Origin of the sequence: Microbacterium sp. RU1D (genome assembly GCF_900156435.1) — a bacterium.
Lineage (GTDB): Bacteria > Actinomycetota > Actinomycetes > Actinomycetales > Microbacteriaceae > Microbacterium.
In genome coordinates this window covers 563,521-654,599 of sequence record NZ_FTPQ01000003.1, presented here as the reverse complement: position 1 = coordinate 654,599, position 91,079 = coordinate 563,521, and the positions used below count along the sequence as shown (strand labels likewise).

Genomic DNA, 91,079 nt, shown 5'->3' with positions numbered 1-91,079 from the left:
CTTGGCGGCTTCGTCCTGGATGCCGCACTGCATGGAGATGTAGAACTCGTCTCCGGCGACGCCCTGCACGAACGCGATCTTGTATCCGCCGTCGGAGCCGCCCGAGGCGCCGCCCGAGGCCGTACCGCCGGAGCAGCCCGCGAGGGTCAGGGTCGCCGCCATGCCGAAGACCGTCAGGGCGGTCGCCTTCTTGTTCCACTTCATTGTGATCACCGTTCTTGTTTGTCGGGTTGGGTAAGGGGTTGGGGAGGAAGGGAGGCCGCCGCGGCTCAGCCGCGCCGACCTCCGCTGACGAACTTGCGCCACAGGCCCTGCGAGTTGCCTCGGGTCGCGGCGGTGCGGCGCACCTGGTCGACGTACACGGCCGTGATGAGCACCGCGCCGACGGCGACCTGCTGCCAGAACGGCTGCACGCCGGTGATGACGAAGCCGTTCTGCAGCACGGCGGGGATGAAGAGGCCGACGACGGTGCCCATGATCGTGCCCACGCCGCCGAAGAGCGACGTGCCACCGATGACCACCGCGGCGATGACGTTGAGGTTGGTCTGCGACTGACCCGCGATCGCCGTCGTGGAGAACTGGGAGAGCGACAGGATGCCACCGAGTCCGGCCAGGGCGCCGGAGATCGTGTAGATCTTGATCAGCTGCGCGTCGACCTTGACGCCGACGCGACGGGCGGCGATCTCGCTCGATCCGACGGCCAGCGTGTAGAGGCCGAAGCGCGTGAAGTGAAGGACGATCGCACCGATCGCGACGACCACGAGGGCGATGACGCTGATGATCGGGACGCTGCCGAAGACGTTGCCGTAGCCGATCGAGACGGTCAGCACGGTCGGCACGTCGCGGATGTCGACGCCGCCGGTGAGGATCTGCGCCAGACCCAGCGCCATGCCGAGCGAACCCAAGGTGACGATGAGCGGCGGGATCTTCGCCTTGGCGATGAGGAAGCCGTTGAACAGCCCCCAGCACACGCCGCTCAGGATCGCGACCAGGATGCCGACGATCGCGACGCCCCAGCCTTCTCCGCCCATCGCCCGCATGACGATGGCCGCGACGACGCCGGAGAACACCAGGACCGATCCGACCGAGAGGTCGATGCCGGCCGTGATGATCACGTAGGTCATGCCGACTGCGAGCACGGCGAGGATCGAGGCGTTCTGGATGATGAGGCGGAAGTTGGTCCACTGCGCGAACGAGTCGGGCGCGATGATGCTGAAGACGATGATGATCGCCAGCAGCACCAGCAGGATCTGGAAGGCCTGCGTGCGCAGGATCCGGCGGACGGGGTTCACCTTCTGGGTGTCGTCGAACGTGCCGATCGCGACGGTCTCGGTGGGAGGGGTCGTGGTGCTCACTTCTGGTCGTCCTTCGTGACGGCGCCGGTCATGAGCCCGACGAGTTCTTCCATGGAGGTGTCGGCGGCCTGGATGTTGGCCACACGGGTGCCCAGACGCAGCACCTGGATGCGGTCGGAGACGTCGATGACGTGCGGCATCGAGTGGGAGATAAAGACCACCGCGATGCCCTTGTCGCGCACGCGGCGAATAGTCTCGAGCACGTTCTTCGTTTGACGCACGCCGAGGGCCGCGGTGGGCTCATCGAGGAACACGACGCGCGAGGCCCAGTGCACGGCCCGCGCGATGGCGATGGCCTGACGCTGACCTCCCGACATCTCGCCCACCGGGGAGGTCAGCGACCGCACGGTGGCGCCGAGTTCGTCGAACGCCTCGCGCGACGCCTTCGCCATGTCTTTCGTCTTCATGAACCCGAGCGCCCCGGCCAGCCCCGGGCGACGGATCTCGCGGCCGAGGTACATGTTCTGCACGGGATCGAGGTGGGGCGCGAGCGCGAGGTCCTGGTAGACCGTCTCGATGCCGAGCGAGGAGGCGACCTGGGGGTTCGACATGTCGATCGGCTTCCCGTCGAACCGGATCTCGCCCTCGTCGACCGCGAGGTTGCCCGACAGGGCCTTCACGAGCGTCGACTTGCCGGCGCCGTTGTCTCCGATGAGAGCGGTGACCTCGCCGGGGTAGACCTCGAAGTCGACGTTGTTGAGGGCGCGGACGGATCCGAACTGGCGCGACAGGCCGCGCGCCTGCAGCACGGGCACAGCCGTGGTGGTGCTCATGAGGAAGCTCCTTCGTGGTGGCCGACGCCCCCGGCGGGGGCGTCGGAGACGGTGACGACGAGGTGGGCGCGGTGGCGCCCGCGTTCGACGACGGCGGCGTTGCGCTCGTCGACCTCGCGGACCCAGGCCACGGCCTCGTCATGCGGGTGGTCGTGGGAGAGCCGGCGGGCGACGAGGCGCTTGCGGCGGGCGTACGCGTCGATGTCGAGGAACCAGACCTCGTCGAGACGGGATGCCACGGCATCCCACCCGTGCTCGTCGTGCAGCAGGTAGTTGCCCTCGGTGATGACGAGGGGGACGTCGGCGGGCACGAGCACCGCGGAGCCGATCGACTCCTCGAGGCTCCGGTCGAAGCGCGGCGCGTAGACCTCGCGGCCGGCGCGAATGCGATCGAGCAGGGCGACGTAGCCGTCGACGTCGAACGTGTCGGGGGCGCCCTTTCGATCGCGGCGGCCGAGGCGGATGAGCTCCTCGTTGGCGAGGTGGAACCCGTCCATGCCGACCAGGACCGCGTCGGAGCCCAGGGCGGCGAGCAGCGCGTCGCTGACGGTGGACTTGCCGGCGCCGGGCGTACCCGCCAGCCCCAGGACGCGGCGCTCGCCCGATGCCGCGAGCCGACGGGCACGGTCGACGAGGTCGTCGAGGTGCACGGTCGCGGCGGCGATCGGTGCGGCGTTCTGCGAGGTGCGGGTCACGGCGGTGTGGTCCTTCCGGGGACGCCGCACGTCCAAGTGCTGCGCCGGTGGAGCGGTCCGGTGGAGCTTTCCACCGGTCGAACGAACGTTACGGTAAGCCCACCGTGACACCGGTGTCAACAGTCGGGACCAATTCGTCATGACACCGAAGTCATCCGCGTGATTCTGTGGTTATCATGGGCCGCGACGACACCGCCGTCGTCCCCGCCCTCAGGACCCGCGAAAGAGCCCTCCCATGACCGATTTCACCGACCGCACCATCCTCGTCACCGGAGCCGGTGGCGGCATCGGCGGCGCGACCGTGCGCCACCTCGTCGCCGCCGGGGCGACCGTGCTCGCCGCCGGTCGTACGGCCGACAGCGTCGCCGCGATCGCCGCCGAGACCGGCGCCGAGCCCGTCGTGTTCGACCTCGAATCCGAGGACGAGATCCGCTCCGCGATCGAGGGCCGCGACCTCTACGGCGTCGTCAACTGCGGCGGGTGGGGCGGCGAGATCGCCACGCCCATGGAGACCGACATCGACGTGTTCGACAAGGTCATGAGCATCAACGCCCGCGGGTCACTGCTGGTGACCAAGTACGCCTCGCGCGAGATGATCCGCGTCGGCAAGGGCGGCGCCATCGTCAACGTCTCGAGTCAGGCGAGCCTCGTCGCCCTCACGGGGCACATCTCGTACGGCTCGTCGAAGGCCGCCCTGGACAACATCACGCGCGTGTCGGCCCTCGAGCTCGGCGGCTACGGCATCCGCGTCAACAGCGTGAACCCCACCGTCGTCATGACGCCGATGTCGGCCTGGTACTGGGGTCGCCCCGACATCGAGGGCCCCTTCCTCGAGGCCATGCCGCTGCACAAGTGGGCGACCGAGGACGACATCGCCGCCCCCATTGTCTTCCTGCTCGGCGACGGCGCGGGCATGATCTCCGGCGTCTCGCTCCCGATCGACGGCGGCTACTCCAGCCGCTGAACCGGATGCCACGGGGCGGCGCCGCGGTGGGCGGCGTCGTTCCGCGGTCTCGGCATGAGGAGGCTGAGCTCGTCGAAGCCTCCGGGGGTTGCGTGGGTCCCGGTCCCATCGACGGGCTCAGCGACCTTCGCGCGCCTCCCGCCTCACAGGCCGAGCGTGCGCTCCAGATAGGCGTTGCGGAAGACGCCGCGCGGGTCCGCCTCGCGCGCCGCGGCGAGGAAATCGTCGACGCGGGGGAGCGTGGAGCGCACCGTCTCGCCCGGCATCGTGAACGCCTTGCCCCAGTGCGGGCGCACGTCGAAGGGTGCCAGAGCCTGCTCGATGTGCGGCAGCACCCCGAGCACGCCGTCGGTGTCGTTGCGCCAGGTGAAGTGGATCGCGAGCACGTCGCGCTCGAACGCCGGGCTGAGCCACAGGCCGTCGGCGGCCACCGTGCGCAGCTCCGTCACCAGCAGGTGCGCGTCGAACGCGGGGGCGATCGCGCGGACGGCCGTCAACGCGTCGGCCGCGGAGGCGATCGGGACGAAGTACTCCGACTGGATCTCGTCGCCGTCGCTCGGCAGCGCGTCGGCGCGGAAGTGCGGCAGGCGGGTGTGCCACGGCCCCGGGGTTCCGCGCTCGGTGGTGTTGTCCAGCGTGCGGATGCGGCCGAGGTGCAGGTCGTCGCCGACGGGACGGCCCCCGAGGTCCTCGACCCATGTCGGCGCCTCGGTGTCGCTCTTGGCCCACACGAGGTCGTCGGCCGGGTCGCCCCACGTCGTGAAGACGCTGACGCTCCGCGATGCCCCGAACACCGTTGCGGGGTCGGACACGAGGTCGTTCCACGCGACGCCGGTATAGGCCTGCTGGATGACGGTGTACGTCGGGACGGTGCGCAGCTCCACGGCCGTGACGACCCCGAACGCGCCGAGCCCGAGGGCGGCGGCGCCGAACCACGGATGCGCCTGATCGACGTGCTGCGTGCGGCCGTCGGCATCCATGATCTCGAGGGCCGTGACCGCGCTCGAGAGGTTACCGTTGCCCATCCCCGACCCGTGGGTACCGGTGGCGGCGGCCCCGGCGATCGAGATGTGCGGGAGGGAGCCGAGGTTGTGCAGCGCGCGCCCCTCGGCCTCGAGCACGGGGGCGAGTTGCGCGAAGGTCACGAGCCCCTCGACGCGCACGCGGTCGTCGGTGACGTCGATGCGGGTCGGCATCCGTTCGAGGCAGACGAGGGCGCCGTCGGCGTCGGCGATGTCGTTGAACGTGTGGCGCGTCGCCTGCACGCGCAGCGCGGGACAGCATGCCACGACCTCGGCAAGCTCGTCGACGTCGGCGGGCAGCAGCACCTCGGCGGCGTGGTAGCGGTAATTGCCCGACCAGGTGGCTCCGGCGTCTCGTGTCTCGGTCATAGTCGCTCCGTCTTCGTCGTCTCGTGCACCTCGTCCATCCTGCCCCCGACAGGGCGACGCGGGGGCCGCGGGTGACCGCCCCGGATACCGACCGCTCGGTCGCACATCGCCCCTCCGCTCCGCCCGGCGCGCAGCCCCGGATGCCGGGACCTCAGCGCGCGGGGAACAGGGCGGTCTCGAACACGGCCTCGGCCGCGCCCACGAGGAGACGGTCCTCGCCGAGTTCCGCCGCCGCGAGGCGTAGACCTTCCGCGCACGCGGGCATGGTCTGCGCGCGCACGGCCTCATCGAGACCAGGCAGGTCGAGCTCGGCGAGGGTCGCGAGGAAACCACCGAGCACGATGACCGCCGGGTTCATCACGTTCGCCGCGTTCGCGAGGGCGGTCGCGAGGATCCGCCGCTGCCGCGCGATCTCAGCGCGCACGACGGGGTCGTCGGCGGCGGCGAGGGCTGCGGCCAGCGTCGCCTCGTCCGCGGTGTCCAATCCGACGGCGGCGAGCAGCAGTGCGCGACTCACCTCGTCCTCCAGGACGCCGTCGGCGGCGCGCCGGTCGCGCGGGTCGACGATGCCGGGGCGGTTCTGTCCGAACTCGCCGGCGTAGCCTCCCGCGCCGCCGAGCGGCACACCGCCCACGATCACCGCGCCGCCGATGCCGCTCGCGCCGCCGTTGAGGTAGACGACGTCGTGCGCTCCGCGCGCGGCGCCGAACAGGTGCTCGGCGAGGGCGCCGAGCGCCGCGTCGTTGCCGACGTGGGCGGGCAGGCCCGTGGCGTCCGTCATGAGAGAGGGCAGCGGGGCGTCGATCCAGCCGAGGTGCGGCGCCTCGCGCACGACGCCGTCGGCGGCGCGCACCGGACCGGGCACGGCGACGCCGATTCCCGCGATCCGTGCATCGGCCAGGGCGTCCGCACGCCAGCGCGCGAGGTGCGCACCGACCAGCTCGGCGGTGCGTTCGGGCGTGAGAAGGGCGGTCTGGGGGAGCCGCTCGCGCGCGACGATCGTGCCGTCGAGGGCGACCGCGCCGAGGTCGAGGGCGTCGACCTCGGGGTTGACGGCGATCGCCACGACTCGCGGGTCGGGGGCGACGATGGGGGACGGCCGGCCCACGCGACCCTGAGCGTCGGACGCGCGTTCGACGACGAGCCCCGAGCGCTGCAGGTCACCCACGAGATCGGCGATCGTGGAGCGGTTCAGGCCCGTCGCCTCGGTGAGGGCGGCGCGGGAGCGAGGTCCTTGGCGGTGCACCGTGCGCAGCACGAGGGAGAGGTTGGCGCGGCGCATGCCGTCGCCGCGCGTGCCCTCGGTGACCATCCGACCACTGTGCCATGCCGTCGGCGTCGGGCCGTGGCATCCGTCCCTGCCCGTCGTGGATGCCGCATTCCCACCCCGGGCAAAGCGCGCGGTGCCAGGATCGACGCATGGACCTCTCCGGCATCCCCATTACGACCATCCGCGGCGACGAGACGACCTTCGGCGAACTGACCGCCGGCAAGGCCGCGCTCGTGGTCAACGTCGCGTCGCGGTGCGGTCTCGCGCCGCAGTACGAGGCGCTCGAGGCGCTGCACAAGAAGTACGCCGACCGCGGGTTCACGGTGATCGGCTTCCCGAGCAACCAGTTCCTGCAGGAGCTCAGCGACGAGGACAAGATCGCCGAGTACTGCTCCGCGACGTGGGGCGTCACCTTCCCGATGTCGGAGAGGGTGAAGATCAACGGGCGCAACGCGCACCCGCTGTACAAAGAGCTGACCACGACCCCGGATGCCGAGGGCAAGACGGGCCGCATCTCGTGGAACTTCGAGAAGTTCGTGGTGGCCCCCGACGGTCGGGTCACGCGCTTCAGCCCGCGCACGCAGCCCGACGCCCCCGAGGTCGTCGCCGCGATCGAGGACGCCCTCCCGCGCTGACCTGCCCCGGCGCCGCGGCCCACGTCCCGCGTCCGCCCGCTGGTAACACCCGGCCCGCGCGCCTCGCGCTCGCGCCGGCTCGCTCCGTCGGGTGTCCGGGACACGCCGTCGTGCCTCGGCCGACACGGTGTGTCCCGGACACTCGACGGGGGAAACGCTGCCCTATCCTGACCGGGAAGCCGACCCGTGAAGGAGCCGCCATGGCCGATGCCGTCGTCCTCGTCTCCGGTGGCGCCGCCGTCACCCCGTTCACCGATCCCGAACGTGCCGCGGCCACGGGGCTCGCGGCGGGCAACACGATGACGGCCCTCCGTGCGCACCTGCTCGACCGTGGCATTCGGACCTTCACCGCCCCGGCCCGCATCGGTGCGGGGGAGGTGCGGGAGGATGCCGGGTGGCAGGGCTTCGCCGACGTTGCCGTCGTGCTGCCCGCCGAGGTCACCATCAACGCGGTCGGTCGTGTCGACGACGCGGGGGTGGCGCTCGCCGCCTTCCTGCGGTGGCTCGCGGACGACCAGGGCATCGACAGCGTGGCCCTCGTCGGTCACTCGATGGGCGGGCTGTTCTCGCGCGCCGCCATCCGCGAGCTGGGCGGTGAGGGCCCGCGCGTCGAGCGTCTCGTGACCCTCGGCACCCCGTGGGACGGCTCGGTGCTCGGCGACCTGCTCGACGGCGAGATCACCGAGGACGACGCGCACGGCGACCCCGCCACCCTGCAGATCTTCGCCGAGGCGCGACCCTATGCCGACGCGAACTCCCAGGGGGCGGCGGCCGAGGTGTCGCGTCGGTTCCTGCGCGGGTGGAACGACGCGCAGGCGGGGGTCCTCGACGGCACCCCGGTGACCGCGATCGGGGCGGGCTTCTTCGCGGCCGCCGACGAGCCGCGGCAGCTGTGGCCGCACGACGGCCTGGTCTCGCTCGCGAGCGGACGGGCCGACGAGGTTCCCGCGACGGTGCTGCCGATCGTCGAACGTCACTCGTTCCCCGACCACGTGCACAGCATCTTCTTCGCCGAGGGGTTCGGCCTACGGTGGGAGCGCGCGCTGACGTGGGACCCCGCCGTGTTCGCCGTGGTGGACGCCGCGCTCGACGACTGACGCGGGGCTGGACGCCGCGGCATCCGGGGTATATGTTGTGAGCACCAACAAACCCGGCGCGCGTCACCGCGCACTCGTGCGTCTCCATGCGAAGGAGCAGGAATGCCCACCCCCACCCGCGATGACAAGTTCTCGTTCGGTCTCTGGACCGTCGGCTACAACGGCACCGACCCGTTCGGCGGCCCCACCCGCGAGCCCCTCGACGTCGTGCACGTCGTCGAGAAGCTCGCCGAGCTCGGCGCCTACGGGCTCACCTTCCACGACGACGACCTCTTCGCCTTCGGCTCGACCGACGCCGAGCGTCAGACGCAGATCGACCGCCTGAAGGGCGCGATGGAGGCCACCGGCATCGTCACGCCGATGGTCACCACCAACCTCTTCTCCGCCCCGGTGTTCAAGGACGGCGGCTTCACCTCGAACGACCGCCAGGTGCGTCGATTCGCCCTGCGCAAGGTGCTCCGCAACCTCGACCTCGCCGCCGAGCTCGGCGCGAAGACGTTCGTCATGTGGGGTGGCCGCGAGGGCGCCGAGTACGACTCCGCCAAGGACATCCGTCAGGCGCTCGAGCGCTACCGCGAGGCCGTCAACCTGCTCGGCGACTACGTCACCGACAAGGGCTACGACATCCGTTTCGCGATCGAGCCCAAGCCCAACGAGCCCCGCGGCGACATCCTGCTGCCGACCCTCGGTCACGCGATCGCGTTCATCGACTCGCTCGAGCGTCCCGAGCTCGTGGGCCTGAACCCCGAGGTCGGTCACGAGCAGATGGCGGGCCTCAACTTCGCCGCCGGCATCGCCCAGGCGCTGTACCACGGCAAGCTCTTCCACATCGACCTCAACGGTCAGCGCGGCATCAAGTACGACCAGGACCTCGTCTTCGGCCACGGCGACTTGCACAACGCCTTCGCCCTCGTCGACCTGCTCGAGAACGGCGGCCCCGGCGGCGTCCCCGCGTACGACGGCCCTCGCCACTTCGACTACAAGCCCTCGCGCACCGAGGACGAGACCGGCGTCTGGGACTCGGTCTCGGCCAACATGAACACCTACCTGCTGCTCAAGGAGCGCGCCGCGGCCTTCCGCGCCGACCCCGAGGTGCAGGAGGCCCTCGAGGCCGCCAAGGTCGCGGAGCTCGCGCAGCCGACGCTCAACGAGGGCGAGACGTACGACGACTTCCTCGCCGACCGCTCGGCCTACGAGGACTTCGACGCCGACGCGTACCTCGGCGGTAAGGGCTTCGGCTTCGTCCGTCTGCAGCAGCTCGCCACCGAGCACCTGCTCGGCGCGCGCTGAGCTTCCGAGGGGCCCGGATGCCGCGGCATCCGGGCCCCGTTCGACTCGCCGCGTCGCGCACAGCGCTTCACGGCGCGGCGCGCCCGAGCATCCGCGTCGGCGATTGTCCAGAACACCCGGGCGGATTGAGAAAGAGTCCGGGTGTTCTGGACACTCGAGTCACGGCAATCGGGCCCCGAGGGAGCGCGGCGTCTGTCGTGCCTCCGGCGGCTCGCCTCATCCGGCCATGAGTGTCCAAGACACCCGGACGGATTGAAAACCCCTCCGGGTGTTCTGGACGATAGAGCCCGGGTGCAACAACGGACAACGTGATCACCGCGCCGAAGAGGGCGCGGCGAACAGAGGGAGTGAGCATGGCGCTCGTCATGGGAGTCGATTCGTCGACGCAGTCGTGCAAGGTCGTCGTCGTCGACGCCGAGACCGGGCGCGTGGTGCGCGAGGGGCGTGCGTCGCATCCGGCCGGCACCGCGGTTGACCCCGAGGCGTGGTGGATCGCGCTGCAGGATGCCATCGCCCAGGCGGGCGGGCTCGACGACATCGCCGCGGTCTCGATCGCCGGGCAGCAGCACGGCATGGTCGTGCTGGATGCCGAGGGGGCCGTCATCCGCGACGCCCTGCTGTGGAACGACACGCGCTCGGCCCAGGCCGCGCGCGACCTCATCGCCGAGGTCGGCGCCGCCGAATTCGCCGAGCGCACCGGCGCAGTGCCGGTCGCCTCCTTCACCGGAACGAAGCTCCGCTGGCTGCGGGATGCCGAGCCCGAGAACGCCGCGCGCGTGGCCGCGGTCGCCCTCCCGCACGACTGGCTGACTTGGCGCCTGCGCGGCTTCGGGCCGGGCAACGCGGTGCTGGAGGAACTCGTCACCGATCGCTCAGACGCCTCGGGAACGGCGTACTGGGGCGCCGACGGATACGACGACGAGCTGTTCGTCCGCGCCCTCGGGCACGACGCGGTGCGACCGCGCGTGCTGGGACCGTGGGAGAGCGCCGGCACGTTGGCGGGCGGCGCGCTCGTCGGCCCCGGTGCGGGGGACAACGCCGGCGCGGCCCTCGGGCTCGGCGCGGGAGTGGGCGACGTCGTCGTCTCGCTCGGCACCTCGGGCACGGTCTTCGCCGTCGCCGACGCGCCCAGCCGCGACACCACCGGCACGGTGGCGGGGTTCGCCGACGCGACCGGGAAGTATCTCCCCCTCGTCGCGACCCTCAACGCCGCGCGCGTGCTCGATGCCTTCGCGGGCCTGCTCGGCGTCACGCACGACGAGCTCGGCGCCCTCGCGCTGGAGGCCGAGCCGGGCGCCGACGGCGTGGTGCTCGTGCCGTGGTTCGAGGGGGAGCGCACCCCGAACCTCCCGCACGCCCAGGCCTCGCTGACCGGTCTGACCCTGGCATCCACGAACCGTCCCACCCTCGCGCGCGCCGCGATCGAGGGGATGCTGAGCGGGCTCGCCGTGGGGCTCGAGGCCATCCAGGCGCAGGGCGTCGAGGTGCGGCGCGTGCTGCTGATCGGCGGAGCGGCGGCCAACGACGGCGTGGCGCGCATCGCCGCGCAGGTGTTCGACGCCGAGATCGTCGTGCCGGCCGCGGGGGAGTACGTCGCGCTCGGGGCGGCGCGCCAGGCCGCGGGTGTGCTCGCGGGCGGGCCGGTCGACTGGACGGTCGCGACGACCCGCGCGGTCGAGCCCGATCACCGACCGCAGATCCGGGCGCGCTACGACGTCGTGGCGGCGCTGCGCGCGCAGGAGAGCTAGTCGCCCGATTCGCAGTGGATTCGGGCGACCGAAATACGCCAGAGTAGGACCGGACCCGTCGACGCCTTGTAAGGGGGGCGTCGACGGGTTCTTCACGGGAGCGCTCCCGACGCCGGGCGTCAAGACCCTCGCCGCCTCCGCGCGGCCCGCCGTAGCGTCGCCGCATGGTGCGCATCCGTCTCGAATCCCCGACCTTCCACCGCGACATCGAGGTCGACGGCGCCGAGCCCCTCGTCGAGGCGGAGGGGATGACCTGGGCGCGCGCGGGCGAGGTCGACGGCCTGCCGCGGTACGTCCCGGCGGCGGCGGGCTGATCCCGCGAGGCCGTCACGGCATCCGGAGGTCGCCCGTCGCCTCCTGCACCCGCACGTACGACGGCTGCCGGAGCGCGCTCACCCACGGGTACACCCGCGCTCCCGGGATCAGTCGGCGCACCGCGTCGAAGCGCAGGCGGCGGTCGTCCTGATCGGCATCCGGACGCAGCTCGACGACGGCGAACGGATGCCACCGACCCCCCGGAGAGGCATGGGCGAGGGTGAGCGTCCAGACGGCGTCCGCGTGCCCGGGCAGCTCGCGCGGGTCGGACGCCGGGGGGCGCCCGGAGCGGGTGCGGGCGATGAGGACGACGGGCCCGCGTCGACCGCGGTACGGCAGGAGGGTCCCGAGGCGGGCGCGCTCCGGGCGACGGTGGGGCAGGAGCGCGAAGCGGCCGGGCACGTTCCACCCCGTGGAGGCGAGCTCGATGTCGGCGACGCCCTGCCCGCCGGGGCCCCACGCTCGGGTGTCGACCCGCAACGCGAGACCGATGACGTCGGGCAGGGGCGCGGGCAGCCCGAGCGACCGCGAGACGCGCGCGACCACCCGAACCGGACCCGGCGGAGCGTCGTCGATGAAGGCGACGCCCGAGGGGGCGGCATCCGGGATCCAGCGCATCTCCCCGCTCAACACGACGCCACGGCTGTGGATCGGACGGGGGTGCCGCAGACGCTGCGCCAGCCCGAAGGCCGCGGCCAGAGCCGAGCCGACCGGGCGGGCGAACGGCGATCGGCGCAGGGGAGGGATGCCGGTGGGGGAGGTCACGCTTCGAGGGCACCGCATGAACCCGGCGCACGCCGAGGGGGTTGCGCGCCGCTACTGTGAGTCACCATGAGCGGCGAGGTCGGAGGCAAGCGCATCGGCATGCGCGAGGTCGCCGAGGTCGCGGGCGTCTCGACCCAGACGGTCTCCCGCGTCCTCAACGACTATCCCGGCATCCGCGACGCCACCCGTGAGCGCGTGCGGGCGGCCGTCGCCGCGCTCGACTACCGCGTGAACAACGCCGCGCGCGCCCTGGGCACGAGCCTCACGCGCACCGTCGGGGTCGTGGCCTCCGATGCCGTGCTGCACGGGCCCGCGGCGGGCATCGCGGCGCTCGAACGGGCGGCGCGGGCGCGCGGGCGGTGGATCTCGACCGCGTACACCGACTCCGACGACCCGGCCGACATCGACGCGGCCGTGCGCCACCTGCTCGACCAGGGCGTCGACGGCATCGTGCTGGTCGCCGCGCACGGCGCCACCTCGCTCGAGGGGTACGACGTCCCGCTCGTGCCGTTGTACGGCGAGTCGGGGATCCGGCAGCGGGATGCGGCCGCCCTCGTCGTCGACTATCTCGCCGACCTCGGGCATCGCCGGTTGATCGAGGTCGCGGGCCCGGCCGACTGGCGCGAAGCGCGCGCGAGGGCGGCCGGCGTCGCCGAGGCCGTCGTCCGCCGTGCTCTCGCGCGCGACGCCGGTTTCGAGGGCGACTGGAGCGCGGCATCCGGATCCGCCCTCGCCCCGGTCGTCGCCGACCGCGTGCGCGCGGGCGCCACGGCCGTCGCGGTCGCCAACGATCAGATGGCGCTGGGGCTGATCGCGGGTCTGGCTGCGCGCGGCATCGTCGTTCCCCGCGACGTCTCGGTCGCCGGTTTCGATGACAACCCGGATGCCGCGTTCTACACGCCCGCCCTCACGACGGTGCGCCTCGACGTCGAGGGTGAGGCGGTGCACGCCGTCGCGACGGTCCTCGGGGATGCTGCCGCGCCGCCCGCCGCCCCGGTGCTGGTTCCCCGCGCGTCGACGGCCTCGCCGCGCTGATCCACGTTCCCCGGGCCCGCTCGGTGTCCTCTCCAGCGAGATCGCCTCCTCCCGCCCAGATGACCGGCGATTCCGCGTCGACGCGCGTGAGCTCGCGAGAAGCCGGTCGTCTCGGTGCGGCGCTGTACAAGCGATGCGGGCGGGGCCTCGCGTCGGGCGCGATGTTACCGGTAACATGACAGGCGCAACCCGCCACCGACAGAGTCGAAGGAGACCCCGCGTGTCCGAAGCCGCCACGTTCGCGCCCGAGGTGCAGGAGGCGATCGACGCCGTCCGCATCGACGTCGCGAAGCTGCACGCCGAGCTCGTGCGCTACAACCTCATCGTCTGGACCGGCGGCAACGTCTCGGGGCGCGTCCCCGGTGCCGACCTGTTCGTCATCAAGCCCTCCGGCGTCTCGTACGACGACCTCGCCCCCGAGAACATGATCCTCTGCGACCTCGACGGCAACGCCATCCCCGGCGCCCCGGGCAGCGAGCGCAGTCCCTCCAGCGACACCGCGGCACACGCGTACGTGTACCGCAACATGCCCGAGGTCGGCGGCGTCGTGCACACCCACTCCACCTATGGCGTCGCGTGGGCGGCCCGCGGCGAGGAGATCCCGTGCGTCATCACGGCGATGGCCGATGAGTTCGGCGGCCCGATCCCGGTCGGCCCTTTCGCGATCATCGGCGACGACTCGATCGGCCGCGGCATCGTCGAGACGCTGCGCGGCCACCGCTCGCGCGGCGTGATCATGCAGAACCACGGCCCCTTCACGATCGGTTCGAGTGCGAAGGATGCCGTGAAGGCCGCCATCATGCTCGAAGACGTCGCCCGCACCGTGCACATCGCGCGCGAGGCCGGCCCCCTCATCCCGATCCCGCAGGACAAGATCGACGCCCTCTACGAGCGCTACCAGAACGTCTACGGACAGAGCACGGACGACCGCCGATGAACGCCCACGTCACCGCCCTGCTCGAGGAAGGCCGAGCGAGCCTCGGCATCGAACTCGGTTCCACCCGCATCAAGGCGTGCCTCATCGGCCCCGACGCCGAGGTGCTCGCCACCGGCTCCCACGAGTGGGAGAACGTCTACGCCGACAAGCTCTGGACCTACTCTCTGGATGCCGTGTGGTCGGGCCTGCAGGCCGCCTACGCCGAGCTGGCCGCCAACGTCCGGCAGCAGTACGGCGTCGCCCCCGAGCGGTACGCCGCGATGGGCGTCTCAGCGATGATGCACGGCTACCTCGCCTTCGACGCCGACGGCGAACTGCTCGCCCCGTTCCGCACCTGGCGCAACACGAACACCGGCGTCGCGGCAGCCGAGCTCACCGAACTGCTCGGCGTGAACATCCCGCTCCGCTGGTCGATCGCGCACCTGCACCAGGCGGTGGTGGATGCCGAGCCCCACGTGCCCGAGATCCGCTTCCTGACCACCCTCGCCGGGTACGTGCACTGGAAGCTCACCGACGAGAAGGTGCTCGGCGTCGGCGACGCGTCGGGAATGTTCCCGATCGACTCCGCGACGCGCGACTACGACGCCGAGCTCGTCGCGCGCTACGACGGCCTGGCCGACGGACGCGTCCCCGCGCTGACAGACCTGCTGCCCCGCGTGCTCGTCGCCGGCGCCGCGGCCGGTGAGCTGACCGCCCCGGGCGCAGCGCTCCTCGACCCGAGCGGGACCTTGCGTCCCGGCATCCCGTTCGCCCCGCCCGAGGGCGACGCCGGCACGGGCATGGTCGCCACCTGCGCCGTCGCTCCGCGCACGGGCAACGTCAGCGCCGGCACGAGCATCTTCGCGATGGTGGTACTCGAGCGTCCGCTCGCCGAGGTGCACCACGAGCTCGACCTCGTCACGACGCCCTCGGGTGACGCGGTGGCGATGGTGCACTGCAACAACGGCGCGAGCGAGCTGGCGGCGTGGGCGAACATGTTCACCGCCTTCTCCGTCGCCGCGGGCGTGCCCCAGACCCCGGATGCCACGTACGCGGCGCTCTTCGAAGCCGCACTCTCGGGTGAAGCCGACGCCGGCGGTGTGCTGGCCTACAACCACCTCGCCGGGGAGCCCATCGCCGGTCTCGACGAGGGGCGGCCGCTCGTCGTCCGCACGCCCGACAGCCGCCTGACGCTGCCCAACTTCATGCGGGCGCAGCTGTACGGCGTCTTCGGGACGCTGGCACTCGGCATGGACGTGCTCCACGGCGAGGGCGTGCAGCTCGATCGCATGTACGCGCACGGCGGGATGTTCCGCACGGCCGGTGTCGCGCAGCGGTTCCTCGCCGCGGCGCTCGACGCCCCCGTCGCGGTCGCCGAGACCGCCTCGGAAGGCGGCGCGTGGGGCATGGCCGTTCTGGCCGCGTACGTCGCCGACGAGTCCGGCCGCGACCTCGACGCATGGCTGCGCGAGACCGTGTTCGCGACCGCGCCGATCGTCACCGCCGACCCCGACCCGGCGGACGTCGCCGGCTTCTCCGCCTACCTCGACCGCTACCGCGCAGGGCTCGCCGTCGAGGCCGCCGCCGTGGCATCCCTCTGAAGATTCGAAAAGGAACAGTCATGACCCGCACCCCGCTCAAGAACGACCTCGACGGCTACGAGGTCTGGTTCGTCACCGGCAGCCAGAACCTCTACGGCGAAGAGACCCTGAAGCAGGTCGCCGAGCAGTCGCAGGCCGTCGTCGAGGGCCTGAACGGCCTGCCCGTGAAGGTCGTCTGGAAGCCCGTGCTGAAGGATGCCGACAGCATCCGCCGCATGGCGCTCGAGATCAACGGCCGCGACGACGTCATCGGCGTGATCGCCTGGATGCACACCTTCAGCCCCGCGAAGATGTGGATCTCGGGCCTCGATGCCCTGCAGAAGCCGCTCCTGCACCTTCACACGCAGGCGAACGTCGAGCTGCCGTGGAACGACATCGACTTCGACTTCATGAACCTCAACCAGGCCGCCCACGGCGACCGCGAGTTCGGGTACATCCAGACGCGCTTGGGCGTTTCGCGCAAGACGGTCGTCGGCCACGTGTCGAACCCGGCCGTGCGCCAGCAGATCGAGGACTGGGAGCGCGCCGCCGCCGGCTGGACCGCCGCCCGCACCCTCAAGCTCGCGCGCTTCGGCGACAACATGCGCTTCGTCGCCGTCACCGAGGGCGACAAGACCGAGGCCGAGCTGCGCTTCGGCGTGCAGGTCAACACGTGGGGCGTCAACGAGCTCGTCGAGGCCGTCGAGGCGGCATCCGACGCCGACATCGACGCGCTCGTGCAGGAGTACGTCGACAGCTACGACGTCGTGGACGAGCTGCTCCCCGGCGGCGCGCGCCACCAGTCGCTGCGCGACGGCGCCGCGATCGAGCTGGGCCTGCGCTCGTTCCTGGAGGAGGGCGGCTTCGGCGCCTTCACCACCTCGTTCGAAGACCTCGGCGCGCTGAAGCAGCTGCCCGGTCTCGCGGTGCAGCGCCTCATGGCCGAGGGCTACGGCTTCGGCGCCGAGGGCGACTGGAAGACGGCGATCCTCGTGCGCGTCGCGAACGTGATGGGCGCGGGCCTGCCCGGCGGAGCGTCGCTCATGGAGGACTACACCTACGACCTGGTCCCCGGTCAGGAGCGCATCCTCGGCGCGCACATGCTCGAGGTCTCGCCGTCGCTCACCACGAAGAAGCCGCGCCTGGAGATCCACGAGCTCGGCATTGGCGGCAAGGACGACCCGGTGCGTCTGGTCTTCACCGCTGACGCGGGCCCCGCGCTCGTCGTCGCGATGAGCGACATGCGCGATCGGTTCCGGCTCGTGGCGAACGTCGTCGAGAACGTCGACGCCCCCGACCTGCCGAAGCTTCCCGTGGGCCGCGCGGTGTGGAAGCCCGCGCCCGACTTCGCGACCTCGGCCGGCTGCTGGCTCGCCGCCGGTGCCGCGCACCACACCGTCATGACGACGGCCGTGGGTATCGAGGTGTTCCGCGACTTCGCCGAGATCGCCAAGACCGAGCTCGTCGTCATCGACGACGACACCACGGTCCGCGGTTTCCAGAGCGAGCTGCGCTGGAACCAGGCGTACTACCGCCTGGCCCAGGGCCTGTAAGACCCGTCGCCCCGGGCCGCCGCACGGCCCCGGGGCGACGCGGCGCGTGCGCCTCGATTCTGGTGGCGCCCCGCGAGCCGGTTCGACCGGCGCGCGGATCGTGCCCCGGAACCTCCGCAGCGGTGGGCTGCGGCGGTTCCGGGGCATTTCCGCGTCCGGGCTGCGACCACGGTCCGACGCGGGGCGCATGGCATCCGGTTCGTGCGCCCCTTGTCCCACTTCTGGCGGTGCGTGTCCCCCTTGTGGTGAGGTGGTGGGCCCTGGCCTGCGTGTCCCCGCCCGCAGTGAGTCGGCCGGCCTTGCAACGCTCCCTCCGGGACGGGGGAGCCGCAACGCGGCGACACGCACGACGAGGTCGCCGCCGGAATAGCGACGGCGGCCCTCTCGTTGCGGACCACTCACGCAACCGATGGGAAACGCTTTGTCCTCCACCTCACACGCCCTCGTCGTCGGCGCGACCGGTATCGCCGGCGGCGCCCTGCTCGATCGTCTCTCCGACGACGGCTGGGAGGTGACGGCGCTCTCGCGGCGGCCCGGCGCGGAACGGGCCGGAGTCACGTGGCGATCGGCCGACCTTCGATCGCCGGAGTCGTTGGCATCCGCCCTCGACGGCATCCCCGTCACCCACGTGTTCTTCACGGCGTGGTCGCGACAGGAGACCGAGGCCGAGAACATCGCCGTCAACGGCGGTATGGTGCGCGACCTTCTGGCGGCGCTGGCCGCTGCCCCCGTGCGCCACGTCGCCCTGATGACCGGATTGAAGCACTACCTCGGGCCCTTCGAGGCCTACGGGCAGGGCGCCATGCCCGATACACCGTTCCACGAGGACGAGCCCCGGCTCGAGGTCGACAACTTCTACTATGCGCAAGAAGACGAGCTGTTCGCCGCCGCCCGGCGCCAGGGCTTCACGTGGTCGGTGCATCGCTCGCACACCGTGCTCGGGCACGCGGTCGGCAACGCGATGAACATGGGGCTCACGATCGCCGTCGCCGCCGCGATCAGTCGGCACCTCGGTCGGCCGCTGGTCTTCCCGGGCAGCGAGACGCAGTGGAACGGTCTGACCGACGTGACGGATGCCGATCTGCTCGCGAGCCAGATGGTGTGGGCGTCGACGCACCCCGAGGGCGCCGGCGAGGCCTTCAACACGGCCAACGGCGACGTCTTCCGGTGGCGCTGGATGTGGCCGCGTCTCGCCGCAGACCTCGGCGTGGACGCCGAGGGCTTCGACGCCGTGCCACGCCCCTTCGCGCAGCAGATGGCGGAGGCCGCACCCGTCTGGGCCGAGATCGTCGCGCAGCACGGGCTCGTCGAGCCCGACATCACCCGGGTCGCCTCGTGGTGGCACACGGATGCCGACCTGGGGCGTGACATCGAGGTGATGACGGATATGTCGAAGAGCCGCCTGGCCGGCTTCGTGGAACATCACCGCACGAGGGACTCCTTCGCCCGCCTCTTCGATCGGTACCGCGCGGCGCGTCTCATCCCCTGACCGTGTCGTGGCGGCCGGTAGGGGCGGCGTCCTCGAGCATCATCCCCACCGATGTCGCGCACGCGTCGCCCCGCCTCGCCTCGGTCCCCTCGCGCACGGCGAAGCCCGCGATGACGAGGGCGGCCACGGGATCCGCCCACCACCAGGACGCGTCCCGCGGGATGCGTGAGCACCCTCGCCGTGCGCTTCGGGGCGCGCCCATGATTCGATGGTCATCGGCCTGTCCGCGACGTGTGGACCGCGCCACCGAACCGATTCACCGGAGCACGATGCCCCACCACGACGACGAGTCCGACGAGGCTTCCGCAGAACCCCTCTTCGTCGTGCAGAGATATCCGTCGCAGCATCTGGTCGCCCGGTGGATCGGCATCCTGTTCATGGTCGGAGCCGTGATCCTCGCCGCGTCGGAGGTGATCGAAGGAGATCGTCTCGCGTATGTCGGCGTCACGGTGTGGCTCACCACCCTGGGTGGTCTCGGCGCGATCATCTTCTTCTACGCCCTGTCGCTGGGGAGCGCGCGCATCCTCGTGTTCGACGACCACCTCGTCGTCCGCTCCGGACGGCGCCGGTCACGGGTCGTGCCGGCATCCGACATCGCCGAGCTCGCGGCGCTCCTGTCGGGACGGGTCCGCGGCAAAGACGAGCGTGGTCGCACGTTGTTCGAAACCATGAGCGTCTACCAGGGTTTCCGGGACTTCGCCGCGTGGCTGCAGGAGAAAGCGCCCCGACAGTGGGCCGAGATGACGGGGAGCTCCCGCGGCTGAGCGGGGCCGGGGCTGCGCGATCAGCCCTCGGGGGCCTCAGCGCGCCTGAACCGGGCCGTCGATGAGCACCGTCTCCGTCACAGGCGCTGCCCCAGCGCCCACAGGCGGTCGGCGCGACCCGAGATCGCCTCCGACAGGGCGAAGGCCTGCGCGTCGGTGAGGGATGCCACGTAGTCGACGATCCCGCGGGAGCGCGCGAGCGTCTCGGCCTCGGCATCCGAGGGCCGACGTCCGGGAGGCAGCGCCGCATACTGCTCGCGCGCCAGGGCGATGAGCTCGCGCAGGCGCCGCGGCGTACGCGCCCGGTCGAGGTCGTCGTCGAGCCACTCGCCGAGCGCCCGCACGGAGCGCGCGAGGATGCGGCTCATGCCGCGCTGCTGGATCGCCAGATCGGGGCGGCTGAGCACGAAGCGCTTGTGCACGAACTTCAGCACCTCGACGTGATGCCAGGCCGAGGCCGACAGCACGACGGGACCGGCCCGCGGAGTGTCGAGGGGGCGCAGGCGCGCCGACTCCTGGAACCGGCGGATCCACCGGTCGGTGAACGCGGCGAGCCGCCGCTCGGCCGTCAGCGAGCCGTCGAACGGGCGCGCCAGCAGGTCGGTGACCATCTCGGCATCCACGTCGCTGACGGCGGCGAGAAACGCCTCGTCGTCGGCGATCCACGGGTCGTCGCGGCGCATCTTGCGGCGCAGGCGCTCGAGTCCCGCGCCCGGCGCGAGCTCGGCGCGCACCTCGGCGTCTTCGCGGTCGCGCCACTCGAGCACATCGTCGAGCCACCCGCGGAACTCCGCGGCGATCGGGGCGTGATCCAGGATGCCGGCGCGGTAGAAGTCGTCGACGTCGTGCACCGAGTACGCGATGTCGTCGGCCAGGTCCATCACGGCGCCTTCGATGCTCTGACGCAGGGGCTCGGCATCCACCCCCTGACGTGCGTCGTCGAGATCGGCGAGATCGAGGTCGTACACGGAGTACTTGTGCACGCGGTACGCCCCATCGGAGGAGCGACGGATGCCACGGGGCGGGCCGATGCGCTCGACGTCGGCCGCCTCGACCGCCGGCGACCAGGGGTACTTCGCCGAGGCCGCGCGAACGGCGGCGGTGAGGTTGAGCCCGCGCGGGGCGTTCTCGATCACGTCGAGCGAGGTGAGGATGCGGTAGGTCTGCGCGTTGCCCTCGAAGCCGTCGGGGAGGCCCAGTTCCTCGCGCGCGAGGCGGTTCAGCGTCGACTCGCCGAGGTGGCCGAACGGCGGGTGGCCGAGGTCGTGCGCATACGCCGCGGCCTCGACGACCGTGGCGTTGCAGACGTCGCCCTCCCCGGCGCGACGCGAGATCGTGTTGAGCTGCAGGGCCACCACCCGTGCGATCGCGCTCACCTTGAGGGTGTGCGTGAGGCGGTTGTGCACCGGGGCGCCCGAGATCGACGGCGAGACCACCTGCGTCACCGCCGACAGCCGCGAGAAGTACGGCGAGAACTGGATGCGCTCGAGATCGATGGACCAGGGGTCGGCGCGCGCGTCGTCGTGATCGGGGAACACCCGGGATGCCGGATTGCCGACGATCGTCCCGCGCTCGGCGCTCGCTCGGTCGGCGGGCAGGGAGCGCGCGTCCGCGGCCGGGGGCGTGGTTTCGTCGTGCAGTGTCATCGGGTCCTTCCGCGGCGTCGACGGCGTGGATCCACGCTAACGCGGATGCGGCGGCCGTTCGCCGCGCGCACGACTCCCGCAGAACTCGACCCATACGGCGCCGGTGGCTTCAGGTGACGCCCGATTGCAGGAGTCGTGCTCGTCCACCCGGGGAGAGGCCGGCAGAACGGGCCGGCACCCGCAGCGCCGGGCTGCAGGCGGGCGGTGCACAACTCGTGCAGGAAGCGACCGAAGGAGGCGGCGCGGGCCGGTGGTCGCTTCTGCAGGAGTCGTGCACACGTGGCGGTGGCGGTCTCTCAGCGGCGGTCCAGTCAGCCCCGCCGCACCTCGACCTCCACGATCCGGGCGTCGTCGCCGCGCAGTTCGTACGTCGGACCGGTGACGCGCAGCGCCACCTCTTCGTCGATCTCGGCGCACGAGGGTCCGAGCCGCAGCTCCACCTCGCCCGGCTCGACCACGCGACGCATCGCCCGGTCGCTGTACGCCAGGCGCGAGGCGGGCACGGTGAAGCGCACCTCGGCGCTGTCGCCGGGCTCGAGCTCGACGCGCGCGTACGCCACGAGGTGCGCCACGGGGCGCGTGACGCTCGCGGCCGAGCGGTGCGCGTAGACCTGCACGACATCGGCGCCGCGCACGGGGCCGGTGTTCTCGACGCGGGCCGTCACGGTGAACGCGTCGCCCGCTCGGACCTGGGCGGAGGCGCCGGATGCCGACCCTCCGGCCGCGCCGACCCCGTCGACGCGCAGCTCCCGACGCTCGAACGTCGTGTACGACAGCCCGAACCCGAACGGCCGCACCGGCGTCGGGTCGGTGCTCGTCACGCCCGACGGGCCGCCGAGCAGCGGGTGCAGGTACGAGTACGGCTGGGCGCCGGCGGAGCGGGGAAGTGAGACGGGAAGACGCCCCGAGGGGGTGGTATCCCCGGCCAGGAGCGCCGCGAGCGCCGGGGCGCCCTCCTCGCCCGGGAAGAACGCCTGCAGCACCGCCGCGGGAGTCTCGGGCCCATCGAGCGCCCAGTCGATCGCGTACGGGCGGCCCGTCAGCAGCACGAGCACCACCGGGGTCCCGGTCGCGACGACTGCTTCGACGAGCTGTCGCTGCACCCCGGGCAGCTCGAGGGAGTCGGCGTCGTTGCCCTCGCCGACGGTCCCGCGTCCGAAGAGGCCCGCGCGGTCGCCGACGACGACGATCGCGACCTCGGCATCGCGGGCGGCCGCCACCGCGGCATCCAGATCCGAGACGTCGGACCCCTCGACCGCGCACCCGACGGCGTACGAGAGGTCGCCGAACCGCTCCGTGAGAGCGTCGCGCACCGTCGGCAGCGAGAATCCGAGCGGTGTGCCCGGGTGGTGCGCGAGCACGTGGTTCGCGAACGAGTAGCAGCCCATCAGCGCGTCGGTGCTGTCGGCATTCGGGCCGATCAGAGCCACGCGCCCGGGGGTGCCGAGCGGCAGCACCCCGTCGTTGCGCAGCAGCACGACCGACTCCTCCGCGATGCGGCGGGCGAGCGCGCGGTGCTCGGCGTCGTCGAGGTCGACGCTCTGCGGGGGCGTGGAGAAGTCGGCATCCAGAAGTCCGAGGTCCTCCTTCTCGGCGAGCACGCGGGCGACGGCGCGGTCGACCGCGGCCTCGGGCAGGGCGCCGGATGCCACCCGTTCGGCGAGGAACGGATAGGCGTCGGGTCCCGGCAGCTCGACGTCGATCCCCGCCTCGAGCGCGAGCTGCGCCGCCTCGGCACGGTCGGCGGCGATGCCGTGCATCGACCGCAAGAACTCCACGGCGAAGTAGTCCGACACGACGGTGCCGTCGAAGCCCCACTGACGGCGCAGCAGGTCGGTGAGCAGCTCGCGCGACGAGGCCACGGGGACGCCGTCGATCTCGGTGTAGGAGTTCATGACGCTGCGCACCCCGCCGTCGCGCACGGCCATCTCGAACGGCGGGAGGAAGACGTCCTGAAGCTCCCGCTGCCCGACCGAGACGGGGGCGTGGTTGCGCCCCGCCCGCGAGGCGGAGTACCCGACGAAGTGCTTGAGCGTCGCGTGCACGCCGGCGTCCTGCAGCCCCCGTACGAAGGCGGTGCCGATCGTGCCGACCACGTAGGGGTCCTCCGCGATGCACTCGTCGACGCGCCCCCACCGGGCGTCGCGCACGACGTCGAGCACGGGCGCGAGCCCCTGGTGCACGCCGAGCTCGCCCATGGAGCGACCGATGGCGGATGCCATGAGCTCCACGGCATCCGGGTCGAACGAGGCGCCCCAGGCGAGCGGGGTCGGGAAGGTCGCGGCCTTCCACGCCGCGAACCCGGTGAGGCACTCCTCGTGCACGAGGGCGGGGATGCCCAGCCGCGTCTCGGTCTGCAGGCGCCGCTGCTCGCCCCACAGCCACGCGGCGCGCTCGGCCGGATCGACGGGGCGGGTGCCGTAGACGCGGGTGAGGTGCCCGAGGCCGTGCACGGTGGCATCCGCGTAGGCGGTGGTGGTGACCTTCTCGCCGGAGAGGGGGGCGACGACCTCGTCGCCCTGGTCGACCCAGTAGCCGACGAGCTGCGCGAGCTTCTCGTCGAGGGTCATCTCGGCGACGAGGTCGCGCACGCGCGGGGACACCCCGGGCTCGAGGGCAGCGCCGACGTCGGTCTTGTGGATGGTCATGGTCGGATCAGCCCTTCACGGCGCCGGTGAGGCCGCCGACGATGCGCCGCTCGAACACGCTGAAGAACAGCAGAGCGGGGATCATCGACAGCGAGGTGAACGCGAGCACGCGCGCGGTGTCGACGGAGTACTGCGACGCGAACGCCTGCGTCCCGAGCGGCAGCGTGTAGGCGGCTTCGTTGTTGAGGATGAACAGCGGCAGCATGTACGAGTTCCAGCTGTTGACGAAGGCCAGGATGCCGACCGTCACCACCGCGGGGACGGCGAGGGGCAGCACCATGCGCCAGAAGAACCCGAGGCGACCTAGACCGTCGATCGAGGCGGCCTCCTGCAGCTCGTGCGGGATCGCCGCGAGGAACGGCGACAGGATGATGATCGTCAGCGGCAGCGCGAACGCGATCTGCGGCACGATGACACCGGCGAGCGAGTTCATCAGGCCGAAGTTCCGCACGAGGATGTACAGCGGCGTGATCGCGACGGTCATCGGGAACATCAGCCCCGCGGTGAACAGCGCGAACACGACGCCGCGGCCGCGGAAGCGGTAGCGCGAGAGGGCGTAGGCGGCCATGAGGCCCAGGGCCACGACGAACAGCGTCGTGGCGATCGCCGCGATGGCGGAGTTGCCCACCTGGCCCCAGAAGACGCCGCTCGCGAGCACGTCGGCGTAGTTCTGCCAGTTCCACACGACCGGGAATCCGGACGGGTCGACCGTGATCTCGGCGTTCGAACGGAAGCCGCCGAGGATGATGTAGACGACCGGCGCGAGCATCATGCCGATGAGCAGCAGGGCGACGAAGCCCACGACGACGTTGGTCGAGCGCTTCGAGCCCGCGGCGACCCGACGAGGGGCGCGAGGGGTGACGAGCGTGGCGGTGGCGGTCATTTCGAGCCTCCGGTGAGGGCGCCGGCGGTGTCGCGCCGCAGCACGAACCGCTGGTAGACGAGGGCGACGGCCAGCGAGATGACGAACATCACGACGGCCACGGCGCTGCCGTAGCCGAAACTGCCGGCGTTGCGGCCGTTGGCGACCATGTAGGTGGCCATGGTCGAGGTTCCCGCCGTGGAGGCGACGTACTGGCCCCAGATGATCCAGACCAGGTCGAACAGCTGCAACGAGCCGATGATCGACAGGAACGCCCAGATGCGGATGGTCGGGCCCATCAGCGGCAGCACGATGTGCCGCTGGACCTGCCAGTAGGTCGCGCCGTCGATCGCGGCGGCCTCGCTCAGCTCCTCGGGGATGCCCTGGAGGCCGGCGAGGAAGAGGATCACGGCGAAGCCGATGTACTTCCACGTGATGATGATCAGCAGCGTCCAGATCGCCAGGGCCGGGTCGGAGATCCAGTCGGCGCGCAGCGCGCCCAACCCGACCTTCTCCAGGGCGCCGTTCAGGGCGCCGCCCGACTGCAGCATGAGACCCCAGCCGAGGCCGACGACGACCTCGGAGATGACGTAGGGCACGAAGATCAGCACGCGGATGAGCGACTGCGCGCGCATCTTGCGGTTCAGCAGCAGGGCGAGTCCGAGTGCGAGCGGTCCCTGCAGCACGAGGGAGCCGATGACGATGAACGCGTTGTGACCGAGCGCCTCGTGGAAGGCGGGGTCGGTGAGGATCGTGACGTAGTTCTGGATGCCGACGAAGTCGGTGGGGGCGCCGAAGCCCGACCACTTGTAGAAGCCGTAGTAGGCGGCCAGGGCGACGGGGAGGATGACGAACGACACGAACACCACGAGCGCGGGGCCCAGGAGGATCGCGAGCTCGCCGCGGATGCGCCAGGCCTCGCGGCGGCGGCGGACGGGCGGCCGCCCGGCCGAGGGGGCGCGGCGAGCGCCCTCCTCGACCGGGCGGCGAGACCCGGTGTCGGTCGCCGAGGCGGCGAGCTGAGTGGCCACGGTCGGCGTCCTCAGCGCGAGGCGGCCGCGTTGACGGCGTCGACGATGCCCTGCGGCGATCCCTTGCCGGCGAACATGTCGACCACGGCGACGTTGAGCGCGTTGCCGACGTTCTGGCCGTACAGCGTGTCGAGCCAGACCGAAACGTAGGGCGCGTCGGTGTACGCCTGCAGCGCCGACTGGAGAGCGGGGGTGGTGACGGCATCCGTCGCCTCGCTCGAGGCGGGGATCGTCTGGAAGGCGTCGGCGTAGCGCTCCTGGTTCTCCTTGTTGACGGCGAAGTTCAGGAAGTCGGTGCACTGCGCGGGGGCGTTGACCCAGCACGCGTACCCGTCGACGCCGCCCATGATGGCGCCTTCCTCTCCGTCACCGCCGGGGACCTCGGGGAACGGGAACCAGCCCAGGTCGGCGAGCGGCTGCTCGTCGGGCGTGAGCGAGGCGATCACCCCGGGGTTCCACGCCCCCATGAGCTCCATCGCGGCCTGGTGGTTGGCGAGCAGGCCGGCCGACGATCCCGCGCCCTGCTGGGCAGCGGTGGTGAGGAAGCCGTCGTTGAAGGGCTGCGTCGCGAGGAACGACTCCAGGTTCTCGCCGGCCTCGATCCAGCACGGGTCGTCGAAGCTGCGGCTCTCCGCGGCGGAGTCGAGCACGTCCTTGGCGCACGCGCGCAGGGCGAAGTTGTAGTACCAGTGCGCGGCCGGCCAGGCGTCCTTGGCTCCGACGGCGATGGGGGCGACGCCGGTGGCGCGGATCTTGGCGTTCGCCGCTTCGAGCTCGTCGATCGTGGCGGGCGCTGCGGTCACGCCGGCGGCGCTGAGCAGGTCCTGCGAGGTGAAGATGCCGGAGGGGAGCACGGCGACGGGCATGCCGTAGTTCTTGCCGTCGACCTCGAAGGCGCCGAGGGAGGTACCCAGAGCGTCCTTCGCCTCGGGCGTGATCTTGTCGGTGAGGTCCATCGCCTGCCCGGCGGCGACGATGTCGGCGAGCTTGCCGCCACCGCGGGCCATGAAGATGTCGGGGGCGTCGCCGGCGTTCAGCGCGGTCTGCAGCTTGCCGTCGACCTCTTCGTTCTGCAGGGCCTGGATCTCGATCGTGACGCCGGGGTTGGCGGCCTCGAAGGCGGCCGCGGTGTCCTCCCAGTACTTCTTGCCGTCGCCGGTGGTGGAGTTGTGCCACATCGTCAGGGTGACGCTGCCGTCGGCGTTCGCTCCGCCGGATCCGCCGGCGGCGCAGCCGCCGAGGGCGAGAGTGCCGGCGACCGCGAGGGCCGCTCCGGCGAGGATCTTGCGCGTGTTCATGTGATGTCCCGTTTCTCTTCGTCGAGGTGCGTCACGAGGACGCGTCGGTTCCGGCTGCTGTGCCGTTCGTTCACCACCCCGGGGTCTGCGGCCCGCTGAGGTGTCAGAAGTGTCACCCGCCGACAGAGGGTCGTCAAACGTTTTCGAAAATGATTTCCACGCTAGGGTCGGATGCCATGAGGCGAGCGACCATCCACGACGTCGCCGCGGCGGCCGGGGTCTCGGTCGCCACGGTGTCGAAGGCCGTCAACGGCCGCTACGGGGTGTCGCCCGAGACCGTCGGTCGCGTGCTCGACGCCGTGAAGAAGCTCGGCTACGAGTCGAGCCTCGTGGCCAGCAGCATGCGGTCGCGGCGTACGGGGGTGATCGGCGTGCTCGTGGCCGACATCGAGCCGTTCTCCGCCGAGATCCTCAAGGGCGTGGGGGGAGCGCTGTCCGACACGGGGTACGACCTGCTCGCGTACACCGGCGCCCGCCGCGACGGCGAGGGGTGGGAGCGCCGGTCGCTCAGCCGGCTGAGCGGCACGCTCATCGACGCCGCGATCATCGTCACCCCCACGGTGGTCGCCGTCTCGAGCGAGGTGCCGATCGTCGCCATCGACCCGCACACCGGCCGAGGAGACGTCCCCACCATCGAATCCGACAGTTTCACCGGCGCGCAGCAGGCCGTGCACTACCTCGTGCAGCTCGGCCACCGTCGCATCGGCTTCATCGCGGGGCGCCCCGACCTGCGGTCGGCGGTGGCGCGGGCCTCGGGCTATCGCGCGGGGCTCGCGGCTGCCGGCATCCCGTACGACCCCGCTCTGGTGGGGGTGGGGCGCTACGAGCAGGACGTCGCCCGCGAAGCCGCCCACGAGATGCTGGCGCTCGCCGACCCGCCCACGGCGGTGTTCGCCGCGAACGACCTGTCGGCGCTCTCGATCGTCGAGGTCGCGGCGGAGCGCGGCCTGCGCGTGCCCGACGACCTGTCGGTGGTCGGTTTCGACGACGTGCCCGAGGCGGCGCGCGCTCAGCCGGCCCTGTCCACGGTCCGTCAACCGATGAAGCGACTGGGCGCCGAAGCCGTGCGTATGGTCCTCGCGCTGCTCGCCGGGGAGGAGCTGCCCGAGACGCACATCGAGTTGCCCACCCGGCTCGTCGCGCGCGGGACGACCGCGCCCCCGCCCGCGCGCTGAGCCGCGGCCCGCCGGACCTTCCCCACGGGCCGAGCCGTGCATCACGGCCGAGCACCCGTCGAGTGTCCACGACACGCCGCATCTCGCGCGACGGCGCGGCGTGTCCTGGACGCTCGACCGGGGAACGGCCCGCCACACCGCCCGCCGCGCGCCGCACTACCCCATGGCTCCGGTACCGTCGAGGTGTGATTTCCGCCAGCAGCAAGGACGACGAGGTCGATCTCCTCATCGACGCGTGGTCGCAGTTGCTGCCCGAGGTCGACCTCACCCCCCTCGACGTCATGTCGCGCCTGCGCCGCGCCGCCTTCCACCTGTCGAAGCTGCGCGCGAAAGCCTTCGCGAGCGCCGGGATCGCCGTGTGGGAGTTCGACGTGCTCGCCGTTCTGCGCCGCGCCGGCACCGAACTCAGCGCCACGCGCCTCATCACGGCCACCATGATCGGCAGCGCGGCGATGACCAACCGCCTCGACAAGCTCGCCGACCGCGGTCTCGTGCACCGTCGCCCGAACCCCTCCGATGGGCGGGCGATCCTCGTGGCGATCACCCCCGAGGGGATCGAACGGGTGGATGCCGCGATGATCGAGCTCGTGCGCCTCGAAGCGGAGGCGCTGCGCGACGTCAGCCGCGCCGACCAGGCCCTGCTCGCGAGCGCCCTGCGAGTGCTCGCCGCCGGCGAGACGCACGAGGCGTGATCGACCTCGTCGACACTCTGGGCCGCCGCCCGGTCGTGCTGGACGGGGGTCTCGGCACCCTCCTCGAGGCGCGGGGCAACGACGTGACGTCCGCCCTGTGGTCGGCGCGCGTGCTCCGCGACGACCCCGGCGAGGTGCGCGCCGCCCACGCCGAGTTCGCCCGAGCCGGCGCCGAGGTCGTCATCACCGCCTCGTACCAGCTCGGCTTCGAAGGCGACATCCCGGATGCCGAGGTCGAGACGCTCCTGCGCCGCTCCGTGTCGCTCGCCCGCGAGGCGGGCGACGTCGTCGTGGCGGCATCCGTCGGTCCGGTGGGCGCGCTCCGCGCCGACGGCAGCGAGTACACGGGCGCGTACGGTCTGACGCTGGCCGAGCTGCGCCGCGCGCACCGCCGCCGTCTGCACGTGCTCGCCGACACCGGCGCCGACGTGCTGGCCGTGGAGACGATCCCGTCTCCGCTCGAGGTGGAGGCCCTCGCCCTCGAGCTCGCCGACCTCGACGTCCCCGCGTTCGTCAGCCTCTCCGCCGACAGCACCGGGTTCTCTCCTGCCGGTTCGCTCGCCGCGGCGCTGGGGACCGCGGCATCCGTCCCCTCCGTCGTCGCGGTCGGCGTCAACTGCTGCGCTCCCGACAGGGTGCCCGGCGCGCTCGCCGGGGCGCCCGATATCCCGCTCGTCGTCTACCCCAATACGGGGGAGACGTGGGATGCCGCCACCCGCACGTGGCACGGCGGAGCGGCCCCGCTCGCCGACGACGCGCCGTCGTGGGTCGACGCCGGTGCGCGCCTGGTCGGCGGGTGCTGCCGCTCGACGCCGGCCGACATCGCCGCGATCGCCGCCGCACTGCGCTGACGGAGGGCGAGCGCGTCGGTCGAGCCTCAGGGCGTGCGGATCACGCGGTCGAGCCACTCCACCAGGAGCGATCGTTCCGAGTTCGAGAGGGCGTCGAGCTCGGCCGCGTCTGCGCGCAGCGTGACCGCGGCGGTGCGGTGCGCGGGCTCGGCGGAGGCGCCGGTCGCCTCGGGGACGATGATCGATGCGAGCACGGCCTCGAACAGGGCGTCGGCAACGGCGGGATCCCGCTCGTCGCTCGGGTGTTCGAGCAGGGTCAGGATCGCGCCGGTCCCCGCCGCGTGGATCAGGGCGACGGCGCGCTCTTCGGAGACGCGCAGTCGGCCGCGCGACGCGACGCGGCGGACGCGTTCCTCCAGCGCGTGCACGCCGGTGGCCAGGGCGGGGGAGTCGCGACCGCGCCGGGGATCGCTGAGCAGGACGAAGAGGTCGGGGTGCTCGAGGCCGAACCGCACCGTCTCGTCCCACCCGTGACGGAGGTCGTCGACCGGGTCGCCGGTGGCCGGCCTCGCGAGGTCGGCGACTTTCGCCGCGCCGAACGTCGCCATCGTCCATTCGGCGACCGCGTCGAGGAGTCCCTCCTTGTCGCCGAAGAGGCGGTAGATCGTGGGGGCTTGAATCCCGGCTCTCTCCGCGACGGCACGGGTCGTGACGGCCGCCGATCCCTTGTCGCGCAGAAGCGCGGCGGCGGAGGCGATGATTCGCTCGCGCACGTCGTCCCGGGGTGTGGCGGTGGGCATGAGGCGACGATAACAACTTCTTGTAAACGACGGTAACCGCTGTTACCGTCTGAGTGTTTCCATCGATAACAAGAGAGGCGTTCCAATGATCACGATCACCGGCGCGACGGGTTCGCTGAACCGCGCCACCGTCGACCACCTGCTTCAGAGCGTTGACCCGTCGGAGCTGGCGGTGGTCGTGCGGGATCCCTCCCGGGTCGACGATCTCGCACGTCGAGGGGTCGACGTGCGGGCGGGAGACTACGCCGATCCGCGCGGACTCCGGGCGGCTTTCGAGGGCGCCGACCGTTTGCTCCTCGTCTCCTCGAATGACCAGAACGCCGATGCGGCGGCTCTGCACCGCGGAGCCGTCCGGTCCGCGCGCGACGCGGGGGTCGGGCACGTGCTCTACACGAGCCATCAGGGTGCCGACGCCGCTTCGCCGTTCACCCCCGCGCGGGATCACGCGGCGACCGAGCACGCGCTCGCCGCCAGCGGCCTCCCCTGGACGGCCCTGCGCAACGGCTTCTACGCCCACACCCTCGAGTGGCTGCTCGGACCGTGGCGGAAGACGGGCGCGGTGTCGGTGCCGGCTGACGGCCCGGTCTCCTGGACGTCGCGCGATGATCTCGCTGAGGCGGCGGCCCGCCTGCTCCAGGGCGAGGTTCTCCCGCTGGGGCCGGTGACGCTCACCGCGACGGCAGCCCCGCGCTTCGCCGACCTCGCCCGCTGGGCGGGGGAGGCTGCGGGTCGTGACATCGCCCTCGACGTGATCGACGAGGAGGAGTGGACGCAGCGGGCGATCGCCGCGGGTCGGCCCGAGGGCGCGGTGCGCTTCACCCTCGGCATCTTCCAAGCGGCGCGAGGCGGCTTCTTCGCCGGAACGGATCCGGCGCTGCGCGACGTGCTCGGTCGCGAGCCGGTGACAGCGCGGAGCATCGTGGAATCCATGGTGAGGGCCTGATCCGCGCAGAGGCTTCTCGTGTGGGGCGGTGCGGGCTCCTTCGCGCCGCTCGTCGAGGGGTGCCGCGATCGCCGGCGCACTGCGCGGCTAACGCGTCAGGTCCTCCGGCTGCCGTCGGCGCTCTCCGTCAGAAGCGAGAGCTGCGCGGCGCGCCAGCCGTAACCGTCGCGCAGGCGCGAACGCACCGCCGGGAGCGCCGACGGCCGCCGTATTTCGACGCCGCGGTAGACGTCGACCGCCGACGGGTCGGCCTCGCGTGCGGCCATGCGGAGTTCGGTGAGCAGCGCCAGGAGCCCGTCGTCGCCGAGGTCGGCGCGGGCCCGCGACCAGTCGTCGAACGCCACTCGCGTCCAGGCGGAGGAGCGATCCGGCCCACCGAGAGCGGGGGAGCGGCGCACGAGGACGACCGCGAGGCCGGTCAGCAGCACCGACGCCGTGGCGACGACCCCCGTGGCCTCGACGGAGAACACCATCCGGTCGAGGGAAGTGTCGGCGAGTGGGCTGAGCGACACGGCCACCCGCAGTAGCGAGTAGGCGGCGAAACCTCCCGTCGTCGCCGCCAGCACGATCGCCGAGCGTCGGGGGATGGTGCGCGCCCGAGCGGTCAGCACGGCGCACAGCCCGCACGCTGTGGCGACCGCGAGGACTCGCACCGTGAGCGCGGCCGACGGCTCGAGCGCGATCGTGGTGATCGCCACGACGAGGGCGAGCACGGCCGCGAACGCGACGAGCGCCCGCACGCGCCGCGACCCCGGCGGACTCACGGCGACGCAGAGCATCGCGGGGGCGAGGACCATGGCGGTGGAGGCCATCGCGAGGGCGACGGGGCCGCCGCCCTGGAAGGCCAGCACGTACATCGCCGTCGAGCCCACGGCCAGCACGCCCGCCATCGAGGTGACCCGGAGGAAGAAGTGCACGGGCGCGCGGCTGCCCAGCTGCGGGAGGATCACGCCGATCATGCTCGCGCCCAGCGCGACGCACATCACCGCGAGTCCGATCGACAGCACCATGGGGGCCTCCACCGCCATCATGCTCGCTCCCGTGCTCGCCCCCACGTGCGATGCCCGGGCTTGACGCGGGAGCCCGCGCGGCTCAGTCGAAGTCGGCGGCGAGGGCGTTGCGGTGGTACTCGAAGATGATGCTGGTGCGGGTGGATGCCACGCTGTGCCGCGCCGACAGATGATCGACGACGAAGCGACGCACCGCCGAAGAGTCGTCTACGGCGATGTGCACGAGGAAGTCGTCGGCGCCGCCCAGGAAGAACAGCTGGATGACGTCGGGATGCCGACGGACCTCGTGCGCGAACGCGCGGATGCTCTCCTGCCGCTGCCCGGGCCGCAGTGTCACCCCGACGATGGCCTGCAGGCCGCGTCCGAGCCGGCTCTGGTCGACGGCGGCGTGGAATCCGGTGACGAGGCCGCGGTCGACGAGGGCGCGCAGTCGCGCGTGCGCGGTGGATGCCGCCACCCCCAGCGTCTCGGCGAGGGCGGCGTTCGTCATCCGGGCGTCGGCGGAGAGGAGCTCGATGATGCGCGCGTCGAGCGGGTGCAGGTCGTCGTCGGCCATCGCAGATCCTTCGCGTGATGGCTCCCGGTGAGCCCTCCAGCGCCGATGATACGCCCGCTGGCCGCTTTTGAGCCGAAGGATGTACGGGGAAACACCACGGAAACACCTCTTTCTGCGATTCTTCCCGCAACGCTCATCCGCTCGAGGAGGAACCCATGCGCGTCGCCGTGCCGACCGAGATCAAGAACAACGAGAACCGCGTCGCGATGACGCCCGCGGGGGTCGACGCCCTCGTGCGCCGCGGCCACGAGGTGCTCGTGCAGGCCCGAGCGGGCGAGGGCAGCGGGTTCTCCGACGAGCAGTACGCCGGTGCCGGTGCGGAGATCGTCGCGACGGCGGAGGAGACCTGGGCGCGCGCCGAGCTGCTGGTCAAGGTCAAGGAGCCCATCGCACCCGAATACGGCTTCCTTCGCCCTGACCTCACCCTCTTCACGTACCTGCACCTCGCGGCGGACCGCCCCCTCACCGACGCCCTGATGGCGGCGGGAACCACCGCCGTGGCCTACGAGACCGTGCAGACCGCCGACCGCGCGCTCCCGCTCCTCGCTCCGATGAGCGAAGTCGCGGGCCGCCTGTCGATCATCGAGGGTGCCCACCATCTGCTGCGGGCCTCCGGTGGGCGGGGGCTCCTCCCCGGCGGCGTGCCGGGCACCCCGCGCGCGAAGGTCGTCGTGATCGGCGGCGGTGTCGCGGGCGAGCACGCCGCAGCCAACGCCCTCGGCCTCGGCGCGCGAGTCACGGTCGTCGACATCTCGCTGCCGAAGCTCCGCCAGCTCGAGGAGCGCTTCGGGGGAGCGATCGAGACCCGCGCCTCGACGCGCCTCGAGATTGCGGAGCAGCTTGCCGACGCCGACCTCGTGATCGGCTCGGTGCTCATCCCCGGAGCCGCCGCGCCCAAGCTCGTGACCGACGACATGGTGGCCGCGATGAAGCCCGGCTCGGTGCTCGTCGACATCGCCATCGACCAGGGCGGCTGTTTCGAGGGCTCGCGTCCCACCACCCACGACGCGCCCACGTTCCGCGTCCACGACTCGCTCTACTACTGCGTCGCGAACATGCCCGGCGCCGTCCCGCACACCTCGACCCGTGCGCTGTCGAACGCCACTCTGCCTTACGTCACGCGCGTCGCCGACGCCGGCTGGGAGGCCGCGGCATCCGCCGACCCGGCCCTCGCCAAGGGCCTGAACGTTCGCGCCGGCATCGTGGTGAACGAGGGCGTCCGCGCCGCCTTCGACCTCTGACCCGCGCAGGTGTCCGGGCCCCTCAGCGCCCCCGAACCTCGATCGAGTGTCCACAACACCCGGACGAATTTCGAAGACGTCCGGGTGTTTTGGACACTCGCCACCCCGCGGGAGCGTTCACACGGACGGGGCCCCGTGGGCCGCGTGACTCAGCCGCGCACCCAGGCGTAGGTGATCTCGGGGCGGCCCTGACCGCCGTAGCGCGGCTCGCGGCGCACGCGGCCGACGTCGGCGAGATGCTCGAGGTAACGCCGTGCCGTGACCCGCGACATGCCCTCGCTCTCGCCGACCTCGGTCGACGAGACCGCGCTCGCCGCGGTGCGTACCCGCTCGGCGACGGCCTGCAGCGTCGCGTCGCTGAGTCCCTTGGGCAGCGCCGGCGAGGTCACCGTGCGCAGCGACCCGAGCAGGGCGTCGACCTCCGACTGCGTGGCCTCGCCCGCCGCGCGGTCGAGCCCCTCCACGTACGCGCGATACGCCTCCAGCCGCTCCCGGAAGGCGCCGAAGGCGAACGGCTTGATGAGGTACTGCACCACGCCGATCGACACGGCCGCACGCACCGTCTCCGCGTCGCGCACCGCGGTGACGGCGATGATGTCGACGCGCGAGCCCATCGCCCGCGCCCGGCGCGCGACGTCGAGCCCGGCGCCGTCGGGCATGGTCATGTCGAGCAGCACGAGGTCGATGCGGCGATCCGGGTCGCCCAGTGCTGTGAGGGCGGCGCGCGCTCCGGCCGCCTGCCCGACCACTTCGAACCCCGGCACCCGCCCCACGTAGGCGCTGTGCAATTCGAGGGCGAGGGCGTCGTCGTCGACGACGAGCACGCGGATCACCCGGTCACCGCCTCGGCGACCACGGGGAGGAACACGCGGACCGTCGTGGGCTCCGCGCTCACCAGCAGCGTGCCCCCGCGGGCGGCCACGATGTCGCGCACGAGCGCGAGGCCCACGCCACGGCCGCCGGGCGCGTGAGCGGCCTTGGTCGACGAGCCGAAGGCGAACGGATCGGCCAGCGACGGGTCGAACCCGGCGCCACCGTCGGAGACCTCGATCACCACGTCGTCGCCGTTCTCGCGGAGCGTCGCGCGCACCCAGCGCGGCTCGGCGCCCGCGGCGGCGGCGTCGAGGGCGTTGTCGACGAGGTTGCCCACCACCGTGACGGCCTCCTCGGGAGCCAGGGGGAGCGCGGGCGTGGGCTCGGCGACGTCGAGATCGAGCCGGACGCCCCGCTCGGCCGCCTCGTCGAGCTTGCCCAGCAGCAGCGCCACCACGATCGCGCCCTCGTCGTGCGAGACGAGACGATCCGCCAGTTCCTGGCGCTCTCCGGTGGATGCCACGATCAGCCGCCGTGCATCATCCACGCGGCCCAGCTCGAGCAGCGCCAGCAGCGCGTGGAGGCGGTTGCCGTGCTCGTGCGTCTGCGATCGCAGGGTGTCGCTGAGGGTGCGCACGCCCTCGAGCTCGCCGAGCAGCGCCTGCAGCTCCGAACGGTCGCGCAGCGTCATGACCCGTCCGCGTTCGGGGGCACGTCGGCCGGTGAGGTCGCGCGCCTCCTCTTGGTTGACCAGCAGCACGCGGTCGCCGTTGACCACCGTCTCCTCGACCATGCGGCGTCCGGTCGCGATGGCCTCGGCGAGGGCGGCATCCATCTCGGCCTCCCGCGGGTCGAGCCACACCTGGCCCGTCGTCGCCGGGGGAAGGCCCAGCAGGTCGGCCGCTTCGTCGTTGTAGAGCACGATGCGCCCCGACCGGTCGGTGACGACCAGCCCCTCGCGCAGCGAGTGCAGGACGGTCTCGTAGCTCTCGACCAGACGCGACAGCTCCTCCGGCGTGTACGAACCCGTCACCCGTCGCGCGCTGCGGCGCACGTACAGCGCCCCCAGCACGCCGAGTCCGACGATGGCGGCGGATGCCAGCACGATGAGCGGCGCGCGGGCGGCGATGTCCTGCTGCACGGCGCCGAGGGTGACACCCACCGAGACGAGGGCGACGATCGGGCCGTCCTCGACGCCGTTCTCGCGGATCGGTGCGATGGTGCGCACCGACGGGCCGAGCGTCCCCTCGTACACCTCGGTGAAGGTGCGCCCGGCGAGCGCCTCGTCACGGGAGCCGATGTACGGCAGGCCAATCTCTGCGCGGTTGGGATGGGTCAGACGGATGCCGTCGGGCGTCATGATCGTGACGAACGAGACGTCCGTCTCGCCGAGGATCTGCTCGACCATCGGCTGCAGACGATCGGAGTCGCCGGCCGCCGCCAGGGCGGCCACGTCGGGCTCGTGCGCGATCGTCTCGGCGACCGAGAGTGTGACCTTCTCGGCCTCACGCTGACCGGAGTCGCTGAGCTGCACCGAGAGCAGGGCGGCGAGGACACCGGCGACGAGCACGACGACACCGAGCGACACCAGGGCCAGCCGTCCGCCCACGCTCAGTCGCATGCCCACCGCCCTTCGTCGCGCCTGCCGTGAACAATACGACCACAAATCGCCGATCGGTTCGCCCTCGACCACAGTCATGTCATCCACTCCGGCGATCCCGCCGGACAACGAAGACGTTAGGAAAAGGGATAGGCGCTGATGGCTCTCTCACTCCGCACCACTCGCGACGGTCGGCCGCGTAAGAAGATCGACCGCAACCACTGGCTCTACATCGCCGTCATCGTCGCCGTCGTGGCGGGCGTGATCGTCGGCCTCGTCGCCCCGCAGTTCGCCGTCGGCCTCGAGCCCGTCGGCAAGGGCTTCGTCAACCTCATCAAGATGATGATCGCCCCGGTCATCTTCTGCACGATCGTCGTCGGCATCGGCTCGATCGCGAAGGCCTCGACGGTCGGCAAGATCGGCGGGCTCGCCCTCGGCTACTTCCTCGTGATGTCGACCTTCGCGCTCGGCATCGGCCTGCTGGTCGGCAACATCATCCACCCCGGTGAGGGCCTGAACATCGGCAGCGCCTCCTACGACGCCGTGCCCGAGGCCACCACGACGCAGGACTTCATCCTCGGCATCATTCCCACGACGTTCTTCTCGGCGTTCACCGGCGGCAGCATCCTCCAGGTGCTGTTCATCGCGCTCCTCGCGGGCTTCGCCCTGCAGGGCATGGGCGAACGCGGGGCGCGCATGGTCGAGGGCATCCGCAACTTCCAGGTGCTGGTGTTCCGCATCCTCGGCATGATCCTCTGGCTCGCCCCGATCGGTGCCTTCGGCGCCATCGCCGCTGTCGTCGGCAAGACCGGATTCGGGGCCGTCATCAGCCTCGGCATCCTGATGGGCTCGTTCTACCTGACGTGCTTCCTCTTCATCGCCGTGGTGCTCGGCGGTCTGCTGTTCGCCGTCACGCGGATCAACATCTTCTCGCTCATGAAGTACCTCGGCCGCGAGTACCTCCTCATCGTCGGCACCTCGTCGTCCGAGGCCGCCCTGCCCCGTCTCATCGCCAAGATGGAGCACCTGGGCGTCTCCAAGCCCGTCGTTGGCATCACGGTCCCGACCGGGTACTCCTTCAACCTCGACGGCACCGCGATCTACCTGACGATGGCCTCGCTGTTCATCGCCACCGCCATGGGCGCGCCGATGTCGATCCCCGAGCAGATCGGCCTGCTGATCTTCATGATCATCGCCTCCAAGGGCGCGGCCGGTGTCACCGGTGCGGGCCTTGCGACCCTCGCCGGCGGTCTGTCGGCCTACCGTCCCGACCTCGTCAACGGCGTCGGCGTCATCGTCGGCATCGACCGGTTCATGTCGGAGGCCCGCGCGGTCACCAACTTCACCGGCAACGCCGTGGCGACCCTCCTCATCGGCGCATGGACGAAGCAGTACGACGGACAGCGGGTGCGCGAGGTGCTCGCGGGGCAGATCCCCTTCGATGAGACCCTGCTCACCGGCCACGACCACTCGGCGACTCCGGCGGCGGATGCCAAGGAGCAGGCCTCGACCGAGGTCGGCACCGGCCCCGCAGCCGTCGACACCCAGGCGCTCAACGCCTTCCGCGCTCAGGCGGAAGCGGAGGCGGCGGCTCGGAGCCGTTCGTGAGTCTTGCGCACACCCCGGCGGGGGCGGCTTCGGCCGCCCCCGCCCCTGCGCGCGTCGAGCTCGCGCGCACGTGGATGCTCCGCTCGCCGCTCGCGGGCGATCTCGAGACCGCGGCCGACGTGCTCGTGCTCGACCTGGAGGACGGCCTGCCCGCCGCCCGCAAGGCCGAGGGACGCGATCGCGCCCGTCGTGCCGCGGCCGACGCTCCGGTGTGGCTGCGCATCAGCGCGGCCGGCACGCGCGACGGCGAGGCCGACCTGGCCCTGGGACGCGAGCTCGACGACCGCCTCGCCGGTGTCGTGCTGGCCATGTGCGCCGGTCCCGCCGACGTCGCGCACGTCGCCGCGTCGCTGCCGGCGGGAACCCCCATCGTCGCGATGATCGAGTCGGCCGCGGCGCTGCTGACGGCCCCCGCGATCGCCGCGCATCCCGCCACGCGCCGCCTGGCCTTCGGCACGGGCGACTTCCGCCGCGACACCGGCATGTCGGCCGATCGCATCGCGCTGTCGTGGCCGCGAGCGCAGCTCGTCGTCGCGTCGGCCGCCGCGGGCATCGCGGGACCCGTCGACGGCCCGTGCGGCCCGGTCGACCAGGCCCACGATGCGGCCCGTCACGCCGTCGCGATGGGTTTCACCGGCACGCTGGCGCTCCAGGATGCCGCCATCCCCGGTGCTCACGCGGGCTTCACGCCGTCGCCGGCCGAGGTGAAGGCCGCCCGGTCGCTGCTGTCGACCACCCCCGACGGCCCGGTCGACGGCTCGTACGCGCCGACCCTCGCTCGCGCCCGAGCCCTCGTCGCGCGCGCCGAGGCCCTCGCCGCCCTCTGACCGTCGGGCGGCTTCTTCCGTCCGGTTCCGGGGGCTTCGACAGGCTCAGCCCCCTCGTGCCGCAGGATCAACCCAACCCAGGTTCCTGAGCCCGTCGAAGGGGCCGGGACCACAGCGTCGTCGTGTCTCCCGCGGGTCCCGGGGGCTTCGACGGGCTCAGCCCCCTCGCGCCGCAGGATCCGCCCGACCCAGGTCCGCAAGCCCGTCGACCGGTCCGGGACTCACCGTCCGCGCCGGAACAACCGCCGACGCCGCCGCGGGGGAGCAGCTACGGCAGAGGCCTCCTCGCGTGCCCGGCGCCGTTCGCTCCACGCCGCCACCACGGCATCCACGTCCACCGTCGGCGTCACCACCGGCGGGCCGCCCTGCAGCTGGCGCCGGGCCTCGATCACTCGGCGGTTGAAGTCCTCGACGGCCTCGCGCACCTCGGGTTCGCGCGCGAGGGCGTCCAGGCGTTCGGCCATCTCGGCGTGCTCGACCCGGAGGGTGAGCGCGGGGGGACCGAGTCCCGTCAGCTGTTCGGTCTCGATCTTGCGGCGGATCCACCAGTCCGGGTCGTGCGAGGCGCCCAGGCCGGGGAGGGGCTTGCCCGCTCCGGGAAGGTTGTCGAACTCGCCGCGGCGGATCGCCTGCTGGATCGAGGTCTCGACGAACGCCGCTCGTTCAGCGGCCGTCGACCCTCGAGCCGGTCCCGCCGACTCCGCGGGTTCGGGCGCGAGTCCGGCCTCGCGCAACTCGCGGTCGAGGCGATACCGCTCGGCGGCCTGCCGCGCGTCGTCGCTCACGCCGCCTCCCGTCCCTCACGCTCCAGCCGCGCGAGGCGCTGCCGCGCCATGTCCTGTGCCCGCGGCCCGGAGCCGAGCGCGCGCTCCGTCACACGCAGGATGACCCGCGTCAGTGCGAGCACCGGGAGCGGCCATCGCCGCACGCCGAGCATTTTGCGGTATCGGCGCGGGATCGTGGCCACGGCGGCGGCGAAAAGCACGCGGTAGGAGACCCCCATGAGGCCGGGGAACGGAGGCTTCCGCAGGAAGCGCACGACCTCGGCCACCCGCTCGTCGCCGCGCAGCTCGCCGCGCTGATGGAAGCCGTCGATCTCGGCGCGCAGCGCCGCGCGGGTGCGGGGAGGATCGACCACCCGCATGAGCCGCCCCGCGGTCGCCCAGTCGTCGACGTAGGCGTCGGGGCCGCCGGGGATCGGCTTCCTCGACACCTCATGCCCGGCGAGGAAGGCGTCCGTGAAGGCCAGATGCACCCACCGCACGAGATCGGCGGCCTCGGCGGTGTAGGCCCGCTCACGGCCGTCGCCGGCCGTGTACTCGCCCTTCACCCGCTGATGGAACCGTCCCACGCGCCGGGTCTCGGCATCCGCCTGGGTCCGGGAGCCGTAGGTCAGGGTGATGACCCAGCGCACGGTGCCGGTGAGGCGGCCGATCGGGTCCTCGCGGTAGCGCGACCAGTCGTGCACGCCGGCGAGCGCGCCGGGGTGCAGCGCCTGCAGCAGGAGGGCCCGGATGCCGGCGACCAGCGTCCCCATTCCGGCGTGGACGGTCCACGCGGGGCCGTTCTCGGCGAAGTACCCCGTGTCGTCACCGTCGGCGATCGCCCGGACGTAGGGCGCCATGCCGGTCGGGTCTCCCGCCAGCGCGACGAGGATCCTGCCGCGCAGGGTCGCGATCCAGCCGGGAACGGAGGGGGAGGTCGCGTCGCTCACCCTTCCAGCGTGCCACCGTCCGAGGGGACGGGCGCGGGGGTTGCTCGACGTGGACGATCTTCCCGGTGGGGGAGGATCAGTGACCCTCGTGAGTCACGACGGGAACGGTGCCGTCGTCGCGGAGGAGGACGGCATCCTGGGTCGCACCGAGGGCGGGGGTGACGAGCACCGCGATGACGGCCGCGGCGACGAGCAGCCCCGTGACGCTCATCGGCTGCGCGGTGCGCGTCGCGCGCTGACCGTGGCGGCGCAGGTGCACCGCGGAGGTCGCGCCCACCACGACGAGCAGGACAGCAGCGGCGGCCACGCCGATGATGCTGGTGTGCGCGGGCGCCAGGAACATCAGGGCGGTCGCGAGGGCGAGCGCCGCGAGGGCACCAGCGAGGGCGAGTCGGGGGACGACGAGGCGTCCCGTCGACAGGGCCGCGGCTCCCCACGCGAGGGAGGCGAGGCCCAGGACGACCATCCCGATTCCGAGGACCACTGCGGGGACCCCGGAATCGGGACGGACGATCGCACCCGCGCCGAGGGCGGCGATGATAAGTCCGGCCCCCCATGCGGATACGGAGGGCCACGACCGCACGAAGGTCGCGGCGTTCATGCTCAGACCGCCGCGGTGCGGGGGACGTTGCGCTCGGTGCCGAGACCGACACCCAGCAGCACGACCGCGCTGGCGAGGTGCAGGAAGTGGTCGGCCGTGTTCAGCGCGAGGATGTTGGCGGCGGTACCCACGAGGAAGAAGCCGACGATACCGAGGAGCAGGTAGACCGCCCCGACGGTGGTGTTGACGCCCTTGGCGGCACGCGCATTCGACAGACCGGCGACCAGCAGCGCGGCACCGATCAACAGGTGCGCGATGTTGTGCAGCGGGTTGACCTCGAAGATGCCGAGGAGAAGACCGCCCTCGCTCGAGATGAATCCGACGCCGCCCGTGACGGCGAAGCCGAGCAGACCGACGAGCAGGTAGACAGCGCCGAAGACGGTGGCCACGATGCGGTTGGGTGACGAGCTCATGATGAACCTCCCAGATTGTTGGCAGCGACCGTCCGGCCGCTTCTCCCCATCTTCGGAGACAATGCATCGATCGGATTGGGCTTTGCGTCCAAGGGGACTGTTCGGGTAGAACCCGGATACGACAGAAGGCCCCCGAGTACTCTCCGAGGCCCTCCGCAACGAAGTCGACCATAGGTCGCCCCCTCGCGCTCGCGATGGGGATTGCAATTCCCGCAGTGTTCACGTAGCCGCGTTTCTGCCACACTCCCCTCATGCGTTTCGAGACGACCCTGTCGCAGATGGGGAACAACACCGGCATCGAGGTGCCCCCCGAGATCGTCGAGGCCCTGGGTGGCGGCAAGCGCCCCGCCGTCACGGTCGACGTCAACGGGTACGTCTACTCGAGCACGATCGGCGTGATGGGAGGCCGTTCGCTCATCCCGTTCTCCGCCGACAAGCGCAAGGCGACGGGTCTTTCGGGCGGGGATGCCATCAGCGTCGAGCTCACCCTCGACACGGCGCCTCGCACGACCGAGGTGCCCGACGACCTCGCGGCAGCCCTCGCGGAAGCCGGCGTCCGACCCGCGTTCGACGCCCTCGCCCCCAGCGCGCGCAAGGCGCACGTGGTCAACGTGGAGTCGGCGAAAGCCGCCGACACGCGCGTGCGTCGCGTCGCGTCCATCGTGTCCAAGCTCTCCTGAGGTCGACCCCGTCCCGTTCGGTCGGGACGGTTCGCGCTCCGGCGGCGGCCTGCTCGACACTGCGCGAGCCGCCGGGCGATAGCCTGGAGCGGGAGGTCCCGTGGGGCGCACGAAAGAGGCCATCGCCGAAGGGTTGTCCATTGCGACGGCCGCGGCGCGACTGACCGTGCGCAATCGCATCCTGGTCGAGACGATCGCCCGCGGCGGGCAGTTCGAGAGCGAGCTGTTCGCGGACTTCGCCCGCACCACCCTCCACGCCCTCGCCGACGAGCAGGACCAGGCGGCCGAGCGCGTGACCCACCAGCGCAAGCGCGCGTGGGGCCGGTTCTCCGACTCCTCGGGCACGCACGACTACCGCGACCGCGACACCCGCAATCTGCGTCGCCGCGCGAAGCAGTCGCGCGGGGTCGCGAAGGAGTTGCGCGCCCTCGCCGACGATCCGGAGCGCGTGAAGACCCTCGTCGCGGACGCGCGCATCGCCGCGTGGGGCGACGTCGAGGCCAATCTCCGCCAGCGTCTCGACGTCGAGGGCATGACCGCCGACGCCGATCCCGAGTACGCGCAGATGCGCAAGGCGAGGATGGACGCCCTGCGCATGGTCGATCTCGCTCGTCTCGCCTCCCAGGCGAAGCGTCGGGCGAAAGACAAGGCCGCCGCCGACGGTGATGAGGCCGACGAGGCCGCGTCCGAGAAGACCGCGGCGAAGAAGAAGAAGTCGGCCACCCCCTGACCGTCGCGCGGCGTGGTGCGGGCGCGTCGTATTCTCGGCGCGGTGACTGCTGCCGCGCCGGTGCCCCGAGTAGCCTCGGCCGCGAGCGGAAGGTGGAGGCCATGGTGCGACGACGTCTCGGACGCTCGGCCCGAGTCGCCCGACCCGGCTACGCGCTGGTCTCGGTGAGTGCGCGCGACGCGAACGGGTTCGTCCACCATTACGACGACATCGAGGCCCCACTCGGATCGCTGCACGAAGCGATCGCGATCCTGCAGCTGAACTCCGTCGCCACCGACGCCGCCCATCGCGACGCATCCGCCTGACCGGTCTGCCCATCGGTGGCACGCGTCCCGGGCGGTCTTCCCGGGGTGATTCCATGGAGCCCCGGCGCGTCAATGGAAAAAGCCCCGGCTCAGAATTTCTTCTCAGCCGGGGCTTGTCACTGTCTCAACACAGTGTGCGCCCGAAGGGACTCGAACCCCTAACCTTCTGATCCGTAGTCAGATGCTCTATCCATTGAGCTACGGGCGCAGGGCCTCCGCGCGAAACGGCGCGCAGGCCGTGGTCCAGCATAGCCGCGACCTCGGGAGACGTCTAATCAGCCCCGAACAGCGTGCATCCCGGGCGTGGCGCGCCGATGACCGGCGGGTGTCGAGTCGGAGACGTACGCTGGCGGGATGAGCGCATACACCTCCGCGTTCGAGCTGTTCTCCATCGGGATCGGACCCTCGAGCTCCCACACGGTCGGCCCCATGAGGGCCGCACATTCTTTCGCCGCACGGTTGCAGTTCACCGGAGACCTGGACCGGGTGGCATCCGTTTCCTGCGCCCTCTACGGCTCGCTCGGTGCGACCGGTATCGGGCACGGCACCCCCGACGCCGTCGTCGCGGGTCTGCAGGGCCTCGAGCCCGAGACCGTCGATCCGGATGCCGTCCGCCGCGCGTGGTCGGACTGGCCCGACGGGCGCGCGCTGGCGCTCGCCGGCACGCACGAGATCCCGTTCGCGAAGGCGGACATCGCGCTCGAGCCGCGCACGCGCCTGCCCGGCCACCCCAACGCCATGACCCTCGTCGCACGCGATGACGACGGCGCCGTTCTCGCCGAGGAGACGTTCTACTCCGTCGGCGGCGGTTTCATCCGGCGCGAGGGCGAATCCGCTCCGGTGACGGCCGCGCCGATGCCGCTCGCCTTCGACGACGCCGCGACGCTTCTCGCCCTGTGCGACGAGCGGGGCATCACGATCGCGGAGGCGGCGCGTCTGAATGAGGAGGCGCTGCGCTCCGACGAGGAGATCGCCGCGGGCCTCGACCGGATCTGGGACGCGATGGCGGCCTGCGTCGACGCGGGTCTGCACAACGACGGCGTGCTGCCCGGCATTTTGAAGGTGAAGCGCCGGGCCGCCGTGATGCGCGGGCAGCTGGATGCCATCGAGGCCGAGGGGCACCGGGAGCTCCCGGGGGAGTGGCTCGGGGCGTTCGCGCTCGCTGTCAACGAGGAGAACGCCGCCGGTGGACGGGTGGTCACCGCGCCCACGAACGGGGCGGCGGGGATTCTGCCGGCGGTGGCGATGTACTGGTGGCGGTTCCTCGCCGACTTGGGGCTCGGCGTCGGCAACGCCGTCACGCCGCACGGCGAGCTCGTGGGCAGCGCCCTGCTCGGGTACGACGGGCACGCGGTGACCCGGTCCGAGGTCGCGCACTGGGACGACGAGGATGTCGCCGAGGCGAACCGCCGGCGCGGCATCCGGCGCTTCCTGCTGACGGCCGCGGCGCTGGGCTCGCTGTTCAAGGCGAACGCCTCGATCTCGGGCGCGGAGGGCGGATGCCAGGCCGAGGTCGGATCGGCGTGCGCGATGGCGGCCGGCGGGCTCACGGCGGTCATGGGCGGCACGAACCGGCAGATCGAGAACGCCGCGGAGATCGCGATGGAGCACCACCTCGGCCTCACGTGCGACCCGGTCGGGGGTCTCGTGCAGATCCCGTGCATCGAGCGCAACGCGATCGCCGCGTCGACGGCGGTCACCGCCGCTCGCCTCGCCCTGCGCGGCGACGGTTCACACTACGTGTCCCTGGATGCCGTGGTCGAGACGATGCGTCAGACCGGCATCGACATGTCGACGAAGTACAAGGAGACCAGCGAGGGCGGCCTCGCGGTCAACGTCATCGAGTGCTGAGCGTGGTCGTCCTCATCCGCTCGAAGGGAGGAGGCTGAGCCCGTCGAAGCCTCCGTACCCGGCGGTGACGGCTCGACCGCCGAGCGGTCGCCGCGTCCGGCCGCTACCGGTCAGGCGCCGTCGCGGAGCTTCGCGGTGAGGGCGCGCAGCTGCTCGAGCTCGTCGTCGGTGAGGCGGGCCATGCGGTGGGCGATCGAGCGTCCGTGCGCGGCGGCGAGCCGGCGGAACACCACCGCGCCGTTCTCCGTCGCGGTGACGAGTGATCCGCGACCGTCCTCCGGATCGGCGCATTTGGTGAGAAGGCCCCGCGACACCATGCGCTCGACCAGCCGCGAGACGCTGGGCTGGCTGATGAGCATGTTGCCCGTGACGTCGCGCAGGCGAGCCGTCATACGCGGCGCGCGCGTGACCGTGAGCAGCACGTCGTACTCGGCCTGGGTGAGTTCTTCGCCCTCGAAGTCGGACCGGATGTCTTCGAACACCTCGTGCTGTGCGCGGAAGAGGCTCTCCCAGGCCTGCACGGCGAGACGTCGATCGGTCATGCACTCAGCGTAGAGGGAGCGGCATGCCGCGGACACGACGTCGACGTCATGACTGTGGGCAGAGTAAGGGCCGGTCGGAGAGGCTTCCGACCGGCCCTTGTCCCTGCACCAAGAGTGTCCTGCAATCACATGTCGGTAGCTGCCACAGCAAAACAACTACCGTGCGAGCACTCTATAACGGTGAGGTAACGGAGGGGAAGAGGTCGCCGTTATATTTTCGTGACCGATTTCGCGAGACCATCCTGTGGGTTCCGTCCGCCCTCTCCCGTAGGGGATCACCGTCCGCGAACGTGGTTCCACTGCGTGATGACCTCCGAGCCGTGCTCGAAGCCGAGCTCGCTCACCGCCGACGTGCCCAGCACGAAGTAGCGGCCGCCCGCGGCGGTCAGGCCCAGCCACGTGCCCGCGAGGGCACGGAGGAAATGGCCGTGCGAGAACAGCAGGATCTGCTCGCCGGCCTGAACGCGCGGGCGCAGCTCCGCGAGCAGGGACTCGGCGCGCGCCGTGACCTGCGCGACCGACTCGCCCGGGGTCGCACCCGCCGGCGTCCCGTCCCAGATCGTCCACGGCCGTCCGAGCTGCGCGACGATCTCCGGAGTGGTGAGACCCTCGTACGCGCCGTAGTCCCACTCGACCAGTCGCGCGTCGGTCTGCGCCCCTGGATATCCGGCGCGATCAGCGGTCTCGACCGCGCGCTGCAACGGGCTCGAGAGCACGAGGTCGTAGCGACGGGTGGCGAGCAGGGTGCCTGCCAGCTCCGCCTTGTAGGCCCCTGTCTCGGTGAGCGGGATATCGGTGAGACCGGTGTGGCGTCCGGTGCGGCTCCACTGCGTCTCGCCGTGCCGCACGAGCACGATCCGTCCGTCGGGTTCCGTCAGCTCTTCGTCCTTCACCCGTCCATCCTCCCGCCAGCGAGAGGGTCGGGCCGCGTCTTCGGGCGTGGCGGAAAAAGAAGGGCCGGTCGGAGAATCCCGACCGGCCCTTTCCTGCACCAGAGTGTCCTGCAATCACATGTCGGTGGCTGCCACAGCAAAACAACCACCGTGCGAGCACTCTATAACGGTGAGGTAACGGAGTGGAAGAGGATGCCGGGAGGCATTCGCTATTCATAGGAAAGGTCGACGCACCGACGCATCGAGCGCCGCCGACAGGTCGGCGAAGAGGTCGTCGGCATCCGGTCGGTCGCAACTCGACTACTGTGACTGCGTCGCCCGGGCGCCTCGACGGCTCCGGGCTCGATCATGAAATGCGAGCACTCCCATGAGTCGTCCCCTCGATTCCTCCGTCGACACGTCCGATCCGGCGGGCGCACCGCGCCGGCTGCGCCGGGCCATGGAAGCCCGGCACCTCGTCATGATCGCCCTGGGCGGGGTGATCGGGTCGGGCCTGTTCCTCAGCTCGGGCTACACGATCCATCAGGCGGGTCCCCTCGGCGCCGTGCTGGCCTACCTCCTGGGCGCCTTCGTGGTGTGGCTGGTCATGGTCTGCCTGGGTGAGCTCGCGGTGACCTATCCGGTGTCGGGGTCGCTGCACATCTACGCCGCCCGCACCATGGGCCCGGCCACGGGCTTCACCACGGCGTGGCTGTACTGGCTGTGCTGGGTCGTTGCCCTCGGGTCGGAGTTCACGGCATCCGGGATCCTCATGCAACGGTGGTTCCCGGATGTCGAGGTGTGGGTGTGGTGCATCGTCTTCGCCGGCGTGCTGTTCACGCTGAATGCGATCTCCGCGCGCGTGTTCGGCGAGACCGAGTTCTGGTTCGCGCTCATCAAGGTCATCGCGATCCTGGCGCTCATCGTGCTCGGCACGATGGCGATCTTCGGATTCACGCCGCTGTCGTCCCAGCCGCACGCCGCGGTGGGGCTGAGCAACTTCGTCACGCCCGACGGGCTGCTGCCGGCGGGGCTCGGCGGCGTGCTGATCACCTCGCTCGCGGTGTTCTACGCCTTCAGCGGCGCCGAGCTCGTGGGCGTCGCGGCGGGCGAGACGAAGGACCCGGGCCGCAACATCCCGCGGGCCCTGCGCTCGACGGTGCTGCGTCTGCTGGTGCTGTTCGTCGGCTCGATCATCGTCATCGCCGCCCTCCTCCCCTACGAGCGGGCCGGGCTCTCCTCGAGCCCGTTCGTCGACGTCTTCGAGTACGTCGGCGTGCCCTACGCGGCCGACATCATGAACTTCGTCGTCATCACGGCGCTGCTCTCGGTGGGTAACAGCGGGCTGTACTCCTGCGCGCGCATGCTGTTCTCGCTCGCCGAGGAGGGTCACGCCCCGCGCGCCTTCACGAAGCTCACCCGGCGCGGCATCCCGATGATGGCCCTGCTGGTGAGTCTCGCGATCGGTCTCGTGTCGCTGATCTCGAGCGTCATCGCCGCCGAGACCGTGTACCTCGTGCTCGTGTCGATCGCCGGATTCGCGGCGGTCGCGGTGTGGATGTCGATCGTCGCGGCGCAGTTCTTCCACCGCCGGCAGTTCGTGCTCGGGGGCGGAGACGTGTCGAGCCTCGCCTTCCGCACGCCGCTGTACCCGCTTGTGCCGATCCTCGCGTTCGTGCTGCTGACCGCCTCGATCGTGGCGATCGCGTTCGATGAGAACCAGGTCGCGGCCCTGTATTTCGGCATCCCGTTCGTGGGCCTGTGCTACCTGTTCTTCTGGGTGCGCTACGGGCGCACGGGGACGACGACCGCCCGGCGCGACGAGGCAGCGCCCGCCGGCTCCCTCGACTGACGGCGGCGCGGGTGCGGGAGGCCGTGCTCCGCGGTCTCCATTCGCGATCGAGCGACCCGAGAAGCGCACGCGACGGTCGCGATGACCCTCTCGCCCCTACGGTCTTCGCACGCCCTCGGCTACGGGGAATGGACGTCCGCGGTACCGGCGTCACGACGTGCCAGCCGCCTCCGTAGTCGGGTCTCGATACGCAGATCCGACCCCGATACGGGGTTCGAGATCGGGAGACCACTGGTTCTTCCCTGGTTGGACGCCCGCGCCCTTGGTGCGCTCGCCCGGGTGCCGCGAGTGTCGACGTCGCGGGGCCCTCCCCGCCCGCTGGGCAGCAGCCGAGCGGATCGAACCTGATGGGGGTATCCATGGAGAACCAGAAGCGCCGACTCGTTCGGCGTCGCATCTTCGCTGTCGCTGCGGGCGGCGCGGCTCTCGGGGTCGGCGTCGCGGCGACCCTCGCGGCCTGGACCGACACCGAGTGGGTGTTCGGCGGGAACGGCGCAGGTGGCCCGGGGGTGGGGACGTCCACCTTCGCGATCGAACAGAACACGGACCCCGGCTTCGACCCGGCCGCGTGGACGGACGAGCCGGCCAACCCAGGAGGCGAGATGGTCTTCAGCGCCACGGGACTGCTGGGTACCGAGCTGGCCCCGGGCGACAGCGTCTACGCCGCGGTGGCGCTGCGCACCAAGACCGCCTCGATCGCCGGCGATGTCGAACTCCAGGCGGCCGTTCCCGCCGCCGGGATCGCCGGCGACGACACGGGCGACCTGCTCTTCGACGCCCTCGACGTCCGCGTGGCGACGAGCGCCATCGCCTTCAGCTGCGACGCGTCGGCCTTCGGCGGCGCGACGACCATCATCGCCGATGGGCCGCTCGCGACCACCGGAGCATCCGTCACGCAGGCTCTGGCGGAGGCCTCGGGCTCGACGCAGTACTACTGCTTCGAGGTGACCCTTCCCGACCCGATCCCGTTGGCGGGCGGGACGACCCCGGAGGACTACATGGGCCGCGCGATCGCCCCGGCGTGGGAGTTCGTGGCCACCTCGTGAACGACCTGGTCACGGCATCCCGTCCGCTCGCCGCGCACGCCGCGGGGCCGCGGCACCGGTTCCCCCCTCACCCACCGGATGCGGATGCGGACGCGCCGCTCGAACGGGTGCGGGATGCCGTGACCACTCTCGTCGGATGCCTCGGCATCCTCACCGTCGTCTGGCTGGTGGCGAGCTCCGTCTGGGGACTGGGGATCATCGTCTTCGTCACGGGGTCGATGTCGCCCTCGCTCCCCACCGGTGCCGCCGCCATCACGCAGGCGGTCGAGGCAGCCGACCTCGCCGTCGGCGACATCGTGACGGTGCGCCGTCCCGGAAACGGGGTGCAGGTGACTCACCGCATCATCGACATCGCGTCTGTCGCGGGGGATCCGCGGGCTCGCACCCTCACCCTCCGCGGCGACGCGAACGCCGCCGCCGACCTCCAGCCCTACGTGGTGCAGAGCGCGCCGCGCGTTCTCGCGGGCGCCCCCGTCCTGGGGACGATCATCACGACGGCGAAGACGCCGGCGGTCATGCTCGTCAGCGCCGTCATGATCGCTTCCGTCATCGCGTGGGCACTGTGGCCCACGCCCGAACGGACGACGCGTGCAGACACCGACCCGCGTCCTTCTCCCGCTCACCGCTGACCTTTGGAGAATCATGTCCCTCTCTCCCCGCGTCGCCAGACGGCGCGTCAGCGCGGTCCTCGCTGCCGCCGCCTCGTTCGCGCTCATCGGTGCGGGAGGAGTGTTCCTGGCCGACGCCGCTCGCGCCGCGTTCGTCGACGTCCCGCCCACGGGTTCACCGGGACGGCTGGTGCTCTCCTCCGACCCGTACCCGGCGGAATTCCTCGATCTCAGCCCCGGTGATCCCGCGTTCTGGCAAATCCAGGCGCGCCTGGAGGATGCCACGCGGGCGACGCTCGCGCTGGAACTGCGCAAGAGTGGGCCGCCGGCCGAGGTGCCGCGTGGCCTCATCATGCAGGTGGACGTCTGCGACGACCCGTGGGCGGGGGTGCCCGACCAGCCCCTGTGCGCCGGCGGGGGCCGCTCCGTCACGGTGGCGACGCCCTCCGACGACTACGCCACGACGTCGCCGTCGTTCGAACTGCGGCCGTTGACGCCGTCGGCCCCCCAGTACCTGCTGGTGACGCTCTCGGTCGAGGATTCCGAGGCGGCGCGGGCGGACACCGCTCTCATGGGTCTGCGCGGTCGGATGGGGGTCGGACTCACTGCCATCTCGGTGGATGACGTGCCGGTGCGACCGCCGGGTCGGCTGCCGGCCACCGGATTCGACCCCACGGCGCTCCTCGGCGTCGGCGCGCTCGCGGCGGGACTTCTCGGAATGGGTGCGTCCCTGCGGATCGCACGGAATGGGGCACGGCGATGAAGGTCGGGACGCGGGCGGGCCTGGCCGCCGCCACAGGAATTCTGCTCGTGGTGCCGCTGGGAATCACGGCCACCACAGCGAGCTGGAACGACGTCGAATGGGTCCACGACGACGCCCTCGGGACCGGCGTGCTGGATTGCGCGCAGAACCCGGCGCTCGAGAGTCGCTCACGAGGGACGTTCCTCGCGGGTGAACTGCTCGGGGTCGATCTCGATGCGCTCGCGCAGCTCGACGACATGCGTCTGACGGTGCAGTCGGATGGGGTAGCGGTGCCCGACCCGGGGAACGCGATCGATCTCGGGTCCGCCCCTCCGACGTTCACCTACGCCAACCCGCTGAACGTCACGGCGCTGGGCATCGCGGGGGTCGATCTCACGGGCTTCTCGATCGGGCTGCCGGGCGCGGCCCTCGGAGCGGCGAATCAATGGACGCAGGGGTCGGCCGAGGGGCGCGCCGCGGGCGCGTCCGGCCTGATCAACGACTCCGGGGCCGTCCTGGTGTCGGACACGACTCCCGACAGCAACCTTCCCCGGCCCGCGACGATCGACATCACCGCTCTTCTGCCGACCGTCGCGGGGTTGAATGCCGCGAGGCTCGAGGTCGGCGCGGTCGCCGCGGGTTCTCAGCTCGACGGATGCGCGGCTCTGCTCGACCAGGTCTGGGGGGTCTCTCCCACGCAGCCGGTCGCGCAGCGGGACTACGGCGTCGCGGGCCTCGGGCTCGCGCTCGATGCGCCCGCGGTGGGCGCGCTGACCGGGGCCGTCACGACGACGGTGGGGGAGCTCGAGACGGCGGTCGCCGCGCTCGTGGGGCAGAACGGCCTCATCTCGAGCACGTTGAGCGAGGCGCTCAGGCTTCGTGTCTCCACCCTGGCGAGCGTGGGGACGACGGGAACGGTGACGATCACCGGTCTCGACCTGCGGTCGACGGTGGCGCCCTTCCTGGGGCTGCATCTGCAGGGGAACGGGTTCACGGTCGACCTGGCGAACGGGCGGATCCTCGTCGATCTCGAGCGGCTCACCGGCCCCCTGAACGGCGCGGCGCCGAACACCGAACTCGTTCTCGACGCCGGCGTCGTGAACGCCATCACGGCCGAGGCGGGTGCGCTCCTCGATGCGTGGGCGACCGACGTGACGAACGCCCTGCGCGCAGCCATCCGCAATGCCCAGCTGAGCATCGATCTGACGGTCACGGTCCGGGCTGCCGGATACAAACTAGCCGACGTCAGGCTCACGTCGACCTCGGCCATCGGCGCGGTGGTCGACGGGAACGCGACCGTCGGGGTGACCCTCAGCGGCGTGCCGACCGGACTGATCGTCACGACGATCGACGCCGCGCTGGTCGCGATCGGTCTGCCCACCCTGAGCAACATCGTCAACACACTCACCTCATCCGGTCCCGTGCTGACGACCGCGCTGGCCAACCTGCTCACCACGCAGCTCCTGAATCGCGTCACCACCCTCGGCACGACGTTGTCCTCGCGCTCGGCGCCGGTCGTCACCGTTCTGGCCGAGGTGCTGAATGCGCTGCCGTCGGTCGTGTCGGTGATGGTCAACGTCCAGCCCGACGTGTCCGGTGCTCCTCCGGGGTCGACGTACACCCAACCGACCGCTCGCTCCACGGCCGAGTTCGCGGTCACCGCGCTCCGACTGGGGCTCGCGGACTTCGCTGCCCCCGACGACGTGGCGCACGTCCTGTTCGGCACGGGGTCTGCGGGACCGGTGACCCTGCCTTGACAGGCCGCGGCGGCGCCCGGACGCCGCCGCGGCTCCCGTCGGCCCTCGCGCCGACAGCCGGGAGAGCTCTACTCTCGTCAGACGGTCGATCACCCGAGGGAGCCGTCATGCAGGAGCAGTTCGACACCGTCGTCGTGGGAGCAGGCATTTCCGGCCTCTCGGCCGCCCGACTCCTCTCTCGCGCGGGTCGGCGCGTGGTCGTGCTCGAGGCCCGGGACCGCGTCGGCGGCCGCGTCTTCACCGACCGCAGCGAGGGGCACGTCACCGACCGCGGCGCTTCCTGGATCCACGGCATCGACGACAGTCCCGTCGCCGCGGCCGCCCGTGCGTTCGGGATGCCGATGGTGGAGTTCACGGTCGGCGGCTATCAGCCCGACTCGCGCCCGCTGACCTACTTCGACGCCGAGGGTCGACGACTTCCCCGCGACGCCGTCCGGCAATACGCCGACGACATCCGCACGCTCAACGCCGCGCTGGTGGGGATCATCCCCGACGCGGCCGACGACGCGACCTACGGCGATGTCGTGGAACGCGCGCTCGCCGCCCAGGAGTGGGACGCCGAGCGCGCGGAGCGCGTGCGGGAGTACAACGATCGTCGGGCCCAGGAGCAGTACGGCATCGGGATGGACGGCCTCGGCGCGCATGGGCTCGACGATGACACCGTCAACGGCGACGAGGTGGTCTTCCCGCGCGGGTACGACGAGCTCGCGACGCATCTCGCCGAGGGAATCGACGTGCGGCTCGACCACGTCGTGTCGCGGGTGCAGTGGTCGCCCGAGGGGGCGGAGGTCGAGACCGACCGCGGCACGTTCCCCGCCCGGCACGTCGTGGTCACGGTGCCCGTGGGGGTGCTGCACGCGGGCGATCTCGCGTTCGCCCCCGCGCTGCCCGAGACGCACGCCCGTGCGCTCCGCCTGCTGCGCATGAATGCGTTCGAGAAGGTCGCGCTGCGTTTCGCCGAGAGATTCTGGGATGCCGGGGTCTACGGCATCCGTCAACTCGGCGACGAGGGGGAGTGGTGGCACTCCTGGTACGACCTGGGGCGTCTGCACGACGAGCCCGCCCTGCTGACGTTCGCCGCCGGTCCCGCCGCCGTCGCGACGCGCGAATGGAGCGATGACGAGATCGTCGCGTCGACCCTCGCGCAGCTGCGGCGCCTCTACGGCGGAGCGGTCCCCGAGCCCGAGAGCGCGGTCGTCACCCGCTGGCAGGACGACCCGTTCTCGCGCGGCTCCTATGCCTATATGCTCCCGGGGTCTGTCGGTGCCGACCACGACGATCTCGCCGAGCCGCTGGGCGACGGCGTGCTGCACCTCGCCGGGGAGGCGACGTGGGGGGACGATCCGGCGACCGTCCCGGGCGCGATGCTGTCGGGGCACCGCGCGGCGCAGAACGTGCTCGGCTGGGAGGTGCCGGTCAGCGACCTCTGGGCGTGACGCGACACAGGTGGCCCGCCCCCGCTGCGGGAGGTCCGTTCGTTGCGGGAGGTCCCCGCGCTAGGGGAGGTCCCTGAGCATGCCGAAGGGACCGGAGGCTTCGACGGGCTCAGCCTTCCGCGCGTCGGCGAGCCGGGTCTCGTCAGCGCGGATCCGGGCCGGTCGCCACCGGCAGCTCGGGGTGGTTCGACCACTGGCTCCACGACCCCGGGAACACGCGCGGCTCGAAGCCGGCGAGGGTCAGCGCGACGGCCTGGTGCGCCGCCGTCACCCCCGACCCGCAGTACACCCCGACGCTCGCCCCGTCTTCGACTCCGAGCATGCGGAACCGCGATCGCAGCTGCTCGGTCGAGCGGAACCGGCCGTCGTCCGCGACGTTCTCGGTGGTCGGGGCGCTCACCGCGCCGGGCACGTGTCCCGCGCGCGGGTCGATGGGTTCGACCTCTCCCCGATAGCGTTCGCCCGCGCGCGCGTCGAGCAGAACCGACGAGTCGGCGAAGTCGGCGACGGCGTCGAGCTCGAGGACCGGGAGCGCCCCGTAGGCGAGGGAGATCGAGCCGGGCGCTGGGGCCTCGGCATCCCCCTCCTCCAGGGCGAGACCGGCGTCGGTCCACGCCTGCAGCGCTCCGTCGAGCAGGCGCACGTCGGTCAGGCCCGCGTAGCGCAGCAGCCACCACGCCCGTGCGCTCGAGAGGTTCTTCAGGTCGTCGTAGACGACGACCGTGTCACCGGGGTCGATGCCCCACCGGCGGGCGGCGCCCTGCAGCGTCTCGACCGGGGGCAGGGGATGCCGTCCGTCGGCCGGTGCGCCATGGGCGGCGAGATCGTGGTCGAGGTCGACGTACTGCGCCCCGGGGATGTGCCCCTCGCGGTAGGAGGGGCGCCCGTCAGGGCGGCCGAGTCGCCACCGCACGTCGAGCACCCGCACCGGTCCTCCGTCGGGGAACGCCCCACTCTCGAGGGCGGCGTCCAATTCGGCGGGAGTGGTGAGCAGGGATGCCATGTCCCCAGTCTGCCGTCAGCTCGGCGCGCCCGCGCCCCGCGTGCGGCCATCGGCTACGCGGGCGCGAGCCCGGTCGTGGCGGGAGGCGATCGGCACCACCGCGGTCGCCTTCGGCAGGCCCATCGCGGGGGTGCCGACGTAGATGGTCTCGGCGCGATCGACGACGTACGTCTCGTGCCAGATGCCGACGACGCCGGGGTTCCTCCGCGCCCGTCCGTTGAAACGGGTCCAGGCCGGCCGGTGCTCGTGCGACGGCGCCGAGGCGTAGGTGTATAACTTGTCGAGCGACGACCAGTACTGCACGAGATAGGGGCCGCGCGAGCCCAGCAGCATCGTGAAGCCCAGTAGACCCGAGTCGGGGTCGGCGCTGAGCTCGCGCAGCATCCTCGGCATGTCGCTCATCAGCGGCACCCACTGGTCGACCCGCCACCAGCGGTTGATCGTCATGCCGATGTGGAAGACGACCAGTTCGTCGTCCCAGCGGTGGGTCATCCGACCGGAAAAGATGGATGCCATGGCTCGCCCTTTCTCGATAGCGTCACTATCTAGTGTTGGATAGTGTTGCTATCGAGTCAAGGGGGCAATGTGCGCATCTCGGAACTGGCGACGCGGAGCGGCGTCCCCGTCGCCACGATCAAGTACTACCTGCGCGAGAAGCTGCTGCCCGAGGGCGAGCGCTCGTCCCCCACTCAGGCCGCCTACGGCCAGGCGCACGTGCAGAGGCTCGGCGTCATCCGCGCCCTGGTCGACGCGGGGGTCGGTATCGCCGGCGTGCGGAAGGTGGTCGCGGTGCTCGAGGAGCCCCCGGAGAATCCGTACGATCTCCTCGGCGCGGCCAATGCCGCCGTCACCCCGGCGGTGTCGGCCGACCTCGACCTCACCGCGGCGCTCGCGTTGCTGGAGCGCATGGGCGGCTCGGTCGAGGCGTGCTTCCCCGACCAGGTCGCCGCCGTCGCCCACGCCCTCGCCACCCTGGACCGCGCGGGCTTCACGGTGCCCGAGCCGGTAATGGACGCCTACCTCGCGCACCTGGGTGCGCTCGCCGAAGCGGAACTGGCGGCGACGCCCGACACATCGATCGAGGATGCCGTGCGCTACGTCGTACTGGGCACCGCGCTCGTCGAGCCGCTCATCCTGGCGCTGCGTCGCGTCGCCGAGCAGGTCGCGGCATCACGGCGCTTCGGGGCCGGCGGCGCGTAGGCCCGGCGGTGCCGCGGTCCGGCGGCGCTTAATCCCTGCGGTGCCTCGGCCCTGCGGTGCCTCGCCTGGTGGGACTCAGGCCCGCGGGTTGGCGGCGGCCCCGTCGAGCCAGAGCTCGTCGCTGTCGTCGCCGTGCGCGCCGCTCCGGCCGACGTGCGCGTCGCTGATCTTCGGGCCCTTCGTGATCACGTGCACGAGCGCCATCCCGTGCCCACGCCCGAGGTCGTAATCGTCCTTCAGCCACTGCAGGATGGGGCCGGCCTTGGTGCCGGGCCCGAAGCCGCGCTCGTCGGCGAGCGAGAGGAACTGGCGCGGGGTGAGGCCCGTCTTGGTCTCGATGTTGTCGAGGTACGCCTGGAACGACATGACGCGAGGCTAGCGTCGCCGTCCCGGCCGCGTCCATCGAGGAGGCGGTCGAGTCCGCGTCGTGCGCGACGCCCCGGTACGGTCGAAGGATGGCCGTCACCCTCCACCGGGCGCCCGTCGCCGACATCGCCCCGCTCACGCTCTACCGCATCCTGTGGATGCGCGTGAGCGTGTTCGTCGTCGAGCAGGAGGCCGCCTACCCCGAGATCGACGGGCGTGACATCGAGCCGGGCGCCGAGCTGATGTGGGCGAGCGAGGGCGACGACGTGCTCGCGACCCTCCGTCTTCTGCGCGAGCCGTCGAACACGCGTATCGGTCGGGTCGCCACCGCCGCCGCGGCCCGTGGCCGCGGCATCGCCGCCGGCCTCATGCGCGCGGCGGTGTCCCACCTGGATGCCGAGGGCCCCGGCATCCCGATCCTGCTCGACGCGCAAGCGCACCTCGCGTCCTGGTATGGGCGGTTCGGTTTCGTCGTGTCGGGCGATCCGTTCGCCGAAGACGGCATCCCGCACGTGCCGATGCGTCGCGCGACGAGCGTCGCCGAGGCGTGATGCGCCGCGCCCTCCCCGCCGCGGCCCTCGCGCTCGTGTGCATGCTCGTCCTCGCGGGGTGCGATCTGAAGTTCTCGCTCGGCTTCGGCACCGGCTCCGACGGGTCGTTCTCCGGGTCGGAGCTCACGGTCCCCGTGCTCTTTGCGAGCGGTGAGAAGGGCGGGGTGACGAGCCAGCGCATCACGGCCGACTCCGCCGACGGCGGCGACCTGAGCATCGACATCACCGAGAACGACGTCAGCGGCGTCGACCCCGTCACGCAGTCGGCGACATGGACGGCCGTGACCGCGGCGACGCTGCTGACCGGCGCCCGCCCCGACACGGCCTACACGTTCGGCTTCGATGCGCGCATCGCCACCCCCGCGGCGGGGGCCGTCACCGCGGTCGGCGTCCTCGCGCTGTACTACGGCACCGAGGTGCAGCCCGGCGTCGCCTTGACGGGAGGGGTGACCCCGCTCGGCGCCGTGAGTCCGGTGGCGGGACTGCCCGAGCAGGTGTCTGCGGCGATCGAGGCGGGCGGCATCGACACGATCCTGGTTCCCGCGGGCCAACGGACGGCGGTGGATGCCGAGGGCACGGCGGTCGACCTCGACCAACTCGCCGCGACCGGAGGGATGACGATCACCGAGGTCGCCGACATCGCGAGCGCCTACGCCGTGATGACGGGCGAGGACCTCCCGGAAGCCGTCTTTCCCACACCCCCACTCTCCCCGTCGGCCCTGCCCACGGCGGAGGATACGTCGACGGCTCCGCGTGCCGTGACCGCCGCGGTCGACGATGCCCTGGAACGCGCGCGGTCGTCGCTCGACACGGCGCCCGAGAGCACGCTCGCCGATCGGGCGCGCGCGGCGGTCGCGCGCAGCGAGCAACTGCGCGACGAGGGTGATGCGGCCGGCGCGTGGACCGCCGCGTCGACGGCGGCCGACGCCGCGGCCGCTGCTGCCGCCTCCCAGCTCTCCGCGACGGATGCCGCCGCCCTCGCCGAGGCCGCGTCCGGCGACGCCGACACGGTGCTGGGCGAGCTGTCGGTCGCCCCCTCGACGCTCGACGATGCCGACCCGGTGCTCGCGGCCGTCGGCTGGGCGGCCGAGGCCCGCGCCCTCGCCGGTCAGGCGCAGGCGTTCCTCGCGGCCGACGCCGACCCCTCGCTCGCCCCCGCGGGGCTGACCTCTGCCGCCCTGGCATCCTCCGCCGTGCAGACGGCCGAGGCGCTGACGAACCTTCGCTCCGAGATCGCCGGCGCGGGCACTATCGCCTCCGACGCCGACCTCGACGGTCTCGCGTCACTGCTGCGGCGGGCGGCGATCGCCGCGACCGACGCGTACGACGCCCGACGCGGCGACGATCCTGTCGCCGCCGACGATCTGAACGGACTCCGCACCCGCGCCCTCGAGGTGGCGCGCGACGAACTCGGCGCGCGCGCCGACGAAGGGGGACCCTGGGTCTCGCTCGGACTGTCCGCGTCCGCTTTCGTCCGCAGCTCCGCCGCGTTATCGGCGCAGTCAGCCGTGCGGGTGCCCGACGGTGTCGACCCCTCGGATGCCATCGGCCAGCGCATCGCGATCGCCGACGAATACACGGTCCGGGCGGTCGATGCGCTCACGGCGACCGGCGCGACCGTCCCTCTCCTGCGGGGCGCCCTCTCCGACGCGGCGGCCGCCGCGGCATCCGCACCCGTGCCGGGGGCCTCCGGGGCGTTCACGACGCCGTTCCTGCGGGCGCGCGTGCTGGCGTTCGCCGGGGGAGTCCAGCGCGACTGACCCCGCCGGGCTCCCGCCCGACGTGCGCGAACAAAGGTCAGAGATGGATGCCGTTGTCGGGATCGTTCACGCCGACGTTGCGGCCGCGGCTCGACTCGTAGGCGATGAGCCAGCCGACCGAGACGGCGGCGGCGATGACCACACCCAGCCAGACGTTCTGCCACACGAGCCCGAAGAGGATGCCGAGCCCCAGCAGCAGGACGCTCCCGAGAACCCAGTACGTGCGTCCGCGGGGCCAGCCGGTGCCTGATTGCGTCATGCGCCCAGACTAGGCCGCGTCCGCTCGCGGGCCAGGGCGGTTGCGGACTACCCGGGGCGGGCCACACCGCGGCCCGAGCGGTCACGGTCTGCAGCGATCCCCCGGTGGGCACCCGAGACGCTCCGCACAGCGGCCCGGTCGAGCGGGGGCCGTCGAGATCGTGGCGCGATCGGCGGACCCGCGTGGCGGTCACCGGTCGCGATGGTCTTCCGGATGCAGTCGGGGCCCGCGCCGGGGCTCCAGGCCCGATCCGGCGTAGATGAGACGGATCACGCGCTGACGGTGCCCCGCGAAGGGCTCGAGCAACTCGAGCATGCCGTCGTCGTCCGTGCGGTGACCGGTCAGGGCGTACCCCACCTGATGGGCGAGGTGGTAGTCGCCCACACTCACGGCATCCGGATCTCCGAAGGCGCGGATGCGCGTCTCGGCGCTCGTCCAGATGCCGACGCCGCGCAGGCTGATGAAGACGCGGTCGCGCGCTTCGCCGTCGGTCGCCGCACTCGCCGCGCGGACCACGGAGGCGCCGCGCCGCGCGGTCTCGACGATCGTGCGCGACTGTGGAGGTTCGAGGCCGGCGCGGTGCCACGCCCACGACGGCACGTGCCGCCAGCCCTCGATGTCGGGCGGGGCGAACATCGGGCGCGGGGTCGGCCCCGGTGCCCGTTCTCCGTACCAGGTGACGATGCTCCGCCACGCCGAGAAGGCCTGCATGCTGGTGACCTTCTGCTCCATGATGGCGCTCACCAGCGCGTCGAAGACGAGATCGGTGCGTCCGATGCGGAGGTCGGGATGCCGGCGGTGCCACTCCGCGACCGACGGATGCCGTGACGCGTCGAAGTCGTCGGGGTCGTCGTGCGCACCGCACAGGGCGGGGAGTTGGTCGAGTGCCCACGAGGCTCCCGGGCCCCAGGCGGCGGCCCGCACGCCGCCGCCGACGCGCTGCCGGATGGCGAGCGTGGCCACGCCGATCGGTGTGCGGCTGACCCGCCAGACGATGCCGCCGCTCGCCAGAGGGAGGGTCGCGACGTACGTCGGATCGTTGACGCCGTGGCGCTGCGCGGAGATCGCGCGGGCGACGTCGACGGCACGGGCCGGCTGATACTCGGTCTCGAGAGGGCGCTCCAGCGGAGCGACGAGGTCACGAGAAAGGCGCTGCGCGCGTACCCCTGTCGACCTCATGCCGACACCCTACGTCGCATCGCCGACATCGCGGCATCCGCGGTCTCGACCGGCCGCCCCGGGACCGATGTCGGGGTCGTGCCGGGGATGCGATCGCGCCGGTCAGAAGCGGTCGGGCGAGGGGGTGCCGTGTCCGTAGCGGATCGAGACGTCGGCGTGACGGTCGAAGCGGTAGCCGACCCCGCGCACGGTCCGCACGATGTCTTCGTACGCGCCGAGCTTCGCACGCAGGCGTCGCACGTGGACGTCGATGGTGCGCTCGCCGGGGGCGTCCTCGTCGGTGGAGCCCTCCCAGAGCGAGGCGACCAGCTCGGCGCGCTCGATCGTGCGGCCCTCGCGCAGGACGAGGTACTGCAACAGCTCGAACTCCTTGAACGTGAAGGCCGCGGACTCGCCGTCGATGAGCACGCGCTTGCGCGAGATGTCGACGACCACACCGCCGGGGGCGCGGTCCTCTTCGGCCGGCTCGTCCTTGGTGCGGGCGATCGCCGACGGCTCGTGAAGGGCGAGGCGCACCACATCGACGTCGCGACCGCCGGAGCCGACCGGGGCCAGGGCGACGGTCGCGTAGGTCTCGGCGGCGGGGGCCAGCTCGCCCAGGGTGCGGCGGAGGGCCTCGACCAGGGTTCCCAGGCTCACTCCGGCGGCGGCGGCCTTGGCCTCGTCGATGCCGACGTAGAGGGCGAAACCGCGCGGGGCGGTGGCGGGTGCCGGACGCGGAGCGTCGGCGGCCGGGGCAGCGGGGGCGCTCACCGCGGCGGGCCGCGGGGCGGCGGGGCGGGGAGTGGCGGGGACGGTCACGCGCGAGGCCTGGGGGCGGCTGGCGGAAGCGGTCAGAGGGCGGTCGAGAACAGCGGAGATCGACATGGGAGAAGTCCTTGGGTGGGTGAACCCGAGCGTGTCAGAGAGCGGGGTTCGACGGGAGGTGGGGGCCGAATGGCCGGAGCGCGGTGCCGAAGGGCGCGTGATCGACGCGGTCCCGAGGCGACCGGGGGACGAGGTCGGCGTTCAGAAGCACGAGATCGTCCGGGCGAGGGGTCGCTGTTAGCGGCACATTCGACAACACATGACAGCGCGGCCGGGCATCATCATGCCGGCAGTCCTGTTCGCCTCCCGGGCGGACAGAGAACGCGCAGTCACAGTCATGGGGGCGATTATTACCTACCGAGTCCAAGAACGTCAAATCCGTACCGCTGTCGCGATCGCATGGCAATCTGCGTCGTTCTACGGGCAATTCAGGGGCCGCGGTGATTCATTCTGCTCGGAAAGATCCCTCGGCTCAGGAGCGGCGTACTCTCTCGACATGGTCGATCTGAGCTTCGCCGACGACAAGACGGCATCCCGATTCACCCTCCATCGCGGGGACGACCTCGTCTCCGTCCTCGACTACCGCGACGACGGACGCACGATCGCCCTGACCCGTGCCTTCACCATCCCGACCTTCCGTGGGCACGGCTACGCCGCTGCGATCACTGAGCGCGCGGTGGACGCCATCGAAGCCGCGGGGGACCGCGAGGTCATCCCCGTCTGCTGGTACGTCGGGGAATGGTTCGACGCTCACCCGGAGCGAGCGGGAGTGCTGCAGGCGCGTCCTACCAGCTGACCGGTCCGCCCTCTATGCGCGTGGTCCGCGAGCGTCAACCCCTGCCGCGCGGCTGTCCGCGCCGACCAAGCTGGAACCCTCGAAAGGGGGAGTCATGAACGACGACCGCGATCTACCCGAAGGCGTCATCGACGCCGACCCGCCCGGAGGCTGGGAGAGCGGCGCTGTCGCCGACGCCGAGACCGCCGAGCGGAATGAGAGCGCCAAGGGCTCGCCGCGTCTGAACGACGCCGCGCCCTCGGATCCCATCGAAGGCGACGCCGCCAGTCACGGCATCGACCCCGACCTGAGCACGGAGGACTGATATGACGGACCACACTCGCGCCCCCGAGCCCGGCGAAGGCCCCGACGGCGGGGCAGGGGCGGCGGACTCCGTCGGCGGAGCGCTGCACGAGGATCGAAAGACCACGCGCCCCGACGAGCAGTCCGAGCCGGCGATGGACACCCACCCCACCGATGACGAGGCCCGCATCCAGGGCGTCGTCGTGCAGACGCGCGCCGACGTCGGCGGCAAGGGCGAGGAGCGCATCGCCGACGTGCTGCGCCAGCGTTTCACCGAGGTCGGGCTCGACCTCGGCGACGACCGCATCCGCGCTCTCGCAGCGGAGATCTCGGGCGCCTGACGACTCTCACGAACGCCCCGCCCCGGTTCCGGGTGCGGGGCGTTCGTGTGTGAACCGGCGGCCGCACCGACGCATCCGTGTACACCGGTCGCTACCCTGGCCGCGCATCGACGGGGTCTTTCCCGGCCGGGCCGGGGGCGGAGGCGGCACGTGCACGTCCACACCGTCGCGGGCGGGCGTTGCGGCGAGCCGATGTCGGAGGTGCGACGTACCGTGGCTGCATGCGGATCCTGCACACCTCCGACTGGCACATCGGGCGCACCTTCCACGGGCACTCGACGCTCGACGCCCTGAGCACGGTGCTCACCGCGCTCGTCGACCAGGTGCGCGAGCACGCCGTCGACGTGGTGATCGTCGCCGGTGACGTGTTCGATTCAGCCGCCCCGTCCGCAGCCTGCTATCCGGTACTCACACGCACCCTGGCCTCCCTCGCCGAGGTCGGCGCGAAGGTCGTCGTCACCAGCGGCAATCACGACTCGGCCGCGCGACTCGGCTTCCAGTCCGCGTTGCTGCGCGACGAGATCACCGTGATCACCGACCCCGCCACGGTGGGCTCGCCGGTCACCCTCGTCGACGAGCACGGCCCCGTCCACGTCTACGGAATCCCGTACCTCGAGCCCGCGATCGTCCGTCATCTGTGGACGGGGATCGAATTGCGCAGTCAGGCGCAGACGATGGCCCACGCTTTCGAGCTCGTCCGTGCCGACATGGTCGAGCGCGGTGGTCGCGCCGTGGTGGCGGCGCATTGCTTCGCCGCCGGGGTCGATTCCACTCCGGGCGTCGAGCGCGAGATCCGCCAGGGCGGTCTGGACGTCGTGCCGCTGCCGACCTTCGACGGCCCCGATTATGTGGCGCTCGGGCACATCCACGGGCGGCAGCAGCTGTCCGACCGTGTCCGTTACGCGGGCGCACCGCTGCACTACAGCTTCGGCGAGGCCGGCAAGCCGCGAGGATCGTGGCTCGTCGACCTCGACGCCGATGGTCTCGCCGCCGTGACGTGGCTGGATCTCCCCGTCCCGCGGCCGCTCACGACCCTGCGCGCACCGCTCGACGATCTGCTCGGTGCCGAACGGTTCGCCGGGCTCGACGAGCACTGGGTGCGCGCCGAGTACACCGACGCCACCCCGCAGCCCGACCCCATGCGCCGTCTGCAGGAACGCTTCCCCTGGTGCGCCACCGTGGTGCATCTCCCCGAGAACACCCGGGACGACGACGCCGTGGGATACGCCCAGCGCGTACGAGCAGCGCGCGACGACGGCGAGGTCATCGACGCGTTCCTCGTCCACGTGCGAGAGGGCGAGGCGGCCTCGGATGCCGAACGTCTCCTGATCCGCGAGGTGCTCGACGCGCGTCGGGTCGCGGAGGCCCGGTCGTGAAGCTGCACCGCCTCGAACTCGAGGGGTTCGGTCCCTTCCTCGAGACGCAGATCGTCGACTTCGACTCCTTCGCGGCCGACGGCATCTTCCTCATCACGGGGCGCACGGGCGCGGGGAAGTCGAGCGTCCTCGACGGTGTCTGCTACGCCCTGTACGGCGGAGTCCCGCGCTACGACGGCGCGGAACGCCGGCTGCGCAGCGACCACTGCGCGCCGGACGACCCGACGCGGGTCACGCTCGAGTTCAGCGCGGTCGGCGAGCGGTGGCGCATCACGCGGTCCCCGGAGTTCGAGCGACCCAAGCGGCGAGGCGGGGGAACTACCAAGGAGCCGCACCGCGCCCTGCTCGAAGTGCGGGCCGCCGAGGGGTGGACCGGTGTCGCCGCGCGACCCGTCGACGTCGCCGCGCGCCTCGACGAGATCCTCGGTCTCACACAGCAGCAGTTCCTGCAGGTGATCCTGTTGGCGCAGAACCGGTTCTCCCGCTTTTTGCACGCCAAGAACGACGAGCGGCTGGGTCTGTTACGCACACTCTTCGGCACGCGCACCTTCGAGCAGTACGCCACCGAGCTCGACGACCGCCGCAAGCGCGCGCACGACGCGCTGGCGGCCGAGGGCGTGGAGGTGACGACACTGCTCGACGAGGCCGAACGTCTCGCCGACGAGCTCACCGCCGCCGACGGCCGCGCTGCCGACGACGTGGACGAGGAGGCGGGCACCGGTTCCGGCTCCTCGTCGGCGGCGGATCGTCTCGCCCGGGTCGTGCGCGCGGTCGAACGCGCCGAGTATCGCGTCGAGATCCTCGCAGGCGAGCGCGGAGCAGCCGACGCCCGGCTCGATGCCGCGCTGCTCGCGGAACGCGAGGCGACCGCTCTGCGCGATCGCCAGGACGAGCGGCGACGTGTCCGCGAGCGCCTCGAGGCGCTCGAGGGCGACGACGAGCGGGTCCGTTTGCTCCGCATCGAGTCCGTGCGAGCGGCGGAGGCGGAGGTGCTGCGTCCGACCCTCGAAGCGGGTGCAGCGACGGCCGCTGCCGTCGTCGAGGCGCGCGGGCGTGCGAGCGCGGCCTTCGACGCGGCACGCGCGATCGGCGAACCGGCGGACGTCGTCGAGAACGGAGCCGCCGAGGCGGGCGATCGCGCCGCCCCCTCCGGGGCCGAGGAGGCTGCCGAGGAGCGCATCGTCGCGGCCCTGGCCGACGACGCCCTGGCGCAGCGCGCCGACGAACTCACCGCGTCGCTCTCGCGGGGAGAGGCGGCGCTGGCCGCAGAGGGGGAGCTGCGCGATCTCGGCAGCGAGATCGAGAGGCTTCACGCGCGAGTGACGACGGCCGAGACGGAACGGGACACCCTTCTCTCCGGCCGCGCCGACGTCCCGGCGATGTTGGCCGCTCTCGAAGAGCGTCTCGCCGTTCTGGCCGACGGCGCGGCCCGTCGCGACGCGGCGTTGACGACGCGCGACGAGATCCGCCACCGGCTGGACGCCGCGCGGGAGGCGGACCGCCTGCTCGAGGCGCGGGACCAGGCCGACCTCGCTTCGCTCGTCCGTTCCGACGCGCTCCAGCGAGCGGTCGAGGTATGGACCACGCTTCTGCGTCGGCGACTGGAGGGCGCCGCCGTCGAACTCGCGCACGACCTCATCGACGGACAACCGTGCGCGGTGTGCGGTTCGCCGGAGCACCCGCGTCCGGCGCACGGGGACGCGGAACCCGTGTCCGACGACGAGCTGGCGGCCGCCGAAGAGCGCAAGAACCTCGCCGCGGAGGAGGACCGCCTCGCGTCCGACGCGGCACGGGTGGCGCGCGACGCCCACGCGCTCGCCGCGGCCCGGGCCGGTGGAGAAGACGTTCAGACGCTGACGGCCCGCCTGACGGCGGCCGAGCAGACGGTGTCCGAGGCGACCGCCGATGCGGCGGAACACGAACGCGTGCGGGCGGAGCGCACGGCCGCGGCCGACCTCGACCAGAAGATCGCTCGTCGCCTCGATGGCCTGGGCGACGAACTCGCGGCCTCGCGCCAGGAGCTGGCCCTCGCGCGCCAGCGAGCCGAAGGTCTGGAGCGGGTTGTCGTCGACGCGCGGGGGCCGTTCGATACGGTCGACGCGCGGCAGCGCGACCTCCGAACGCGTCGAGACGCTGTCCGCGAGCTCCGCGAGGCGCGCACCGACCTGGCCCGCGCGCTGGACGCGCGACAGGCGGCCGACCGCGCTCTCGATGCGCTGATCGCCGACAGTGTGTTCCCCGACGCAGCATCCGTCGCGGCCGCGCTCCGTCCCGACGCCGAACGACGCCGGATCGACGCCCTCGTCGCCGAGCACACCGCGGCTGTGGCCTCCACGAGACAGCGGCTCCTCGATCTCGAACTGCAGCTGGTGGGCACGGTCGACGAGCCCCTCGACCTCGTGCCTTTCGTCGCCGAGGTCGCTGCCGCGCGAGCCGCCGTGCAGGCGGCCGCCGCATCGCACGCGGCGGCACGGGCGCTCGCCGAGCGCCTCCGGGCGCTCGCCCAGCGCGCCGACGCCGCCCACGCCTCGGTCGCCGCGCTGGCCGAGGAGCACGCCGTCATCGCGCGTCTCGCCGACACGGTCGCGGGACGCGCGCCCAACACCCGTCGGATGACGCTGGAGACCTTCGTGCTGGCGGCCGAGCTCGAAGAGATCGTCGCCGCCGCCAACCTGCGCCTCGGCGACATGTCCTCGGGGCGATACCGCCTGCAGCACACCGATGCGCTCGCCGCGCGCGGGGCGGCGAGCGGCTTGGGGCTCGAGATCATGGACGCGTTCACCGGTCAGTGCCGGCCGCCCCAGTCGCTGTCCGGGGGAGAGACCTTCCTCACCTCGCTCGCCCTGGCACTGGGACTGGCCGAGGTGGTCACCGCCCGGGCGGGCGGCATCCATCTCGACACCCTCTTCATCGACGAGGGCTTCGGCTCCCTCGACGACGACACCCTCGACCTCGCGATGCGAACTCTCGACGAACTTCGTCAGGGCGGGCGCACGGTGGGGGTCATCAGCCACGTCGCCTCGATGAAGGACCAACTGCCGGCGCAGTTGCACGTGTCGGCGACACCGCGCGGGCCCAGCGTCATCCGCCATGATCACGGGCTGGCGCCGGTCTGAGAAGAGTCGTCGGCACGGCCGTCTAGGCTGAGCGCATGCGCAAGAGCACCCTCTGGACCGTTCTCGGCGTCATCGCCGCCGTGATCATCGCCTGGGTGGTCGTGAACGTGCTGTTCTCGCTCATCGCGTTCGTCTTCCGCCTCGTCGCCGTCGCGGTGGTCGCCGTCATCGTGTTCTTCGTGCTCCGCGCCGTCTTCTCGCGGCGCGACGTCGACTGAGGCGCCCGCGGGGTACGCGACCGCCGCTCGCGCACGTCGGGGCCGTTCCGTGCGTCAGCCTTCGACCGCCCGCCAGGTCGCGTCAGAGCGCCGACTCACGACCGCCCGCCAGGCCGGCACATGGCTGACCGGTATGCCGCCATCTCTGCCTGTCAGCCCGGTAGCTGACTGCCCGTTGCATCGCTTCGGTCCATCAGGCATCGTCGATGCGCCCCTTCCGCGCGTCGCGCCGGCCCGGTAGCGCCGCGTCCCTGCGGCGCAACCCCGCCCGCGGTGTCGGAGGTCGGGAGTAGCGTCCACGGCGATGTCCGATAAACCGCCTGCCCCCGCAGAGACCGCCCACCCCATCACGCGCGATATCGTGCTGTCGCCCACGCACCGGTGGAGGGCCTACTGGGTCGCCGTCGCGGTGGCCGCACTCACGATCCTCGACCTGACGAAGGTCAACGTCGCGTTGCCGTCGATCGAGGCCGCGCTCAACGCGGGTCCCACCGAACTGCAGCTCGTCGTCTCGGGCTACATCCTCACCTTCGGGCTGGTGCTGGTGCCGGCCGGACGCCTGGGCGACCTCCGTTCGCGCCGGGTGCTGTTCCTCGTGGGACTCTCCCTGTTCCTGGTGACGAGCCTCGCGTGCGCGCTGGCGCCGAACACGACCGTCCTGCTCATCGCCCGTCTGCTGCAGGGCGTGGCCGCCGGCATCCAGATGCCCCAGGTGCTCGGGCTGGTGCAGCAGCTATTTCAGGGCAAAGAACGCGGACGCGCCTTCGGCCTCTTCGGCGCCACGATCGGCATCGCGACCGCCTTCGGTCCGACCCTCGGCGGTCTGCTCATCGCCGTGGGCGGTGACACGGACGGATGGCGGTTGATCTTCTGGATCAACATCCCCCTCGTCGCCATCGTCATCGCTCTGGCGGCGTGGCTCCTACCGAACACGAGGGAGAAGTCGCGGCGACGGCTCGACCTCGATCCTGTCGGGGTGCTGCTGTTCGCGCTGACGATCCTCGCGCTGATGTGGCCGTTCCTGTTCACGACGGGCAGCCCCGACGACGATCCGAACAGGTGGTGGCTGCTCGTGGCATCCGTGGTCTTCGCGGCGGCCTTCGTGTTCTGGGAGCGCCGGTACGCCGACCGCGGACGGATGCCCCTGATGCCGTTCTCGATCTTCTCGCTGTCGTCCTATCGCAACGGCGTGCTGATCTCGACGGCGTACTTCTCGGCCGTGCCGGCGATGTTCCTGCTCGGCACGCTGTTCCTGCAGGGCGGTCTGGGCCTCGCACCCGTCTTCGCGGGGATGGTCACGATCGGTTTCGCCGTCGTGTCGGCGTGGAGTTCCTGGCTCGGAGGCAACCTCGTCACCCGTCTCGGTCGTCCGCTCGTGGTGTGGGGGATCCTCGGGATGGTGGCCACCGCCGGCGGGCTCGTGCTCGTGGCGCTGTTCACCGCTCCCGAGTGGACGCCGTGGGCGATGGCCGCGGTCATGGTGGTCGGCGGGTTCGCCGGTGGCCTCGTCATCTCGCCGAATCAGACCCTCACCCTCGCCGACATCCCGGTCCGCAGCGGTGGGGTCGCCGGATCGATCGGGCAGCTCGGCCAGCGCATCGGCACGGCCGTGGGCACGGCGATTGCCCTGGCCCTGTTCTATGCGACCGTGTACCGCGAGCAAGGGAGCGTCGACGACACCGTCGTGCTGTACCACGACGCCTACGCGTCGGGGATGATCACCGTCGGCGTCTTCCTCGGCCTCGCGCTCATCGTCGGGGTGGCCGACCTCGCCGGGCGAGCGCGTTCCGGGTCGCAGACGCCCTGAGGACGCGGGCCGGCCAAACGGCCGTACCGGTCAGACGCCGTAGCGCGCGCGGAACTCGGCGCGCAACTCGTGGCTGCAGCGCTCGACGACGTCATCCCACAGCTCGGTCGCGCCATCCTGTGCGCGATCGGACACGGCACGAAGGATGCGGATGGGGACGCCGAACTGCTGGGCGACCCAGATCAGCGCGTACGACTCCATGTCGACCAGGCTGGCGCCCAGCTCGCGGATGAGCCGCACGGCCTCGGCGTCGTCGACGAAGTGGTCGCCCGTGGCGATGACGAGTCCGTCGTGCCCCGTCTGCACCCGCGTGGGCAGGAAAACGTGCTCGCCGAAGGTCCCGTCCAGGCCCTTCACGTCGTGCTGGATGGCGCCGGAGAGGTCGTAGATGCCTCCCTCGACCGCATCGTCGATCGCGCCGGCCGTTCCGACGACGATGATCTCCTCGTACTCGCCGGTCGACAGGGCGCGCGTCAGGGCGTAGGCGGCCGGGACCTTGCCCACTCCCGTAAGGAGACGTTCGAAGCCGGGGATGTCGTCTTCGAAGGCGACCAATTCGGATGCGTGGGCGGCGACCAGGAGTTTCACCCTTTCATTCTCCCCCGGGATGTCGGGGGAGAAATCACGCCCGCGAGCCACAGGTCCTGTGCCCGCTCGACGGGCCTCGCAACCCGTGCCCCGCTCGCACGGGGCACGGGGGAGCGCTCAGCCCTGCGCTGCGTCGGAGACCGCCGAGAGGTGCGCGATCTCCTCGGGCGTCAGCTCCAGCGACGCGCTGGCGAGAAGGTCGGCGACCTGCGACACCTTCGACGCGCTCGCGATGGGGGCGGCGACCGTCGGCTGCGCGCGCAGCCACGCGAGCGCGGTCGTGGCGATCGACGCCCCGTGGGCGGTGCCGATCTCTTCGAGGGCGTCGATCAGGGCGAGGCCGGCGGGGGTCGCCAGCTTCGCCGCCCCTTCCGCACGCGGCGAGTCGCCCGTGTCATCCGCGCTGCGGTACTTGCCCGTGAGGAAGCCGCTGGCGAGGGCGTAGTACGGAACGAGCGACATGCCGTACTGCTCGGCGACCGGGACGATGTCGCGCTCGACCTCGGTGCGGTGCACGAGGTTGTAGTGCGGCTGTACGGCGACCGGAAGATCGGCGCCGGCGGCCTCGGCGAGGGAAATCCACTCGCGGATGCGCGCGGCCGTGTAGTTCGACACCGCGACGTAGCGCACGAGACCATCGCTGACGAGGTCGGCGAATGCCGCGACGGTCTCTTCGAGAGGCGTCCGCTCATCGTCGAAGTGCGCGTAGTACAGATCGATGGTGTCGACGCCGAGGCGCGTGAGCGAGGCTTCGGCAGCGGCGCGGACGTTTTTCGCGGACAAGCCCCGGAAGTCGGGGTGCTGGCTCACCTTGGTGGCCACGACGACGTTCTCCGGCTTGCGCGAGGCGAGCCACTCGCCGATGAGGGTCTCGCTCTCCCCACCCGAGTTGCCCGGCACCCAGGCGCTGTAGGCGTCGGCGGTGTCGATGAAGTTCCCCCCTCCCGCGTGGAAGGCGTCGAGCACCTCGAACGAGGCGTCGCGATCGGCCGTCCAGCCGAAGACGTTGCCGCCGAGCGAGAGGGGGAGGATGTCGAGGTCGCTGCGTCCGATGCGCGTCATGATGCCCTTTCTGCAGAGGTCGAGTGACCTGGAGGACAACAGCGCGTGCTCCCGCGCATTCCCGCGACGCGCGCCCGCGCGACTTTCCCCGACGCGCGCCCGAGCCCATTCACGCGGCGCCGCGGCCGAGGGCTTTCCCCGGCGCGCGCCCGAGCGCATTCCCCGCCGCGCTGCGGCCGAGGAGCTTTTGCGACGCGCGGGTCAGCTTCCGCCGGACAGGATGCCGATGAGTCCGCTGATCAGGAGCCACAGGCCGATGCCGGCTCCGGCGATCCAGATGACGACGGTTCCGGCGGGGTACTTCTTCTTGCCGTCGCCGGAGGGACCCTCGGGCGCGCTCACGAGCGCACCATCATCACGATCGAGACGATGAGCACGGCGAGACCTCCGATGACGGCGATGGCGGCGATGATCGGTCCGCCCCCGGCGAGGAACGCGGCCACGCCGAGGGCGAGGAACAGCACGGCCAGCACGATGCCGCCGATCTGGTACACCCGGTACCGCCGATCGACGTCTGTCGTCTTCTGATCGCTCACGCTGTCCCCCTCCCCCCCCAGGCTACCGAAAAGCTGTGCGGATCCTGAGCCGATCGGGCCCACCCCGGCTTCCCCCGGCGTAGCGTATGCGCATGGTGCGTCCCGTTCCCGATCCCGTCCGCCCCGGCCAGGAGTCCGTGTGGGACTACCCGCGGCCGCCTCGCGTCGAGCGGGTGCGCAAACGCGCGCAGATCGACTTCGGCGGCGTGCGGATCGCCGACACCGATGACGTGGTGCGCGTGCTCGAGACCAGCCACCCGCCGGTCTACTACCTGCCCATCGCGGCGTTCGGCGATGCGCTGACCCTCGGTGAGGGAGCGTCGTTCTGCGAGTTCAAGGGCGGCGCACGCTACTTCGACGTCCGCGGCGGCGGGGGAGCGCTGGCCCCGCGCGCCGCGTGGAACTACCCGCACCCGATGCCGGGGTACGAGATCCTCCACGACCGGGTCGCCGTCTACGCCGGGCCGATGGACCGGTGCATCCTGGGCGGCGAGGTCGTGCAGCCGCAGCCGGGCGGCTTCTACGGCGGCTGGGTGACCAGTGACCTGGCTGGCCCGTTCAAGGGCGTTCCGGGATCGATGGGCTGGTGAGCCGGCTTCGCGTCAATCGTCGGTGAAGGCCCGGGGGACGGCCGCGTGCAGCTCCGCCAGCCATGCCCGGGCGTTCCCATCGGAGGGTGCCCGCCAGTCTCCGCGCGGCGAGAGCGATCCCGCGGGTGACACCTTCGGTCCGTTCGGGATCGCGGAGCGCTTGAACTGCGCGAATCCGAAGAAACGCGTCAGGAAGACCTCGAGCCATTTCGCGACGGTGACGAGGTCGTACGACGGTCGCTCACCCTCGGGATAGCCCGGAGGCCAGGACCCGGCATCCGGATCGGACCAGGCGTGCGCGGCGAGGAAGGCGATCTTCGAGGGGCGGAAGCCGAAGCGCATCACGTGGTACAGCGTGAAGTCGTGCAGGTTGTAGGGGCCGATGCGGTCCTCGGTGGACTGCATGCGGCCGTCCTGGCCGGCGGGCACGAGCTCGGGACTGATCTCGGTGTCGAGCACCGCCTGCAGCACCGTGACCGTCTCGGCGCTCAACTCGCCCGAGCCGATGACCCAGCGGATGACGTGCTGGATGAGGGTCTTCGGCACTCCGGGGTTCACGGAGTAGTGGCTCATCTGGTCGCCGACGCCGTAGGTCGACCATCCGAGCGCGATCTCGGAGAGGTCGCCCGTGCCGACGACGATGCCGCCGTGCATGTTCGCCAGGCGGAACAGGTAGTCGGTGCGCAGACCCGCCTGCACGTTCTCGAAGGTCACGTCGTGCACCGGTTCACCCGCGGCGAAGGGATGCCCCATGCGCGAGAGCATCTCGGATGCCGCCGGGCGGATGTCGATCTCCTCGATCGTCGCTCCGACGGCCTCGGCGAGGGCGATCGCGTTCTTCTTCGTCTTGTCGCTGGTCGCGAATCCCGGCAGCGTGTAGGCGAGGATGTCGCTGCGCGGACGACCCATGCGATCCATGGCGCGGGCGATGACGAGCAGCGCGTGGGTGGAGTCCAAACCGCCACTCACGCCGAGCACGGGGCGGGGCCGGCCGATCGCCTCGAGACGTTGCACCAGACCTGACACCTGGATGTTGAAGGCCTCGTAGCAGTCCTGGGCCAGGCGCGCGGGGTCGTCGGGGACGAACGGGAAGCGGTCGAGGGCGCGCCGCAGCCCGATGTCGGTCGTGGGCGGTACCAGCTCGAACGGAATGGTACGGAAGACCGGGTTCACCGTGCGCCGGTTGTCGTCGAAGGTGCCCTGTCGGAGGCGGTCCTGACGCAAGCGGTCGAGATCGACGTCGGCGACGCTGCGGCGGGGGCCGTCGGGGAAGCGCTCGGTCGTGGCCAGCAGTTGCCCGCCCTCGTAGATCATGGTCTGGCCGTCCCACGACACGTCGTTGGTCGACTCGCCCTGGCCGGCCGCCGCGTAGACGTATGCGGCGAGGCAGCGCAGAGACTGCGACTGCGACAGGAGCGTGCGGTCGTCGGCCCGGCCGATCGTGATGGGGCTGCCGGAGAGGTTGGCGAGGACGGTCGCCCCGGCCAGAGCCGCGGCCGACGACGGGGGCACCGGGACCCACACGTCCTCGCACACCTCGGCGTGCACGGTCAGTCCCGGCACATCGACCGCCTCGAACAGCAGGTCGGGGCCGAACGGGGCGCTCCGACCGGCGACCGAGATGACCTGTCCCGCCTGGTCGTCGCCGCGCGCATACCAGCGATGCTCGTAGAACTCGCGATACGTCGGCAGGTACGACTTCGGCGCCACGCCGAGGACCCGTCCGCGGTGGACGACCACGGCGCAGTTGAACAGGCGGTTGCCGTGGCGCAGCGGTGCCCCCACGAGCAGGACGGGGAGCAGATCGGCTGAGGCCGCGACGAGCCGGTCGAGGGCTGCCTCGACGGCGTCGAGCAGCGGATCCTGCATCACGAGATCGTCGATCGCGTACCCGGTGAGGCACAGCTCGGGGAAGACGGCGACGGCGACGCCCTCATCGTGACAGGCCCGGGCGGAGGCCAGCACGGCGTCGACGTTGGTGGCGGGGTCCGCCACCGCGACGGGGATCGTGCAGGCGGCGACGCGCGCGAACCCGTGCCGGTACACGCTCTCGAACGGCAGATCGGTGATCACGCCACCAGTCTGTCAGGCCCGTCCGACAGCGTGTCAGCGGGCTTGCATCACGGAGCCGCCTGTGGATGCCGGTGACCCGATGTCGGAGGTCGCGATTAGCGTGGGACACCATGCGGTACATCGAGCAAGACGGTCGGGTCGTCTGGAGCGCCAGCGATCTCAAGGCGGCGGCCGAGTGCGAGTTCGCCTGGCTGCGGGCCATCGACGCGAAGCTCGGGCGGATTGCCCCCGTCGACGACCCGGAAGACGCCACGCTCGAACGCGCCGCGCGTCTCGGCACCGCCCATGAACTCCGCGTCCTCGACGACTACCGCGCCCGCTTCGGCGACGCGGTGCGCGAGATCCCCGCCGCCCGTTCGTCCGACGCTGCGGCTCTCGCCGAGGCGGTGCGCCTCACCGACGCGGCCCTCGCCGACCCCACCGCCGAGGTCGTCTATCAGGCCGCCTTCTCGACCGCCGAGTTCGTCGGCTTCGCCGACTTCCTCGTGCGCTCCGACGGGAGGGATGCCGACGGCATCCGTCCGTGGATCGTGCAGGACACCAAGCTCGCGCGTCGGGCGCGCGTCACGGCTCTCATGCAGCTGGCGGCCTACGTCGATCAGCTCGACCGCCTGGGGGTGCCGCGATCCGACGAGGTGCAGCTGCTGCTCGGCGACGGCACGACGAGCACGCACCGGGTCGACGACCTGCTCCCGGTGTTCGCGTTGCGTCGCGCGCGTCTGCGCGCGCTGATCGCTGATCGCGACATCGCGCGCGGGGTCGAGGGCGAGGTGATCGCCTGGGGCGACCGGCGAGGCGATCTCGACATCGTCGCGTGCGGCCGCTGCGCCACATGCGAGCTCGAGGTGGTCGCCCAGCGCGATCTGCTGCTCGTGGCGGGCATGCGTCCGGTGCAGCGCGAGCGCCTGCGCGCGGCCGGCATGTCGACCATCGACGACCTGGCCCTCGCGACCCAGGCGCCGCCCGCCATGAGCGCCGACACGTTCACCTCGTTGCGCACACAGGCGCGGTTGCAGCTCGAGAGCCCGGCGGGCGTGCCCGGCGACGAGGTTTTCCTCCACGCCGTCCCGACGTTCGAGGTGGTCGCGCCGAAGTCGCTCGGCGTGCTGCCCCGGCCCGATCACGGCGACCTGTTCTTCGACTTCGAGGGCGACCCGCTCTACACCGAGGGCGCCGGCGAGCAGTGGGGCATCGACTACCTGTTCGGCTGGATCGACAGCCGCGAGACCTACGGCGCCCTCTGGGCTCACACGTTCGACGAAGAACGCGTGGCCCTCGAGCGGTTCCTCGACATGGTCGCCCTTCGTCGTCAGCAGTACCCGGGCATGCACATCTACCACTACGCCCCCTACGAACCGACGCATCTGCTGACGATGGCGGCCCGCTACGGCGTGCGCGAGGCCGACGTCGACCGGCTCCTGCGCGACGGCGTCTTCGTCGACCTGTATCCGGTGGTCCGCCGCGCGCTGCGCGTGGGGTCGCGGTCGTACTCCATCAAGAAGCTCGAGCCGCTCTACATGGGTGACGAGGTGCGCACGAGCGACGTCCAGCGCGGCGACGATTCCATCGTCAAGTACGTCGAGGCGCGGGCTCTGGCCGCCGATGGCGACGCTGCGGGCGCCCAGCGCGTGCTCGACGACCTCGCCGACTACAACCGCTACGACTGCGTCTCCACCCGGCGCCTGCGCGACTGGCTGGTCGATCGTGCGCGCGAGACCGGCGCCGTGCCCTCCCGCAGCGCCGAGCCCGACGAGCAGGCGTACGAGCCCTCGCCGCGCGCGACGGCATTGCAGCGGTGGGCTGCCGACGCGTCCGAGCCCGACGCCACCGCGCTGCGGCTCGCGGCCGCCGCGATCGATTACTACCCGCGCGAAGAGAAGACCTACTGGGCCACCCACTTCCTGCGCCTGCGCGAGCCGTTGTCGGTGTGGGAGGAGACGCGCGACGTGATCGTCGTCGACGCGGCGCGCTCGCGGGTGGTGGCCGAGTGGCACATCGCGGAGTCGGGGCGCGGCTCCGAGAGGCGCTTGGTCGAGCTGCGCGGCGAGCTCGCCCCCGGCACACGGGTGAGTCCGGATGCCGAGCCCTTCGCCGTCTACGACCTCCCGGCGCCGTTCCCGCTCGAGACGCGCCCGCGTTGGATTCACGGTGCCCGTCGCGTCACCGTGCGAGAGGTCCTCGACGACGGCGTGGTCATCGAGGAGATCGCGGCCGACGGCGTCACGTGGGACGAGCTTCCGCTCGCCCTCACCCCGCCCGCCCCGCCGAGGGCGGGCAATCAGCAGAAGGCGATCGACGCGTGGGCCGATGCAGTGCTCGCCGCCGCGCCGCGCATCCCCGACGGACCCGCGGCCGACATCCTGCGCCGAGTACCCCCGCGCACCCTGTCCGGTGCCCTCGCCCCGGTGACGGCGCTCGCGGGGATCGACGGCGACGACGAGGTCACGGCGATCGCCCGCAGCGTCGCCGACCTCGACCACAGCTACCTCGCGGTGCAGGGTCCCCCCGGCACGGGCAAGACCTACGTCGGATCGCACGTCATCGCGCGGCTGGTCGCCGAACGCGGCTTCCGAGTGGGAGTGGTCGCTCAATCGCACGCGACGATCGAGCACATGCTCGACCGGGTGATCGCGGCGGGCGTCCCGGCATCCCGAGTCGGCAAGGCGCCGAAAGATCCGGGTGCCACTCACGCGTTCACGGTGCTCCCCAAGAACGGCGTCGCCGCCTTCACCGCCGAGAACGCCGAGCACGGCTTCGTCGTCGGCGGCACGGCCTGGGATTTCAGCCACGAGGCGCGCATCCCTCGCGGCAGTCTCGACCTGCTGGTCATCGACGAAGCGGGGCAGTTCTCGCTGGCCTCGACCATCGCGGTGTCCCTCGCGGCGACCCGTCTGCTCCTGCTCGGCGACCCCCAACAGCTCCCGCAGGTGAGTCAGGGAACGCATCCCGAGCCCGTCGACACGTCGGCGCTCGGCTGGATCATCGACGGGGCCGAGGTTGTTCCCGCCGAGTTGGGGTACTTCCTCGCGCGCACCCGCCGTATGCACCCCGCGGTCGCGGAGCCGGTCTCGCGCCTGTCGTACGAGGGGCGCCTCGCGGCGCATCCGTCCACGGCGCTCCGCCGGCTCGACGGTATCGACCCGGGCGTCCACGTGCGTCCGGTGCCGCACCGGGGCAACGCCACGGCGTCCCATGAAGAGGCCGACGAGGTCGTGCGCATCGTGGCCGACCTCGTTGGTCGCGAATGGATCGGCGCCGAGGGGGGAGCCGGCGATTCCGCGACGATCGAGCCACCGCGAGTACTCCGCCCCGACGACATCATCGTCATCACGCCCTACAACGCCCAGCAGGTCGCCGTCGAGGAGGCCCTGGCGGCGGCGGGCTACGGCGAGGTGCCCGTCGGAACCGTCGACCGGTTCCAGGGGAAGGAGGCGGTCGTCGCGATCCTCACCCTGGCGGCGTCATCCGGTCGGGACGCGCCGCGCGGCCTCGAGTTCCTGCTGCTGCGTAACCGCATCAACGTCGCGATCTCGCGCGCGATGCAGGCGGCCTACGTGGTGTCGTCGCCCGCATTGCTGGACGACCTCCCGCGTACGCCGGAGGGGGTCGCGCGCCTCAGCGCGTTCGCGCGGCTGGTGGGCGCCGACGCCTGACGCCGAAGGGCGGCGTCAGGCCGTTCCGTAGAGGCGGTCGCCCGCGTCGCCGAGTCCGGGCACGATGTACCCCTTCTCGTTCAGTCGCTCGTCGACGGCGCCGAGAACGAGCGTCACGTCGTGACCCTCCACCTGCTTCTCGATCGCGGCGACACCCTCGGGGGCGCCGAGCAGGCAGATCGCGGTGACGTCCTGCGCGCCGCGCGCGAACAAGAACTTGATGGCCGCGCCGAGCGACCCGCCCGTGGCGAGCATCGGGTCGAGGACGAAGCACTGGCGGTCGCTGAGATCGTCGGGCAGACGCTCGGCGTACGTGGTGGGCTCGAAGGTCTCCTCATCGCGCACCATGCCCAGGAAGCCGACCTCGGCGGTGGGGAGGAGCTTGACCATGCCCTCGAGCATGCCGAGACCCGCGCGCAGAATCGGGACGACGATCGGGCGCGGCTCGCTGATCTTGACCCCCATCGTGGTGGTGACGGGCGTCTGGATCTCGATGGGGTCGACGCGGACGTTCCGGGTCGCCTCGTAGGCGAGGAGCGTCACGAGCTCTTCCGTCAGCTGGCGGAACACCGGCGACGACGTCTGCACGTCACGCAGCACCGTGAGCTTGTGGGTGATGAGGGGGTGGTCGGCGACGTGGACACGCATAGGCTCAAGGCTAACCGCTTCCCCCGCGCGCCTCAGCCCTCGTTCTCCGGAGCCCCCGTGACGCCCACCGATCGCGACCTCGCCGCGATGCGTCGCGCCTTCGCGCTCGCCGACGCCGCGCAGGGCGACGGCGACGTGCCGGTGGGTGCCGTGGTCCTCGACGCGGAGGGCGCCGTCATCGGGGAGGGCCGCAACCTCCGCGAGGTCACGCACGACCCCACCGCGCACGCCGAGATCATGGCACTTCGCGAAGCGGCATCCCGGATCGGCTCCTGGCACCTCGCCGACTGCACGCTCGTGGTGACGCTGGAGCCCTGCGTCATGTGCGCCGGGGCGATCCTGCAGGCCCGCGTGCCCCGCGTGGTGTTCGGATCGTGGGATGCCAAGGCGGGTGCCGCCGGATCGATGTACGACGTCTTGCGCGATCGGCGCCTGCCGCATCGCGTCGAGGTCGTCGGCGGCGTGGAGGAGGAGCGGGCGGCCGCGCAGCTGCGCGCGTTCTTCGAGGGTCGTCGCTGAGCAGCGCCCCGCGCCCCGGCGCCCCGCGCCCCGGCGCCCCGCGCCGCGGCGTCACCGCCCGGCGCCCCGGCGTCAGCGCCCAACGCCCAGCGCCCCGTCCTCAGCGACCCGCGCCCCGCCGCGCGCTTCGACGGCTCAGCGCCCCACCCCCGCAGCCTCACGGCCCCGGTCCTGGCGTCAGCGCCCAGCGCCGTCGCGGCCTCACGGTCCAGGTCCCGCGCCCAAAGCCCAGCGCCCGCGCCCTAAGCCCAGCGCCCAGCGTCCGCTCCCGTAACCGCCCGCCGCCCGCCGCGCCCCGGCCGTCCCGCGCCCGACGGCCGTCAGCGCGGCAGCAGAGGCAGGACCCCGGCACCGACCAGATCGGCTTGCTCGACATCGCGAAGGTCCATGAGCTGGAAGTACACGCGTTCAGCGCCCAGAGCCTGAAGGCGTTCCACCTTCTCGGCGATCTGCTCCGGCGTCCCAATGAGGTTGGCGCCGTTGTCGAACTGCTCGCGCGATTGGCCGATGGCTTCCGCGCGACGCGCGATCTCGGCATCGTCGCGGCCGACGATCGTGGGGAGCGCGACCGAGAGCTTGAGGGTGGCCGGGTCGCGGTCGATGGCCTCGCACGCGGCGCGGACGACGGCGAACTTCTCTGCGACGACGTCCTCGGGCACGAAGCCGATGTTGAACTCGGTCGCGTAGCGCGCGGCCAGCGCGGGGGTGCGCTTCGGTCCTCCGCCTCCGACGATGACGGGCACGCGGGCCTGAACGGGCTTCGGCAGGGCGGGGGCCTCGTCGAGCCGGTAGTGCGCGCCCTCGAAGCTGAAGGTCTCGGCATCCGGGGTGTGCCAGAGGCCCGTCACGACCTGCAGCTGCTCCTCGAGGAGGTCGAACCGCTTGGGCGGGAACGGGATGCCGTAGGCCGCGTGCTCGCGTTCGAACCATCCCGTGCCGAGGCCGAGCTCGGCGCGACCGCCCGACATGGCGTCGACCTGGGCGACCTGGATCGCCAGGATCGAGGGCACGCGATAGGTGACCGAGGAGACGAGGGTGCCGAGCCGGATGCGGGAGGTCTCCCTGGCGAGGCCCGCGAGGGTCGTCCAGGCGTCGGTGGGGCCGGGGCGGGGGTCGCCCTCGCCCATGCGGAGGTAGTGGTCGGACCGGAAGAAGCCGTCGAGGCCGTGCCGCTCGGCCGATTGCGCGAAGGCGAGCTGGTCGTCGTAGGTGAAGCCCTGCTGGGGCTCGGTGAACAGGCAGTACTCCACGGGAGCCTCCGGGGGTCGAGGGATCGAGGTGACGGGGTCAATCGGCCGAGCGCAAGATGATCGCCTCGGTGGGCGGCGCGGGGTCGGCCGGGCGACCGACGTAGCCGATGTGGGTGAGCAGAGCGCGGCGGAACTGCGCCGGACGCTCGAGGTGCACGGAGTGCCCGGCGCCCTCGACGGCGACCTCGGTCACCTCGCCGCCCTTCTCGGCGTACGCCGCGAGCACGTCCCGGGTCTGCGAGACCATCGGCTGGGCCGGCGCGACGTCTTCACCGGGCCACCCGGGCACGACGCCGAGGGCACCGAGGTGGTTGAGGTCGTAGAACGAGGCGTCCGAGACGATCGCGTCGGCGGTGCCGTGGATCCAGAGGATGGGCGGCTGGGGGTCGAGGTCGACGATGCCCGAGACGTCGAAGTACTTCGGCGCCATCGTGTTGAGCACGCCGATCGTCCCGGGCGCGAACCCGGGCCAGGTGTCGGTGGTCACCGTGTCGCCGGGGTAGTTTCCCCCGGCGGTGGAGGTCGTGAGCATCGACTCGACCCACACGTCCTCGTGCTCGCTCGTGTAGCCGGGGGCGACGTAACCCGAGCGGAACACCGAGCGCGGCGACGTGGGCGCGTCGGCCGTGGTGTCGTGATCGATCAACCGCTGAACGAAGTCGGGGTTGGCGCCGCCCGCGCCGGTTCCCGCGTCATCGCCGTTCAGCCGCGAGCCGTCGCGCCGGGTGCCGCCGAAGCCGTAGGGCGAGACGGGGGCCTGGAGCGTGAGCGACCGCACGGGGTGGTCGAGCGCGTACTGCATCACGACGCCGCCGCCCATCGACCAGCCGACGAGGTGCGCCTCCGGGATGCCGAGCGCCTGCAGGGTCGCGAAGAGATCGTCGCTGAAGTCGCGGACGCCGCGGGTGGCGTCGATGGGGGAGTGCTCGGTGCGTCCGAAGCCGCGTAGGTCGACCGCGAGCACCCGGAGGTCGCTCGGCAGGTCCTGCATGATCTCCTGCCAGAACAGCGACGACGACACGTTGCCGTGCACGAAGACCACGGTGTGGTCGGGCGTCGTCGCCGGGTCGTCGCCGACCCGCTCGAGCACGTTGACACCCAGCCGGTCGGTCTCGACCAGGCGTGCGCTGATGCCGTCGAAGAGAGTCATGCAGGTCCTCCGTGTCACTCGGCGGTGCTCCGGTACACCGGGTTCCGATGCTAACGCCCGCCCCTTCCACCCGCACTCAGGCTTGCCCCCGCGCGACGGGGGTGATTCGTAGACTGAGGTCCATGACGGATGCCACCACCTCGCTGCCCCCGATCGCGATCCTCGGTGCCGGTTCGATGGGCGGAGCGATCCTCCGCGGCCTCGTCGCCGCAGGACTCGCCGACGGCGGGGTGACCGCCACCAATCGCTCGATCGCGAAGGCCGCGGAGCTCGCCGAGCTCGACGGCGTGACCAGCGTGGCCCTCGAAGCCAATCCCCGCGGCAACACCGAGGCGGTCGCGCAGGCCGACATCGTCCTGGTCGGGGTCAAGCCCGCCATGGTGCCCGACCTGCTCGACGAGATCGCGCCGCACCTGCGCCGCGGGGCGATCGTGGTGAGCCTGGCCGCGGGGGTCACCCTCGCCACCTTCGCGCGCCACCTCGGCGACGAGGTCGCGACCCTGCGGTCGATGCCGAACACTCCGTCCCTCGTCGGCAAGGGCGTGACGGGCCTGGCTGCGGGACCCGCGGCATCCGCCGACGACGTCGCCCTCGTGCGGGCGCTGTTCGAGACCGTGGGCGCGGTGCTCGAGGTCCCCGAGTCGCAGATCGACGCGCTCTCCACCATCTCGGGGTCGGGCCCGGCGTACGTCTTCCTGCTCGTGGAGGAGTTCACGAAGGCCGCCGTGCGGATGGGCTTCGACGACGACCAGGCGCGGCTGCTCGCCGAGCAGACGTTCATCGGCGCCACCACGCTCATGGACGCCTCCGATGTCGACCCCGCCGAGCTGCGTCGCCGCGTCACCAGCCCCAAGGGCACGACCGAGCGCGCCGTCGCGGTCCTGCAGGCGGCCCACCTCGACGACACGTTCACCGCGGGCGCCGAGGCGGCGCTGGCTCGGGCGAAGGAACTCGCAGCCGGGAGCTGGCATGCGCCTGCGCTTCACGGGATCGATCTGGTACTGGCGCGGCCCCGCGCCGTACCACTTCGTCACCGTGCCACCGCGCGAGGCGGCGATGATCGCTGACGTCTCGCGGCTCGTCACCTACGGCTGGGGCATGATCCCGGCATCCGTCACCGTCGGCGGCACGCAGGTCACCACCGCGCTGTGGCCGAAGGACGGCGGCTACGTGGTCCCGATCAAGAAGGCGCTCCAGGATGCCGAGGCGCTCGGCGTCGACGACGAGATCGAGGTCGTGCTCGACATCGACGCGTGACGGCGGTCTCTCGGTGAACGCTCGGGGCACGGACGAGCGATCGCTGAGAGCCCGGCCGGGTGGCGCGGGCGCTCGTCGCGCGCGCGACGGTCGCTCGCTGGGCGATCGACGCGGACGGATGCCGCGCCGCGATGTCAGCGGTCGAGGGCCGCGAAACGCTCGATGTCGCTGTTGGTGCCCGAGACGATGATGAGGTCGTGGTTGGTGACCACCGTGTTCGCCTCGGCATAGCGGAAGGGGCGTCCGGGGCTCTTCACCCCGACGACCGTGACGTTGTACTTGCTGCGGACGCCGGATTCGTTCAGCCCCACGCCGCGCACGAGCTTCGGCGGGTACATCTTCGCGAGCACGAAGTCGTCGTCGAAGCGGATGAAGTCGAGCATGCGCCCGCTGACGAGGTGCGCGACGCGCTCGCCGGCCTCGGCCTCGGGATAGATGACGTGGTTCGCGCCGACGCGGGCGAGGATCTTGCCGTGCGACTGCGACACCGCCTTCGCCCAGATCTGAGGCACCTTCAAGTCGACGAGGTTGGCGGTGATCAGCACCGACGCCTCGATCAGCGAACCGACCGCGACGACGGCGACCTGGAAGTCCTGCGCGCCAATCTGGCGAAGCGCGTCGATGTTGCGCGCGTCGGCCTGAACGGCGTGGGTGACGCGCTCCGACCACTTCTGCACGAGTTCGAGGTTGCCGTCGACGGCGAGCACCTCGCGGTCGAGGCGGTCGAGCTCTCCCGCGCAGGCCGCTCCGAACCGCCCGAGGCCGATGACCAGGACGGGGGCGTCGCTGCGGATGCGTTCAACCAACGATGGGCCTTTCCACGGGGAGCGCGTACAGCTGCGACCGCGATGATGCCGCCACGGCCGCGGCGAGTGTCACTGTACCAATGCGCCCCATGAACATCGTGGCGGCCATGACGTAGACCGCGGGATCGGGGAGTTCGGCGGTCAGCCCGGTCGACAGGCCCACCGTCGCGAAGCCCGAGACCACGTCGAACAGCACGTGCTCGATGGGGGCGTCGGTGATGCGGCTGATGGTCACCGTCGAGAGGGCGACGATCGTCGCCCCCCACGCGACCACCGAGAGCGCGACGCGCTGCACGTCGCTGGGAATGCGGCGTCCGAACGCCTGCACCGACGGGCGGCCCTTCGCCTCCGAGAAGACCGCGAGGGCCAGCACGGCGAGCGTGGTCACCTTGATGCCGCCGGCGGTGGATGCCGACCCCCCGCCGACGAACATGAGCATGGACCCGACGATCAGGGTCGCTCCGTTCAGGTCGCCGATGTCGATGACGCTGAATCCACCGGACCGCGTCATGGCCGACAGGAAGAACGCCTGGAACGTCGTGTCCCACGCATCCATGCTGCCGAATGTGAGGGGGTTGTCGTATTCCAGCAGCAGAATGACGCCGGCTCCGACGAAGAAGAGGACGACCGTGGTGATGATGGTGAGCTTGGCGTGGAGCGACCAGAGGCGGAACCGCCAGTAGTGCCGCCACAGCGTGAAGATGACGGGGAACCCGATCGACCCGAGAAAGACTCCGGCCATGAGCACGGTGAGCAGGAAGTAGTCCTGGGCGAACGGTGTCAGGCCATCCGCGTTCGGGATGAAGCCGGTGTTCGTGAACGCCATGGCCGCGTAGTACGGCGCCTCCCACAGGGCGACCAGGGGATGGATGCCGCCGATGATCAGCGAGGGGTAGATCAGCACGGCGAGAGCCGCCTCGATCACGAGCGTCGACAGGGCCACGGTCCGCAGCAGCTGGCCGACCTCGCCCAGACGCACGGTCTGCCCTTCGTTGACCGGACCGCCGTGCGCGCGCAGCGGATTGCTGTCGCCCGCGGCGATGAGCTTGGCCCGCAGTCCCAGGCGCTTGGAGATGACGAGTCCAAGGATGGATGCCAGCGTCAGCACCCCGAGGGCGCCCACGTTGACACCGATATAGGTGATGACGCGGCCGAGCGGCGACAGGTCGGAGTACATGTTGATCGTCGACAGGCCGGTGACGCAGATCGTGGACACCGCGGAGAAGAGGGCGTCGGCGAAGGGGATGCGCTGCCCGGTCGCCGACGCGGCCGGCAAGGAGAACAGCGCGGTGAACAGGGCGATGAGGGTCGCGAACACCAGGACGGCGAACCGAGCGGGCGATGCGGTCGTGAGGTTGCGCAGTCGATCCCATGCCTCGTGGGCGATGCGACGCACCCGCACCGGCAGTCGCGCCTCGTTCGGCGTCGCCGCCATGCGCCGCTCCTCTCGATGCCCGAACCCGAATCATGGTACTCGGGCCGGGGCGCGGCTAATCTGATGCCATGGCGGACATCTTCGACGTGATCGCTGACGGAACGCGTCGCGACATCCTTCAGCTGCTCCTCGACCGCGCGACCGGCGGCGAACGGGGGACCAGCGTCTCCCAGATCGTGGCGGCACTCGGCGTGAGCCAGCCGACGGTGTCGAAGCACCTCAAGGTGCTGCGCGAGGCCGAACTGGTCTCCGTCCGCGAGGAGGGACAGCACCGGTATTACAGCCTGGCCGTGGCCCCGCTCGATGAGGTCGACGACTGGCTCGTGCCGTTCTTCTCCATCGACGAAGACACCGAGCCCGCCCTCCCGGAGTCCGCCGTACACGCCGCCGAGGTCGTCGGCCGGGCCGCGGCATCCGTCAAGCACTCCTTCTCGACGGCGTTCCGCAAGCTCCCCGGTCGGTGAGCTCCGGAGGCCGTTCCATCGGCATCGGTAAAGCACATCCGTCACAGAGGGCGCATAGGTTTACAGCCGTCGCGCGCAGACTCTAGAGTGTGCTCAGCATCAGGAGGGTGACTTCACCCGGAACGAGGGGTGAGCGATGGCCGAGCTGCCGGACGTGCGGTTCCTGACGGTCGCCGAGGTCGCCGAGCTCATGCGCGTGTCGAAGATGACGGTGTACCGCCTCGTGCATGCCGGCGAGCTGCCGGCCGTGCGGTTCGGACGCAGCTATCGCGTGCCCGAATCGGCCGTCGTGGAGGCCGTGCAACGACCGGTGTCGGACGTCGGCTAGACTGATCCGAGGCTTTTTTCCGAACGCCTAGTGTTCCCGGGCGCCGACATCGGCACCCAGACCCCGACTTAGTGAGGTTTTCCGTGGGTTCTGTCATCAAGAAGCGCCGTAAGCGCATGGCGAAGAAGAAGCACCGCAAGCTGCTTCGCAAGACTCGTCACCAGCGCCGCAACAAGAAGTAACGCGGCCACCACACCGAGCGCCTGTCCGATGCGACGGGCGCTTCGTGTATCCGCGCGCGTCGTCGGCGCCCGTGGCATCCGTTCGTCTTCCCTGGAGGAGAGCATGCAGTCCATCTCTGTCCACGACCTTCACGCGGGACGCCAGCGTCCGCTCATCGACGTGCGGGAGGAGCACGAGTTCGCTGCGGGCCACGTACCCGGCGCCGTCAATCTACCGATGTCGACGATCGGCGAGCACCTGGACGAACTGCCGGGTGAGCCGTTCGACGTGATCTGCCAGGCCGGCGGTCGTTCGGCACGCGTCGTCGAGGCGCTCTCCGCGCGAGGCCACGACGCCACGAACGTCGAGGGCGGCACCGGCGAATGGATCGCCGCCGGGTACGACGTCGAATCCTGACACCTCCCGTCCTCCTAGGATGGGAGCGTGACGACCCTCACGCTCATCGGCAAGCCCGAGTGCCATCTGTGCGACGTGGCTGAGCAGATCGTGGAGAGCGTCGTCGACGGCCTCCCCGCCGAGGTGGCGGACCGCGTCGAGATCGAACACGCCTCGATCTCCGACGACCCCGCGCTCTTCGCGACGTGGTGGGAGAAGATCCCGGTCGTCCTCATCGACGGCGACCTGCACGCCCACTGGCGCGTATCGGCCGACCGTCTCCGTGCCGCGCTCCTGGCGGCAGACCCCGAAGGAGCCTCGTCGTGAGCATCCGTCACATCGTCCTGTGGAAACTCGCGGCCGACGACGCCGACACCCGTGCGCTGCACGCCGAGCAGATCTCGGAGCGCCTCCTGGCCTTGCGCGAGGTCATCGACGACATCTCGCACCTCGAGGTGGGACGCAACGTCGCCAACCCGCAGTCCAACTGGGACGTGGCGCTGGTCAGCGAGTTCGCCGACGTCGACGCGCTGGAGCGCTATCAGGTGCACCCGGCCCACCAGGAGGTCGCGGGCTTCGTTCGCTCTGTCGTCTCCGAGCGGTCCTGCGTCGACTACCCGTTCTGACCCGGGCATCCGCCGGCGGGGCCCGGCGGCGACGGTCGTCCGGCGGCTCTGACGGGCTCAGCCGAGCGGGCGCACCGTCGCCGGGACGGCGGCGAGGGCGATGCGGACGGCATCCCGGTCGTCGACCCGTTGGTCCGGAGCGTGCTCGACCACGACGCGACTGCCGTCGCTGGTGAGGACGGTCGACCGTCGCACGCTGCCCAGGAAGGTGGTCTCCTCGACGACGGCGTCCACGCCGGGTGCGTCCGGGCCGACGAGCATGACGTTCTCGGGTCGCACCACGACCTCGCAGTGTCCGTCGCGCGCGGACCCCGCGAGCGGGAGCTCCTGCCCCCACACCTCGACGACGACACCCTCGACGATGCCGGGCACCGCGCTGACCGGACCGAGCACGGCGGCGACGGCGGCGTCGTCGACACGCGCGTACACCTCGTCGGGACTGCCCTGGGCGACGATGCGACCGGCGTCCATCACGACGAGGTGGTCCGCGACCGCGGCGCCCTCGCTGGTGTCGCGCGTGGCCCAGAGCGTCGTCACGCCTCGCTCGCGGAGCTCCCGGACGAGACGGTCGCGCGTCTCGGCGCGCGCCGTCGTGTGCAGAGCAGCCAAGGCGTCGTCGAGCACCAGCGCCCGGGGCCGCGAGGCGAGGGCCCGGGCCACAGCCCAGCGCTGACGGTCGCCGTGGGAGAGGCGGTGAACGCTCTTGTGCGCGGTGGTGAGGCCGACGAGGTCGCACAGACGGTCGGCCTCGGCGTCGGGGTGGATGACGCCCGCCTGCCGGGCCGCGGCCACGATCGCCGCGCGGGCACGACCGAAACGTGCGACGGGCGTGCGGTCGCGCACCTCGGCGACCCGCGGTGCCGCGGGCCCCACCCGACCCTCGATCGTCACGGTGCCCGCGTCGGGCCGCTCGGCGCCGCTGACCAGCCGCAGAAGCGTCGAGGCGCCGCAGCCGGACGGGCCGACCAGGCCGACGATTCGACCGGGCGCGACGTCGAGGTCGATGTCGCTGAGGATGGTCGCCCCCGCGCGGTCGCGGCGGACGCCGCCCAGGGCTATGGTCCAGCCCGTGGGGCGCGGCGCGCCTCCCGATGGCGTATCCAGGGCGGTGACGGCGACCATGACCCGACGGTAGACAGCCCGGATGACACACGAACGCCCGGGGGGTGAACCCCGGGCGTCGTCGGGCCGAACCTTACGGGGCCAGGCGGGTCGGTCCGCGGAACAGGTAGGTGACCTCGCGGATGGAGGACTCGCCGAGAAGCAGCATCAGCACGCGGGCCAGGCCCATGCCGAAACCGCCGTGCGGGGGCGCACCGAAGCGGAAGAAGTCCAGGTAGAAGTCGAGGTGCTCGGGGTCGAGCCCCTTCTCCTTGGCCTGCTCGACGAGCACGTCGACGCGGTGCTCACGCTGGGCGCCCGTCGTGATCTCGACACCGTTGAAGAGCAGGTCGTACGACTTGGTGAGCCCGGTCTCCTCGTCGCGCATGTGGTAGAAGGCGCGGATCTCGGGGTGATAGTCCGTGATGAACACGAACTGGTGCCCGTAGGTCTCCTGCACGTGCGCCGCGATCTGGCGCTCGCCCTCCGGGTCGAGGTCGCCGTCGGTGCGGGGGATGTCGTAGCCGCGTGCGGCGACGATCTCACGGGCCTCGGCCAGCGGGATGCGCGGGAACGGCAGGCTCGGCACCTGGACCTCGAGGCCGAACAGCTCCTGGATCTCGGCCCCGTGCTTGTCGGCGACGGCCTGGAACGCGGTCTGGAGGAGCTCCTCCTGCATCCGCGCGACATCCTCGTGCGAGTCGATCCAGCTGATCTCGGCGTCGATCGAGGTGAATTCGGTGGCGTGGCGGCTCGTGAACGACGGGTCGGCCCGGAAGGCGGGAGCGATCTCGAAGATCTTGCCGAAACCGGCGACCTGGGCCATCTGCTTGAAGAACTGCGGGCTCTGCGCGAGGTAGGCCGTCTTGTCCTCGAAGTAGGGCACCTCGAACAGCTCGGCGTTGGACTCCGAGGGGGATGCCATGAGCTTCGGCGAGTGGACCTCGATGTAGTCGCGCTCGACCCAGTAGGTGCGCATCGCGTGCTCGAGCGTCGTCTGGACGCGGAAGATGAGGTTGTTGCGACGCTGGCGGAGGTCGAGGAAGCGCCAGTCCATGCGCTTGTCGGGGCTGCTGTCGAAGGCGATCGGTGTCTCGGGGTTGGCTGCGGCGGCGACGATCAGCTCGCCGACCTTGATCTCGACGCCGCCGAGCTTGACGCGCTCGTCGTGCTTGAGCTCGCCGCGCACCGTCAGGAAGGTGCCGGTGGCGAGAGCGCCGATCGTCTCGGTCAGCGCGAGGGCGGCGGCATCCTGCTCGATCTCCTCCGACGGACGCGTCGCCGGGTTGACCAGCTGCACGGCACCGGTCTCGTCGCGCAGGACGACGAACTGCACCTTCTTCTGATCGCGCACGGTTTCGACCCATCCCGACACCTCGACGGGGCCGGCGGGGAGGGATTTCAGCTGGTTGACCAGGACGCGTTCGCTCACGATCGACCAGTCTACGTGCGGGCGGTGACGCCCCCACGCGTCATCGTCCGGCGCCGGCCGTCAGTCCCGCCTTGACGTGCCGCTGGGCGGCGAGGATGACCACGAGGGCGGGCACGCTGGCGATGAGGGAGGCGGCCATCGTGGCGGCCCACGTGTTCAGGTTCGAATTGGACAGCGCGAGGATCAGCACCGACATCGGGTACATCTCGTTGCGGTTGACCAGGGTCAGTCCGAACAGCAGGTCGCCCCAGCTGAAGAGGAAGGCGAAGACGCCGGCCGTGACGATCGCGTTGCGCGAGAGCGGGACGACGATCCGCCAGAGCGTTCCGATCGGCCCCAGCCCGTCGACGGTGGCGGCCTCGATCACCTCGCTGTCGAGGCGCAGCATGAACGCGCGCATGACGATGACGGCGAACGGCACTCCGGCGGTGGAGTTGGCGAGGATGAGGCCGATGAAGGTGTTCAGCAGACCCCACGAGTTGAACATCGCGTAGAACGAGGTGGCGAGGACCACGCTCGGGATCATCTGCGCCAGGAGCAGCAGGATGAGGGCGATGCTCACGGCCCGCGAGCGCAGGCGGCTCAGCGCGTACGCCGCGGGGATGGACACCAGCAGGGTGACCAGGACCGAGCCGAGCGACACGAGGGTCGTGACCCGCAGGCCGCCGATCCCCGCGTCGTCGAGCGCCTTCTCGTATCCGCCGAGGCCGGGGGCGGTGGGGAACCACTGGGTGTCGGCGGAATTCGCCGCCGGCTGCAGCGAGGCCGAGACCATCCAGTACACCGGGAAGAGGTAGACCGCGAGGACGACGACGGTCACCACGGTCCACGTCCAACCGCGACGGCGACGACGCGGGGTCGGGGCGGCGGGGGCCGGGGCGACGACGGCGGGGGCTGCGGGCAGGGTGGCGGTCATTCGTCGCGCTCCCGACGGATCGACATGACGGTGTAGACGATGGCGAACAGCGCGCTGATGCCGAGCAAGAGCATGCCGTAGGCGCCGCCGAGACCGAACTGGAACTGCTGGAACGCCTGACGGTACGACAGCAGGCCCAGGGTGACGGTGCTGTTCGCCGGTCCTCCGGCGGTGAGGACGAGGACCAGGTCGACGATCAGCAGGGTGTAGACGACGCTCATCACCACCAGGACCGAGACGACGGGCCAGATGGTCGGAACGACGATCGCCGTCAGGCGCCGCCACGCGCCGGCGCCGTCGAGCTGGGCGGCCTCGAGCTGTTCGGCGGGGACCTGCTTGAGTGCGGCGCCGAGGATCGTCGCCCAGTACGGCAGGCTCGCCCACACGGCGACGACGATGACCGCGGGCAGTGCCGTCGCGGGATTGGCCAGCCACGCCTGGACGGGCACGCCGAGGGATGCCAGCACGTCGTTGATCGGCCCGTCGCCGGCCAGCAGCGACTTCCACACGGTCGCCACCACCACGGCCGGCAGCAGCCACGGCAGGAGGATGAGCGTCGGGAGCCACCGGCTGCCGGGGAATGTGCGGGCGAACAGCAGGGCCAGCAGCATCCCGAGCACCAGCTCGACGGCGACCGAGACGACGGTGATCGTGAGCGTGTTGGCGAGGGCGCGGAAGGTGACCGGCTCCGAGAGCACGGC

General features: G+C 71.5%; 92 protein-coding genes, 1 tRNA gene and 1 pseudogene (1 of these 94 running past the window's edge). 50 read left to right on the top strand and 44 right to left on the bottom strand.

The window, feature by feature from the left end; all coding sequences use genetic code 11:
* The 4 genes and pseudogenes from B0B15_RS16595 to B0B15_RS15340 all read right to left on the bottom strand — a co-directional run.
* Positions 1-213, bottom strand: a pseudogene (locus B0B15_RS16595) (hypothetical protein); the annotation flags it as partial.
* A 56-nt stretch (positions 214-269) separates the two neighbouring features.
* Entirely contained in the window at positions 270-1,355 is a 1,086-nt protein-coding gene (locus B0B15_RS15350) for an ABC transporter permease (RefSeq protein ID WP_076677547.1), read from the bottom strand.
* Positions 1,352-2,128, bottom strand: coding sequence for an ATP-binding cassette domain-containing protein (locus B0B15_RS15345; RefSeq protein ID WP_076677545.1), 777 nt, complete (start codon positions 2,126-2,128; stop codon positions 1,352-1,354). The genes B0B15_RS15350 and B0B15_RS15345 overlap by 4 nt, the downstream gene beginning before the upstream one ends.
* Complete coding sequence (locus tag B0B15_RS15340; protein WP_256334296.1) at positions 2,125-2,823, bottom strand: nucleoside/nucleotide kinase family protein; 699 nt, start codon at positions 2,821-2,823, stop codon at positions 2,125-2,127. The genes B0B15_RS15345 and B0B15_RS15340 overlap by 4 nt, the downstream gene beginning before the upstream one ends.
* A gap of 235 nt (positions 2,824-3,058) precedes the next feature.
* Between B0B15_RS15340 and B0B15_RS15335 the strand changes: the two genes are divergently transcribed.
* Positions 3,059-3,787, top strand: coding sequence for an SDR family oxidoreductase (locus B0B15_RS15335; protein ID WP_076677543.1), 729 nt, complete (start codon positions 3,059-3,061; stop codon positions 3,785-3,787).
* 143 nt (positions 3,788-3,930) lie between these two features.
* On the opposite strand, the gene B0B15_RS15330 is transcribed toward B0B15_RS15335, so the two are convergent.
* Together B0B15_RS15330 and B0B15_RS15325 are read right to left on the bottom strand one after the other, a co-directional pair.
* The gene (locus tag B0B15_RS15330) at positions 3,931-5,178 is read right to left on the bottom strand and encodes a D-arabinono-1,4-lactone oxidase (RefSeq protein WP_076677541.1); all 1,248 of its coding nucleotides are present in this window, start codon (positions 5,176-5,178) and stop codon (positions 3,931-3,933) included.
* Positions 5,179-5,329: 151 nt separating this feature from the next.
* Positions 5,330-6,490 (bottom strand): ROK family transcriptional regulator, encoded by a 1,161-nt coding sequence (locus tag B0B15_RS15325; RefSeq protein WP_076677539.1) that lies wholly within the window; start codon positions 6,488-6,490, stop codon positions 5,330-5,332.
* 107 nt (positions 6,491-6,597) lie between these two features.
* On the opposite strand from B0B15_RS15325, the gene B0B15_RS15320 reads away from it, so the two are divergent.
* The 5 genes from B0B15_RS15320 (at position 6,598) to B0B15_RS16590 (ending at position 11,532) form a co-directional block, all read left to right on the top strand.
* Entirely contained in the window at positions 6,598-7,083 is a 486-nt protein-coding gene (locus B0B15_RS15320) for a glutathione peroxidase (RefSeq protein ID WP_076677537.1), read from the top strand.
* A gap of 200 nt (positions 7,084-7,283) precedes the next feature.
* Positions 7,284-8,180 carry an esterase/lipase family protein gene (locus B0B15_RS15315; protein ID WP_076677535.1) on the top strand — a complete coding sequence of 299 codons (897 nt, stop codon included), beginning with the start codon at positions 7,284-7,286 and terminating at the stop codon, positions 8,178-8,180.
* 102 nt (positions 8,181-8,282) lie between these two features.
* On the top strand, positions 8,283-9,470 hold the full coding sequence (gene xylA / locus B0B15_RS15310) for a xylose isomerase (protein WP_076677533.1): 1,188 nt from the start codon (positions 8,283-8,285) through the stop codon (positions 9,468-9,470).
* 353 nt (positions 9,471-9,823) lie between these two features.
* A complete protein-coding gene (xylB, locus tag B0B15_RS15305) occupies positions 9,824-11,218 on the top strand; it encodes a xylulokinase (RefSeq protein ID WP_076677531.1) in 1,395 nt (464 codons plus the stop codon).
* A gap of 164 nt (positions 11,219-11,382) precedes the next feature.
* Complete coding sequence (locus B0B15_RS16590) at positions 11,383-11,532, top strand: hypothetical protein (RefSeq protein WP_176776638.1); 150 nt, start codon at positions 11,383-11,385, stop codon at positions 11,530-11,532.
* A gap of 13 nt (positions 11,533-11,545) precedes the next feature.
* Here B0B15_RS16590 and B0B15_RS15300 read toward each other — a convergent pair whose 3' ends face one another.
* Complete coding sequence (locus B0B15_RS15300) at positions 11,546-12,298, bottom strand: hypothetical protein (RefSeq protein ID WP_083709080.1); 753 nt, start codon at positions 12,296-12,298, stop codon at positions 11,546-11,548.
* Positions 12,299-12,364: 66 nt separating this feature from the next.
* Between B0B15_RS15300 and B0B15_RS15295 the strand changes: the two genes are divergently transcribed.
* From B0B15_RS15295 to B0B15_RS15265, 6 genes are all read left to right on the top strand, one after another.
* Entirely contained in the window at positions 12,365-13,333 is a 969-nt protein-coding gene (locus tag B0B15_RS15295; protein ID WP_076677529.1) for a LacI family DNA-binding transcriptional regulator, read from the top strand.
* A 220-nt stretch (positions 13,334-13,553) separates the two neighbouring features.
* On the top strand, positions 13,554-14,270 hold the full coding sequence (locus tag B0B15_RS15290) for an L-ribulose-5-phosphate 4-epimerase (protein WP_076677527.1): 717 nt from the start codon (positions 13,554-13,556) through the stop codon (positions 14,268-14,270).
* Positions 14,267-15,850, top strand: coding sequence for a xylulokinase (locus tag B0B15_RS15285; protein ID WP_076677525.1), 1,584 nt, complete (start codon positions 14,267-14,269; stop codon positions 15,848-15,850). Before B0B15_RS15290 ends, B0B15_RS15285 begins: the two co-directional genes overlap by 4 nt.
* Positions 15,851-15,870: 20 nt before the next feature.
* The gene (gene araA / locus B0B15_RS15280; protein WP_076677523.1) at positions 15,871-17,382 is read left to right on the top strand and encodes an L-arabinose isomerase; all 1,512 of its coding nucleotides are present in this window, start codon (positions 15,871-15,873) and stop codon (positions 17,380-17,382) included.
* Positions 17,383-17,791: 409 nt separating this feature from the next.
* Positions 17,792-18,871, top strand: a complete 1,080-nt coding sequence (locus B0B15_RS15275; RefSeq protein WP_076677521.1) for an SDR family oxidoreductase — start codon at positions 17,792-17,794, stop codon at positions 18,869-18,871.
* Between the two features lie 269 nt (positions 18,872-19,140).
* The gene (locus B0B15_RS15265) at positions 19,141-19,635 is read left to right on the top strand and encodes a hypothetical protein (protein WP_143016364.1); all 495 of its coding nucleotides are present in this window, start codon (positions 19,141-19,143) and stop codon (positions 19,633-19,635) included.
* 77 nt (positions 19,636-19,712) lie between these two features.
* Here the strand turns inward: B0B15_RS15265 and dgt are convergent, their stop codons facing one another.
* The 5 genes from dgt to B0B15_RS15240 form a co-directional block, all read right to left on the bottom strand.
* A complete protein-coding gene (gene dgt, locus B0B15_RS15260) occupies positions 19,713-21,281 on the bottom strand; it encodes a deoxyguanosinetriphosphate triphosphohydrolase family protein (protein ID WP_083709079.1) in 1,569 nt (522 codons plus the stop codon).
* 311 nt (positions 21,282-21,592) lie between these two features.
* On the bottom strand, positions 21,593-23,929 hold the full coding sequence (locus B0B15_RS15255; protein WP_076677515.1) for a beta-xylosidase/alpha-l-arabinosidase: 2,337 nt from the start codon (positions 23,927-23,929) through the stop codon (positions 21,593-21,595).
* A 7-nt stretch (positions 23,930-23,936) separates the two neighbouring features.
* Positions 23,937-24,812 (bottom strand): carbohydrate ABC transporter permease, encoded by an 876-nt coding sequence (locus tag B0B15_RS15250; RefSeq protein WP_076677513.1) that lies wholly within the window; start codon positions 24,810-24,812, stop codon positions 23,937-23,939.
* Positions 24,809-25,822, bottom strand: coding sequence for a carbohydrate ABC transporter permease (locus B0B15_RS15245; protein ID WP_076677511.1), 1,014 nt, complete (start codon positions 25,820-25,822; stop codon positions 24,809-24,811). The genes B0B15_RS15250 and B0B15_RS15245 overlap by 4 nt, the downstream gene beginning before the upstream one ends.
* A gap of 11 nt (positions 25,823-25,833) precedes the next feature.
* The gene (locus B0B15_RS15240; RefSeq protein WP_076677509.1) at positions 25,834-27,120 is read right to left on the bottom strand and encodes an extracellular solute-binding protein; all 1,287 of its coding nucleotides are present in this window, start codon (positions 27,118-27,120) and stop codon (positions 25,834-25,836) included.
* A 176-nt stretch (positions 27,121-27,296) separates the two neighbouring features.
* Between B0B15_RS15240 and B0B15_RS15235 the strand changes: the two genes are divergently transcribed.
* The 3 genes from B0B15_RS15235 (at position 27,297) to mmuM (ending at position 29,838) form a co-directional block, all read left to right on the top strand.
* Complete coding sequence (locus B0B15_RS15235) at positions 27,297-28,295, top strand: LacI family DNA-binding transcriptional regulator (RefSeq protein WP_076677507.1); 999 nt, start codon at positions 27,297-27,299, stop codon at positions 28,293-28,295.
* 185 nt (positions 28,296-28,480) lie between these two features.
* Positions 28,481-28,987, top strand: coding sequence for a MarR family winged helix-turn-helix transcriptional regulator (locus B0B15_RS15230; protein WP_076677505.1), 507 nt, complete (start codon positions 28,481-28,483; stop codon positions 28,985-28,987).
* On the top strand, positions 28,984-29,838 hold the full coding sequence (gene mmuM, locus B0B15_RS15225) for a homocysteine S-methyltransferase (protein ID WP_076677503.1): 855 nt from the start codon (positions 28,984-28,986) through the stop codon (positions 29,836-29,838). The genes B0B15_RS15230 and mmuM overlap by 4 nt, the downstream gene beginning before the upstream one ends.
* A 26-nt stretch (positions 29,839-29,864) precedes the next feature.
* On the opposite strand, the gene B0B15_RS15220 is transcribed toward mmuM, so the two are convergent.
* Positions 29,865-30,578, bottom strand: a complete 714-nt coding sequence (locus B0B15_RS15220; RefSeq protein ID WP_076677501.1) for a TetR/AcrR family transcriptional regulator — start codon at positions 30,576-30,578, stop codon at positions 29,865-29,867.
* Positions 30,579-30,663: 85 nt separating this feature from the next.
* On the opposite strand from B0B15_RS15220, the gene B0B15_RS15215 reads away from it, so the two are divergent.
* On the top strand, positions 30,664-31,521 hold the full coding sequence (locus B0B15_RS15215) for an NAD(P)H-binding protein (RefSeq protein ID WP_076677499.1): 858 nt from the start codon (positions 30,664-30,666) through the stop codon (positions 31,519-31,521).
* Between the two features lie 95 nt (positions 31,522-31,616).
* Here the strand turns inward: B0B15_RS15215 and B0B15_RS15210 are convergent, their stop codons facing one another.
* Both B0B15_RS15210 and B0B15_RS15205 read right to left on the bottom strand, forming a co-directional pair.
* A complete protein-coding gene (locus B0B15_RS15210) occupies positions 31,617-32,543 on the bottom strand; it encodes a hypothetical protein (RefSeq protein ID WP_143733831.1) in 927 nt (308 codons plus the stop codon).
* A 70-nt stretch (positions 32,544-32,613) separates the two neighbouring features.
* A complete protein-coding gene (locus B0B15_RS15205; protein WP_076677495.1) occupies positions 32,614-33,087 on the bottom strand; it encodes an Lrp/AsnC family transcriptional regulator in 474 nt (157 codons plus the stop codon).
* 155 nt (positions 33,088-33,242) lie between these two features.
* On the opposite strand from B0B15_RS15205, the gene ald reads away from it, so the two are divergent.
* Positions 33,243-34,328, top strand: coding sequence for an alanine dehydrogenase (gene ald, locus B0B15_RS15200; protein WP_076677493.1), 1,086 nt, complete (start codon positions 33,243-33,245; stop codon positions 34,326-34,328).
* Positions 34,329-34,477: 149 nt separating this feature from the next.
* Here the strand turns inward: ald and B0B15_RS15195 are convergent, their stop codons facing one another.
* Together B0B15_RS15195 and B0B15_RS15190 are read right to left on the bottom strand one after the other, a co-directional pair.
* Positions 34,478-35,161 (bottom strand): response regulator, encoded by a 684-nt coding sequence (locus tag B0B15_RS15195; protein ID WP_076677491.1) that lies wholly within the window; start codon positions 35,159-35,161, stop codon positions 34,478-34,480.
* The gene (locus B0B15_RS15190) at positions 35,158-36,840 is read right to left on the bottom strand and encodes a sensor histidine kinase (RefSeq protein WP_083709078.1); all 1,683 of its coding nucleotides are present in this window, start codon (positions 36,838-36,840) and stop codon (positions 35,158-35,160) included. Before B0B15_RS15190 ends, B0B15_RS15195 begins: the two co-directional genes overlap by 4 nt.
* Before the next feature lie 60 nt (positions 36,841-36,900).
* Here B0B15_RS15190 and B0B15_RS15185 point away from each other — a divergent pair, with 60 nt between their 5' ends.
* Positions 36,901-38,349, top strand: a complete 1,449-nt coding sequence (locus B0B15_RS15185; protein ID WP_076677489.1) for a cation:dicarboxylate symporter family transporter — start codon at positions 36,901-36,903, stop codon at positions 38,347-38,349.
* The gene (locus B0B15_RS15180) at positions 38,346-39,176 is read left to right on the top strand and encodes an HpcH/HpaI aldolase/citrate lyase family protein (protein WP_076677487.1); all 831 of its coding nucleotides are present in this window, start codon (positions 38,346-38,348) and stop codon (positions 39,174-39,176) included. The genes B0B15_RS15185 and B0B15_RS15180 overlap by 4 nt, the downstream gene beginning before the upstream one ends.
* A 221-nt stretch (positions 39,177-39,397) precedes the next feature.
* On the opposite strand, the gene B0B15_RS15175 is transcribed toward B0B15_RS15180, so the two are convergent.
* The 4 genes from B0B15_RS15175 to B0B15_RS15160 all read right to left on the bottom strand — a co-directional run bounded on the left by B0B15_RS15175 (position 39,398) and on the right by B0B15_RS15160 (position 41,904).
* Positions 39,398-39,961, bottom strand: a complete 564-nt coding sequence (locus B0B15_RS15175; RefSeq protein WP_076677485.1) for a DnaJ family domain-containing protein — start codon at positions 39,959-39,961, stop codon at positions 39,398-39,400.
* A complete protein-coding gene (locus tag B0B15_RS15170) occupies positions 39,958-40,890 on the bottom strand; it encodes an oxygenase MpaB family protein (RefSeq protein ID WP_076677483.1) in 933 nt (310 codons plus the stop codon). Before B0B15_RS15170 ends, B0B15_RS15175 begins: the two co-directional genes overlap by 4 nt.
* 76 nt (positions 40,891-40,966) lie before the next feature.
* On the bottom strand, positions 40,967-41,491 hold the full coding sequence (locus B0B15_RS15165; protein WP_076677481.1) for a hypothetical protein: 525 nt from the start codon (positions 41,489-41,491) through the stop codon (positions 40,967-40,969).
* Between the two features lie 2 nt (positions 41,492-41,493).
* A complete protein-coding gene (locus B0B15_RS15160) occupies positions 41,494-41,904 on the bottom strand; it encodes a DUF4383 domain-containing protein (protein WP_076677480.1) in 411 nt (136 codons plus the stop codon).
* Positions 41,905-42,155: 251 nt separating this feature from the next.
* On the opposite strand from B0B15_RS15160, the gene B0B15_RS15155 reads away from it, so the two are divergent.
* The 3 genes from B0B15_RS15155 (at position 42,156) to B0B15_RS15145 (ending at position 43,619) form a co-directional block, all read left to right on the top strand.
* Entirely contained in the window at positions 42,156-42,584 is a 429-nt protein-coding gene (locus B0B15_RS15155) for a YdeI/OmpD-associated family protein (RefSeq protein WP_076677478.1), read from the top strand.
* 100 nt (positions 42,585-42,684) lie between these two features.
* The gene (locus B0B15_RS15150) at positions 42,685-43,314 is read left to right on the top strand and encodes an asparagine synthase (protein WP_076677476.1); all 630 of its coding nucleotides are present in this window, start codon (positions 42,685-42,687) and stop codon (positions 43,312-43,314) included.
* A 101-nt stretch (positions 43,315-43,415) separates the two neighbouring features.
* Positions 43,416-43,619, top strand: a complete 204-nt coding sequence (locus B0B15_RS15145) for a hypothetical protein (protein WP_076677474.1) — start codon at positions 43,416-43,418, stop codon at positions 43,617-43,619.
* Positions 43,620-43,754: 135 nt separating this feature from the next.
* On the opposite strand, the gene B0B15_RS15140 is transcribed toward B0B15_RS15145, so the two are convergent.
* Positions 43,755-43,827, bottom strand: a tRNA-Arg gene (locus B0B15_RS15140).
* A gap of 146 nt (positions 43,828-43,973) precedes the next feature.
* Between B0B15_RS15140 and B0B15_RS15135 the strand changes: the two genes are divergently transcribed.
* Complete coding sequence (locus tag B0B15_RS15135; protein WP_076677472.1) at positions 43,974-45,470, top strand: L-serine ammonia-lyase, iron-sulfur-dependent, subunit alpha; 1,497 nt, start codon at positions 43,974-43,976, stop codon at positions 45,468-45,470.
* 110 nt (positions 45,471-45,580) lie between these two features.
* Here the strand turns inward: B0B15_RS15135 and B0B15_RS15130 are convergent, their stop codons facing one another.
* Complete coding sequence (locus B0B15_RS15130) at positions 45,581-46,012, bottom strand: MarR family winged helix-turn-helix transcriptional regulator (protein ID WP_076677470.1); 432 nt, start codon at positions 46,010-46,012, stop codon at positions 45,581-45,583.
* A gap of 275 nt (positions 46,013-46,287) precedes the next feature.
* Positions 46,288-46,905 (bottom strand): histidine phosphatase family protein, encoded by a 618-nt coding sequence (locus B0B15_RS15125; RefSeq protein ID WP_076677468.1) that lies wholly within the window; start codon positions 46,903-46,905, stop codon positions 46,288-46,290.
* A 367-nt stretch (positions 46,906-47,272) separates the two neighbouring features.
* On the opposite strand from B0B15_RS15125, the gene B0B15_RS15120 reads away from it, so the two are divergent.
* The 6 genes from B0B15_RS15120 (at position 47,273) to B0B15_RS15095 (ending at position 54,325) form a co-directional block, all read left to right on the top strand.
* Positions 47,273-48,736, top strand: a complete 1,464-nt coding sequence (locus tag B0B15_RS15120) for an amino acid permease (protein ID WP_076677466.1) — start codon at positions 47,273-47,275, stop codon at positions 48,734-48,736.
* A gap of 359 nt (positions 48,737-49,095) precedes the next feature.
* Complete coding sequence (locus B0B15_RS15115) at positions 49,096-49,782, top strand: SipW-dependent-type signal peptide-containing protein (protein ID WP_256334299.1); 687 nt, start codon at positions 49,096-49,098, stop codon at positions 49,780-49,782.
* The gene (locus B0B15_RS15110; RefSeq protein WP_083709076.1) at positions 49,779-50,411 is read left to right on the top strand and encodes a signal peptidase I; all 633 of its coding nucleotides are present in this window, start codon (positions 49,779-49,781) and stop codon (positions 50,409-50,411) included. Before B0B15_RS15115 ends, B0B15_RS15110 begins: the two co-directional genes overlap by 4 nt.
* 13 nt (positions 50,412-50,424) lie before the next feature.
* Entirely contained in the window at positions 50,425-51,153 is a 729-nt protein-coding gene (locus B0B15_RS15105) for a hypothetical protein (protein WP_076677462.1), read from the top strand.
* Positions 51,150-52,889, top strand: a complete 1,740-nt coding sequence (locus B0B15_RS15100) for a choice-of-anchor G family protein (protein WP_076677460.1) — start codon at positions 51,150-51,152, stop codon at positions 52,887-52,889. Before B0B15_RS15105 ends, B0B15_RS15100 begins: the two co-directional genes overlap by 4 nt.
* Before the next feature lie 107 nt (positions 52,890-52,996).
* Positions 52,997-54,325, top strand: a complete 1,329-nt coding sequence (locus B0B15_RS15095) for a flavin monoamine oxidase family protein (RefSeq protein WP_076677459.1) — start codon at positions 52,997-52,999, stop codon at positions 54,323-54,325.
* A gap of 142 nt (positions 54,326-54,467) precedes the next feature.
* On the opposite strand, the gene B0B15_RS15090 is transcribed toward B0B15_RS15095, so the two are convergent.
* Complete coding sequence (locus tag B0B15_RS15090) at positions 54,468-55,328, bottom strand: sulfurtransferase (RefSeq protein ID WP_076677457.1); 861 nt, start codon at positions 55,326-55,328, stop codon at positions 54,468-54,470.
* A gap of 15 nt (positions 55,329-55,343) precedes the next feature.
* Positions 55,344-55,844, bottom strand: coding sequence for a DUF4188 domain-containing protein (locus B0B15_RS15085; protein ID WP_076677455.1), 501 nt, complete (start codon positions 55,842-55,844; stop codon positions 55,344-55,346).
* A gap of 69 nt (positions 55,845-55,913) precedes the next feature.
* Between B0B15_RS15085 and B0B15_RS15080 the strand changes: the two genes are divergently transcribed.
* Positions 55,914-56,528, top strand: a complete 615-nt coding sequence (locus tag B0B15_RS15080; RefSeq protein WP_076677453.1) for a MerR family transcriptional regulator — start codon at positions 55,914-55,916, stop codon at positions 56,526-56,528.
* A gap of 75 nt (positions 56,529-56,603) precedes the next feature.
* Here B0B15_RS15080 and B0B15_RS15075 read toward each other — a convergent pair whose 3' ends face one another.
* Positions 56,604-56,894, bottom strand: a complete 291-nt coding sequence (locus tag B0B15_RS15075) for a DUF4287 domain-containing protein (protein ID WP_076677451.1) — start codon at positions 56,892-56,894, stop codon at positions 56,604-56,606.
* An 89-nt stretch (positions 56,895-56,983) separates the two neighbouring features.
* Here B0B15_RS15075 and B0B15_RS15070 point away from each other — a divergent pair, with 89 nt between their 5' ends.
* On the top strand, positions 56,984-57,445 hold the full coding sequence (locus tag B0B15_RS15070; RefSeq protein WP_076677449.1) for a GNAT family N-acetyltransferase: 462 nt from the start codon (positions 56,984-56,986) through the stop codon (positions 57,443-57,445).
* Positions 57,445-59,205 (top strand): S16 family serine protease, encoded by a 1,761-nt coding sequence (locus B0B15_RS15065; protein ID WP_076677447.1) that lies wholly within the window; start codon positions 57,445-57,447, stop codon positions 59,203-59,205. The genes B0B15_RS15070 and B0B15_RS15065 overlap by 1 nt, the downstream gene beginning before the upstream one ends.
* 37 nt (positions 59,206-59,242) lie before the next feature.
* Here the strand turns inward: B0B15_RS15065 and B0B15_RS15060 are convergent, their stop codons facing one another.
* The 3 genes from B0B15_RS15060 to B0B15_RS15050 form a co-directional block, all read right to left on the bottom strand.
* On the bottom strand, positions 59,243-59,464 hold the full coding sequence (locus B0B15_RS15060; protein WP_076677445.1) for a hypothetical protein: 222 nt from the start codon (positions 59,462-59,464) through the stop codon (positions 59,243-59,245).
* A 189-nt stretch (positions 59,465-59,653) separates the two neighbouring features.
* On the bottom strand, positions 59,654-60,643 hold the full coding sequence (locus tag B0B15_RS15055) for a DNA-3-methyladenine glycosylase family protein (RefSeq protein ID WP_076677444.1): 990 nt from the start codon (positions 60,641-60,643) through the stop codon (positions 59,654-59,656).
* Positions 60,644-60,745: 102 nt separating this feature from the next.
* Positions 60,746-61,510: a winged helix-turn-helix domain-containing protein gene (locus B0B15_RS15050; protein WP_083709075.1), complete on the bottom strand. Its 765-nt coding sequence runs from the start codon at positions 61,508-61,510 to the stop codon at positions 60,746-60,748.
* A 436-nt stretch (positions 61,511-61,946) separates the two neighbouring features.
* Here B0B15_RS15050 and B0B15_RS15045 point away from each other — a divergent pair, with 436 nt between their 5' ends.
* The 7 genes from B0B15_RS15045 to B0B15_RS15015 all read left to right on the top strand — a co-directional run bounded on the left by B0B15_RS15045 (position 61,947) and on the right by B0B15_RS15015 (position 69,386).
* Positions 61,947-62,246 carry a GNAT family N-acetyltransferase gene (locus B0B15_RS15045; protein WP_076677442.1) on the top strand — a complete coding sequence of 100 codons (300 nt, stop codon included), beginning with the start codon at positions 61,947-61,949 and terminating at the stop codon, positions 62,244-62,246.
* A gap of 94 nt (positions 62,247-62,340) precedes the next feature.
* Complete coding sequence (locus B0B15_RS15040) at positions 62,341-62,550, top strand: hypothetical protein (RefSeq protein ID WP_076677440.1); 210 nt, start codon at positions 62,341-62,343, stop codon at positions 62,548-62,550.
* Position 62,551: 1 nt separating this feature from the next.
* Positions 62,552-62,869 (top strand): hypothetical protein, encoded by a 318-nt coding sequence (locus tag B0B15_RS16080; protein ID WP_083709074.1) that lies wholly within the window; start codon positions 62,552-62,554, stop codon positions 62,867-62,869.
* Positions 62,870-63,090: 221 nt separating this feature from the next.
* A complete protein-coding gene (locus B0B15_RS15030; protein WP_076677438.1) occupies positions 63,091-64,245 on the top strand; it encodes an exonuclease SbcCD subunit D in 1,155 nt (384 codons plus the stop codon).
* Positions 64,242-67,361 (top strand): AAA family ATPase, encoded by a 3,120-nt coding sequence (locus tag B0B15_RS15025; protein WP_076677436.1) that lies wholly within the window; start codon positions 64,242-64,244, stop codon positions 67,359-67,361. The genes B0B15_RS15030 and B0B15_RS15025 overlap by 4 nt, the downstream gene beginning before the upstream one ends.
* 35 nt (positions 67,362-67,396) lie before the next feature.
* The gene (locus B0B15_RS15020; RefSeq protein ID WP_076677434.1) at positions 67,397-67,579 is read left to right on the top strand and encodes a hypothetical protein; all 183 of its coding nucleotides are present in this window, start codon (positions 67,397-67,399) and stop codon (positions 67,577-67,579) included.
* Positions 67,580-67,883: 304 nt separating this feature from the next.
* Positions 67,884-69,386 (top strand): MFS transporter, encoded by a 1,503-nt coding sequence (locus B0B15_RS15015; RefSeq protein ID WP_083709073.1) that lies wholly within the window; start codon positions 67,884-67,886, stop codon positions 69,384-69,386.
* A gap of 30 nt (positions 69,387-69,416) precedes the next feature.
* Here B0B15_RS15015 and B0B15_RS15010 read toward each other — a convergent pair whose 3' ends face one another.
* The 4 genes from B0B15_RS15010 to B0B15_RS16330 form a co-directional block, all read right to left on the bottom strand.
* Complete coding sequence (locus B0B15_RS15010; RefSeq protein ID WP_076677432.1) at positions 69,417-69,974, bottom strand: phosphorylase family protein; 558 nt, start codon at positions 69,972-69,974, stop codon at positions 69,417-69,419.
* 117 nt (positions 69,975-70,091) lie between these two features.
* Positions 70,092-71,036: an aldo/keto reductase gene (locus B0B15_RS15005; protein WP_076677429.1), complete on the bottom strand. Its 945-nt coding sequence runs from the start codon at positions 71,034-71,036 to the stop codon at positions 70,092-70,094.
* A gap of 201 nt (positions 71,037-71,237) precedes the next feature.
* Complete coding sequence (locus B0B15_RS16585; protein ID WP_176776639.1) at positions 71,238-71,378, bottom strand: hypothetical protein; 141 nt, start codon at positions 71,376-71,378, stop codon at positions 71,238-71,240.
* On the bottom strand, positions 71,375-71,572 hold the full coding sequence (locus tag B0B15_RS16330) for a hypothetical protein (RefSeq protein WP_091366497.1): 198 nt from the start codon (positions 71,570-71,572) through the stop codon (positions 71,375-71,377). The genes B0B15_RS16585 and B0B15_RS16330 overlap by 4 nt, the downstream gene beginning before the upstream one ends.
* Before the next feature lie 92 nt (positions 71,573-71,664).
* On the opposite strand from B0B15_RS16330, the gene B0B15_RS15000 reads away from it, so the two are divergent.
* Positions 71,665-72,162: a DUF427 domain-containing protein gene (locus tag B0B15_RS15000; RefSeq protein ID WP_076677756.1), complete on the top strand. Its 498-nt coding sequence runs from the start codon at positions 71,665-71,667 to the stop codon at positions 72,160-72,162.
* 12 nt (positions 72,163-72,174) lie between these two features.
* Here B0B15_RS15000 and B0B15_RS14995 read toward each other — a convergent pair whose 3' ends face one another.
* Complete coding sequence (locus tag B0B15_RS14995) at positions 72,175-74,235, bottom strand: NAD(+) synthase (protein WP_076677427.1); 2,061 nt, start codon at positions 74,233-74,235, stop codon at positions 72,175-72,177.
* Between the two features lie 110 nt (positions 74,236-74,345).
* On the opposite strand from B0B15_RS14995, the gene B0B15_RS14990 reads away from it, so the two are divergent.
* Positions 74,346-77,888: a TM0106 family RecB-like putative nuclease gene (locus tag B0B15_RS14990; protein ID WP_076677425.1), complete on the top strand. Its 3,543-nt coding sequence runs from the start codon at positions 74,346-74,348 to the stop codon at positions 77,886-77,888.
* 15 nt (positions 77,889-77,903) lie between these two features.
* Here B0B15_RS14990 and upp read toward each other — a convergent pair whose 3' ends face one another.
* The gene (gene upp / locus B0B15_RS14985; protein WP_076677423.1) at positions 77,904-78,536 is read right to left on the bottom strand and encodes a uracil phosphoribosyltransferase; all 633 of its coding nucleotides are present in this window, start codon (positions 78,534-78,536) and stop codon (positions 77,904-77,906) included.
* Positions 78,537-78,623: 87 nt separating this feature from the next.
* On the opposite strand from upp, the gene tadA reads away from it, so the two are divergent.
* The gene (gene tadA / locus B0B15_RS14980; RefSeq protein WP_076677754.1) at positions 78,624-79,055 is read left to right on the top strand and encodes a tRNA adenosine(34) deaminase TadA; all 432 of its coding nucleotides are present in this window, start codon (positions 78,624-78,626) and stop codon (positions 79,053-79,055) included.
* 320 nt (positions 79,056-79,375) lie between these two features.
* On the opposite strand, the gene B0B15_RS14975 is transcribed toward tadA, so the two are convergent.
* Together B0B15_RS14975 and B0B15_RS14970 are read right to left on the bottom strand one after the other, a co-directional pair.
* Positions 79,376-80,305 (bottom strand): LLM class F420-dependent oxidoreductase, encoded by a 930-nt coding sequence (locus B0B15_RS14975; RefSeq protein WP_076677421.1) that lies wholly within the window; start codon positions 80,303-80,305, stop codon positions 79,376-79,378.
* Positions 80,306-80,342: 37 nt separating this feature from the next.
* Positions 80,343-81,455 carry an alpha/beta fold hydrolase gene (locus tag B0B15_RS14970; RefSeq protein ID WP_076677419.1) on the bottom strand — a complete coding sequence of 371 codons (1,113 nt, stop codon included), beginning with the start codon at positions 81,453-81,455 and terminating at the stop codon, positions 80,343-80,345.
* 122 nt (positions 81,456-81,577) lie between these two features.
* Here B0B15_RS14970 and proC point away from each other — a divergent pair, with 122 nt between their 5' ends.
* Entirely contained in the window at positions 81,578-82,522 is a 945-nt protein-coding gene (gene proC / locus B0B15_RS14965; protein WP_076677417.1) for a pyrroline-5-carboxylate reductase, read from the top strand.
* Positions 82,425-82,712 (top strand): DUF1905 domain-containing protein, encoded by a 288-nt coding sequence (locus B0B15_RS14960; RefSeq protein WP_076677415.1) that lies wholly within the window; start codon positions 82,425-82,427, stop codon positions 82,710-82,712. Before proC ends, B0B15_RS14960 begins: the two co-directional genes overlap by 98 nt.
* 134 nt (positions 82,713-82,846) lie before the next feature.
* Here B0B15_RS14960 and B0B15_RS14955 read toward each other — a convergent pair whose 3' ends face one another.
* Complete coding sequence (locus B0B15_RS14955) at positions 82,847-83,518, bottom strand: potassium channel family protein (RefSeq protein ID WP_076677413.1); 672 nt, start codon at positions 83,516-83,518, stop codon at positions 82,847-82,849.
* Complete coding sequence (locus tag B0B15_RS14950; protein WP_091366500.1) at positions 83,511-84,953, bottom strand: TrkH family potassium uptake protein; 1,443 nt, start codon at positions 84,951-84,953, stop codon at positions 83,511-83,513. Before B0B15_RS14950 ends, B0B15_RS14955 begins: the two co-directional genes overlap by 8 nt.
* A gap of 68 nt (positions 84,954-85,021) precedes the next feature.
* On the opposite strand from B0B15_RS14950, the gene B0B15_RS14945 reads away from it, so the two are divergent.
* The 6 genes from B0B15_RS14945 (at position 85,022) to B0B15_RS14920 (ending at position 86,929) form a co-directional block, all read left to right on the top strand.
* Positions 85,022-85,417, top strand: coding sequence for an ArsR/SmtB family transcription factor (locus B0B15_RS14945; protein ID WP_076677411.1), 396 nt, complete (start codon positions 85,022-85,024; stop codon positions 85,415-85,417).
* A 136-nt stretch (positions 85,418-85,553) separates the two neighbouring features.
* Positions 85,554-85,745, top strand: a complete 192-nt coding sequence (locus B0B15_RS14940) for a helix-turn-helix domain-containing protein (protein ID WP_076677409.1) — start codon at positions 85,554-85,556, stop codon at positions 85,743-85,745.
* A gap of 83 nt (positions 85,746-85,828) precedes the next feature.
* Positions 85,829-85,927 carry a 30S ribosomal protein bS22 gene (locus tag B0B15_RS14935; protein ID WP_003792170.1) on the top strand — a complete coding sequence of 33 codons (99 nt, stop codon included), beginning with the start codon at positions 85,829-85,831 and terminating at the stop codon, positions 85,925-85,927.
* A 103-nt stretch (positions 85,928-86,030) separates the two neighbouring features.
* Positions 86,031-86,324: a rhodanese-like domain-containing protein gene (locus B0B15_RS14930; RefSeq protein WP_076677407.1), complete on the top strand. Its 294-nt coding sequence runs from the start codon at positions 86,031-86,033 to the stop codon at positions 86,322-86,324.
* A gap of 27 nt (positions 86,325-86,351) precedes the next feature.
* Positions 86,352-86,630, top strand: coding sequence for a glutaredoxin family protein (locus B0B15_RS14925; RefSeq protein ID WP_076677405.1), 279 nt, complete (start codon positions 86,352-86,354; stop codon positions 86,628-86,630).
* Positions 86,627-86,929, top strand: coding sequence for a Dabb family protein (locus B0B15_RS14920; protein WP_076677403.1), 303 nt, complete (start codon positions 86,627-86,629; stop codon positions 86,927-86,929). The genes B0B15_RS14925 and B0B15_RS14920 overlap by 4 nt, the downstream gene beginning before the upstream one ends.
* 57 nt (positions 86,930-86,986) lie before the next feature.
* Here the strand turns inward: B0B15_RS14920 and B0B15_RS14915 are convergent, their stop codons facing one another.
* From B0B15_RS14915 to B0B15_RS14900, 4 genes are all read right to left on the bottom strand, one after another.
* On the bottom strand, positions 86,987-88,051 hold the full coding sequence (locus tag B0B15_RS14915; RefSeq protein WP_076677401.1) for an ATP-binding cassette domain-containing protein: 1,065 nt from the start codon (positions 88,049-88,051) through the stop codon (positions 86,987-86,989).
* Positions 88,052-88,124: 73 nt separating this feature from the next.
* Positions 88,125-89,462 carry an aspartate--tRNA(Asn) ligase gene (gene aspS, locus B0B15_RS14910; protein WP_076677399.1) on the bottom strand — a complete coding sequence of 446 codons (1,338 nt, stop codon included), beginning with the start codon at positions 89,460-89,462 and terminating at the stop codon, positions 88,125-88,127.
* 40 nt (positions 89,463-89,502) lie between these two features.
* Positions 89,503-90,378, bottom strand: coding sequence for a carbohydrate ABC transporter permease (locus B0B15_RS14905; RefSeq protein ID WP_076677396.1), 876 nt, complete (start codon positions 90,376-90,378; stop codon positions 89,503-89,505).
* A protein-coding gene (locus B0B15_RS14900; protein ID WP_176776640.1) for a carbohydrate ABC transporter permease crosses the window boundary here: on the bottom strand, positions 90,375-91,079 show its 3' portion. Its footprint extends 240 nt past the window's final position; the window shows 705 of its 945 coding nt (coding positions 241-945); the start codon falls outside the window, past its right edge; its stop codon occupies positions 90,375-90,377. The genes B0B15_RS14905 and B0B15_RS14900 overlap by 4 nt, the downstream gene beginning before the upstream one ends.

Excerpts from the sequence above, each read along its gene's own strand:
- B0B15_RS15345 (WP_076677545.1), bottom strand. The coding sequence starts at position 2,128 with ATGAGCACCACCACGGCTGTGCCCGTGCTGCAGGCGCGCGGCCTGTCG.
- B0B15_RS15335 (WP_076677543.1), top strand. The coding sequence starts at position 3,059 with ATGACCGATTTCACCGACCGCACCATCCTCGTCACCGGAGCCGGTGGC.
- B0B15_RS15330 (WP_076677541.1), bottom strand. The coding sequence starts at position 5,178 with ATGACCGAGACACGAGACGCCGGAGCCACCTGGTCGGGCAATTACCGC.
- B0B15_RS15325 (WP_076677539.1), bottom strand. The coding sequence starts at position 6,490 with ATGGTCACCGAGGGCACGCGCGGCGACGGCATGCGCCGCGCCAACCTC.
- B0B15_RS15320 (WP_076677537.1), top strand. The coding sequence starts at position 6,598 with ATGGACCTCTCCGGCATCCCCATTACGACCATCCGCGGCGACGAGACG.
- B0B15_RS15315 (WP_076677535.1), top strand. The coding sequence starts at position 7,284 with ATGGCCGATGCCGTCGTCCTCGTCTCCGGTGGCGCCGCCGTCACCCCG.
- xylA (WP_076677533.1), top strand. The coding sequence starts at position 8,283 with ATGCCCACCCCCACCCGCGATGACAAGTTCTCGTTCGGTCTCTGGACC.
- xylB (WP_076677531.1), top strand. The coding sequence starts at position 9,824 with ATGGCGCTCGTCATGGGAGTCGATTCGTCGACGCAGTCGTGCAAGGTC.
- B0B15_RS16590 (WP_176776638.1), top strand. The coding sequence starts at position 11,383 with ATGGTGCGCATCCGTCTCGAATCCCCGACCTTCCACCGCGACATCGAG.
- B0B15_RS15295 (WP_076677529.1), top strand. The coding sequence starts at position 12,365 with ATGAGCGGCGAGGTCGGAGGCAAGCGCATCGGCATGCGCGAGGTCGCC.
- B0B15_RS15285 (WP_076677525.1), top strand. The coding sequence starts at position 14,267 with ATGAACGCCCACGTCACCGCCCTGCTCGAGGAAGGCCGAGCGAGCCTC.
- araA (WP_076677523.1), top strand. The coding sequence starts at position 15,871 with ATGACCCGCACCCCGCTCAAGAACGACCTCGACGGCTACGAGGTCTGG.
- B0B15_RS15275 (WP_076677521.1), top strand. The coding sequence starts at position 17,792 with ATGGGAAACGCTTTGTCCTCCACCTCACACGCCCTCGTCGTCGGCGCG.
- B0B15_RS15265 (WP_143016364.1), top strand. The coding sequence starts at position 19,141 with ATGCCCCACCACGACGACGAGTCCGACGAGGCTTCCGCAGAACCCCTC.
- dgt (WP_083709079.1), bottom strand. The coding sequence starts at position 21,281 with ATGACACTGCACGACGAAACCACGCCCCCGGCCGCGGACGCGCGCTCC.
- B0B15_RS15255 (WP_076677515.1), bottom strand. The coding sequence starts at position 23,929 with ATGACCATCCACAAGACCGACGTCGGCGCTGCCCTCGAGCCCGGGGTG.
- B0B15_RS15250 (WP_076677513.1), bottom strand. The coding sequence starts at position 24,812 with ATGACCGCCACCGCCACGCTCGTCACCCCTCGCGCCCCTCGTCGGGTC.
- B0B15_RS15240 (WP_076677509.1), bottom strand. The coding sequence starts at position 27,120 with ATGAACACGCGCAAGATCCTCGCCGGAGCGGCCCTCGCGGTCGCCGGC.
- B0B15_RS15235 (WP_076677507.1), top strand. The coding sequence starts at position 27,297 with ATGAGGCGAGCGACCATCCACGACGTCGCCGCGGCGGCCGGGGTCTCG.
- B0B15_RS15220 (WP_076677501.1), bottom strand. The coding sequence starts at position 30,578 with ATGCCCACCGCCACACCCCGGGACGACGTGCGCGAGCGAATCATCGCC.
- B0B15_RS15215 (WP_076677499.1), top strand. The coding sequence starts at position 30,664 with ATGATCACGATCACCGGCGCGACGGGTTCGCTGAACCGCGCCACCGTC.
- B0B15_RS15205 (WP_076677495.1), bottom strand. The coding sequence starts at position 33,087 with ATGGCCGACGACGACCTGCACCCGCTCGACGCGCGCATCATCGAGCTC.
- ald (WP_076677493.1), top strand. The coding sequence starts at position 33,243 with ATGCGCGTCGCCGTGCCGACCGAGATCAAGAACAACGAGAACCGCGTC.
- B0B15_RS15190 (WP_083709078.1), bottom strand. The coding sequence starts at position 36,840 with ATGACTGTGGTCGAGGGCGAACCGATCGGCGATTTGTGGTCGTATTGT.
- B0B15_RS15185 (WP_076677489.1), top strand. The coding sequence starts at position 36,901 with ATGGCTCTCTCACTCCGCACCACTCGCGACGGTCGGCCGCGTAAGAAG.
- B0B15_RS15165 (WP_076677481.1), bottom strand. The coding sequence starts at position 41,491 with ATGAACGCCGCGACCTTCGTGCGGTCGTGGCCCTCCGTATCCGCATGG.
- B0B15_RS15160 (WP_076677480.1), bottom strand. The coding sequence starts at position 41,904 with ATGAGCTCGTCACCCAACCGCATCGTGGCCACCGTCTTCGGCGCTGTC.
- B0B15_RS15155 (WP_076677478.1), top strand. The coding sequence starts at position 42,156 with ATGCGTTTCGAGACGACCCTGTCGCAGATGGGGAACAACACCGGCATC.
- B0B15_RS15145 (WP_076677474.1), top strand. The coding sequence starts at position 43,416 with ATGGTGCGACGACGTCTCGGACGCTCGGCCCGAGTCGCCCGACCCGGC.
- B0B15_RS15135 (WP_076677472.1), top strand. The coding sequence starts at position 43,974 with ATGAGCGCATACACCTCCGCGTTCGAGCTGTTCTCCATCGGGATCGGA.
- B0B15_RS15130 (WP_076677470.1), bottom strand. The coding sequence starts at position 46,012 with ATGACCGATCGACGTCTCGCCGTGCAGGCCTGGGAGAGCCTCTTCCGC.
- B0B15_RS15120 (WP_076677466.1), top strand. The coding sequence starts at position 47,273 with ATGAGTCGTCCCCTCGATTCCTCCGTCGACACGTCCGATCCGGCGGGC.
- B0B15_RS15115 (WP_256334299.1), top strand. The coding sequence starts at position 49,096 with ATGGAGAACCAGAAGCGCCGACTCGTTCGGCGTCGCATCTTCGCTGTC.
- B0B15_RS15105 (WP_076677462.1), top strand. The coding sequence starts at position 50,425 with ATGTCCCTCTCTCCCCGCGTCGCCAGACGGCGCGTCAGCGCGGTCCTC.
- B0B15_RS15100 (WP_076677460.1), top strand. The coding sequence starts at position 51,150 with ATGAAGGTCGGGACGCGGGCGGGCCTGGCCGCCGCCACAGGAATTCTG.
- B0B15_RS15095 (WP_076677459.1), top strand. The coding sequence starts at position 52,997 with ATGCAGGAGCAGTTCGACACCGTCGTCGTGGGAGCAGGCATTTCCGGC.
- B0B15_RS15090 (WP_076677457.1), bottom strand. The coding sequence starts at position 55,328 with ATGGCATCCCTGCTCACCACTCCCGCCGAATTGGACGCCGCCCTCGAG.
- B0B15_RS15085 (WP_076677455.1), bottom strand. The coding sequence starts at position 55,844 with ATGGCATCCATCTTTTCCGGTCGGATGACCCACCGCTGGGACGACGAA.
- B0B15_RS15075 (WP_076677451.1), bottom strand. The coding sequence starts at position 56,894 with ATGTCGTTCCAGGCGTACCTCGACAACATCGAGACCAAGACGGGCCTC.
- B0B15_RS15070 (WP_076677449.1), top strand. The coding sequence starts at position 56,984 with ATGGCCGTCACCCTCCACCGGGCGCCCGTCGCCGACATCGCCCCGCTC.
- B0B15_RS15065 (WP_076677447.1), top strand. The coding sequence starts at position 57,445 with ATGCGCCGCGCCCTCCCCGCCGCGGCCCTCGCGCTCGTGTGCATGCTC.
- B0B15_RS15060 (WP_076677445.1), bottom strand. The coding sequence starts at position 59,464 with ATGACGCAATCAGGCACCGGCTGGCCCCGCGGACGCACGTACTGGGTT.
- B0B15_RS15055 (WP_076677444.1), bottom strand. The coding sequence starts at position 60,643 with ATGAGGTCGACAGGGGTACGCGCGCAGCGCCTTTCTCGTGACCTCGTC.
- B0B15_RS15050 (WP_083709075.1), bottom strand. The coding sequence starts at position 61,510 with ATGTCGATCTCCGCTGTTCTCGACCGCCCTCTGACCGCTTCCGCCAGC.
- B0B15_RS15045 (WP_076677442.1), top strand. The coding sequence starts at position 61,947 with ATGGTCGATCTGAGCTTCGCCGACGACAAGACGGCATCCCGATTCACC.
- B0B15_RS15040 (WP_076677440.1), top strand. The coding sequence starts at position 62,341 with ATGAACGACGACCGCGATCTACCCGAAGGCGTCATCGACGCCGACCCG.
- B0B15_RS16080 (WP_083709074.1), top strand. The coding sequence starts at position 62,552 with ATGACGGACCACACTCGCGCCCCCGAGCCCGGCGAAGGCCCCGACGGC.
- B0B15_RS15030 (WP_076677438.1), top strand. The coding sequence starts at position 63,091 with ATGCGGATCCTGCACACCTCCGACTGGCACATCGGGCGCACCTTCCAC.
- B0B15_RS15020 (WP_076677434.1), top strand. The coding sequence starts at position 67,397 with ATGCGCAAGAGCACCCTCTGGACCGTTCTCGGCGTCATCGCCGCCGTG.
- B0B15_RS15015 (WP_083709073.1), top strand. The coding sequence starts at position 67,884 with ATGTCCGATAAACCGCCTGCCCCCGCAGAGACCGCCCACCCCATCACG.
- B0B15_RS15005 (WP_076677429.1), bottom strand. The coding sequence starts at position 71,036 with ATGACGCGCATCGGACGCAGCGACCTCGACATCCTCCCCCTCTCGCTC.
- B0B15_RS15000 (WP_076677756.1), top strand. The coding sequence starts at position 71,665 with ATGGTGCGTCCCGTTCCCGATCCCGTCCGCCCCGGCCAGGAGTCCGTG.
- B0B15_RS14990 (WP_076677425.1), top strand. The coding sequence starts at position 74,346 with ATGCGGTACATCGAGCAAGACGGTCGGGTCGTCTGGAGCGCCAGCGAT.
- upp (WP_076677423.1), bottom strand. The coding sequence starts at position 78,536 with ATGCGTGTCCACGTCGCCGACCACCCCCTCATCACCCACAAGCTCACG.
- tadA (WP_076677754.1), top strand. The coding sequence starts at position 78,624 with ATGCGTCGCGCCTTCGCGCTCGCCGACGCCGCGCAGGGCGACGGCGAC.
- B0B15_RS14970 (WP_076677419.1), bottom strand. The coding sequence starts at position 81,455 with ATGACTCTCTTCGACGGCATCAGCGCACGCCTGGTCGAGACCGACCGG.
- proC (WP_076677417.1), top strand. The coding sequence starts at position 81,578 with ATGACGGATGCCACCACCTCGCTGCCCCCGATCGCGATCCTCGGTGCC.
- B0B15_RS14960 (WP_076677415.1), top strand. The coding sequence starts at position 82,425 with ATGCGCCTGCGCTTCACGGGATCGATCTGGTACTGGCGCGGCCCCGCG.
- B0B15_RS14950 (WP_091366500.1), bottom strand. The coding sequence starts at position 84,953 with ATGGCGGCGACGCCGAACGAGGCGCGACTGCCGGTGCGGGTGCGTCGC.
- B0B15_RS14945 (WP_076677411.1), top strand. The coding sequence starts at position 85,022 with ATGGCGGACATCTTCGACGTGATCGCTGACGGAACGCGTCGCGACATC.
- B0B15_RS14940 (WP_076677409.1), top strand. The coding sequence starts at position 85,554 with ATGGCCGAGCTGCCGGACGTGCGGTTCCTGACGGTCGCCGAGGTCGCC.
- B0B15_RS14930 (WP_076677407.1), top strand. The coding sequence starts at position 86,031 with ATGCAGTCCATCTCTGTCCACGACCTTCACGCGGGACGCCAGCGTCCG.
- B0B15_RS14915 (WP_076677401.1), bottom strand. The coding sequence starts at position 88,051 with ATGGTCGCCGTCACCGCCCTGGATACGCCATCGGGAGGCGCGCCGCGC.
- B0B15_RS14905 (WP_076677396.1), bottom strand. The coding sequence starts at position 90,378 with ATGACCGCCACCCTGCCCGCAGCCCCCGCCGTCGTCGCCCCGGCCCCC.